This window comes from Streptomyces sp. NPDC086989 (assembly GCF_044745505.1).
Lineage (GTDB): Bacteria > Actinomycetota > Actinomycetes > Streptomycetales > Streptomycetaceae > Streptomyces.
Map to the genome: position 1 here is coordinate 226694 of NZ_JBIVAL010000005.1, position 115343 is coordinate 342036.

Sequence of the window (115343 nt, forward strand, 5' to 3'; positions counted from 1 at the left end):
CTGGTCACCGCGCGGTTCGGGCCGCATCTCGTGGCCGGCTGGGACTTCGTCTTCGGCGACGCCGACGGCGTGCTGTTCGTCCCCGCCGACCAGGTCGAGGAAGTGCTGGACACCGCGCTGCGGATCCGGGGGACCGAGCGCGAGCAGGCCCGCCGGATCCGCGCGGGCGACACCCTGCGCAGCCAGACCGACTTCGCCGACTACCTGGTCCTGCGCGAGGCCGACCCCTCGTACACCTTCCGCCGGCACCTGCGCCGCACCGGCGGCGCCATCGAGGAGTGACGGCGCCGCCGCCCGCCTCACCCGGCGGTGGGGCGGATCACCGCTGCGCCGCCGGACACGTGGTGTCCCCGGCCGGCAGGGTGCCCTCCAGCAGGTAGCCCTCGACGTGGGCGTCGACGCACGCGTTGTGGTTCTGGAACTGGCCGTGGTCGCCGCCCCCGACGGTCACCAGACGCGATCCGGCCAGCCCCCGGTGCGCGCGCACGGCGGCCTCGTAGTACGTCGCCGGGTCGTTCTCCGAGTTGAGCATCAGCACCGGCGGCAGCCCCTCGCCGGTGACCTCGATGTGCGGCGCCTTGGACCGCGGCCAGTTCGCGCAGATCGACGCGAACGTCAACTCCCGCGCGCCGACCAGTGGATGGGTGCGCGTGGCCTCGCCGCTCTCCTTCAGCCAGTAGCGGGTGTCGCGGTTCCACGGAGTGTCTGCGCAGGTGACCGCGGCGAAGTCGGCGATGAAGTCCGCACCCATGACGTGCCTGAGCTGTCCCGCGACGGCCTTGCGCGTTTGCGCGGGAGCCTCCTGCGGCCGCTCCAGGAAGCCGAGGAGCGAGGCCAGGGCCGCGAACTGGTCGGCGTTGTAGAGGGCGTTGCTCGTCGCCGCGTCGAGGTGGTCGGGGGTGATGACCGTCCCCTCGACCTCCAGCGGCCTGTCGTGCAGGGCGGCCCGCAGCCGCTCGAACGAGGCCTTGGCCTCCTCCGGGGTGCGCCCCTGGTGGTACGTGGCGTCGTTCGCCGCCAGCCACGGCAGGAAGTCCTGCTCGAACCGGCGCTGGAAGCTCATCGGCTGCCCCGTCATGAAGGACTGCCAGTCCCCGGTGAAGTCGATGTTGCTGTCGAGCACGACCCGCTCCACCCGCCGCGGGAACTCGGTCGCGTAGTACGCCCCGAGGAAGCTGGCGTAGGAGGGCCCGTAGTACGAGATCTTCTCCACCCCGAGCAGACCGCGGAACAGGTCCATGTCGTGCACGGCCTGGTCGGTGGTGATGTACGGCAGGAGACCCCCCGAGTTGCGCTCGCAGTCCCGGACGAAGTCCCGGGCGTGGTCGAGGGTCCGCCGGACGGCGGCCGCCGAGCGGTCACGCAGGTCACCGCCGCCGAACATGGCGTCGACCGCGTCCTGGTCGGAGCAGACGACGCGCGTACTGGCGCCCACGCCGCGCTGGTCGAAGCCGACGATGTCGTACGCCTGCGCCAGCTCGGGGCTGTACGAGGCGAGCCGGGCCGGCCGGGAGAGCCCCGAGGCCCCGGGGCCGCCGGCCGCCATCATCAGCACGCCGCGGCGCCTGCCCGGATCCGGCGCGCGGTGCCGGGAGACCGCCACCGTCAACGCCGGTCCGGAGTCCGGGTGGTACCAGTCCCGCGGCACGGACATCGACGCGCACTCCAGCGAACCGTCCGCGCACGGCCGCCAGTCGAGCTTCTGGTTCCGGAACCGGGCGGGCGCCGGCGGGGCCACGGCACCGACGGCCTGGGCGTCCACGCCCGCGCCCACGCGCGAGCCGGCGCCTGCGATCCCGTTCGCGGCGCTCGCCGGGCCGGCTGGCAGGGCCGCTGCGGCGAGCAGCCCGCAGGCGGCGGCCGCGAGCCATCGTGCGGGCTTCTTGAACACGTGCATGTGTGAACTCCCCCTGGGGTCCGTCAGGTCTCCCCGATCGTCCCGCGCGAACCCCCGGGCCCTCGATATCCCTGCCATCCGCATCCGGGGTGGCAGTAGTGCCACCCCGGCGGCGTTCGGCCCGAGGTCCTTCCGCGCCCGCCCGGCGATGTCGAGGATCTGCCGGGCGGGCCGGTGGCGGGGCCGGGGGAGCTGACGCAGGCGGCCGGTGGCGGCTCACGGCCCGCTGCGGCGCCGGCGCCGGTCGCCGGGAGGGTGGCGGCGACCAGGCCGGCAGCACACACCAGGGCCGTCCGGAAGCGAATCATGCCTTCACTGTGCGCCGCTTCCTCCCGGAGGGCAGTTCGGTCGGCGCCCGGGGCCGCCCCCGGCCGCCCGAGGGTGGGCAGCGGTTTTGCCATCAGCCGGGGAGTCCGTAGCAGAACCGATACTTCAAGCCTCTGTGACGTGTATCGCACGCAGCGCTACATTGCCCACGCCCCGTAGCCGCGGGGAGGTGCACGGCCGTGAGGCGGGGGAGGGCATCGAAGATGGGCTCTGGGGTCCTGGCGAAACTGGGCAGTGCGGTCACCGCCAAGACGGCCGCCGTGGCGGCCGCGGGCACCCTCGTGGTGTCCGGCGCCGTGGGCGTCGGCGTCTGGGCGGTCACCGGCGGTCCGCAGCTGACGGTCGTGCAGCGCAGTGTCACGGTGCCGGTCGCGGCCGGCGGGGAACAGGCCGTCGTCGCCTCCTGCCAGGCCCACGAGACCGCGCTCGGCGGCGGATATGCGATCACCGGCACGGGCTTCGCCACGAACAGCCTGTTCATGAGCGGCGCCTGGCTGGCGGCTGCGTACAACCCGGGGGCCGAGGCCGCCGCGCTCACCGCGTACGCCCTGTGCGTCAACGCGAAACCGCAGTTCGAGACCACTGGTTGGATGGAGCGGGTATACGCCTTCCACGACCGGAAGAACAAGATGGCCGCTGCCAGCGACGGCGGGACCATCCACGACCTGTCGACCGACGGGCCGTACGCGGCGGTGGCCCGGGCCCACGACGCCACGCCCGGGTGTGACGGTGACTTCACCGCGGTGGGCACCGAGTTCCGGGCGGAGCGCACCGTCGCCGGCCGAGCCGTCGCGCCGGTCCCCCTCGACGGCCTGACCCCCAAGGGGCCGCCCGGCGACGCCAAGTCCGGTACCTTCGCCGCGCTCAACCCGGGCAGTCGGTTGACCGCCGGCACGTTCCCGATCCCCAGGTCCGAGTTCATCGAGCACCAGACCCGCATCGAGGACCCGCAGCCACCGCAGGCGAACTACGCGGTCGGGGTCCGGGCGATCTGCGTCCGCCTCAAAGCCGTCTCCGTGGTCACCGCCAAGGTGGCGGTGGCCGCCGGCGGCAGCGCGGACGCGGCCGTGTCCTGCCCGAAGGGCCAACTCGTGGTCGGCGGAGGCTTCCGGTTCCCCGCCGCGAACGAGGAAGGTGACGACCCGTCCCCGACGCGGTTCCTCGGCGACGGCTGGTTGTACGCGCCGACCGACGCACCGACGGCCGGCGAGCCCTCGGGCCACAGGGTGACGGCATGGCACGTCACCGGCAGGAACCAGCAGAAGGCCGGTTCCCACTACATGAACTCGGTGTGGATCGAGCACAGCGACCGGGAGACGCTCACCGGGAACGGCTACTTCGACACGCACGGCCGCGGCCCGGACGACCAGGCGCTGCGTGCCCTGCCCGTGCCCGACAGCCAGGATCTGATCGCCAGCGCGGTCTGCGCCAGGATCGACGCCCGGCCGACCGAGCCGGCCAAGGCGGCTCCGCCGCCCGCCGTGATCCACCCTGAGGTGCCGCGCGCACTCGATCCGCTGCCGGGCGGGACCGGCCGCCCGTCCGCCTCGCCCTCGGCCTCCGCCCCCGGCGCCTCGCCCACCGCGAGCCCGACGGCCTCGCCCCGTACGACGCCCACGTCCGGCGGGCCCAACAGCCCGGGCACCCCGGGCACGGGTGGCCCGAACCGGCCGGGCAGCCCGTCACCGAGCGGTTCGCCGACCCGGCAGCAGCCGCAGGCCCCGGCGGTGGCCGTCCAGCAGCCCACCGCCGGCGGTCAACTGCGGCGCGGCTGCGAGGAGTCCTTCGCCGGGACGGCCCGGACCCGCCCGGGCGACCAGCCGGTCACCGACCCGCAGTACACGATCTGGAGGATCAACGGCCCCGCCGGGCCGGTGACGTTGGGTTCGGGCGCCTCGGGCCGCTTCCTCGTCCCGCTGCTGCCCGACGGGACGTACCGCCTCGTCTTCAGCGCCACCGATCCGGCCTCCGGGCTGACCGGCACCGCGGAGGCCTCGGTCAGGATCGTCGGCTGCCTGCGCTGAACTCCCTTCGGGGGAAAGCCGGCACGAGGGTGGCCGGGGCTCCGCACCCGGAGGATCATGAGGGGCGCCGGCCCGCCGGGCCCCGCCCCGCCACCGAGTCCAGGAGGTACGTGTGTCCGCCGCGTCGAGTTCCGCCCCTCGAAGCACCGCGCCGTCGAGTTACGCGTCCGGGGTGTTCGAAGTGCCGCTGCTGGGAGACACGATCGGCGAGAACCTGGACCGGACCGTCCGCCGCTTCCCCGGCCGCGACGCCCTCGTCGACCTGGCCTCCGGGCGCCGCTGGACGTACGCGGAGCTGGCCGCCGACGTCGACGCCCTCGCGCTGGGCCTGCTGGACCTCGGCATCGTCAAGGGGGACCGCGTCGGCATCTGGGCCCCCAACCGGTCCGAATGGACACTCGTCCAGTACGCCACCGCCAAGATCGGGGCGATCCTCGTCACCGTCAACCCGGCGTACCGTTCGCACGAGGTGGAGTACGTCCTGCGCCAGGCGGGGATCCGGCTGCTCGTCGCGGCGGAGCGGTTCAAGACCTCCGACTACGCCGGGATGATCGAGGAGGTCGGGCCGCGCTGCCCGGAACTGGAGTTCACCGTCCTGCTGGAGCGGCCCGAGTGGACGTCCCTGCTGGAGCGCGGCCGTACGGGCGACCCGGACCGCCTCGATCGCGCGGCGGCGGAGCTGAGCCCCGACGACCCGGTCAACATCCAGTACACCTCGGGGACCACCGGCTTCCCCAAGGGGGCGACCCTCTCCCACCACAACATCCTCAACAACGGTTTCTTCGTAGGGGAGTTGTGCCACTACACCGAACAGGACCGGGTCTGCATCCCGGTCCCCTTCTACCACTGCTTTGGCATGGTCATGGGCAACCTCGCCTGCACCAGCCACGGCGCGGCGATGGTCATCCCCGCGCCGTCGTTCGATCCCGAGGCCACCCTCGCCGCGGTCCAGGCGGAGGCGTGCACCTCCCTGTACGGGGTCCCCACGATGTTCATCGCCGAACTGGCCGCGCCCGGCTTCGACACGTACGACCTGTCCAGCCTGCGCACGGGGATCATGGCGGGCTCGCCCTGCCCGACCGAGGTGATGAAGCAGGTCATCGACCGGATGGGCATGCGCGAGGTGTCCATCTGCTACGGGATGACGGAGACCTCCCCGGTGTCCACGCAGACCCGCGCGGACGACTCCGTCGAGCGCCGGGTGTCCACGGTGGGCCGGGTCGGGCCGCACCTGGAGGTCAAGGTGGTCGACCCGGAGTCCGGCCGGACCGTGCCCCGCGGCGAGCCGGGGGAGCTCTGCACCCGCGGCTACTCGGTGATGCTCGGCTACTGGGGCGAACCGGAGCGCACCGCCGAGTCCGTCGACGCCGCCCGCTGGATGCACACCGGCGACCTGGCGGTCATGGACGAGGACGGCTACCTCAGCATCACCGGCCGCATCAAGGACATGGTGATCCGGGGCGGCGAGAACGTGTACCCGCGGGAGATCGAGGAGTTCCTCCACACCCACCCGGACGTGCTGGACGTCCAGGTCATCGGCGTCCCCGACGCCAAGTACGGGGAAGAGCTGATGGCATGGGTGCGGATGCGCGAGGGGGCGCGGCCGCTGACCGCGGCCGCCGTCCGCGCGTACTGCGACGGACGGCTGGCCCACTTCAAGATCCCGCGGTACGTGCACGTCGTGGACGAGTTCCCGATGACCGTGACGGGCAAGATCCGCAAGGTCGAGATGCGCGAGGCGGCCGCCGGGCTGCTGGAAGCCTCTTCGTAGGGGCGCCGGGTCAGTTGCGGGGGGACAACTCGGCCATGGCGCTCCAGCCCTGACCGGGAACCTCGACGTGGATGATCTCCGGCGTGCTGGCGATCGCGCCGGCGAGGGTCTCCATACCGGCCTTGAAGTGGTCGGACGCCACGTGTGCCGCGCCCGCCTCGGCGTCGGTGAAGGCTTCCAGGAGCGTGTACTTGGTCGGGTCGTCGACGCTGCGCGACCAGTCGTAGAAGAGGTTGCCCGGCTCGTTGCGGGTGGCCCGGGTGAAGTCGTCGACGAGCGTGAGCCAGTTGTCGCTGTGCTCCGGACGGACGTCGAACCTGACGGCGATGAAGATCATGCCGACCAGACTCGCAGGCGGCCCCGGCCCGCGCATCCCCATGGCGCCGTATTTCCGGCAGTGTCGCAAAACCGGCGCGACGGGTGTCAGGCGCAGCCCGCCGCAGCCTGCGCGAGGGCGGTACGGATCTCCCGCGGGCGCCGCCGGAACTCCTCGGTCGGCAGCGACACCGACAGGGCGTGCACGGCGTCGCCGGCGCTGTCGCGGTCGCGGTCGCCGCCGCGCCCGCGCGGCAGGGCCACGGCCAGGCAGGTGTACGCGGGGTCGGCCTCTCCGACGGACACGGCGAAGCCCTGCCCGCGGACCCGGGACAGCTCCGCCTCCAGCAGCTCGGCGCTGGTGATGGTGGCCCCGGTCAGGCGGGCCATCCCGTGCTCGGCCAGGTACCGGCGCCGCAGCGGCCGGGGCAGTTCGGCGAGGAGCGCCTTGCCGTGGGCGGTGGCGTGCGCCCGGGTCTCCCGCCCGGGGGCGAACGGGTGCGCCGCGTCCGTGACCGGGGCGGTGGTCTCGACGACGGTGATCAGGCCGCCGCGGTAGGCGGTGTAGTACGCCTCCGCGCCGGTGGTCCGGCGCAGCCGGGCCAGCAGGTCGGTCATGCGCGGAGCGGGTTCCAGATGGCGCAGCAGGCTGTGGTGCAGCCCGGGGATCCTGGGGCCCAGCACGTACCCCTGCGCCGTGCGGACGAGGTACCCGCGTGCGGTCAGCGGGGCCAGCAGGTGGTAGGCGGTGGACAGCGAGCACTCCATCCGGCGGGCCAGCGCCTTGGCGCCCACGGGCCCGGGCGCGTCGGCGACGGCGTCGAGGATCGCGAGGGCGCGGTCGACGGACTGCGGACCGGTGGACGGCATGGCGGAACTTCTCCCGGAACGGTGACAGGACGGCCCCCCGACCCTACGTCCGCGCGAGAGGGCGGACGGACGCGCGGGTCGCGCGTCGCACCCGCCTCGACATCCCGGCGGGTGGTGGCGTTCATCGGACGTTGAGTCGACGCTGAGGCGAGGCGCGCACAGTCGTGCGCATGGACAGCGAACACCTCGCCCCCGTCGAGCCGTACGGTCTCACCGGCGTCCGGGTCGCCCACCGGGCGATCCTGGCCGACGGCGAGCGCCTCGCGGGGCTGCTCGCCGCTCTCGCCGCGGCCGCCGAGCCGGCCGAACCCGCGCGGGCGCGGGCCATCGCCGGGTACGTGCACCGTTACAACGACGCCGTACGCGGCCACCACCGCGAGGACGAGATCCTGTGGCCCCTCGTCCTCGACGCCGTGCCCGACGCGGCCGAGGCGGTGGCCGGAATCGTCCGCTTCGTCGACGACCTCGCGGCGCTCGACGCACTCCAGGCCGACTGCGACGCGGCCGCGGCCCGCTTCGCCGCCGAACCCGGCCGTCACGCCCGGCGGCTGGCCGGCCTCCTGACCCGCCGGCGCGACCTGCTGGCGGCGCACATCGAAGCCGAGGAGGAGCACGTCCTCCCGGTCATCGCTGGCCGGGTGCCCGGAGCGGCCCACGCCGCCGCGCGGGCACGGATGCACGGCGCCGACCGCCCGGCGGACCCGGCGTGGGCCCGGGCCTGGATGCTGAGCCACGCCACCGAGGCCGAGGCCCGGTGCCTGCTGCCTTCCGCCGTCGCGGACCGGGCCGCGCTGGAACCGCAGCTGCGGGCGTACGCCGCCGAGGCCTCGGCGGTGTTCACGGACTGACCGGCGCCCAGGCGCCCGCCCGCCGCCGGGCGAGGGCGAGCGCGGCGAGGGCGCGGGCGGCGGCACCCTCGTACGCACTCTCACGGCGCACCTCGGCGCAGGAGGACCACGGTCCGCTCCGGGAGGAGGGCCGGGCCGAGGGGCACGGGGTGCAGCGCGGTGCGGTCGCGAGGGACCACCGCCACCTGCTCATGTCGGTGCGGCAGCCGAACTGACGACCCCCTCCCCGCCCGGCGCGGCGAGGAGGGCCTCGGCGACGGTGGTGCGGGCGTACAGCACCGAGCGGCCCGCCCGGTGCGCGCTGACCAGACCCGCATCGCGCAGCGCCGTCAGGTTCTGGGACACCCCGGCCGCCGAGAGCCCCGTACGCCGGGCCAGTTCGGTGGTCGAGGCCGGCGCCGCCAGCTCCGCCAGCAGCAGGGCCCGCGAACGGCCGAGCACCGCGGCGAGGGCCTGCGCCCTCGCGGCCGGCGGCCGGGACGCCCACAACGCGCCGACGCCGCGCGCCGGGTAGGCGAGCTGCGGCGGGTCCGGCGGCGTCATCCGGGTCAGCAGTCCCGGCCCGAGGAACACCGAGGGGACCAGCAGCAGGCCCCGGCCCGCCGTCTCCCGGGACAGCGGCCGCGTCCGGCGCAGCAGCCGCAGGGCGTCGTCGTCCCAGCGCACCGCGCTGTGCAGCTCGTTGATGACGCGGCCGGCGCCCTGCTCGGCCGCCTGCCGCGCCCGGTGGAACACGTCGGCGTCCAGCACCGCACGGATCCGCGCCCAGTACGGGGCGAGCGCCAGCTCCCAGTACGCCTCGACCTCCTGCGCCAGCCGCGGCAGGCGCGCCCGCGGATCCGCGTACAGCGACCGCGCGCGGGGCCCGAGCGGGCCCTGGTGGTAGCGCAGGTGGTCCAGATTGCGGCGGACGACGTCGGCGGGGGCGGCCACGAGGGCCGCCAGCTCCTCCGCCGGAGCGGGGGCCGGACCGGCGGGCGCCGGGTTGAGGAAGTGCGGCAGGTACCCCTTGGGCGGGATCAGCTCGGCGAGCCAGCCCCGGTCCAGCCCGGCGGCCGCCAGCCGGGGCCGCACCTGCTCCGCCCAGGGCCGGTACACGGGCGAGGTGGCGCCGTCGGTCAGCAGCCGCCGGAAGCTGGTCACGACCTCCCACGCCGGTGAGACGGCGAACCGCATCTGGGCCAGATCGCCCGCCGAGAACGCCAGTTCGCCCACGAGGACCACCCTCGGATTCACTCATACCTGAAACATTGGCGCCGAGCCTATCGTGCGGAGATCATTCCGGCATGACCTCCCAGACCATCAACGCGGCCGCATCCGGCACGTGGAAGCTCGGCGACCTGCAGGTGAACCGCCTCGGCTTCGGCGCGATGCGGCTGACCCAGGACGGCCCGGCGTTCACCCGCGACTCCGTCCCCAGCGACCGGGCCCGGGCGATCGGCGTCCTGCGCCGCGCCGTCGAGCTCGGCGTGAACCACATCGACACCGCCGCGTTCTACTTCTCCCCGCTGCGCTCCGCCAACGAGCTGATCAACACGGCCCTCTCCCCGTACCCGGACGACCTCGTCATCGCCACCAAGGTGGGCCCAGGCCGGTCCCCGGCGGGCGAGTTCGTGCCCCACGCCACCCCCGGGCAGCTGCGCGGCCAGGTCGAGGAGAACCTGCGCCAGCTGGGCCGTGACCACCTCGACGTGGTGAACCTGCGCATCGTCGGGGACGATTCGATCGCCGAGCGCTTCGGCGCCCTGGCCGACCTGCGCGAGGCCGGACTGATCCGCCACCTCGGCCTGTCCAACGTACGGCCCCACCACCTCGCCGAAGCGCAGGCGATCGCGCCGGTGGTCTGCGTGCAGAACATGTACGGGCTCGGCGCCGGACCCGAGCAGGAGGCGTTCCTGCACACCTGCGCAGAGCAGGGCGTGGCGTTCGTGCCGTTCTACGCGATCGCCGGAACGGGACGCGAAGCGGGCACGGGCGGCGCCGAACACGAGGCGGTGCTCGCCGTGGCCCGCGCCCACGGGGTGGGCGCCGCCGAGATCCGGCTCGCCTGGACGCTGCACCGGGGGCCGCACGTCCTGGCCATCCCCGGGACCGGCAACCCCGACCACCTCACCGCCAACGTGGCCGCGGGCTCCGTGCGCCTGACCGCCGAGGACCTCGCCCTCCTGGACTCCGTCGCCGGCACCGGCTGACCGGTGCCGGCGAGGGCCGGTGGGGCCGTCGGCCCCGCCCCGCCCGCCCCACCGGCCCTGCCCGCCCCGCCCGTCGCGGCGGAGCGGACCGGACCCGACCGGACAGCCCTGGCGCTCCGGGTGGTCCGGACGCCGGTGCGCGGTCAGCGGGCGCCGAGCGGTCCCTTCCCGGCCACGGTGTTGCCGGTGACCGTGCCGTCGGCGCCGGCGAGGGTCACGGCGTGCCGGACCCCGTCGGGACCGAGGACCACGGCCAGCCAGGCGCTGCCGCCGCCCTGCTGGGCCACGGTCCGCAGCGATTCGAGCTTCCCGCCCTCCACGGCGGCCGTGGCCTTCTCCACGGCCTGGGCCGCGGGCAGCGCGGGCGGCGGCACGGGAGCGGCCTTCGCCGCCCCGCCGCCGGGGCCGCGGCCGCCCGGGCCCCACCCGTGCAGGCCGCCCTCGGGCCCGCGGTCGCCGCCGTCGACGCCGGGCTTGCCGCCCTTGCGCGGCTTCGGGCCCATCAGGCCGCCGCCCGGCATCTCCCCGTGGCCGTGCTCGCGCACCTCGGCGGCGAAACCGCCCCGCCCGTGCTCCCGGTGTCCGTGCTCGGCCACCGAGACCGCCGCCGCCCCGCCGCCGATCACGACGACCGCGCCGAGGGCCACCCAGCGGGTGCGCCGCCCGCGGGCCAGCCGGACCAGCCGGCCGCGGCGGCCCGCCACCGCGCCGGTCGTGTCGGCCTTGGCCGCGCCCGGCCCCGCGGGCGGCTCGGCGGGCTGGGGACTGGACTGAGTCATCGACATGCTCCTCGCGTTCTCCGGGCACTCCGCCCGGCTCGGCAGATCCTGCGCGCCCGATGCTGAAGCTGTGCTGAAGCAGGCTGAAGACCTCTTCAGCAAACCGGCGGGGCGACCTGAGAACCTTGTCCCCATGCGCGTACTGGTGGTCGAGGACGAACGGCGGCTCGCCGCTGCCCTCCAGCGGGGTCTGCAGGCCGAGGGCTTCTCCGTGGACGTCGCCCACGACGGCCCGCAGGGCCTGTGGCTGGCCGGCGAACACGACTACGACGCCATCGTGCTCGACATCATGCTGCCCGGCCTCAACGGCTACCGGGTCTGCGCCCGGCTGCGCGCCGGCGGCTGCGAGTCGGGGATCCTGATGCTCACCGCCAAGGACGGCGAGTACGACGAGGCGGAGGCCCTCGACACCGGCGCGGACGACTTCCTCTCCAAGCCCTTCTCCTACGTGGTCCTGGTCGCCCGGCTGCGCGCCCTCATCCGGCGCACCGGCCGGCGCAGCCCGCAGATCATGCAGTTCGGGGATCTGGTGATCGACCCGGGAGCGCAGCGGTGCACGCGCGCCGGCACCGAGGCCCGGCTGACCTCGCGCGAGTTCGCGGTCCTCGTCCACCTGGCCCGGCGGGCCGGGGAGGTCGTACCCAAACGGGAGATCCTGGAGAACGTCTGGGACGCGGCCTACGACGGCGACCTCAACGTCGTCGAGGTCCACGTCAGCGCCCTGCGCCGGAAGATCGACGCACCGTTCGGCCGGGCCGCGGTGGAGACCGTCCGCGGCGCAGGCTACCGGCTGGCGGCCGACGGTGGCTGAACCGCGCACCGGGCCCGCCCACGGGCTCCTCGGCCGCGTCAACCTGAGCGTCGGCTGCCGGATCCGGGGCCTCGCGCGGCGCCTGCGACCCCGGTCCGTCCGCGCCCGGGCCACGCTCGGCGCCTCCACGGTGGTGGCCCTGGCCCTCGGCGCCGCCTCCTTCGCTCTGCTCGGGATCCTCGACGGCAACCTCATGGGCAACGCCCAGGCCGACGCCGAACGGCAGGCGCTGTCCACCGCCGGGCTGGTGGCCGCCGGCCGGTTCGACCCCGTCCTGACCCCCGGTCGCGGCACCGACTTCGTCCAGGTCGTCGACGCGCAGGGCCGGGTCCTCGCGGCGAGCCCCAACCTCGCCGGCCGCCCGGCCCTCTCCCCGGCCCGCCCGGGCAAACCCGGAACGGTCCGCGGGACCTGGAAGGAGGGCCCGGCGCGCGGTGACCGCCGCCACCGCGTCGTGCAGGTCACCACCGTCACCCCGGACGGACTGGTCACCGTCTACGCGGGGACCTCCCTACGGGAGGCCGACACCGCCGACGACGTCATCACCGGCGTGCTCGTCGTCGTCGTGCCGCTGCTCGTGCTCACCGTGGCCCTGGTCACGTGGCGGGTGACCGGCTGGGCGCTGCGGCCCGTCGAGGCGATCCGCTCCGAGGTCGCCGCCATCAGCGACCGCGACCTGCACCGCCGTGTGCCGGTGCCGCGCAGCCAGGACGAGATCGCCCGGCTCGCCGTCACCATGAACACCACTCTGGACCGGCTCGAAGCCGCCGGGATCCGCCAGCGCCGGTTCATCGCCGACGCCTCGCACGAGCTGCGCAGCCCGATCACGGTGCTCCGCACCCAGTTGGAGGTCGCCCGGGCCCACCCCGATCCGGCGCTGTGGGGCGAGCTGGTCAACGGGGCCCTGGAGGACACCGTACGGTTGCAGGACCTCGCCGCCGACCTGCTCCTGCTGGCCCGCCTGGACACCGGGGAGCCGCCGCCGGCCGCCGCGGTCGACCTGGCGGACGTGGCCCGCGAGGCCGCCGGGTCGCGCCGGCGGGACCGGATACCCGTCGACACGGAGATCGCCGCCGAGGCCGTCGTGCGCGGCAGCACGCTGTGGCTGGCGCGCCTCGTGACGAACCTGCTGGACAACGCCCAGCGCCACGCGGAGCGGCGGGTCGGGCTCGTGCTGCGCCTCGACGCGCAGCGGCGCACCGCCGTCCTGGAGGTCCGCGACGACGGGCCGGGCATCCCGGTGGCGGACCGGGAGCGGGTCTTCGAGCGGTTCACCCGCCTCGACGACGCCCGCAGCCGTGACGAGGGCGGCACGGGGCTGGGCCTGGCCATAGCCCGCGACATCGCCACCCGCCTGGGCGGCTCCCTGACGGTCGAGGACGCCCCCGTCGGCGCCCGGCTGGTGGCCCGGCTGCCCCTGGAACCCGCCTGAAGCGGGGCGGACACGCGCTTCTGATTGTTCCCCGTTCTGCTTTTTTCGCACCTGTCCAACTCTGTTCACTCCATGCTTGCTCCGGCTCCTGAAGGGGGGCGTGGCAACGCCATGAGCCGTATCCCGGACAGACACCAACCAGGCGCAGCAGCAGCCAGAGGACGGCGCGATGAGGAACAACCGGATGATCGTCACCGCGGTGGCGCGCTTAGCGACCGTGCAGGTGCCCGGCCGGGACGGGGGGCCGCAGGGATGAACCTCCACTCGGCACCGCAGGACCTCCCCCAGGGCCGGCGCGGCAGGCCCGGCCGGCCGCTGGGCCCGATCACCGAAGGCACCGGACCGGCGCACCGCGCCTGGCTGGAGCCGCTGCGCGATGCCGTCCACGGCAGGGGAGTGACGCTGGACGAGCTCCAAGCGCGCACCGGCCGCCCCAAGGGTCACATCTCCGAGCTGCTGCGGGCCGTCGGACGCTACCCCCGATGGGTGTTCGTCCGTACGGTGCTCCTCGCGCTGGACCGGCCCGGCCTGCCGTACGACACGATGCGGCTGCGCTGGGTGATCGCGGCGGGGGACGCCGGCAAGCGCACCTCGTGGATCAAGGACTGCCTCCACGAGGGCGGGGCCCGCCACCGCACCGCGGCCACCTCGACCCCGCTGGACTTCCGGGCCTTCCAGCAGATGCACCGTCCGCACTACACCGGCTACGCCTCGGCGTTCCTGCGCCGCAGGAGCCTGGTCGACAAGGCGGTCGAAGACGTGTTCACGCTCTTGCTGATGCTGTGGCACGACGCGCTCGCCAGCGACAACCCCGAGCGGTTCGCCTGGCCGATGCTGCGTCAGACGGTGCTCGAACGCGCCCCGAAGGAGAACGGCCGCCCCTCGCTCGTCGAGGCGGCCTTCGACACGGTCGCCCTCGACCTCGCCCCCGACCCGGTGGGACAGGTCGAGGAGTCCATGGCCCTGTTCCGCGCCGTCGGGGGCCTTGCGCCCATGCAGCAGGACGTCATCGTCCTGCTGCACCTGTGCGGACTGCCGGAGGCCCGGGCGGCGGACGCACTGGGCGTCCCCCTGGCGTCCGTACGGTCCACCGCACGGCACGCCGTACGCAACTTGCACGCCGCCCTGTACCCGGACAGCACCGTCGAGGAGGAGGTCTCCGGTGACATCGACCATTGAGCAACTGCTGGACCGCGCCCGCCTGCACACCGCCCCGCACGCGCCCGCCGACATCGCGGACACCGGCGGTACACCCCGGCCGCGGGGCGCACGGGCGTCCGAGCAGGCGGCGGGCGGACCGGAGGAGGACGTGCGGGGAGCCGCGCGCGACCTCCAGGCCCTGTGTGAGACGGCCGTCACGGGCAGCGCGGTGGCCGCGCTCGGCGACTTCCTCACGCACCAGCTGCCCCAGCCCTCAGGCGCCCGTGTGCTGGGCTGCATCCTGCTGCTCACCGGCGCCGAGGACTCCGCCCGCTTCTGGTGGCAGTACGCCGCCGGAGCCGGCGACCCGCTCGCCTCGTACTGCCTGTACCTGCACCACCTCGCGCTGGGGGAGGACCAGGAGGCCGTCTGGTGGCGGCGCCAGAGCGCGCCGCCCGCCCCCCGGCACGCAGCCGCCACCCCGGACGAGCCGGACGCGGCCACGGTGGTGTTCGAGGGTGCCGTGCGGGACCTCGCCGCCGATGCGAGCCTGCCCACCACCCTGCGCGTCCTGCGGGCGCTGCGGCCCGGCGGAACCGCGTCCAGGCGCGGTTCCGGCACCGTCAGGGCCGTCATGGAGTACGTGTCGGCCGCCGTCAGCTACGTCGACGACGACCTCGAACTCCCGCTGCCCGACCCGGACTTCACCGAGCGGATCCGCGCCCTGACGGCCGCGGCCGCCCGGCCGCCCCGGCCGGGCCGGCGCACCCCGCCCCGGCTCCCCGCCCGGCTCCGGGCCACGTGACGAGGAAGGAGCAGCCCCGCGGTCTCCGTATCCATGCGCAGACCTGCGACTCACCGGGAGCGGTTCGGCCACGGCCAGTCCACGATCCGCGTCACCGCCTGATCCGCAGGGGCCGGCCCCGGCTGCCGCCCGGCGGAGACCACCGGGCGGCAGCGGAGGTCCGGGTCAGCGCGAGCCGTGCTCCGGGAGGTCCCGGTCGGCCGGGGCCGCGGTCAGCTCGGGGACCAGGGCGAAGCTGCGCTTGGCGGTGGGGGCGGCCGGCCCCTTCTTCCCGCAGAACGCGCCTTCGAGCGTGCCGCCCAGGGCCGTGTTCGCGGCGCCCCTGTTCGAGGTGTTCGCCACCGCGGCGAGGCTGCGCTTCCCGTCGCGCGTGGCGAAGGCGTACGTGTAGAAGCCCTGCACCGTGCCCGTGTGCCCGTACACCGAGGTACCGCACGACAGGTCGTAGCGGCGCAGGCCCAGACCGTAGAAACGGGTGTTCGTGGCGTCGGTCGGGGTGACGTTGAGCATCGCGTCCAGCATCGCGGGCGCCAGCAGCTTGCCGCCGAGCAGCGCGGACACGAAGGTGTTGAGGTCGGCCGCGTTCGAGATCATCGCACCGGCGGACTGCGCCCAGGACACCGTCTGCTCGGTGGAGTCGACCAGCGGCGCGCCGGCCTCGTCCGGGGTGAGGTAACCGTGCAGGTGCGCACCCTTGATCTGCGTGGAGGGGTGCACGTACGAGGTGTTCTTCAGCTTGAGCGGCTTGATGATGCGGCGCTCGTACTCCTTGGCCACGCCGTTCCCGGTGGCCTTCTCGATGAGCATGCCGACGACCACGAAGTTGGTGTTGGAGTAGTTGTACGAGACGCCCGGCTCGGTCGTGCGCGGCTCGCGCAGCGACAGCGCGACCAGCTCCTGGTAGGTGAAGACCTTGTTGCGGACGGCCTCGAAACCGGGCACCGTCTTGTCGAACATGGCGTTCGTGTAGTCCGCCAGCCCACTGCGGTGGGTGAGCAGGTGACGCACGGTGATCCGGTTGTCCGGCAGCAGGCCGGGCAGGTACTGGTTGACCGGGGCGTCCAGGCTCAGCTTCCCCTCGTTCACCAGCTGGAGCAGGACGACGCTGGAGAACGTCTTCGTGACGCTGCCGATCCGGAAACGGCCGTTCAGGTCCATGGCCGCACCCGTGGTGCGGTCCTGCACGCCCACCGCACTGGTCAGCGGCGCACCGGAACCGGTGATGCGGACCATGGCGCCCGGCGCCCCGGCCGCGGTGGTGTTCTTCAACGCCTGCGTCACGGCGTCGAGATCGGGCGTCGGCGCGGGCGCGGCGGCCGTCGCCGTACCGGTGAGGGGGCTCGCGGCCGCCTGGGCGGCGGTCGCCGGCACCACACCGGCCACCACGGCGAGCAGGGCGGCGCTGAGAGTCAGGCGTCGGTCGAGAGGCAGGCGCACGTTGTTCCTCAACTACGAGATGACGGGAAGGGTTTCGCGTCGCGGACCCCCGCCGTGAAAACGGTCAGGTCCCCGGCTTGCGATCGTACGTGCCGGTCGGACGGGGTCCGAGCCGCGTACCGCCTCAGAAGGTGCACGCAGGGACGTTTTCCAGCCAAGCGGCGCCCTGGACGTAGATGTTGGTGACCCAAGCCCTGTAGTCGGGCAGATAGGACCAGGCGTCGTTGGTGTAGCCGTCGGCGGTGACCTCCTCCGCGTGCTTCTGGCACTGGACGCGGATCGTGGTCGGCCCCGGGAAGGCGTAGACCCGTGCGGACGCGGTCGACGGCTCGGCCTTCGTCCAGACACCGGTGCCCCAGGTCCGGAACACGTGCCCGGTCACCGGGCCCGGGTCGATCCGCACCGCGCCGTGGTAGTCGCCGTCCAGCCGGACGTCACTGACCATCAGTTTCGTACCGGACTGCCGGGCCTCCGCCATCCTCCCCGCCCCCAGGTACACCGCGATGTGGTGCAGGTCCCGCGAGTTCCCCCAGACCAGCAGGTCGCCGGGGAGCAGCGGAGCCGTCCCCTGGGCCGCGGTGAAGCGTTCGGCCGCGTGGTGCGTGTAGTACTGGGCACTGGCGTCCCCGTCGAGGATGTCGGAGCCGGTGGCCCGGGCGTAGGCGTGGCGCACCAGTCCCGAACAGTCGAACCCGAGCCGCTCGGGGTCGTGTTCGCTGGCCGGATCCGTGGGGTCCACCTGCCCGTACGTGGGGCCGGGCTGCGCGCCGTGGCCGCCGCCCCACGTGTACCAGACGCCGGCCGCGACCTGGGCGCAGGCGGCCTCGACGGCCCGCTCGGCGGCGGCGGACGCCCCCGGGGCCAGGACCCGGCACGAACCGTCGGCGGCCGACGCCGACGCCGGGCTCCACAGGAGACAGACCAGGAGTGCGATGAGTGTGCCGATGGGACCGGACCGGCGAAGCATGCGGGAACCTCGATTCTCGTAGCCATGGGAGGGCGTTGCCGGACCGAGCCTGTCGGCCGGGTCCGGCCCGCGTCGAGGTTCCGGCGTCACCCCACTCGAACGGGCAACGGGAAACCCCCGGGGAAACCTCCGCCCGTCAGGGCTGCTGCGTCGCGTGCAGCCGGCCGATCTCCGCCAGCCGGGCCCCGGCGTCCGGGTTCCACAGCCGAACCGTGCCGTCGTTGCTGCTGCTGGCCACCGTCCGCCCGTCGGGCGAGAAGACCACCCCCCACACCGCGCTGGTGTGCCCCGTCAGAGCGGCCCACAGCCGCCTGCCGGCCACGTCCCACAGCCGTACCGTACGGTCGTTGCCACTGCTGGCGAGCGTCCGCCCGTCGGGGGAGAACGCGACGGCGCGGGCGGATCCGGTGTGCCCGGCCAGCACGGCCCCGGCCCCGAACCGCCGGGCGTCCCACAGCCGTACGGTGCCGTCGTTGCCGCTGCTGGCCAGGGTCCGCCCGTCCGGCGCGAACGCGACGGCCCGCACCGCGCCCGCGTGGCCGGTCAGCGTGGCCAGCGGCCGGCGTCCGGACACGTCCCACAGACGTACCGTCAGATCGTCTCCGGCGCTCGCCAGCGTACGGCCGTCCGGGCTGAACGCCACGTCGTTCGCGAAGTCCGTGTGCCCGGTGAGTGTTCCCAGGGCCGTACGGGAGGCCAGGTCCCACAGCCGCACCGTCCCGTCGGAGCCCGCCGAGGCCAGCGTCCGCCCGTCGGGCGAGAAGGCCACCGCGAATACGGTCCCGCCGTGCCCGGTGAGCGTGCCCAGGGCCGTACGGGAGGCCACGTCCCACAGCCGCACCGTCCCGTCGGAGCCCGCCGAGGCCAGCGTCCGCCCATCCGGGGAGAAGGCCACCGAGAACACCGTCTCCGTGTGCCCCGGGAACGCCGCCACCACCCGCCGCCCCGCCACGTCCCACAGCAGGACCGTGTGATCGGCGTCCGCGGTGGCCAGCAGCCTCCCGTCCGGGCTGTACGCGGCGTGCCAGATCTCGGTGAACGGTCGCGGCGTCAGCACCGGCCCGCGCAGGTCCCACAGCACCACCGACTGGTCGAAGGCGGCGGTGGCCAGCATCGTCCCGCCGGAGTCCACCGCGACCGCGAGCACGTAGTCGGTGTGCCCGGACAGCGTCGAGGTCAGCCGGCCGCTGCGCACGTCCCACAACCGGGTGGTGCCGTCGCCGCTCGCGCTGACGACCGTGGCGGCGTCCGGGGTGAAGACGACCGCGTTGACGTCGTCGTTGTGCCCCGCCAGCGTCGCCGTCGTACTCCGCTGTGCCACGTCCCACAGCCGCACGGTCCGGTCGGCGCCCCCGGAGGCCACCGTCCGCCCGTCCGGCGCGAACGCCACCCCGAGCACCTCGCCGGTGTGACCCTCGAGGACGGCGAGCTGACGGGCCGCCACCGGGTCCCACAGCCGTACGGTCCGGTCGGTGCCCGCCGACACGAGCGTGCGGCCGTCCGGCGCGTACGCCAGGGCGTTGACCCGCCCGGTGTGGCCGGTGAGCAGCGCGACCGCCGACCCGCCGTCCTCGGGATCCCACAGGCCGACCGTTCCGTCGGCGCCCGCCACGGCGAGCGTGTGCCCGTCGGGGGAGAAGGCCACGGCCCGCGCGTCCGCCGTCTGCGGCGGGAGCACCCCGAGGAGGCGGCCCGCCGTGTCCCACAGCCGCACCGGCCCGTCCGTGGACGTCGCCGCGAGGCTGCGGCCGCCGGGGCCGAAGGCGATCCCGCGCACCCGGCCCGGCATGGTCAGGGTCGCCGTCGTCCGCCGGTCCGAGACCCGCCGCAGCAGCACCCTCCCGTCCGAACCGGCACTTGCGAGCAGCCCGTTGCCCGGGCCGAACGCCACCGCGTTGACCGGGCCGCCGTGCCCGCCCAGGCGGGCGAGGAACGGCTGGGCCTGCGTACTCAGCAGGGCGCCCCGCGCCTCGGGCGTCGCCCGGGTGCGGTACGCCTCCTCGGCGAGCCGCATCGAGGCCTCGGGCTGACCGGTGGCGAGGGAGGTCGACCGGACCGCGAGGGCCTGCGAACGGGCGATGCGCTCCAGGCCGAGTGCCCCCTCCCGCTGCCGGTACGCCAGTGCCCCCGCGGTCAGGGCCAGGGCCAGCAGGACGACGAGCAGCGCCAGCATCCCCTGCCGGCGCTTGACCTGACGCCGCTCCTGGGCCCGCCGGGCCCCTTCCGCGGCCAGGCTCGCGCCCAGGAAGGCCGCCTCCCGGGGGCTGAGCCGGCTCGTACCGTCCAGTTCCTCGGCCCACACCCGGGCACCTTCGAGCCGGGTCCCGCGGTACAGGACCGACGGATCACGGCCCTCGCGCTCCCACTCCTCGGCCGCCTGGCCCAGCTGCCGGTGGACCAGCAGCCCGTCCCGGTCGGCGTGGATCCAGCCGCGCAGCCGCGGCCAGGCGTGCAGCAGCGCCTCGTGGGTGATCTCGACGGTGTCGCTGTCCATCGTGATCAGCCGGGCCCGGACGAACGCGTCCAGGGCCGGCGCGGCCCGGTCCGCCTCACCGAACCGCTCCATCAGCGCGGTCCGGCCCATGCGCCGCCGGGTCGCCCCGGCATCGTCCGCGACGTGCACCAGCGCCACCAGGATCCGCCGGATCGTCCGCTGCTCGGCCGGGTACAGGCGGGCGAACACGCTTTCGGCGGTGTGCGCGACGGCGCCCTGGATACCACCCGAGTCCTCGTACCCCGCCACCGTCAGGGTGGCTCCGGCGCGCCGCTGCCAGGTCGCCATCAGCGCGTGCGACACCAGCGGCAGCGCGCCGGACGGAGTGTCACCGGGCCCGGCCGCCGGTGCGGCGACCGCACCGGGTTCCGTGCGCAGGCCCGCGTCCCGCAGGAGCAGCGGGACGAGGCCCGGTTCGAGCGTGAGCCCGGCGAGCTCCGCCGGGCGGGTGACGGACTCGCGCAGCTCCGCCACGGACATCGGGGGGAGGACGAACAGCCCGTCGGTGAAGACCGGCGCCAGCTCGGGGAGGTCCAGGCAGCTGCCGGTGAAGTCGGCCCGGACGCCGAGCACCACGACGGCCGGGTCGTGCACTGCCGGCTCGGGCCCCGGCTCCGCGGCGGAAAGGGCGCACAGCACGTGGACGAATCCGCGCCGCTCGTCCTCGTCGGAGCAGAGGGTGAAGAGCTCCTCGAACTGGTCGACGAGCAGAACCGGCCGGACGGTGGGCCGCCCGCCTTCCCCGCCTTCCCCGCCTTCCCCGCCTTCCCCGCCTTTCCTGCCCTCCCGGGCCTCCGCCGGGGCGTCGTCCGCGAGGCCGTGGACGGCTTCGAGCAGCCGCCGCGGCCGCTCGCGCAACTCCCGTACGGTGATGCCGAGATCGCCGCCGAGCACCTTCGCGGTGCAGTCCAGCAGCTCCTGGAGGGGGTGGGCGGTCGGCGTGAACCGTACGATCGGCCATCCGTCGGCGCCCGCCATCGGGAAGCCTCCCGTGCGCCGCAGGGCCGGTACGAGACCGGCGCTGAGCAGGGACGACTTGCCGGCGCCCGACCGGCCGACGAGCACCAGCGGGCCGCTGCCGATCCGTTCGAAGACCCGTTCGGCGAGGGCGGCGGTCACCCGGTCGCGACCGAAGAACCAGCCCGCGTCGCGCGAGGTGAACGCGGCGAGTCCGCGGTAAGGGCACTCGCCCGCCGACTGCGCCCCGGGCTGCGGTCCGGGCTGCGGTCCCGGCTGCGGTCCGGACCCCGTCCGGGCCCGGGGGACTTCCGGATCCGGGACCAGCTGCAAGAGGCTCCCTCCGGCCTCCAGCACCCGGTCGCAGCGCAGGGCGACGTCGTGGGTGACGCGCTTGGCGCCGGTCTCGATCTTGCTCAGGTAGCCCTTGCTGTAGTGCGTCCGCCGGGCCAGATCGGCCAGCGAGAGACCGCGCTGCACCCGCAGCCGGCGCAACTGGACGGGGAAGGACGCGGCGGCGCCTTCGGTGGTCTCGGTGGCACCGTCGGCCCGGTCGGCCTCGGGTGCGTCGTGCTGGTGGTCGGCATTGCGTCCGCGGTCCGGGTCCCCCACGGCATCCCCCATGGCACAGCGAGCCCAGGTTGTGAGATGGAAGGTCCCAGGCTACCGCGGGGGTGGGACGGCCGGGCGCGCGCCGGTCCCGGCGTGGCGCGATCGCGCACGCGCCGCAGCCCTCCGGGGGCGCCGGGGGAGCGGCGGATCCGGAAGGCTGCCAACGTGCGTCCGGCTACGGCCGGTTGAGGGTGATGGAGTTGATCGGCGTGAGGTTGGCGTAGACGCCCCGCTGCTGGGCGATGGGCGCCCCGCAGCCCGCACCGCCCGAGCCGGTGCACAGGCTCGCGGTGGCCCCGCCGTACTGGTTGTTGAGGACCCAGTGGTTGCCGTACTGGTTGCTCAGGTTGTGGGCTCCGTAGCTGGTGAAGATGTGGCTCGGCTTGACGGCCGGGTTCTGGTCCTGCGGGTAGATGCAGACCGACCCGTACGGACAGCCGGCCCAGTCGTCGGCGGGCCTGGCGTCGGCCGCGCCGCCCAGTGCCACGACGGCTGCGGCGGCGGTGGCGAGTGCGGCGGCGCCGCGGAGCATCTTGCGCATCATGTCCCCCTGTTGGGTTGCCTCGATGGGGCCGGTGTGTTGACGTCCTCAGACTTGCCCGGTCCGGCCGGGGGGTCGACGGGTTTCCTGTTGCCCATCGGCCGCCGCACCGGGAAACCGCCCCCGACCAGCCCCGCCGCCGCCGCGGGGTCAACCCGGGGAGCGGTGGGGACCCCCGCACTCCCCCTGCGGGATGTGACCGACGGTCACCGCGCCGCTCCCGTGCGCCGCCGTGATGTCCTCCCTCCCGATGCCGGGCAGAATTGAGGGGGCAGCCCGTGTCCGCCGTGCGGGCGCCGGTCAGCCACGCGCGAGCCGCGCGCAGAAGGGGGCCTGCCGATGCCATCGGACCGGCGGGGGGACGCGCAGGATCCCGGCCCGCTCCGGTCCGAACCGGGGTCCTTGCTGGAGCACGTGGTGGTGGCCGTCCTCGGCTTCGACGACGAGGACCGCATCTGTTACTGGGGCCCCGGCGCACAGAGCCTCTTCGGCCACGAGGCCGCGTCGGTGCTGGCACGGCCCGCCTCCCTCCTCTTCCCCGAGCCGGCCCCCGGTGACGACGGCCCCGGCGCCGCAGCACACCTCGCGGAACGCGCCCGCACCCTCGGCTACTGGCGCGTACGGCTGCCCGCCCTCCACCGGGACGGCAGCGTGTTCGACTGCGGCTTCCGGGTCTTCCCGCTGACCGGGGCCACCGGTGCCTCCGTCGTCCTGGGCCTGGCGAGCCGGGGCGACGAGCTGGACCGGGTGAAGACCAACCTGTCCTTCCTCGACGCCCTCTTCGAGACCTGCCCGATCGGCCTGGTCATGCTGGACGAGGACCTGCGCTACGTCCACCTCAACCAGGCCCTGGCCGACATGGACGGGGTCCCGCTCGACGCGCACCTGGGCCGCCCGATGGCGGACATCATGATCACCTCGGACGGCGGGGAGTACCAGCGCATGCTGCGCACCGTGGCCCAGGAGGGGAGGACCGTGATCGGCGCCCTCGTGGGTCTGCGCACGCCCGGCCGCCCCGACCGCGACCAGGTGCGCTCGGTCAGCTTCTTCCCGCTCAGCGGTGCCGGCGACACCCGGCGCGGCCTGGGCGGACTGCTGCTCGACGTCACCGACCGGGAGCAGGCCATCCTGGAGGCGACGGCCGCCCGGCAGCGCCTCGCCCTGCTCGACCGGGCCGCGGCCGGCATCGGCACCACCCTGGACCTGAACACCACCGCCCGCGAGCTGGTCGCCGCGGTGGTTGCGGAGTTCTGCGACGCCTGCGTCGTCGAACTGGTGGAGTGGATGGACGAGACCGAGGACTTCGACCCCGGACTGCCCCTGATGACCCGACGGATCGCCTCCGGCACCGTCCTCCCCGAACCCGCCGTCGAACTCGTGAGCGGTCTGGAGGAGGTCACGTACCCGCCGGGCTCCAGCATCCACCAGATGCTGGGCTCGGGACGTCCGCTCTGCTTCACGGTCGACGAGGAGTTCGCGACCCGGACCGTCGTCCACCAGCAGCGGGCCAGGCTGCTCCTGGACAGCGGGCTGGCCTGCATCGTCATCGCCCCGCTCATCGCCCGCGGCACCGTGCAGGGCCTCGCCATGTTCGGCCGCTCCGCCGCCCGGCCGGCCTTCGCCGAGGAGGACCTCGGCCTCGCCGGCGAACTGGCCTCCCGGGCCGCCCTGTGCCTGGACAACGCCCGGCTGTACGGAAGGGTCCGGGACATCGCGCTCACCCTCCAGCGGGCCCTGCTGCCGAGCGCCCCCGCGGCCGGCCCGTACGTGGACATCAGCCACCGCTACCTGCCCGGAAGCCGCGGCACCGAGGTCGGCGGCGACTGGTACGACGCCATCGCCCTGCCCGGGGACCGGGTGGCCCTCGTCGTGGGTGACGTGATGGGGCACGGCGTCCCGGCCGCCGCGGCCATGGGGCGGCTGCGGATCACCGCCAAGACGCTCGCCCGGCACAATCCGGAGCCCGTCGCCCTGCTCGAAGAGCTCGACCTCTGCGCCCAGGAGGCCGGCATCGAGTGGGCGACCTGCCTGTACCTGCTCTACGACCCCCACACCGGCCGCGCCCGCATCGCCAACGCCGGCCACCCCCCGCCCCTGGTCCGGCACCGGGACGGGAGCGTGCACACCGTGGGCGACGTGCCCGGCGTCCCGCTCGGCGTGGGCGGCGTCCCGTACCGGTCGGTCGAGGTGGAACTGCCCGAGGGCGCCGTCGTGGCCCTGTACACCGACGGGCTCGTCGAAGTCCGCGGCCAGGACATCGACACCGGCATGGACGCGCTGCGCGAGCAGCTGCGCGCGCCGCTGGGCTCACTGGAGCAGGCGGCCGACCGGATCCTCGCCAACCTGCTGCGCGACACGGCGACCGACGACACGGTCCTCGTCCTCGCCCGGGTCGGCGCCGTTCCCGGCCGTGCGCCCGCCGGGCCCGCGGCCTGAGGGGAACCGGACCGGCGTCCGGCGCGTCGTGGTACGCGCGGCGTCGTGCGGCGTCGTGGGGTGTCGTGCCGGCGTCGTGCGGTGTCGTGCGCCCGTCACGATGCGGGCGGAGCGGGGGAGCGGGGGAGCGGGGCGCGTGGGCGAGCGGGGGTGGCTCCGGCCGTGGCGCGGGCGGGAACGAGGGCGGGGGCGCGTGCTCACCGGGCTCGCGGTCCTCGTCGGCTGCCTGCTGGTATTCCACGGCGCGGTACCCGAGGTGGCGGGCCGCCCCGGCAGCCTGCTGGAGGCGTTCCTGCCCTGGTTCGGCCTGGCCGTCCCGGTCCTCGCGGCCCTGGCGCTGCTGCGCCGCTCGGCCGTGGCCGCCTGCGCGGTACTGCTGCCCGCCACCGCCTGGCTGGGCCTGTTCGGCGGCTTCCTGCTCCCCGGCGACGACCAGACCCCCGATCTCCTCGCCGTCCAGCACAACGTCGGCGACGAGAACCCGGATCCGGTGGGCACCGCCCGCGCCCTGGCCGGGACCCGGGCCGACCTCCTCGCGCTGGAGGAGCTGACGCCCGCCGCCGCGCCGGCCTACGCCGCGGTGCTGGCGCCGCAGTACCCGTACCACGCGGTGCAGGGCACGGTCGGACTCTGGTCGAAGCACCCCCTCGCCCAGGTGATGCCGGTGGACATCAGGCCGGCGGGTGTGGGGGAGGGCTGGAACCGCGGGCTGAGGGCCACCGCCCGTACTCCGCACGGCGACGTCGCCGTGTACGTGGCGCACCTGCCCTCCGTACGGCTCGGCCCGGCGCACGGGTTCGACTCCGTACGGCGGGACGAGAGCGCCCGCCTGCTCGGCGCCGCGATCGCCGCGGAGCCGGCCGGACCCCTGATCCTGCTCGGCGACCTCAACGGCACCGTCGACGACCGGGGGCTGGCCCCGGTCGTCTCCCGGCTGGAGCGGCCGAGCCGGGACTTCGCGTTCAGCTGGCCTGCGTCGCTGCCGCTGGCCCGGATCGACCAGGTCCTGACCCGCTCGGCGACCGTCACCCGGCTCCGGACGCTGCCCGCGACGGGCAGCGACCACCTGCCGGTAGCCGCCCGCATCAGCCGGCGCGGCTCCCCCTGAGCTCAGCCGGCCGTGGCGCGCTCGTGGACGAGGTCGGTGAAGCGCCGCAGCCCGTGCTCACCGTGGCCCATGAAGAGGTTGGGTTCCACGAGCTCCAGTTCCATCACGACCGGCGATCCGTCGTCCGCCGAGGCGATGTCGACCCGCGCGTACAGCGGGGCCGCCGCCCCCGGGACGGCCGCCAGCGCGGCCCCGGCCAGGGCCAGTTCGGCCTCGGACGGCCGGTGCGGCACCAGGTCCGGATGCGGTACGCGGTCGTTGTCGACCACCCCGACGTCGGTCAGCACCGGCCCCTTGCGGATCGCATGGCTGAACACGCCGCCGAGGAGGACGAGTGCCCGTTCGCCCTCGTCGATCCGGGACAGGTACGGCTGCACCATCGCGGTCGAGCCGCCCGCGTGCAGGGCCGCGACGTGCGCGGCCGCCAGGTCGTGATGGTGCTCGGCGTACCGCGCGGTGTCCCGCGCTCCGGCCGAGACGGCCGGCTTGACGACGAACTGGCCGTGCCCCGGCAGGTCGACGGCCTCGCCGGGGGCGATGAACCGGGTCGGCACGACGGGGACGCCCCGCGCCGCGAGCTCCCCGAGGTAGCGCTTGTCGGCGTTCCAGCGCAGCAGCCCGGCGGGATTGTCGAGCCGCGTCACGCCCTGTACCGCGTCGGCCCAGGCCAGGTACTGCGCCCACCGCTCCGGGTAGCCCCAGGTGGACCGGACGACCACGGCGGCGCACGCCGACCAGTCGAAGTCCGGGGCGTCCCAGGGCGCCGCCACCGCATCGAGACCGCGTGCGCGCAGCGCCTCCAGCATCAGCGGCAGGTCGGCGTCCCAGGCCAGCCCCAGGTCCGAGGTGGCCAGTGCCACGCGGGTGGTGACGGTCATCCGCGGCTCCCCCTTCCGTCGCCCGCGGTGCCCGCGGTCGCGCTTCGTGGCCGGATTCCGCATTCCGTTCCGCCCCGGCCGCCAGGCCGCCCAGACTAACCAGCCACGGCGCCCCCGGCCGGAGCCGGGGCCAGACCGTCGGTGACCAGTCCCGCGAGGACCGCCTCGCCCAGGGCGTGCACCGCCGACTGCGGCCGGACCATCACCGTGAACTCCTTGATCCGGCCGTCGTCGGCGAAGTGCAGCAGGTCGATGCCGTGGATCGCCTTGCCGTTCACCGTCGCCCGGAACAGGAGGATCTCCGAGGGGGCGACCGCGCCGTCGACGCTGGTCTCGGCACTGCCCGCGTACTGCCCGACGTAGCGGAAGTCCTCGAAGGTGCGCAGCAGCACCCCGAAGAGGCCGAGCACCATCGGCCGGCCTTCGAACGGCTGGAACTTCACGGGGCTGTACAGGCGCACGTCCTCGGTGAACAGGTCCTCGAGGGCGGTGAGGTCACGGCTGTCGACGGCGGCGCGGAAGCGGTCTGCTGCGGTCACGGCTTCTCCCTGATGTTCGGCTACGGCTACGGCTACGGCTACGACTACGGCTCAGCTATGGCTACTCATCAATGTGATTAGTCAGATTCTTGAGTATCATGCGGAAGGCGTCCGGGAACAGGGGCGGCAGCGACGAAGAGGAGGCGATCCGATGGCTTTGCGCCACGCCGTACTGGCGGCGCTGCTGGACGAGGAACTGAGCGGCTACCAACTGGCCAAGGCCTTCGACCTCGGCGTGGCCAACTTCTGGCACGCGCTCCCGCAGCAGCTCTACGCCGAGCTGACCCGGCTGGAGAACGACGGGCTGATCACGGGCCGCGAAGTGGTCCAGGACGCCCGGCCCAACAAGCGCCTGTTCACCGTCACCGGCGCGGGCCTCGCCGAGCTGGAGCGGTTCACCGCCTCCGCGGCCAAGCCCGCCTCCATCCGCGACGACCTCCTCGTCACGGTCCAGGCCGCCGACCACGTCGACACCGCGACGCTCGTCGACCGGCTCACCGAACGCGCCGCCTTCGCCCGGGCCAAGGTGGAGCTCTTCGGGGGCCTGCTGCGCACCATGCGCGGCGACCGCACCGAGGAGGACTTCCTGCGCCACGGCGAGCGCGTCGGCCCCTACCTGACCTGCCTGCGCGGACTCGCCTTCGAGCAGGGCAACCGCGACTGGTGCGAGCGCACGATCGCCGTCCTGCGGGAGCGGGAGGCGGCCCGTGCCGGACACTGAACACCCGTACCGGTACCTGCGGTACGTCGCCCTGGGCGACAGCCAGACCGAGGGCCTCGGCGACGGCGACGACACCACGGGGCTGCGCGGGCTCGCCGACCGGCTCGCCGAGCAGCTCGCGCTGCACAGCCCCGGCCTGCGGTACGCCAACCTGGCCGTCCGCGGCAGGCTGGCCGGCCAGGTCCGCGCCGAGCAGCTCGGCCGCGGGCTCGCCCTGCGCCCGGACCTGGCCACCGTGGTCGCCGGGGTCAACGACGTGCTGCGGCCCCGGTTCGACGCCGACGAGGTCGCCGGTCACCTGGAGGCGATGTTCGCCGCGCTCACCGGCCAGGGTGCGCGCGTGGCCACGCTGACCTTCCCGGACCTCGCACGGATCACCCCGCTCGCCCGCCCCCTCTCCCCGCGGGTGAGCGCCCTCAACGACCGGATCCGCGCGGCGGCGGGCCGCCACGGGGTGGTCCTCGTCGAGACGGGGCACCATCCGGTGGTCACCGACCCCCGCCTGTGGAGCGCGGACCGGCTGCACGCCAGTGCGCTCGGCCACCAGCGGATCGCCGCATCGCTCGCGCACGCCCTCGGCCTGCCGGGCAGCGACGACTCCTGGTCGCACCCGCTGCCACCCGATCCCGCGGCAGCGCCCACCGTCGCCGCCGACCTGCGCTGGGCCGCCGCGTTCCTCGGGCCGTGGCTGGGCAGACGCCTGCGCGGCCGCTCCTCGGGGGACTTCCGTACGGCCAAGCGCCCGGACCTCCTCCCGGTGGAGCCGGCCGCTGCTCCGTGAAGGCCCCTTGGGGCGGGCGCGGAGGTCAGGGCCGGGGCGGGGCCGCCGCCCCGAGGCGGCGGCCGAGCATCATGCGTGCGTAGAGCAGGTGCGCGACCGCCTCGGCGGCCAGCAGCATGACGAGCAGCCAGGGCGCGAGGTGCCCGGCGGCCCGGACGATGAGCAGCGGGATGCCGACGCCGGGAACGGCCCACACGGCGACCGAGGCCGGCGAACGCCCGTAGCGCAGCGCGATGCCGGCGTGGGCCGCGTGGTAGAGGGCCAGACCGCCGGCGAGGACCCACACCGCGCCGGTCGGCAGATGGGCGTGGTCGGCCTCCTCCACCGCGGTGGCCAGGCCCGCGGCCATGCACAGGACGCCCGCGGTCACGAAGAAGTGCAGGAAGCCGCCGACGTCCCGGGCGAGGAGGTAGGCCTGACGGTCGTCGGCCCTGGAGAGCATCAGCTCGGCCGAGGTCGAGCCGAAGTCGAAGTACGACCACCACAGCGCGGAGAGCAGCACGAAGCCCAGGACGCCGACGGCTCCGGCCCGCAGCGTCCAGGCGTGGTCGGCGGAGGTCACCAGGGCGATCACGGATTCGCCGAGCACGATGATGACGAACAGCCCCACGCGCTCGACGATGTGCCCGGTGTCCAGCCGGCCGGGGAGCCCGCGGCCGCGCGCCGTGAGCAGGAGCGCCATCTCGGCCGCGATGAGCACCGCCCACATCGCGTACTGCCAGGGCGCGGGCACGGCCGCGGAGGCGGCCCACAGCAGGCCCGACGCCAGGCAGTAGCTCAGGGGGCGCCAGGGCGGGACGCGCCGGGGCGCGGGGTACTTCGTGGCCGGCCACCACAGCCCGAGCAGCACCAGCCGGGTTCCCGCGTACCCCAGGGCGTAGACGGAGCCGCGGTCCGTGGCGGCCTCGGGCACGGCGCATGCCATGACGGCGATGCAGAGCATGGCGGACAGCATGAGCAGCCTGCGGCGGGGACTGTCTTCGGGGAAGAGGTTCGCGGAGACCAGCAGGTTGATCCACAGCCACCAGGGCGGGAAGTAGAGGCCGACGAAGACGGCGAAGTCGCGCAGGTCGGGGTCGCCGTGGAGGCCGTGCGAGAGCTGGGCGGCGAGCGCCACGAAGACGAGGTCGAAGAAGAGCTCGAGCCAGTCGGCGTGGCGCCCCTCCTGTGCGTGGCCGCCCCCGTCCGCCCCCGCGTCGGCGCCCGATCGAGGTGTGCCCATGGATCCGCCCGGTCCGTGCCGCCGCCCTCGCGGCCTGCTTCCCCGTATGACATCACGGGACGCCCGGCCGAGGGTGCGTGACGCGAAGGAGGCTTCCCGGGGTTGCCGGCCCCGGATGCAGGGAGCCCGGGGCAGGATGCCGGATGCCGGATGCCGGATGCCGGATGCGCCGTCAGTGTGCGGACAGCGCCGCCTCGACCGCGGCCTCGGCGTGGATCCGTGCGGTGGGGAAGACGGGCACGGGACTGTCCGCGGCTCCGATCAGCAGCTCGATCTCGGTGCAGCCCAGGATGATCCCCTCGGCGCCGGCCGCGACGAGATCGGTGATGACCCGCTGGTAGGCGGCGCGCGACGGCCCGCGGACGACGCCCCGGCACAGCTCCTCGTAGATGACCCGGTGGACGAGGGCGCGCCCCTCGGCGTCCGGGACGCGCACGTCCAGTCCGGCCGCCGAGAGTCGGCCACGGTAGAACTCCTGCTCCATCGTGAATGCGGTGCCCAGCAGCCCGATACGGGTCAGGCCGGCCGTCTTCACCGCGTCGGCGGTGGCGTCGGCGAGGTGCAGCAGCGGCACCGAGAGGCCCGCCTGGACCCGGTCCGCGACCTTGTGCATGGTGTTCGTGCAGATGAGCACCAGGTCCGCACCGGCGGCTTCCAGGCGCTGGGCGGCCGCGGCGAGGAGTTCACCGGCCTCGGCCCACCGGCCCCGGGCCTGGAGCTGCTCGATCTCCGCGAAGTCCACGGAGTACAGCACGCAGCGGGCCGAATGCAGCCCCCCGAGCCGGTCGCGGGTGAGTTCGTTCAGCAGCCGGTAGTACTCGGCAGTCGACTCCCAGCTCATTCCGCCGAGCAGTCCGATCGTCTTCATAAGGGGGAACGGTAGCATCCTCGCCGATCCATAAGGATTGCTTTGGGATGCCCCCTTGTGGGGCCTGTGGGCGCCCGCCGCTGGTGCCCGGATGGCCCCGGATCGCCGGCGGCGGGCACTCGTGTCAGGATTCTGCGGACCCTTCCCGCATGACGTTCTGAAAGGCCGTCATACACGCCATGCAGTGGTGGTCCGTTTCGGCGGTGCCGCCCGGCTGGAGGGGGCGGCCGCACAGGGTGGCCCGGCGGTCCCGGGCGACGACGTGCCATACGAGGCCAGGCCCTGAGGCCGCCTCACCAACCTGCATTTCATACATGAGAGTGCTCCATGTGGTGGACAGCTCTTGTACCCACCAAAGCAGTGCACGGCGCCGAAAGCCTGACGGGTGAGCCGTCCGGGTGACGCGCGCCCGGCCCGCGCGTCGGGCGGTCCGGGTGCCGCGGGGGTCGGCCTAGGGTGGCGCCCCGCGGCCACGGAGGGAGGGCGGGGGACATGCACGCGATCCTGCACGCACTGTCGATCACCGGTGCGATGACCTGGCAGATCACCTGGGCGTTGATCCTGGGGTTCGCCCTGTCCGCCGTCGTCCAGGCCGTGGTGCGGAAGTCCACCGTCGTCTCCCTGCTCGGTGACGACCGCCCCCGCACCCTCGCCGTCGCCGCCGGGCTCGGCTCGGCCTCGTCCTCGTGTTCGTACGCCGCCGTCGCGCTGGCGCGGTCGCTGTTCCGCAAGGGCGCCGACTTCACCGCCGCGATGGCCTTCGAGATCGCCTCCACCAACCTGGTCATCGAGCTGGGGGTGATCCTGGCCCTGCTGCTGGGCTGGCAGTTCACCCTGGCGGAGTTCGTCGGCGGCCCGGTCATGATCATCGTTCTGGCGGTGCTGTTCCGGCTGTTCCTGCGCGAGGGGCTGCTGCGCCGGGCGCGCGAGCAGGCGGAGCGGGGGCTCGCCGGATCGATGGAGGGGCACGCGGCGATGGACATGTCGGTACGGGGGGAGGGCTCCTTCGCCCGGCGGCTGCTGTCCCCGGACGGCTTCACCTCGACCGCGCACATCTTCACCATGGAGTGGGCGGCCATCCTGCGGGACCTGGTGATCGGCCTGCTCGTCGCCGGGGTCATCGCCGCCTGGGTGCCGGACTCCTTCTGGCAGTCCTTCTTCTTCGAGGGCCACCCGCTCGCGGCGAAGCTGTGGGGTCCGCTCATCGGCCCGCTGGTCGCGATCGCCTCGTTCGTCTGCTCCATCGGCAACGTCCCGCTGGCCGTGGTGCTCTGGAAGGGCGGCATCAGCTTCGGCGGTGTCGTCGCCTTCATCTTCGCCGACCTGTTGATCCTGCCGATCCTCAACATCTATCGGAAGTACTACGGGAGGCGGATGGCGCTCTTCCTGCTCGGCACCTTCTACCCGGCCATGGTGATCGCCGGCTACGTCGTGGAGTTCGGCTTCGGGGCCCTGGGCCTCATTCCCGACCCGGCGGACGCGGAGATCCCGATGGAGGGGGTGAGCTGGGACTACACGACCTGGCTCAACATCGTGTTCCTGCTGCTCGCCGGAGCCCTGCTGTGGAGGTTCTTCCGCACCGGCGGCCGGTCGATGCTCCGCATGATGGGCGCCGCGCCCACCCGGTAGGACCCGTCTCCACGCCGTGCCCTGCGCGCCCGACCCGGTACGACCCGGCACCACGAAAAATACCCCGGACCGAATTGACGGCCGGGGTATTCGACTGGGTATATTTGACGTTTCACGCGCTGATGAAAGCAGGGCGTGAAGAAGCTTTACGGGGACATCGTATCGGGTCGGGAGTGGAATTGTCAACCGTGGAATTCCGAAATGAACAGCAATTCATCGACGCGCTCTATGCGCGCCTCGACGACCTGCGCGACCAGGCCGAACGCGCCGTGCAGGACGCACTGGCCGGAACGGGCAGCGGCTTTCAGGCGCGACTGGAACGCGATGTGCTCGTCGCCGAGCAGTCCGGCCTGCTTTCCGCGCTGAACGCCGGCGAGAACGGCCTGTGTTTCGGCCGCCTGGAGTTCTCCGACGGCCGGGACCACCACATCGGCCGCATCGGAATCAGGCAGGACGACGCGGACCGCACCCCCCTGGTCCTCGACTGGCGGGCGGAGGTGGCCCGCCCGTTCTACCTCGCGACCGGCCACTTCCCCATGGGGCTGCGCCGACGCCGCCACATCACCACCCGCGGGCGCGAGGTCACGGCCCTGCACGACGAGATCCTCGACCTCACCGACACCGAGCGCACCGGCCACGAGGGCGCCGACGCGGACGCCGTGCTGCTCGCCGCGCTCGACGCCGCCCGCACGGGCCGCATGCACGACATCGTGCAGACCATCCAGGCCGAGCAGGACCGCATCATCCGTTCGTCCCACCGCGGTGTGCTGGTCGTGGAGGGCGGGCCGGGAACCGGCAAGACGGCCGTCGCCCTGCACCGGGCCGCCTACCTGCTCTACGCCCACCGCGAGCTGCTCGCCAAGCGCGGCGTGCTGATCGTAGGACCCAACCCGGCCTTCCTCGGCTACATCGGCGAGGTGCTCCCCTCACTCGGCGAGACCGGCGTACTGCTGTCCACCCTCGGCGAGCTGTTCCCCGGCGTCCGGGCGACCGGCACCGACCGGCCCGGCGCCGCCGCCGTGAAGGGCCGCGCCCGGATGGCCGAGGTCCTCGCGCGCGTCGTGCGTGACCGCCAGGCGCTGCCCGAGACCGTACCCGCCGGCAGCGGCGAGGACAGTGCCGTGGTCCCCGAACCGGCCCTGGAGATCGACCACGACGACTACGGGACCCTGCTCCTGGACCGCACCATGGCGTACGAGGCCCGGGACCGGGCCCGCGCCACCGGACTGCCGCACAACCTGGCCCGCCCCTACTTCGCGTTCCGGGTCATCGACGCCCTCACGCAGCAGCTCGCCGACCGGCTCGGCGCCGATCCGTTCGGCGGCCCCAACCTGCTGGGCGCCGACGACGTCGCGCAGCTCGGCAAGGAGATCGCGACCAGCGCCGAGGTGCACGCCGCGATCGACACTCTGTGGCCGCCGCTCACACCCCGCCGGCTCATCGCCGACTTCCTCGCCGATCCCACGCATCTGCCGTCCCACGAAGCAGAGTTGATCCGTCGCGAGACGATGGACTGGACCCCGGCCGACATCCCGCTGCTCGACGAGGCCGCCGAGCTGCTCGGCTTCGACGACACCGCGCAGCGCGCCGCCGAGGAGCGGCGGAGGCAGGAGCGCATCGCGTACGCGCAGGGCGTCCTGGACCTGTCCCAGGGATCCGAGTCCTACGAGTTCGAGGACATGGAGAACGAGTTCCTCGCCGCGCACGACGTCATCGACGCGGAGCGGATGGCGGAGCGGTACGAGGAGGCCGACCACCGCAGCACCGCCGAGCGGGCCGCCGCCGACCGCACCTGGGCCTTCGGACACGTCATCGTGGACGAGGCGCAGGAACTGTCGGAGATGGCCTGGCGGTTGCTGATGCGGCGCTGCCCCACCCGCTCCATGACATTGGTGGGCGACCCGGCCCAGACCGGCGACGAGGCCGGGTGCGGATCGTGGAACCGGATCCTGGACCCGTACGTCGGGGACCGCTTCGAGCTGGTGCGTCTCGGCGTCAACTACCGCACGCCCGCGGAGATCATGGACGTCGCGGCCGCCGTGCTCCGGGCCCGCCACCCCGGATTCGAGCCGCCGAGCTCGGTGCGGTCCACGGGGCGGCGGCCCTGGGTGCGGGGCACGGACGACCTCGCCCGTACCGTCGCGGACGCGGTGCGCGACGCCACCCCGGCCGACGAGGGGCGGGACGGCCGGCTGGCGGTGATCGCGCCGCGCCCGCTGCACGAGGCGCTGGCCGCCGTGCTGCCCGGCGTACGGGCGGGGGAGGAGCCGGACCTCACCCGTACGGTCGTCCTGCTGGACCCGCGGCAGGCCAAGGGGCTGGAGTTCGACTCGGTGATCGTCGTGGAGCCCGCGGACCACGAGCCGAGCGATCTGTACGTCGCCCTGACCCGGGCCACCCAGATGCTCGGCGTGATCCACACGGGCCGGCTGCCGGAGGGCCTGGACGGGCAGCCGTAAGCAGCACGACGGGATCGGCGGGCGGGTCGCGGCGGGCGGGGCGGGCGGGGCGGTGTCAGGGCGGTGGCGCGTCAGACCGCCGCCGGCGCGCGGAGTTCCGACGGCTGCGGGGACCGCCGGGGCTCCGGCTCCAGCGGCTCCGGCCGCTCCCGGTGGTCGAGGCGCTCCAGCCGGGCCAGCCGCTCCAGCCGGGCCCGGCTCTCCTCGTCGACCGGCACCATCGTCACCAGGCGCGGGCCGGCCGCCGGCCCGAGCCACAGGTTGGTGTGCTCCAGGTGCAGCAGACCCACGTGCGCGTTGCGGACGTACTTCGTCTTGGCGCCCACGCCGAGCACCTCGTGCCGTGCCCACAGCTCCCGGAACTCCGGCGACCGGGCCTCCAGCCGCGCCAGCAGCGCCTTCCAGGCCGGCTCGGCGAGGTGCTCCGCCATCGCGGCCCGGAACTTGGCCACGATCGTGCGGTTCACCTCGGCGACGTCGACCATCGACGCCCGCCAGTCCGCGTCGGTGAACGCCAGCCACAGGCAGTTGCGGTCCTCGGGAGCCAGCGCGTCCAGGTCGCACAGCAGCCGCCCGTACGTCGCGTTGTACGCGAGGATGTCGTACCGGCTGTTCTGGATGCAGGCCGGGATCGGCCCGAGCTGGTCGAGCATCGCCCGTAGGGCCGGGGTCACGCTCGGGCAGGTCGCGTGCGGGGTCGGGTCGAGGGTGCCGGCCAGCGAGAAGAGGTGCCTGCGCTCGGTGGCGTCCAGCAGCAGGGCGCGCGCCAGCGCGTCCAGGACCTGTGGGGAGACCTGGATCTCGCGGGCCTGCTCCAGCCAGGTGTACCAGGTGACGCCGACGGCGGAGAGCTGGGCGACCTCCTCGCGGCGCAATCCCGGGGTGCGCCGCCGGCGCCCGCGCGGCAGCCCCACCTGCTCGGGGGTGATCCGCTCGCGGCGGCTGCGCAGGAAGTCGGCCAGCTCGTGCCGGCGTACGTCGCTCTCCGGGGCCACAGTCGTCATGGAACCAGGGTGCCGCACTGCTCATCCCGTTGCCAGGTAGTCCTTGTACCAGGATAAGAACACTCTGGTACCAGGCTGGGAGTGGGGCGATCGTTCCGGTGTGAGCGAAACAAAGGTACGCACCACCCACCCCTCCCCGTCGGCCCCCACGGGCCCGGACCCGGCGCCGGCCGCGGTCGCACCCGGCCCCCGGCACCCGGCGGCGATGGGCCCGCTCGGACTGTTCACCGTCCTGCTCGGCGCGGCCCTGCCCCTGATCGACTTCTTCATCGTCAACGTGGCGCTGCCCGCCATCGACAGCGACCTCGCCGCCGGCCCCGCCACGCTGGAACTGATCGTCGGCGGCTACGGCGTCACGTACGCCGTCCTCCTCGTGCTCGGCGGCCGCCTCGGCGACATGACCGGCCGGCGCCGGCTCTTCCTGACCGGCATGGCGGCCTTCGGCCTCACCTCGCTGCTGTGCGGGGTGGCCCCCACCGCCGGGACCCTGGTCGGGGCGCGGGTGGCGCAGGGCGCCGCGGCCGCCCTGATGCTGCCGCAGGTGCTCGCCACCATCCAGGCGACCACGCAGGGACCGCGCCGGGCACGGGCGATGAGCCTGTACGGGGCCACCGCCGGGCTGTCCATGGTCGCCGGGCAGATCCTGGGCGGCGTCCTGGTCGCCGCCGACGTCGCCGGTCTCGGCTGGCGCTCGGTGTTCCTGGTCAACGTGCCGGTGGTGCTCCTCGGACTGGTCCTGGCGGTCCGGTCCGTCCCCGAGACCCGTTCGGACCGGCCGGCCTCGGTCGACGTCCCGGGCACGCTGCTGCTCGCCCTGTCCCTGGTGTCCCTGCTGCTGCCGCTCACCGAGGGACGCGCCGCCGGCTGGCCGCTGTGGACGTGGCTGTCGCTCGCGCTCTTCCCGTTCGCCGCCACCGCCTTCTACCTGACCGAGCGCCGCGCCGACCGGCTCGGACGCACACCGCTGGTGCCGCCGAGCCTGCTGCGCATCCAGTCGCTGCGCCAGGGCCTCGTCATGGTGGTGCCGTTCTCGATCGGCTTCAGCGGGTTCATGTTCGTCATCGCGGTGGTGCTGCAACAGGGCCTGCGCATGGGGCCGGTGGCGGCGGGTCTCGCCCTCGTGCCGATGGCGCTCGCCTTCTTCGCGGCCTCGCTCGCCGGGCCGCGGCTGGTCGGCCGGTTCGGCAGCCGGGTCGTCACCGCGGGCGGCGTCGTCCAGGCCGTCGGCATCGCCCTGATCCTCCTCGCCGTCCTGCGCGGCTGGGCGGACCTCGGGCTCGCGGCGCTCGCCCCGGGCGTGGCCGTCGCCGGCCTCGGCCAGGGCCTCCAACTGCCCGTGCTGATGCGGATGATGCTCTCGGACGTACCGGCGGACCGGGCCGGCGTGGGCGGCGGCGTCATGGTCACCACCCAGCAGTCCGCGCTCGCCCTCGGCGTCGCCACCCTGGGCAGCCTCTTCCTCGCCCTGGCCCCGACGACGGGCATGCGCGACGCCCTCGCGGTCACGCTGCTGGTCCAGCTGGGCATGGTCGCCCTGACGGTCCTGCTGAGCCTGCGCCTGCCGCGGGTCATGCGGTGAGCCCCGCACCGCGCCCCGGCGGGCCGCAGCCGCCGGGGCGCGCGGCGTGCTCCGCCCGGCAGCCGGTGGCAGGCGCCCGGCGGTCTGTCACAGGGCGCCGCCGCTCCCGTACAGTCCGTGATGCCAACGCAGCCGACCGACGCCGGGGCTCCGTCGGGGACCGGCACCGGGCCCCCGGAGCAGCGGTCGAACAGGAGAGGACCCGTGGCCACCGAAGCCGGCTCCGCCCCCCGTCCGCAGGCCGCCCGTACGGGCCGTCCCGTCCCCGAACTGGACCCGGCCCTCGTGGAGCGGTGGCGCTCCGACGGGGCCGGTCTGGTCGATCTGCTGACCCTGGTGCGCGAACGGCTGGGCGGCGTGGGCGCGTTCCGCCTCGGGCCGGGCCCCACGGTCCTGGTCACGGACCCCCGGGCGGTCCAGCACGTCCTGGCCCTGCACCCGGACCGGTACGTCAAACGCTCCCACCGCGCCCGCCTGCTGATCGGCGACGGCGTGCTCGCCGCCACCGGTGCGGCGTGGAAGGGCCAGCGGCGCCTGCTGCAGTCCCAGTTCACCGGCACCGGGATGCGCCGTTACGAGCAGCGGATCACCGGGGCCGCCCGGGTCGCCGCCGGGCGCTGGGCCGCGTACGCCCGGACCGGCCGGACGTTCGACGTCGGTCTGGAGATGCGCCGCTTCGCCCTCGACACCATCTGGCGCTCCCTCACCGGACACCCGCTCGACGAGGGTACCGAGCGCGAACTGAACGCCGTCGCCGCCGTGGTGGCCGCCCTGCCGACCCTTCCTGCCGACGCCGTCGACGCCCGGGAGGCCGTCGCCGACGACCTCGCCCGGATCGACGCCGTCGTCCACCTCGCGATCGAGGCCGCCCGTGGAGGCGCCGCCGGTCCCGACGGCCCCGGCCTCCTGCACCTCCTGCTGGACGCGGCCGCCGAGCGCCCCGAGTACACCGACCGCCTGATCCGCGACGAGCTGGTCACCCTGCTCGTCGCCGGGCACGAGACCACGGCCACCACCCTGACCTGGCTGTTCCTGCTGCTCGACCGCCACCCCGGGGCGCGCGATGATGCCCTGGCCGCCGGCGCACCCGGCTCGGCGGAGCGCCGGCGGGCCGTACAGGCCCTGGTCCACGAGACGCTCCGGCTCTACCCCTCCGCCTGGATCCTGCCCCGGTACGCCGTCGAGGACGACCTCCTGGCCGGCCACCTCGTCGAGGCCGGTTCCGACGTGGTGGTCTGCCCGTACCTCACACACCGTGACGCCGGACTGTGGCCGGACCCCGAGCGGTTCGACCCCGGCCGCTTCACCGCCCCGGACGGCCGCCCGACCCACCCCGGCGCCTACCTGCCCTTCGGTATCGGCCCCCGTGCCTGCCTGGGCCTGCGCTTCGCGCTCCGCGAGTCGACCGTCCTGCTCGAACACCTGCTGCCCGCGCACGCCCCGGTCTTCCACTCCGTCCCCTCCGGGGCCGCCTACAGCATCACCGTCCGCCCCGACGGCCCGACCCCGGCGACCCTCGCCCCGTAGCCCGCCTCCGTAGCCCGCCCCAGCGCCGCTCACGCCCCCCGCCCCGCGCCGTTCACGCCGGTGCAGTGCGTGTCCGGCACCGTCTGTGACTGGTGTGAAGCAGTGAATCGGTGCTTCAATTCTTCCATGCCCTACCGCCGTCCCCCTGCCGTACAGGCCCGCCTCGACGCCCGGCGCGAGCGGGTGCTGGAAGCCGCCGTCCGCCTGCTCTCCCGTGAGGGGTACGGCGGCTGCTCGGTCGCCGCGATCGCGGCGGAGGCCGGCATCTCCACCGGCAGCGTCTACCAGTCGTTCTCCGGGAAGTCCGAGCTGGCCGCCGCCCTCTTCCGGACCCTCGTGGCGCGCGAGCTGGAGGCGGTGACCGCGGCGACGGAGCGCCCGGGCGGCGCCGCCAGGCGGGTGGCCGCCGCCGTCGAGACCTTCGCCCATCGGGCGCTGCAAGCACCGCGGCGCGCCTTCGCCCTGCTCGCGGAGCCCGCCGACCCGGCCGTCGACACCGAACGCCTCCTCTTCCGGCGGGCGTTCCGCGACGTGTACGCCCAGCAGATCGCGGCGGGCGTGGCCTCCGGAGAACTCCCGCCGCAGGCACCGGAGCTGACGGCCGCCGCGCTCGTCGGTGCGATCGCCGAAGCGCTCGTCGGGCCGCTGGCGGACGGGGACGCGACCCCCGGGGACGTCATCCCCGGCCTGATCACCTTCACCCTGCGTGCCCTTGGAGGACACGATGCCGCAGACGCATGAGGTCACCAACCAGGCTCCCCCGCACCACGGTTACGACGCGGCCGCCGACCCGGCCCTGCTGGAGGCGGTCGCCCGCGAGGGCGCCGACTGGGCGATACCCGACCTGCACCGCCTCGGCGTCCTCGCCGGTTCCGAACGGGCGGCGGAGTGGGGCCGCGTGGTCAACGAGAACCCGCCGGCGCTGCGCACCCACGACCGCTACGGCCACCGGATCGACGAGGTGGAGTTCCACCCGTACTGGCACGAGCTGATGGGCACCGCCGTCTCCCACGGCCTGCACGCCGCGCCCTGGGCGGAGGACCGGCCCGGCGCCCATGTCGCGCGGGCCGCGAAGTTCCTGGTCTGGGGCCAGGTCGAGGCGGGCCACTCCTGCCCGGTCTCGATGACGTACGCCGCGGTACCCGCACTGCGCGCGACCCCGGAACTCGCCTCCTGGCTGGAACCGCTGCTCGCCTCCCGCACGTACGACTTCGGACTGCGCCGGCCCGACACCAAGCAGGGCCTGATCGCGGGCATGTCGATGACCGAGAAGCAGGGCGGCTCCGACGTCCGCGCCAACACCACGACGGCCGTCCCGGTCCCGGACGGCAGCTACCGGCTGACGGGCCACAAGTGGTTCACCTCCGCGCCCATGTCGGACGTCTTCCTGACCCTCGCGCAGGCTCCCGGCGGACTGTCCTGCTTCCTGCTGCCGAGGGTCCTGCCGGACGGCAGCCGCAACCGTCTGCTGCTCCAGCGGCTCAAGGACAAGCTCGGCAACCGCTCCAACGCCTCCGCCGAGATCGAGTACGACGAGGCGTTCGGCTGGCTGGTGGGCGAGGAGGGGCGCGGCGTCGCGACCATCATCGAGATGGTCAACATGACCCGCCTCGACTGTGTGCTCGGCGGGGCGTCCGGCATGCGCCTCGGCGTCATCCGCGCCGTCCATCACGCCACCCACCGGCGGGCGTTCGGCAAGGCGCTGATCGACCAGCCGCTGATGCGCAACGTCCTCGCCGACCTCGCCCTCGAGTCCGAGGCGGCGACGGCCGTCGCCCTGCGCCTCGCGGGTGCCACCGACCGGGTCGCCCGGGGCAGCCAGGACGAGGCGCTGCTGCGCCGACTCGGGCTGGCCGTCACCAAGTACTGGGTCTGCAAGCGGGCCCCCGGGCACGCCGCCGAAGCACTCGAATGCCTGGGCGGCAACGGCTACATCGAGGACTCCGGCATGCCGCGCCTGTACCGGGAGGCCCCGCTGTCGTCGATCTGGGAGGGCTCCGGCAACGTCGCCGCCCTGGACTCGCTGCGGGCCATGGGCCGCCAGCCGGAGACCGTCGAAGCGTTCTTCGAGGAAGTCGGGCGGGCGGCGGGCGCGGACCGGCACCTGGACGCGGCGGTGGCCGGGCTGCACAAGCACCTCGCCGACCCCGCCGAGGCGGAGTACCGGGCCCGGCAGCTCACCGAGACGATGGCCCTGGCCTTCCAGGCGTCACTGCTGCTGCGCCATGCCCCGGGCGCGGTCGCCGAGGCGTTCTGCGCGTCCCGGCTGGGCGGCGAACACGGAGGTGCGTACGGGACCCTGCCGACGGGCGTGGACACGGAGGCCATCCTGGCGCGGACCCGCACCGTACGGGCGACCAGCGCCTGACCCGCCGCGGCACGGCGCCCGCCGCGCGGGCCCGCCAGCCGGCCACCGGGCCCAGGCCCTGACCGGCGCCACGGGGCTCGGGCGCTGACGGGTGCCACGCGGCCCGGGCGCCCCCGCTGCCTCGGGCCTGCCCAGTGGCGACGCAGGCGGCGCGCCGCCGGTCGCGGCCGTGACCGCCGCGCTCCGGCCGTCGTGCGTCGGCCAGGGTGCGGCGGCCATTGTGTGCCGGGTGCCGGGTGCCGTGCGCCGTGCGTCGACCTGGGTGGTGCTGCCGCCCGGGGCGCGCGCCGGCTCCGGAGTGCCGTGGCCCGGCGCAGGTCAGGCGCGGTGCCGCCGGGTGCGCAGGGCCACGTACCCCGTGAGCCCGCCGAGCGTGACGCACAGCGGCGAGTACAGCCGAAGGTCCCAGTGCCGGAACCCGTCCGGCTTGGAGCCCAGCCCGAGCCCGGAGGCCGCGAGCCCGCCGAGGCCGCGCACCGCGAGCGCGCCGGACACCGTCCAGAGCCCGGCGCGCACCGGCCACGACCGCCCGGGCCGGCTCGCCGGCCGGGCGCCGGTCGCCACCAGCCCCGCGGCGGCGCCCAGCAGGCCCGCCACGGCGAAGGTCAGCGGTGCGGACGGCAGTTGCGACTCGTCCACCCCGACCACCACGGACGCGAATTCCGCGCGCGAATCCAGCGGCCACGGGGAGAACACCCACACCGCGTGCAGGGCCCCCGCCGCGAGCAGGCCACCGGCCGCCGCCACCGCCGCGCCCCGCACCGCAGGGATCGCCGGCTCCGGACGGACCTCCGCGGCGTCCGTCGTTGTCCCGAAACGCCTGGTCATGACACTCATGCGGTCACCTCTCGCCCCAGTTCCATACACCTCTGTATGGATGTTCCATACAGTACTGTACGGAACATGGCCAAGGGGAAAGTGACCAAGGACGACTGGACGATGGCGGCGCTGCGGGCGCTGGCCCGGGGCGGGCTGCAGGCGGTGGCGGTGGACGTGCTCGCCCGCGAACTCGCGGTGTCGCGCGGCAGTTTCTACTGGCACTTCGAGAACCGCGAGGCCTTGCTCGTGGCGGCCCTGGAGGCGTGGGAGCGGCATGCCACCACGGAGGTCGTCGCCGCCGTCCGGGAAGAGCGCGACGCGCGGGCGCGGGCACGGATGCTGTTCGCCGTCGCGCTGGGTGCGGAGGAGATCGCCGGGCTGGAGCCGGCTCTGGTCGCGCACACCGCCCACCCGGCGGTCGCCGAGGTCGTCGCCCGGGTCACCCGGACCCGGCTCGCCTTCCTGGCGGAGATCTTCGGCGCAGTGGGCTTCGGGCCGCAGGAGGCCCGCCACCGCGCCCTGGCCGCGTACGCCGCTTACCTGGGCCGGCTGGAACTGCGCCGGACCGCACCCGATGTCGCCCCCGAGGTCCTCCCGGACGGTCCGGGCGCGGAAGCGGCCCTCGACCACTTCATCACCATGATCCTGACGCCCCCGCATCCGTCCGCGTAGTCCGGCGCCGCACGCCGAGCCACTGTTCGGCTCCGTACTCCTCGAACCGCTCCACCTCGGTGAACCCCAGCTTCACCGCGAGGCGCAGCGCGCGTGCGTTCGCGGTCCGGGTGCAGAGCAGCACCGGATCGCCGGGCGCCGCGTCGGCGTACCAGTCGAGTACGGCCGCGCACGCCTCGGCGGCGTACCCGCGTCCCCAGGCCTGCGGCAGGAGCAGGTAGCCGAGTTCGGCCTCCCCGGCCTCCGGACGGACGTGCCCCGGACGTTCTGCGTCGCGCCGGTCGAGCGTGATCATGCCGATCATCGCTGCGCCGAGGTCGACCACGAAGACCCCAGGTCGCCGCCCGGGCACCTCGGGCACCGCACGTTCGAGCTCGTCACGCGGCCGCGGGCAACGATATGGGTGCCCACCTCAGGCGATGCGAACAGCTCGATGAACGCCGCGCGGTCTCGTGCGTGCGGCGGATGACCCCGAGGACGCTCTCCTACAGCTGGACGGTGGTGCCGGGCTGGAGGCGGTCGATCGGGGTGCCGGTCAGGCCCTGCTCGCCGAGCAGATGGGCGGTGGAGCGCTGGCCGAGGTCGCTGAGCATGAGTTCGTGGATCTGGATGATGCGCTCGGGCTTGACGGTGCGGACGTAGTCGGCGGCTTCGCCGAGCTTGGTCCACGGGCCGCTGGTCGGCAGCAGGAGGGTGTGTACGGGAGCGTCGGGCGCGAAGTAGGCGTCGCCGGGGTGGTAGACGGCTCCGTCGTCGAGGAGGTAGCCGACGTTGTCGGGGCACGGGATGTCGGCGTGGATCAGCGCGTGGCGGTGGCCGTGGACGGTGGCGGTGAGGGAACCGACGCTGAGGGTGTCGCCCGCGGCGACGGCGTGGACGCGGCCACCGTGGCTGCCGAGGGTGGCCGCGACCGCGGTTGTGCCGTAGACCTGCAGCCCGGGCCGGGCTTCGAGAGCGGCGGTGACGAGCTTTTCGTCGAAGTGGTCGAAGTGTTCGTGGGTGATCAGGACGGCGTGAGCCCGGGCGACGGCCTCTGCCGCGTCCGGGGTGAGGGTGCCGGGGTCGATGACCAGGCGGGTGCCGTCCTTCTCGAGCGTGACGCAGGCGTGGGCGTGCTTGGTGAGCTGCACAGCGGGCCCTTTCCGAGCCGATCGAATATCTACAATCAAACTGTACAACATGGTTGTAGAACTGCGTGGGTTCCTGCCCGTGGCACCCGGTAAACAATGGAGACAAGGTGTACAGACGGGTTGATCGACATGAGTAGGCTGGCGTCATGGACGAGAATCGGCTGGCTGAAGAACTTCGCCTGACCATCGGACGGCTCGTGCGCACGGTGCGCACCGCCGACACGATGCCGCCCGGCGAGGCCGCCGTCCTGGGCTACCTGGACCGCAGCGGCCCGCTGACCACCGCTGACATCGCGCAACGGCGGGGAGTCAGTCACCAGTCGGCCGCCAAGGCGGTCAAAGAACTCCTGGCCCAGGGCTTCGTGCGTGCCGAGGCGCACCCCAGCGACGGGCGCAAGCTGTTGCTCCACCTCACGCCGGCGGGAAGTGGCCGGCTGGCCGAGGAGCGCCGAAGGCGTGCCGACTGGCTCGGCGCCGCGATCAACGATCTCCTCAGTCGCGACGAACGGGAGACGCTGGAGGCGGCGCTGCCTCTGCTGTCACGGCTGTCCACCCACCTGAACGGCAAGTAGCCCGGGGGCTGCGCGCGGGCGGGAGGGGGCGGTGCCGCACGCCGAAGGGACCGTGCCCGTGTCGTGCACACTTCGCCCGCATGAAGAACCCGGAGGTGGACTCGAAGGTCCTTCCTGACTGCCGCCGGAGGGGCGACGGCCTCCACCACGCCGTCCAGGCCGCTGCCGCCACCTTGCGCCACCTCACGCTCGCGGGGTGAAACAGCAGATCAAGCGCCACCCCGGCCTGCCCGGGGCCAAACCCTCAGCGGCATCCTTCAGGCCGGATCCCGGCGCGGAGCCGTGGTGCGGCGTACGGCTTCGGTGACCGCCGCGCGGTGGTGGGCGAGCCGCTCGGCCTCCCAGCCGATGCCCGACTCGCCCGCCGCCGGGCCGCCCACCGCGCCGAACCAGGCCTGGGACAGGCCGATCACCAGCGTCAGGACGTCGGCCGGGTCCATCGTGGCGTCGACGTACCCCGCCTTCTGCGCCTCCTCCACCGCCGCGATCTTGCCACGGTACGACGCCGACTCCGCGTCCGTGGCTCCCGGCCGTTCCAGCTGCTTCCACAGCACGAGCCGCATCAGCGAGGGCTGTGCCACGAGGTGGTCGAAGACGGCGCCCGCGTAACCGGGCAAGTCCTCGGCGTCGAAGGGGACCGACTCCGCGCCGGTCTCCAGCGCCCGCTGGAGCACGGCGTCGAAGAGCTGCTCCTTGTTGCCGTAGTAGACGTAGATGAGCCGCTTGTTCGCCTGCGCCGCCTCGGCGATGCGGTCGACGCGCGCGCCGGCGATGCCGTAGGCGGCGAATTCGGAGAACGCCGCGTCGAGCAGGCGTGCCTTGGTCGCGCTGGAGTCCCGTGCCATGGGCGAAGCCTAGCAAGTAACTATCTGGTTATTGACATGCGACGGGACCCGGGTGCATAGTCAAACTATCCAGTTAGTTACTTACAGAGGAGTACGTCATGGAGATCCGCGCACTGGGCGGCCAGGGCCTCGAGGTCGGCGCCGAAGGCCTCGGTCTGATGGGGATGAGCGCCCACTACGGAGCCACCGACGAGACCGAGTCCCTCGCCACGATCGACCGCGCCCTGGAACTGGGCGTCACCCTGCTCGACACCGCCGAGGGCTACGGCCCCTTCCTGAACGAGCAGCTCCTCGGCAAGGCCCTCGCCGGGCGCCGCGACGCCGCCGTCGTCGCCACCAAGACGGGCATCGAGTTCAGCGACGAGGGTGCGTTCCGGGGGCACAACGGGAGCCCCGAGTACATCCGCCGCTCGGCCGACCGCTCCCTGCGTCACCTGGGCACCGACCACATCGACCTGTACTACCTGCACCGCGTCGACTCGAACGTCCCGATCGAGGAGAGCGTCGGCGCCCTGGCCGAGCTCGTCGCCGCCGGCAAGGTCCGCCACATCGGCCTGTGCGAGGCCGCGCCCGCCACGATCGCCCGTGCCCACGCCGTGCACCCCCTCGCCGCGGTGCAGACCGAGTACAGCCTCTTCGAGCGCGGCATCGAGTACGACGGCGTCCTCGACACCCTGCGCGAGCTCGGCATCGGGCTCGTCGCCTACTCGCCGCTCGGCCGGGGCTTCCTGTCCGGTGCGATCACCACGCCGGACGATTTCGCGGCGGACGACTTCCGCCGTACGGACCCCCGCTTCCAGGGCGAGAACTTCGGCCGCAACCTGGCCGTCGTCGAGCAGGTGCGCCGCCTCGCCGCGCAGAAGGGCGTCACCCCCTCGCAGCTGGCCCTCGCCTGGACGCTGCGCCAGGGCGCCGTGCCGATCCCGGGAACCAAGCGCCGCCGGTACCTGGAGGAGAACATCGCCGCCACCGCGGTGACGATCACGGATGCGGAGCTGGCCGCCATCGACGCCGTCGCCCCGCACGGAGTGGTCTCGGGCGACCGGTACGCCCCGGAGCTGATGCAGTCCCTGAACGGCTGAGCACCCGCCCCGGGACGCTGCGGACCCCTGACCCGCCCCGCCCGGCCGGGCGGGCCCGCCGCCGGGTACGGGACCGAGCCGGATGGCAACCGGCGTGGCCTTCCAGGCGTCTCCGCCCCCGACGGGGCGGAAGCGCACGGAGGGGGACCGGTCATGGGACACGGGCGCAGCAGAGGGGCCGTGCTCGCAGCGGTCGTGGCGCTGGCGGCACTGGGGCTTTCGGCGTGCGCGCCGGAGGACGTGCCCGCCGGCGGTGCCGGGACCGGCGCCGGTGGAGCCGGCGGCGCCCCGGGATCCGGTGCGCCGTCGCCGGCCGCGGTGCCGTCCGGTACGGCGCCGCCCACGGGTACGGCCGGGGCGAAGCCGTTCGTACGGACGGGAGTTCCGTGGAACCTCGACCGGCTCGACCAGCGCGGCCGTCCGCTCGACGGGAAGTTCGCCGCGGGCGCGGACGGCAGCGGAGTGCACGTCTACGTCATCGACACCGGGCTCGACGTCAAGCACCCGGAGTTCGGCGGCCGGGCGTCCCTCGGCGCCGACTTCGTCGGCGATCCGGACGCCGGTGACTGCTACGACGGTGCAGGACTGGGCCACGGCACGTTCGTCGCGGGCATCATCGGCGGCAGCACCTACGGCGTCGCCCCGAAGGCGTCCCTCGTACGCGTCCAGGGGATCGCCTGCGAGGAGGGCGGCGGCGGCAGCCGCACCAAGTACGCCTCCCCGGGCACCGCCTCCCCGGGCACCGCGCCGGAGGACGCCGTCCTGAAGGCCGTGGAATGGGTGACCGCCCACGCGCGGCGCCCGGCCGTGGTGAACATGTCCCTCAACCTCAAGGGCCGCTCCACGGCTCTCGACACCGCCGTCCAGCACATGATCGAAACGGGGATCACCACGGTCGTCGCGGCCGGCAACTTCGACGACGACGCGTGCGGCCACTCCCCGGCCGGCGCCCACGGCGCGATCGTCGTCGCCGCCGCGACCGCCGACGACCGTCACTGGACCGACGGCGGCGGCTTCGGTTCCGGCCACGGCCCCTGCGTGGACCTCTACGCCCCCGCCGAGAAGATCACCTCCGCGCTCGCGAGCGGCTCCACCGCCACCGACGACTCCGCCGCGACCTCGTGGGCGGCCCCGCACGTCACCGGCGCCGCCGCCCTGTACCTCTCCGCACACCCCGCCGCGACGCCCGCCCAGATCCGCACCTGGCTCACCGGACAGGCCGTGCGCGACGCCCTGGCCGGGGTCCCGGCCGACACCCCGAACCGGCTGCTCCACACCGGAGGCCTCTGACGGCCGCCGGGCGCCACCGCCTCACCCCCGCGGATCCACGGGGGTGAGCACCCCCAGCCGGTCCTCGACCGCCCGGGCGGCGTCCAGGCACAGGTCCTCCCGGAAGGCGCGCCCGACGATCTGGACCCCGCACGGCAGCCCGTCGGTCACCCCGGTCGGCACGGCCACGGCCGGCACGCCCACGAAGCTGGTCACCGTACACAGCCGCATGGCCGCCCCGACCCGGTCGCGCCCGGCCCGGTCGCGCGACTCCAGCCCCGGTTCGACGGGCGGCTCGGTGAACACGGGGCCGAGCAGCAAGGGGTACTCGTGCAGGAACTCCGCCCAGGACCGGCGGATGTTCAGCCGGCGGCCCATCAGCTCCACGAGCTCGTCGGCGCTCGCGGGCGGGGTCTGCTCCATCATCATCGCGATGTACCGGTCCCCGCCCGGGCCGAGGAGCGTGCGCACCGCCGGCCAGCTGCGGGCGAACTCGGTGACCGCGATCCGGCCGTAGGCCTCCAGGGCCTCGGCCATGCGCGGTACGTCCGCCACCTCGCGCACGTCGTACCCCGCATCGCGCAGCGCGTCGGCGGCGGCCGCCACGGCCGCGCGCACCGCGGGATGGACGCCCAGCCCGCCCGGGTCGGCGACCACGGCGACCTTCACCGGCCCCGGCAGCGGTTCTCCGTACAGGGGTACGGGCACGGCCCGCGGATCACGGGGATCGGTGCCGGCCAGGACCTCGTACGCCAGCCGCAGATCGGCCACCGACCGCGCCAGCGGCCCGTCCGTGACGAGCATCTGGGACGCCGGGCCGGGGTCTTCCGGCCCCAGGACGCGGTGGTCCGCCGGGAACCGGCCCGTCGACGGCTTCAGCCCGGCCACCCCGCAGAACTGCGCCGGGATGCGCACCGATCCGCCCGAGTCGTTGCCGAGCCCGAGCGCGGCCATGCCCGTGGCGACGGCCACCGCGTCGCCGCCGCTGGTGCCGCCCGGAGTCACCGTGCGGTCCCACGGGTTGAGCGTGTCGCCGTACAGCTCGCTGCGCGTGTGCATGCCGGCCAGGACCAGGGTGGGTAGGTTGGCGTGCCCGATCGGGATGGCGCCCGCCGCGCGCAGCCGCGCCACCGGGGGCGCATCGGCCGGGGCCACCAGGCCGCGGAAGCGAGGGGTGCCGAAGGTGGTCGGCGCGCCCTCGACGGGGGTGGTCTCCTTCACCGTGAACGGCACGCCCGCGAGCGGCCCCGGCTGCACGCCCTGGGCCCGCAGCCGGTCGGTGCGGGCGGCGGCCGCCCGCGCGCGCTCCGCCATGAGCTGGGTCACCGCGTTCACCTGCGGGTTGACCTCGGCGATGCGCTCCAGATGGCTGTCGACCAGCTCCACGGCCGACACGTCCGCACGGCGCACGGCCCGCGCCTGCTCGGCGGCCGACAGCTTCCACAAAGGATCCGGCATGGTGTGGACCCCCTCCCTTCCCTGTTCCGATGCACTTGCATCGGAACCATAGCCCGCTAACCGATGCGCTCGCATCGAATAAACTCGCCGGCGTGGCGGGGAGCCCCGCCGCGGCTTGGAGGAGACCGGGCATGCCCAGACAGGTGGACCACGAGGGCCGACGCCGCCTCATCGCCGAGGCCGTCTGCCGCCTCGCCGATGAAAGCGGACTGGAGGGCGTGACCCTGCGCGACGTCGCGGCCCGCGCACAGGTGTCGATGGGTGCGGTGCAGCGGTGCTTCCGAACCAAGGACGAGATGCTCGTCTTCGCCCTCGGGTACGTCGGCGAGCGCATCGCCGAGCGCGTACGGGCCCGGCTCGTCCGCAGCCCGGCCCAGTCGGCCGGCACCGCGCTGGGCCACGCGGCCACCGAGGTGGCCCTGCTGCGCGAGGAACACCGGGCCGAGGCCCGGGTCTGGCTGGCCTTCGTCGCGCAGGCGGTGGTCAGCGAGCCGCTCGCCGCAACGCTGAAGGTGAACTACGCCGCCCTGCAGGAGTCCTTCACGCGGCTCATCGCGGAAGCCGCCGAGGACGCAGGCCGCGCCGCGCCCCTCGATCCGCGGCGCGAGGCCCGTGCGCTGCTCGCCCTCGCGGACGGCCTCACCGCGCACGTCCTCATCGGCCACCTCACCCCGCGCCAGGCGCAGGACGTGCTCCACGGGCAGCTGGCCGGGCTCTGGACGCGCTCCGGGTGAGTGTCGTCGCTGAGGGGGGAAACCGTCCGGCGTGCCGTGCCCGTGGTGCACTCTTCGCCCTCTAATGTCGCTGCATGGCTGATATGTTCCATCACAATCCGCAGGTGTGGACCGCCGGCCGGCTCCGCGAGGCGCTGGCGGCACTGCCCGACGAGACCCCCATCCACATCGGGGTCGCCGACGGCCCCGGAGACTTCGAGGGCTACGGGGAGTACGTCCTGGTGGACGCCGAGCCGGTCGAGATGGACCTCGACGGCGAGAGCGACGCCCAGGGCGCCCAGCACGGCGAGGCGGGCCCCCGGGTCCAGTTCACGCTGTTCGCCGACGCCGTGGCCGGGGCCTACCACCTCGACCTGGACTGACCGCCCCGGCCCGCGGACCCGGCCGGCCCCGCCTGCGGACCCGGCCGGCCCCCTGCGGAGCCGTCCCGGGACCTGGCTTCCGGATCAGGCCGGCCCCGCGGCGGCCGTCAGGAAATCGCAGACCAGACGGTTCGTCTGCGCGGGGGCCGCCGTCGGCAGTGCGTAGTGGGTGAGGTGCGCGAGCGTTTCGATCCGGGCGTGCGGGACGGCCCCGCGGGCGCGGGCCGCCACCTTCTGCGGATCGTGGGCGCCGCTGCGCCCCGCGAGGAGGACCAGCAGCGGGACGGTCAGTGCCGCGGTGTCCGGGCGGCGGCCGACGACCAGCCTGCGGTGCGGGAATCCCGAGGCGGCCAGCGCGAAGAGCCGCTTGGACTCCGGGTCGGTGTCCGTGCCCGCCGTCTCGCGGTCGACGTAGGCGAGCACACGGTCCGCCGTGGGGCGCACCAGCACGGGCAGCGAACGCAGCAGGAACCCCGGGCGGTGGCCGGCGAAGCACCGGGTCGGGTCCAGTAGCACCAGCCGGTCGACCCTCTGCGGCGCGTGCAGGGCGTACGTGACGGCGATCCAGGCCCCGTACGAGTGGCCCAGGATGCCGGCGCGCCGGACTCCGAGCCCGTCGAGGAGCGCGTCCAGCCAGGCCGTCAGATCGGCGGCGCCGCGCAGCGGGCGGCCCGCCTGCACGCTGCGGCCCGCGTCCCCGAGGATGTCGACGGCCAGCACCCGGTGGTGCGCACCGAGCGCTGCTGCGTTCGCGAACCAGACGGCCCCGGTGGCGCCTCCTCCGTGCAGCAGGAGCAGCGCAGGGGCCTGCGCGGGACCGTACGCGTGGACGCGCGTCGTGCCGTACGGGGTCGGGACGTCGATCTCGGCGGTGCCCGCCGGCCAGCGGCCGAGCAGAGCCTCGTAGGCGGCGAAGAACTCCGGTGATCCGGACACGGCGGCCCCCTGGGAATCGTCTCGTTGACCAATCATCTCGCTCGGCGAGATAGTAGCCGGGTGAGCGAAGACGACAACCCCACGACGGCCGACAACCCCGCGGCGGCCGACGCCCCCTCGACGGACGGCGGCCCCACGACGGACGACAACCACCCCTCGATGCGGCTGGTGCACCTGCTGCGCGCGGTCACGATGGAACTCCACCTGCGCGGCGCCGAGTTCGCGGAGCGCAACGGACTGCACCCGACCGATCTGCGGGCGCTGGTCCGGCTGCTCGACGCCGACCGGGCGGGGGTCACCGTCACCCCGGGCCGGCTCGGCGAGGCCCTGAAGCTCAACTCCGCGGGCACCACCGCCCTGCTCGACCGGCTGGAACGGCTGGGCCTGGTGCGGCGCACGCGCGACGAGCGCGACCGTCGCCGGGTGCTGCTGGCCGTGGAACAGGAGGCCGTCGACCTCGGCCGGTCCTTCTTCGGTCCGCTCATCGGTGGCCTGGTCGGCGCGGCCGGGGAGTTCACGGCCGCCGAACTGGCGGTCGTACAGCGCTATCTGACCGCGGCCCTGCACGTCGCGGCGTCCGCCGCCCCGCCGGACGGCGGGGCGCCCTGACCGGACCCGGGCCGGCCGGCCCGGGCCGGGTCCGTGTCACACTCGCACCGTGGAAGCGATCATCACGGACATGGCGCACCGCCTGGCCGCGGTACCCGGCGTGGTCGGCGTGATGCTCGGCGGCAGCCGGGCCCGCGGCGAGCACCGGCCCGGATCGGACTGGGACCTCGGCGTCTACTACCGCGGCGACCTCGACCTCGGGGCGCTGCGCGCGCTCGCCGGGCCCGGGGTGGAGGTGGCCGCACCCGGCGACTGGGGTCCCTGGGTGAACGGCGGCGCATGGCTGCGGGCCGAGGGAAACGCCGTCGACTGGATCCTGCGGGACCTGGACCGGGTCAGACAGGTCTGGGACCGGTGCCGCGAGGGCCGGTACGAGGTCGGCACCCAGGCGGGGCACCCGCTCGGGTTCTGGTCGCCCTGCTACGCGGGCGAGGTCGCACTCGGACGGGTGCTCGCCGATCCGACGGGCGAGCTGAGCGGCCTCCGGCGGGAGACCGCCGACTACCCCGAGCCGCTGCGGGACGCCCTGACGGCAGCCGCCTGGGAGGCGGAGTTCCTGGTGGAGGGTGCGGCGAAGGGCGCCGCCCGGGCGGACGGCCTGTACGTCTCGCTGTGCTTGTCACGGGCCGTCGGCGTCCTCGTGCAGGCGCTGTTCGCCGCAGACCGCCGGTGGTGCCTGAACGAGAAGGGCGCGCTGGCCGTCGCCGGGACGCTGCCGGGCGCACCCGCCGGCTTCGCACGGCGCGTCAGCGAACTGCTGGGGGCGCCGGGCAGCACCGCCGAGGAGCTGACGGCCACCGTGGCCGGGGCAAGGGAGCTCGTCGCACGGACCCGCGCCGCGCTGTGAACCGGCGCCGGCCGCCCCGGCCGCCCGCGCACCGCCGGCCGGGGCGGGCACGGGCAGGCACGGGCGGGCGCCGGACACGTCCGTGACCCGACGGAGCCGCCCGACGGAGCCGCCTGACCCCACGGCGCGCCCCTGCCCCGACGGCGCCGCCCGACCCGACGGCGCGCCCGTGACCCGACGGTGCCGGACACGCCCGTGACCCGACGGCGCGCGCCCGGGTCCGGGGCGCCACCGCGGCCTCCCGGGCCGACTCCGCCCCCGAGGGAGCCCGCCCGCCGGGAAGCCGCGCCGAGGGCGGCGTAGCCTGGTCTGACCGCTATCCGCCCGGGACCAGGGAGGCGGCGCATGACCGACCCGTACGGGTTCCTCAGGACCCCCCGCAACCCCGTCCCGTCGCGCCCCGCGGACCAGCGGCTCGGCGACTGGTCGGAGGTGCACGCCGGGCAGAAGCTGCTGCCCCTCGTGTCGGAGCAGGCCAACCGCTGCATGGACTGCGGCGTGCCGTTCTGCCACGGCGGCTGCCCCCTGGGCAACCTCATCCCCGAGTGGAACGCGTACGCCGCGCACGGCGACTGGCGGGCCGCGGCCGAGCGGCTGCACGCCACCAACAACTTCCCCGAGTTCACCGGCCGGCTCTGCCCCGCCCCCTGCGAGGACTCCTGCGTCCTGGCCATCAACGCCGACCCGGTGACCATCAAGAACGTCGAGGAGACCATCGCCGACCAGGCCTGGGCGCTCGGATACACCCCGCCGGCACCGCCCGGCCGGCTCAGCGGGCAGACCGTCGCCGTCATCGGCTCCGGCCCGGCCGGACTCGCCACGGCCCAGCAGCTGACCCGGGCCGGGCACACCGTCGTCGTCTACGAGCGCGCCGACCGGATAGGCGGCCTGCTGCGCTACGGCATCCCCGCGTTCAAGATGGAGAAGGTGCACCTGGACCGGCGCATCGCCCAGATGCGGGCCGAAGGCACGGTCTTCCGCACCGACGCCGACATCGGCGGCCGCACGGACGCGGCCGAACTGCGGCGGCGCCATGACGCGGTCGTCGTCGCCGTCGGGGCCGCACAGCGCCGGGAGCTGCCCGCTCCGGGCCGCGGGCTTCTCGGCATCCACCAGGCCATGGACTACCTGACCTGCGCCAACCGGGTCTGCGAGGGCGATCACGCGGCGCCCGTGATCACCGCCGAGGGCCGGCACGTGGTGATCGTCGGTGGCGGGGACACCGGCTCGGACTGCCTGGGCACCGCCCTGCGGCAGGGAGCCCTGTCGGTGGTCCAGCTCGACATCCGCCCCGAACCGGGCGCCGACCGGCCGGAAGGCGAGCCCTGGCCGCTGGTGCACCCGCAGGTGTACCGGATCTCGCACGCCCACGAGGAGGCGCGCGGCCGCCACGGCACCGATCCCCGGCTCTTCTCCAGCGCGACCATGCACTTCGAAGGCGACGCGGCCGGCCGGGTACGGGCCCTGCACCTGACGGCGGTGGAGCCCGCGGGGCGGCAGCCGATGCCGGGCACCGAGCGGGTGATCGACGCCGGACTGGTCCTGCTGGCGCTCGGATTCTCCGGTCCCGAACAGGACTGCCGGCTCGGCGAGCAACTCGGACTCACCCGCGACGACCGGGGCAACTTCGCCCGCGACGCGCACTACGCGGCCCTCGGCGAGCCCCCGCCGCCGGGTGGTGCCGGCCCGGCCCGCCCCGCGCCGCACGCCCAGGCGCCGCCCTGGGCCCAGGCCCCGGCGGCGGGTGCACCGCCGGCCCGGGGCAGGCCACCGGCCCGGCCCCCGCACCGCGGGCCCGACGGGGTCTTCGTCGCCGGCGACGCCGGGCGCGGCCAGTCCCTGGTGGTGTGGGCCATCGCGGAGGGCCGGGCCGCGGCCGCCGCCGTGGACCGCTACCTCACCGGCTCGACGGCCCTGCCCGCCCCCGTCGGCGCCCACGACCGGCCGCTGTCCGCATGACCGGCCCGCGCCGGGACCCGGCGCGCCCGCTTCGGCGCGAGCGGCTCCGGCCGGCCCCGCGGGGCTGCACAATCGTGGAGTGACTGCTGAAGATCCCTTCCTGTGGCTGGAAGACGTCGAGGGCGAGGCCGCGCTGGCCTGGGTGGGCGAGCGCAACGCCGAGACCGCCGCCGCCCTCAGCGGCGACCCGCGCTTCGAAGCGCTGCGCGACGAACTCCGCGAGGTCCTCGACGACGCCGACCGCATCCCGTACACCGTCCGCCGCGGGGCGCACCTGTACAACTTCTGGCGCGACGCGGACCGCCCGAAGGGCGTGTGGCGGCGTACGACGCTGGAGCAGTACCGCAAGGACGACCCCGCCTGGGAGGTGCTCCTCGACATCGACGCCCTCGCCGCGCAGGAGGGCGAGGAGTGGGTGTGGGCCGGCGCGCGCGTCCGGTACCCGGACCACCGCCGGGCGCTGGTCCAGCTGTCACGGGGCGGCTCCGACGCCGTCGTGGTCCGCGAGTTCGACCTCGCGGAGCGCGCCTTCGTCGACGGAGGCTTCGAGGTCGCCGAGGCGAAGACCCGGATCGGCTGGATCGACGAGGACACCGTCTTCCTCGGCGCCGACCTCGGACCGGGCTCGCTGACCGCCTCCGGCTACCCCCGCACGGTCAGGCGCTGGCGCAGGGGCACCCCCGTCGAGGACGCCCGGATCGTCTTCGAGGCCGAGGCCGCCGACGTGTCCGCCGCCGGCTGGCACGACCCGACCCCCGGCCACGAACGGGACTTCGTCTCCCGCTCCACCGACTTCTTCCACCACGAGCTGTACCTGCTCGCCGAGGGCGACCGGCTCGTACGGATCGACGTACCGGACGACGCCGGGAAGTACGCGTACCGGCAGTGGCTGGTCGTCACCCCGAAGACCCCGTGGCTGGGACACCCCGCCGGCTCACTGCTCGCCTTCGACTTCGACGCGTTCCTCGCCGGGGACCGCACCGCGCACGTGCTGTTCGCACCCGACGAGCGCACCGCGCTGGCCGGGCACAGCTGGACCCGCCACCACCTGATCCTGGAGACGCTGGCCGACGTCGCGACCCGCATCGAGGTCCTCACCCCGGGCCCCGACGGCTGGAGCCGGCGCCCGCTGGCGGACGTGCCCCCGCTGTCCTCGGCGACCGTCACCGACACCGACCCGGACGTCAGCGACGAGTACTTCCTCGACGTCGACGGCTACCTCCAGCCCTCCACCCTCGCCCACGGGCACATCGGAGCCGCGTCCGAGCCGATCAAGCAGGCCCCCGCCCGCTTCGACGCCCGCGGCCTGTCGGTCCGGCAGTTCTTCGCGACCTCCGCCGACGGGACGCAGGTGCCGTACTTCGTCATCGGCCCCGCCGGCCGGGACCGGCCGGGTCCCGCGCTCCTCTACGGGTACGGGGGCTTCCGCGACCAGCAGACCCCCGGGTACAGCCCGCTCACCGGCCGCGCCTGGCTCGCCCGCGGCGGAACGTACGCGGTCGCCAACATCCGCGGCGGCTCTGAATACGGCCCCGCCTGGCACCGCGCCGCCCTCGGCGCGAACCGGGTACGGGCCTTCGAGGACTTCGCCGCCGTCGCAGCCGACCTCACCGCCCGGGGCATCACCACCCCCGGCCGGCTCGGCATCACCGGCGCCAGCAACGGCGGCCTCCTCATGGGCGCGATGCTCGTCCGCCACCCCGAGCTCTTCGGCGCGGTCGTCGCGAAGGTGCCGCTCCTGGACATGCTCCGCTACCACCGCCTGCTCGCCGGGGCCTCCTGGGTCGCCGAGTACGGGGACCCCGACAGCGAAGCGGACCGGCCCCACCTCGAAGCCCTCTCCCCGTACCACAACCTCTCCGCGGACCGGCCCTACCCGCCGCTGCTGCTGATGACCTCCACCCGCGACGACCGCGTCCACCCCGGCCACGCCCGCAAGACGGCCGCCCGGCTGCGGGAACTGGGCCACCGGGTGCTCTTCCACGAGAACACCGACGGCGGCCACGGCGGGGCCGGCGACAACGAACAGGCCGCCGTCAACCACGCCCTCGCCTACACGTTCCTCTGGCAGCACCTGGGCACCGGCCCGGCCTGACCGGGCGCCCCGCCGGGCCGCGCCCGCTCCCGCACGCGCAGCCGCACCCGGGCACCGGGAAAACCCGTTGCCCGGGCGCGGGCGGGTCACGCACGATGATCCGTCGTGAGTACCACCCGCCTGTCCGGCCTGCTTCCCGACCTCGCCCCGTGGCGTTCCAGCCGCGATTTCCGGCTGCTCTTCTTCCAGGGCGCCGTCACGTTCTTCACGTCGTTCATGGCGATGATCGCCCTCCCGCTCCAGATCAAGCACCTGACCGACTCGCCGCTCGCGGTCGGTGCGATGGGCGCGGTGGAACTCGTCCCGCTGGTCGTCTTCGGCCTGTACGGCGGAGCCCTCGCCGACGCGCTCGACCGGCGCCGGCTGATCCTGCTGAGCGAGGCCGGCCTCGGGGTGCTGGCCCTCGTCCTGCTCGTGAACTCCCTGCTGCCGAGTCCGATGCTGTGGCCCCTGTACGTGGTCGCCGCCGGCGTCTCGGCGCTGGCCGGGCTCCAACGCCCGGCCCTGGACTCGATGATGGCCCGGATCGTGCCGCACGAGCAGCAGACCGCGGCCGCCGCCCTCAACGCCCTGCGCTACCAGATCGGCGCGATCGCGGGACCGGCGCTGGCCGGCCTGGTCGTCGCCTACGCCGGCTACCCGGCCGCCTACGGCATCACCGTCGCGGGGTTCGCGCTGTCCGTCGCGCTGTGCACCCGGCTGTCCCCGGCGCCGCCGTCGCCGGACGCGGAACGGCCCTCGCTGCGCGGGATCGCCGAGGGCGCGCGCTACGCGTGGAGCCGGCCGGTGCTGCTGGGCACGTACGCGGTGGACCTGGCGGCGATGTTCTTCGCCTTCCCCAACACGATCTTCCCCTTCCTCGCGGACGAGCTGGACGCCGTCTGGGCGCTGGGCCTGATGTACTCGGCGGGCGCCGTCGGCTCCCTCGTGCTCGGCATGACCAGCGGCTGGACCTCACGGGTGCGGCGGCACGGCCTGTTCGTGGTGTGCGGGGCCGCGGTGTGGGGCGCGGCGATCGCGGCGGCGGGCTGGTTCGGCGACATCCGGCTGGTCCTGGTGTGCCTGGCGGTCGCGGGCGCCGGCGACATGCTGAGCGGGCTGGGCCGGGCGACGATCTGGAACCAGACCATCCCCGAGGAACTGCGCGGGCGGCTGGCCGGCATCGAGGTGCTGTCGTACAGCGTGGGCCCGCAGCTGGGCCAGGTCCGCGCGGGCACGGTCGCGGGCTGGACGGGCACCCGTCCGGCGTTCTGGAGCGGCGGCCTGATGTGCATCGGGGCGGTGGCGGCGCTGTCCGTGCTGCTGCCGAAGCTCGTGACCTATGACGCGGAAACGGACGAGGACGCGCTGCGCCGCAGGGCGGCCCAGCAGGCGCACGACCCGGACACCACCGCCGACACCACCCCCGCGCCCTCACCCCGTGACGACACGGCGGCAGCCGTCACGGCCCCGTAAGGGCTTGTCCCGTGATCCCCGGCGGGCGCGCGGACACGGGACAGCCCTCAGTCGTGTGACCGGGGTCCCGGGGGAGGGGTCCGGTCCGGGCGCTCGGCGGGTTGGGGCCGGGGCGGCGGGCCCACGACGTACTGGTTCTCCACGAGGTGCTCGTAGACCTCGAAGTCGACGGCCTGCCAGTGCCCCATGTCGCCGTGGACGGCCCGGAACTGGGCCGGAGTCGGACTTGCCACTGTTCCCACCTCTGCTCGGCGGCTCGCTGCCTACGACGCTAGAACACTTCCCGAACGCGTGCACGCCCTGAGGACGGTCCCGCGGATTGCGGGACGGCCCTTCAGGGGGTGGGGACGGATTCGGCCGTGAGGGCGGCCAGCCGCAGCGCGCGGTGCATCGCGGGCAGGTCCCACGGCTCGTCCCGGTCGTCGTCCGGGTCCCCGTCGCCGGCGCCGGCCACCACCGCGTCGAGCGCCTGCGGGGCGAGCCGGTACGCCTCGGCGGCCTCCAGGAGCTCCTGCGCGGCCCGGCCGTGGCCGGCCAGCAGGCCGAGGACCTCCCCGCGGTCCGCGAAGCGGCTCATGCCGCAGTCCAGACCGTCGTCCTCCAGGTCGTCCGGGTACGGTGCGCGGGACCACGCGCCGTTCTCGTACCAGTAGACGCAGCCCAGTTCCCAGCTCCCGGCCAGCTCGCGCAGCCTCTCGTGAGGGAGCCAGTCCGGACCCTGCGCCAGCATGTCCACGCGGGGCTCGTGCCACTTGACGGCGCTCGACTCGTCCTCGCCGTAGAGCACGAAGCGGCCCCGGCCCATCCGGGCCAGGGTCCACCACGTGCAGCCGCAGTCGTCGAGATGGAGTCCCCCGGCGTCGATCCAGTGACCGGTCCGGTGGACCCCGCGGCTCTCCGCCGCCGTCGTCGCCTCAAGGACGGCGACCAACGCCCAGCGGGCCCAGAGCAGTTCCGCTGCGGGCAGGTCCCCGGGCCGGCCCGGCCGGTGAATCGTCATGCTGTCCGTGCTCCCCTTCGCCGGTCACGTCGTCGTACCGGCACGAGGGTAGCGGGGGCTTGGCCGGCACCTCACACCGTCAGGGGACTCTCGTCCGCTGGACGTCGGTGCACAGGGCCCACACCACGAAGACGCCGATGGCGATGGCGATCAGGGACCACAGCGGCTGGTACGGCAGCCACATGAAGTGGAAGATCACGTACAGGCAGGTCAGGGCGATACCGGCGATCCGGCCCGCCTCCGAACCCTTGAGGATCGCCGCGCCGGCCACGAGTACGAGGATGCCCACGAGGAGGTGGATCCAGCCCCAGGCCGTGAGGTCGAACTTGAAGGTGTAGTTGCCGATGTGCTGGTACACCTCGTCGTTCGCGAGGGCGACGATGCCCTCGATGACGGCGAAGACACCGCTGACGATCATCAGTACACCTGCGAACATCGTGCCGCCCGCGGCCCAGCCACTGCCACTGCTGGTACCCCTCGGCGTCGTACTCGGCGTGCTGCTCATCGCGCAGCCTCTCTCTCGGGTGCGGGACCCGGGTCGGCAAGCCATGGCGGTCCCGTACACCATCGTGCGCACCACTCCCACGGGGCGCACGTCGGAGCTGGCACGCCGAACCGGCCAAAGACCCGGTGCCGGGGAGTGCCCGGGGGAGGCCCTGGGCAGTACCTCGGGCATGTTGAGGCCCCAGCGTGAGCTGCCCCGCCAGATCTCCGACGCGCACGTCGACGCCCTGGTCGCGCTCGACCCGATCACCGGCACGTATCTCGGCACCTCCGCCGGCACGGACAGACTGCCCGACTTCTCGCCCGACGGGGCGCTCGGTGAGGCGGAACTCGCGCGCGGGACCCTCGTACGGCTCGCCGTGGCCGAAGCCGCCCCGCGCGCGTGCGCCGACGGGGATGCCGAGGGCGACACCGACGGCGATGCCGACGGCGTCGAGCGGCGGTGCGCACGGCTGCTGCGGGAACGGCTCGACGCGGAACTGGCCCAGCACGAGGCCGGCGAGCACCTGCGCGCGGTCAACAACATCTCCTCACCCCTGCACCGGGTGCGCAAGGTGTTCGCGGTGATGCCGACCCGGACGGCCGAGGACTGGGCGGCGATCGCCCGGAGGCTGCGGGCCGTGCCCGCGTGTCTGAGCGGCTACCGGGCCTCCCTCGCCGAGGGCGTCCGCCGCGGAACGGCCGCGGCGCCGCGCCAGGTGCGGGCCAACGTGGTCCAACTGGAGGAGTGGCTGGGCGCCGGGGCGGGCGGGTTCGGCGCCCTGGCGGCCGGAGCGCCGCCGCAGCAGGCGGCCGAGGTGGCGGCCGCGGCCCGCGTGGCCATGGGCGCGTTCGCCGAGCTGGCGGAGTGGTTCCGGCGCGAGTACGGTGCGCAGGCCACCGGCGCCGGGGCCGAGGACGCGGTCGGGCGCGAGCGCTACGCCCGCTTCGCCCGCTACTACACCGGCGCGGACCTCGACCTCGACGAGGCGCACGCGTACGGCTGGGAGGAGTTCCACCGGCTGCTGCCCGAGATGCGGGCCGAGGCAACGCGCGTCCTGCCCGGCGGACAGGACCCCTGGGTGGTCCTGGGCTGGCTCGGCGACCACGGCCGGAGCGTCCACGGGGTCGAGGAGACCAGGCTGTGGCTCCAGTCCCTGATGGACGAGGCCGTGGAGGCCCTGGACGGGCGGCACTTCGACATCGCCGAGCCGGTCCGGCGCGTCGAGTCCTGCATCGCACCGCCCGGCGGCGCCGCGGCGCCGTACTACTCACAGCCCTCCCTGGACTTCACGCGCCCGGGCCGGACCTGGCTGCCCACGCTCGGCAGGACCCGCTTCCCCACCCACAACCTCGTGTCCACCTGGTACCACGAGGGATTCCCGGGACACCATCTCCAGCTGGGGCACTGGACGTTCCTGGCGGACGGCCTGTCCCGGTACCAGACGAAGGTCGCCAAGGTGAGCGCCACCACCGAGGGCTGGGCCCTGTACGCCGAACGCCTCATGGACGAGCTGGGGTTCCTCACCGACCCGGCGCACCGGCTGGGCCATCTCGACGCCCAGATGATGCGGGCCGTCCGCGTGATCATCGACATCGGGATGCACCTGCGGCTGCGGATCCCGGCCGGCTCGCCGTTCCGGCCGGGCGAACGCTGGACGCCCGTGCTGGCACGGGAGTTCCTCGGCCGCTACTCCAGCCGGCCCGCGGCCTACCTGGACAGCGAGGTGATCCGCTACCTGGGCAGGCCCGGCCAGGCCGTCACGTACAAGCTCGGTGAACGGGCGTGGCTGGAGGGGCGGGAGCGGGCCCGGGCCAAGCAGGGTGCGGACTTCGACCTCAAACGCTGGCACATGGCCGCGCTCTCGCTCGGCTCGCTCGGCCTGCGGGACCTGAGTGACGAACTCGGCGCCCTGTAGCCGGGATCAGGGGCGCGCGCCGGTGTGTTCGAGGACGGCGCGGACCTCCGTGGTGATCGCGGTCTCGTTGCGCTCGAACTCGGGTCCCGTCAGCAGCGCCGGATCCGCCGGGAGGCCGGTGAGGACGGGGGTGTGCAGGTGACCGCCGGGCAGCTGCGGGGCGAGTTCACCGCGCAGCCGGTTGGAGCGGTAGGCCACCTCGTTGGACAGGTAACCGCCCCCGCCGCCCTCCACGGCCCGCGAACCCGGTGTCGGGCCGTCCTCGCGGTCCACGGGGGCGGTGCCGCCCGCCGGGATCTCGGTGACGGCGGTGTTGAGCAGCACGGGGTACGGGCTCTGCACGGAGCCGGTGGCGGCCTCGGTGGGAAGCGTGGTCCGGATGAACTCCGCGCCCGGGCCGAGGCCGGGGGCGGTGACCGGGTGCTCACGGGTGCCGCCGGAGAGGGAGCCGGTGTTGTCGGGGTACGGGTCCGCCGACCGGGACCGGCCCGCCCAGGCCTCCAGGGTGAAGATGCCGGGGTAGCCCTGGCTGACGGTGGTGATGACGTCGGCCGCGTCGAGGCCGCCGGCCAGGCGCGGGGCGAAGGCCCGTTCCACGATGCCGGCGTCGAAGTCCGCGTACCGCACCGGCAGGACGACGGCGCGGATCTCGGCGGGACCGCCGTCGGCGAGGGTGATGCGGAGTCCGTTGAGCCGGAGGGCCGCGGAGCCGGAGGGGTTGGCGCGGCGCAGTTCGGCGTCGAGCCCGAACGGGTCGAAGCCGCTGATGAAGACGCGCCGCACGCCCGGCGCCGACCGGAAGGCGTTGTCCGTGAGGCCGCGGGAGGCGTCCTCGAAGCGGGCGCGCAGCTCGGGACCGTCGACGGGGAAGGCCGGTTGCCAGCGGGCGAGCGCGGTGGTCATGGCCAGCCGGGTCCAGTACAGCGGCCGGTCGTCGCCGGCCGGGAGGTCACCGCCGGGCCGCCGGTCCTGGGCGCGGCGTACGGCGGCCTGCCAGAGGGCCCCGCCCCAGTCGTCGAGCAGCCGCCCCGCCTCGGCGGCGCTGCGGGCCGTGCACAGCGCGGCGGGAAAACGCCGGACGAAGTCCCCGAACCCGGCGCGTTCGACGAGTGCCGTGGTCCGGGCGTCGGCGAGCCGCGCCTGCTCGGGGTCGGGGCGTGGGACGGGGCCGGAGGCCGCGCGGCAGGGGGACGTCCCGTCCGCGTGCGCGGGCGCGGCGACGACCAGGGGAAGGACGGTGGCGAGAAGGGCCGCGACGGACGCGGCACGCCGTAAGAGCATCATGCAATGTGACATTACATACCGGCGGCCAGCCCCACCAGACGCCCTCGTACGCGCGGTTCACTCCGGTGCGAGGGTGTCGCGGCGCCGCCGGCGCAGCGTCGCGTCGAGGGCCGCGGACAGTTCCGCCACCGTGGGCCGGGCCGTCGGATCGGGGCGCAGACAGCCGTCGATGGCCGCCGCCAGGGCCCGGGGCAGGCGCCGCCGGGCGCCGACGGGCGGGGCCGGACCTTCGAGCTGCGGATACCAGTCCCCGCCCCCGCCCGCTTCTGCGCTTCCCGAAGCCGGGCCGCTGCCTGCGCCCGTACCCGTACCCGTACCCGTGTCCAGGGTTTCGCCGGGATCGAAGGCCACCTCCCCGGTGGCCACTTCGTACAGGGTGACGCCGATGCCCCAGACGTCGGCCGCCGTCGACAGGACGCCCCCGCGTGCCTGTTCGGGGGCCATGTAGCCGAACGTGCCGGCCCCCGCGGGTGCGTGGCCCGGGGCGCGGGCGACGCTGAGGTCGAGCACCTTCGCGTGACCGCCCTCCACCACGACGTTGGACGGTTTCAGGTCCAGGTGCAGCAGGCCCTGCCCGTGCAGGTAGTGCATGGCGGAGCACAGCTGCACGCCCAGGACGGCCACGTCCTCGGCGGACGCCCGCCGCGGGAGCCGGTCGACGAGGTGCGCCAGCGTCTCGCCCGTCAGCGTCTCCAGCACGACCAGCGGCTCCGGCGACTCGAAGGTCTCGTACGCGCGCACCAGATGGGGGTGCGTGAAGCCCTGGAGCCAGCGGCCCTCGCGGACCAGACGCTCGCCCAGCCGCGCCTCGCCGCTGCGGTCCGGGCGCAGCACCTTCACCACGCACCGGCAGTCCCGCTCCCCGCTCCAGGCGTCGTACAGGTCGAGCCACCCGGTCCGGGCCAGGTGCGCGAGGACCTCGTAGCCGGGGGCCGCCGCCGTACCGGGCGCCAGCAGCGGGGCCGGTGTCCGGGCGGTGGTGGCGGTGGTGGCGGGGCTCACGACAGCACCTGGAGGGGAGGAGGACCGGCGGCGAGGCCGGGCGCGCCACCGTTCGCCCGGTGCAGGCGGGCGTAGGGGCCGTCCCGTACGAGCAGCTCGTCGTGCGTGCCGCACTGCGCGACCCGGCCCTTCTCCAGCACCACCGTGGACGTCGCGTCGCGGACGGTGAGCAGGTTGTGGGAGATCACGACGGTGGTCCGTCCGGCCATCAGCCGGCGCAGCGGCTCCATGATCCGGCGGCTCGATGCGGCGTCCAGACCGGTGGTCGGCTCGTCCAGGAGGAGTACGGGCGCGTCGCGCACCATCGCGCGGGCGATCGCAAGGCGCTGGGCCTGGCCGCCGGACAGGGTCCGGCCCCGCTGGCCCACGACGGTGTCGTAGCCCTCGGGGAGCAGCCGGATGAACCCGTCGGCGTCGGCCGCCCGCGCCGCCGCGACGATGTCCGCCTCCGTCGCGCCGGGCCGGCCGTACGCGATGTTCTCGCGGACCGTACCGTGGAAGACCAGCGTCTCCTGGAGCACCACCGCGACGTTCTCCCGCAGTTCGGACAGCCGGATCTCCCGCAGGTCGGTGCCGTCGAGGAGGACGGCCCCCTGGTCGGGGTCGTAGAAGCGCAGTTGCAGTTTCCCGACCGTGGACTTGCCGGCGCCGCTCGTCCCGACCAGCGCCAGCGTCGCACCCGGCTCCACGCGGAACGACACGTCGCGCAGGGCCCAGCGCCCCGTGCCCGGATAGCGGAAGGAGACGCCGCGGAACTCGACATCGCCCCGGGCGCGTCCGACCTTCCGGGCACGGGCGGCTTCCACTTCCACGACCTGCGGACGCTGGTCGAGCAGTTCGATGATCCGCTCGGCCGACGCAGAGGCCGCGTAAAGGGTGTTGGTGAGCTGGGACAGGTCGCGGATCGGACTGTAGAGCTTGCCCAGCAGCGCGACGAAGACCAGCAGTCCGCCCAGCGTGAGCTGCCCCTGGGCCAGCTTCCACGTACCCAGGGCCAGGACGGCCAGTGCACCGGTCAGCTCGATCGCCTCGACGAGAGGGCCGTACACGGAGCGGATGCGGGCCGAGACCAGCGCCGCGCGGAACCGGCCCATGCTCTCGCGGGCGAACCGGCCCTCCTCCGTCCCCTGCCGGTTGTACGCCTGAACGAGGGCGATGTTGCCGAGGGACTCCTCGGCTATCGCGCTGATCGAGCCGCTGCGCCGGCGCCGCTCGCGCGACGCGGCCTTGATCAGCCGGGAGAAGCGCCGGGCCGCGCCCCAGAACAGCGGCACGATGACGAGCGCGAGAAGGGTCAGGTCCCAGCTCAGGTAGAAGAGCAGACCGAGGAAGACGCCCAACTGGATGACGTAGTACAGGGCGTTGGTCACGCCCGACAGCAGGAACGTCTCGATCGCGTCGACATCGCCGGTGATGCGGGCCAGTACGTCTCCCAGCCGCCGGCGCTCGAAGAACCCGAGCGAGAGGCCCTGGACGTGGCGGTAGACGTCCGCGCGCAGGGCCAGCAGAAAGCGTTCGCCGACCCACGTGGACATCACGTCGTCGGCGAACCCCAGAACGCCCGAGCACAGCACCAGGCCCAGATAGGCCAGTGCGATCCACAGGAACGGGCCCAAATCGCGCGGTACGAGGACCTCGTCGACCACGACCTTGAAGAGCCAGATCTCGGCCGCGTCCAGCAGCGGGCCGACGATGCTGAAGAGGAGGATCGGGACGAGCCAGCGCCGGCCGCCACGGGTGTAGGGCCAGAACCGCCGGAACGCCTCGCGCGGGGTGACGGGCGGTGCCGCGGCGACGACCGCATCGGGATCGTCGGCCACCGACAGCAGCCGCCGCAGTGCATGCCGCGCCACGTGCTTCATCGTCGCGTTTCCTCAACGGCCGGCGGCTGGGCGGACCACGAAGGGATCCGCCCAGCCGTACTCGCCGATCACCAGGTGTGACCGTGGTTTCCGTGGTTGCTGTGGTGGGTGTGGCGGCGACGACGGTGACGACGCCTCTCGGTGCTGTCGTTCCCCGAGGTCATGTCCCTCTTTCCGTGACGGCGGTGCTTTGCGGGAATGAGGTGAGTGAAGATCGCCATGAGCTTTCCTCCTGGAGAGACTTCCACAGGGGCATACGCGGCAGGGCGCCCGGGAGATTGCCCTTCGCGGAAAGTTCTCGGTCGTAAATCTTCCGCGGGCTCCGGGACCGCGACGCGGACAGCGCCCACGACCGGGTGAATCGGGCGGCTTCGGGCCGCGCTGGTATGGGATGGCCCGGCACACCCTCATGCGATGGGAGACCCACATGAAGATCCGTACCCTGCTGGCCGGAGCCGCTCTGGTCGTCGGTGCGACGCTGGGCGGGATCGGCAGCGCCGCCGCCGACGCGGAGGCCGAAGGCTACGCCATCGGCTCGCCGGGCATTCTTTCGGGCAACGTGGTCCAGATCCCGATCCACCTCCAGCTGAACGCCTGCGGCAACAGCATCAACATCGTCGGTCTGCTGAACCCGGCCGCCGGCAACGTCTGCGTCAACTCCTGACCCACCCCGCCCGCGGTGTCACCGGCCCGACCGGTGGCACCGCGGGTGCACGTCGGGTGCCGGTGCCGGCGCCCGCCGCTACGCGACCCCGCGGATGCGGCGGACCAGCACCGATCCCACCAGCGCGAGGGCGCCCGCAAGGGCGTAGAGCGCCGTGTACCCGCCGAAGTGGGTGACCACCGGCGCCGCGATCACCGGAGCCAGCACCTGCGGCAGCGCGTTGGCGATGTTGATGACCCCGAGGTCCCGGCCCCGGTCCTCGGCCGTGGGCAGCACGTCGGTCAGCAGGGCGAAGTCCACCGACGTGTAGACGCCGAAGCCGACCCCGAGGACCAGCGAGGCGACGACCGCCCCGGTCCAGGTCTGCCAGACGGCGAGCAGCAGCGTGGCCACCGAGATGACCAGCCCCGACCCGATGACGTAGACCTTCCGCCGGCCCGTGCGGTCCGAGCGGACGCCGCCGACCACCACCGTGGCCAGCAGGGTCACCGCGTTCAGCGCCGTCAGGATCAGGACGCCCGTGTCCGCGTCGTGCTCGTAGTGCACCGCGTCGGTCAGGTAGTACAGCAGGTACATCGTGCTGACGGAGTACGACAGGTTCATCAGAAACCGCGTCAGCCAGGCCCAGCCGAAGTCCGGATGCCGGCGCGGATCGATCCAGAATCCGGTGAGGAACGCCCGCCACCGGAAGGCCGGCCGGGCGGCGGGGGAGAGCCGTGTGTCGCGGCGCATCACCACGTACGGGACGGCGGCGAGCACCGAGAACGCCGCGCACGCGAGGTACCCGGCGCCGACGCCGCCCGCGACCGTGGCCAGCGCCGTGCCGACCAGGATGCCGCACACCTGGGCGACGCCCAGCCAGCCGCCGACCAGGCCGCGCTGCCGGGGCGGGACCTGGTCGGGCACCGCCGCGGTGAGGGCGGCGAAGGCCGCGTTGAGGGTCAGTTGGACCAGGCACCAGCCGGCGATCACCAGGGTGACGCCCGAGGCCCGCGCGAGGAGGACCAGCCCGGCAGCCCCGCCCACGACACCAGCCACCACCCAGGGGATCCGCCGCCCCACCGACGCCGTCGTACGGTCCGACAGGGCCCCGAACACCGGGTTGGCGACCATCGAGACGGCCGCGCCCACACCCGTCACCAGCGCGAGCGTGGACGCCTTGTGGTCCGGGGTGAGCTGCTCGGCCTGGCGGGCCAGCAGCAACTGGAGCGGCCCGAACCAGCCCACCCAGACGCCCAGAGCGGCGAGGGACAGCGCGCTCACCCACCGCCCCGCGACCGGTTCCCCGCCGGCCGCTCCGCCCCCGGTCGCTCCGCCCCTGACCGCTCCGCCCCCGGTCGGCGCGTCGGCCGGGGCGGGTTCTGCGCCCGCGGGGTCGGCGTCCTCCTCGGCCGTCCGGCCGACGGTCATCCGCGGCCCTTGATCACGTCGCGGTACCAGGCGTACGAGGCCTTCGGAGTCCGTTCCAGCGTCTCGTAGTCGACGTGGACCAGCCCGAACCGCTGCCGGTAGCCCTCCGCCCACTCGAAGTTGTCGAGGATCGACCAGATGAAGTAGCCGCGGACGTCGACCCCCTCCTCCATCGCCCGGTGCAGGGCGCCGAGGTGGCCCGCGTGGTACGCGATCCGGCGGTCGTCGGCGATCCGGCCCGTGACGGGATCGGGACCGTCCCCGTACGAGCAGCCGTTCTCGGTCACGTACAGCGGCGGCAGCCGGTCACCGTAGCGCTCCCGCAGGCAGACGAGCAGTTCGCGCAGCCCGTCCGGGACCACCGGCCAGCCGAAGTCGGTGTGCTCGTACCCCTCGATCGGCCGGATCGCGAACGGGAGGTCCGCCGGGATCCCGATGCCCCCGAACTCCCCCGCCGGCCCACTCGGTTGCGGGGCTCCGACGAGCATCGGGTTGTAGTAGTTGACGCCGTACCAGTCCAGCGGGGCGGAGATCGTCGCGAGGTCCTCCGCCACCGGGCCCGGCAGCAGCGCGGCCAGGCCCTCGTCGGGGTACGCGCCGGTCAGGATCGGGTCGGAGAAGAGGCGGTTGGTGAGCACGTCGTACAGCTCGGCGGCGCCGCGGTCGGCCTCGCCGTCTCCGGCGGCCCACACGGGGCTGTGCGAGGCGGCGATGCCGATCTGCCGGGCGCCCGCGGCGCGCAGGGCCTGCACGCCGAGGCCGTGGGCCAGGAGCTGGTGGTGCGCCGCGGGCAGGGCGTCGAAGACGAGGCGCCTGCCCGGGGCGTGTTCGCCGAGCCCGTACCCGAGGAGGGTGACCTCGGCGGGCTCGTTGACGGTGATCCACATCGGGACGCGGTCGGCGAGCCGCTCCGCGACGACGGAGGCGTACGCGGCGAACCGTTCGGCGGTGTCGCGGCTGAGCCAGCCGCCCTTCTCCTCCAGCGCGAGCGGGGTGTCCCAGTGGAACAGCGTGGGCACGGGCGCGATCCCGGCGGTGCACAGCGCGTCGACGAGCCGGTCGTAGAAGTCCAGCCCCTCGCGGCTGACCCGGCCGTGGCCGTCCGGCAGGACCCGCGACCAGGACACCGAGAACCGGTAGGCGCCGACGCCGAGACCGGCCATCAGGGCCACGTCCTCGCGGTAGCGGCGGTAGTGGTCGGTGGCCACGTCCGCGTGCGAGCCGTCCTTGATGCGGCCCGCCTCCCTGGTGAACGCGTCCCACGAGGAGGGGCCCCGGCCGCCGGCGGTGGGGGAGCCCTCGATCTGGAACGCCGAGGCGGAGACGCCCCAGAGGAAATCGGCGGGGAACTGGGGTACGGGCGCAGTCATACGGGCTCGCTTCGGTCGCGGTGGCGCACGGTACGGGTCGCCGACGGGGCGGTGTCCGGCCGCCGTCGGATGCATCGCTGACGGCCACACTTTTGGGCCCCGCAGCCCGCCCTGTCAATGGAAAGTGAACAATCCTCTACTTCTTCGCGCGGGGCGCGCGGCCCGTACCCTGGAGGCATGGCCAGGGCCAACGAACGGGTCGAGGCACTGCTGCGCGAGTACGCCGACCTGATCGCGATCAGCGGCGGCGACGCCTTCAAGGCGCGCGCCTACGAAAAGGCGGCCCGCTCCGTCGGCGGCCACCCGGCCGATGTCGCCGGGCTGGACGCCAAGGCCCTGCGGGAGATCCCGCACGTGGGCAGGTCCATCGCCGACAAGATCGTGGAGTTCCTGGGCACCGGGCACGTCCCGGACATCGAGGCGAGCCGGGCCGCCGTCCCGGCCGGGGTGCGCGAGCTGACGGCCATCCCCGGACTGGGGCCCAGGAAAGCCCTCGTCCTGTACGACCGGCTGGGCATCTCGTCCGTCGAGCAGCTGGAGGAGGCGGTCCGGGAGGAGCGGCTGCGCGATCTGAAGGGGTTCGGCGAGCAGACGGAGCAGAACATCCTCCACGGGATCTCCGTCCTGCGCCACGCCGACGGCCGGATCCTGCTCGGCGCCGCGACGGACATCGCCGAGCAGATCGTCGCCGAGATGGAGCGGATCCCGGGGTGCGTGCGGTGCACGTACGCGGGCTCGCTGCGCCGGATGCGGGAGACCATCGGCGACATCGACGTCCTGGTGGCGGCCGACCGGTCCGACCCGTTCATGACGGCGCTCACCGAGCTCCCGCACACGGCCGAGGTCGTCGTGCAGGGGGCGAAGAAGACCTCCGTGCGAACCGGCGCCGGCCTCCAGGTCGACCTGCGCGTCCTGCCGCCCGCCTCCTGGGGAGCGGGACTCCAGTACTTCACCGGATCCAAGGCGCACAACGTCCGCACCCGCGCGCTGGCCGTGCGCCAGGGGCTCAAGCTCTCCGAGTACGGCCTCTTCGACGCCGAGAGCGGCGAGAACCTCGCCTCGGAGACCGAGGAGGAGATCTACGCCCGGCTCGGACTGCCCTGGATCCCGCCGCCGTTGCGGGAGGACCGCGGCGAGGTCGCGGCGGCCCTGCGCGGCGGACTGCCCGCCCTCGTGGCGGAGGACGACATCCGCGGCGACCTGCACACCCACACCGACCTCACCGACGGGCTCGCCTCCCTGGAGGACATGGTGGCCGCCGCTGCCGCCCGCGGCTACGCGTACTACGCGGTCACCGACCACGCGCCGGACCTCGCGATGCAGCGCATGACGCAGGAGAAGATCCTGGCCCAGCGCGAGCGGGTCCGGGCACTGGACCGCACGGTACGCGGAATGCGGCTGCTGCACGGCACGGAACTCAACATCGGCCCGGACGGCGGCCTGGACTGGCCCGACGCGTTCCTCGCGGACTTCGACCTGTGCGTGGCCTCCGTCCACTCCCACTTCGGCCAGAGCCGGCATGCCATGACCCGGCGCTTCATCCGGGCCTGTGAGAACCCGAACGTCGCCGTCATAGGCCACCCCACCACCCGGCGGATCGGACGCCGGCCGGGCGTGGACGCCGACTTCGACGCCGTCTTCGAGGCCTGCGCGCGAACGGGCACCGCGCTGGAGATCAACGCGCATCCGGAGCGCCTCGACCTGGGCGACGAGGACATCCTGCGGGCGAAACGCCACGGGGTGAAGTTCGCCGTGAACTCGGACGCGCACGCGACCACCCACCTGCCCTACCTGCGCTACGGGGTGGGCACGGCGCAGCGCGGCTGGCTGACGAAGGACGACGTCGTCAACGCCTGGCCGTGGACGCGGCTGCACCGCTTCCTGCGGGCGAAACGCGCCTGACCCGGGACAGGTCCGGCCCGGGATGGGTCCGGCCCGCCCCCGTCATCGGGGGCGGGCCGGAGCCCGCACGGGGCGGGTCAGTTGTTCTGGGTGGCGTCCGAGTCCGCCTCGGCGGCGGCGCTCTCGGCGTCGTCCAGCTTCTTCTGCATATCCTGGACGGTCGCGTCGTCGGCGCCGCCCACGGACTGGGTGGCCTTCGGTGAGGCGCTCGCGCCCGGCATGCAGCCGGTGAGCGCCAGCGCCGCCCCCGTGAGCAGGACCGCCAGCCCCAGCGCGGCGCGGCGGGGGACGGTCACTTGGACCCCTGCGCGGAGCACCAGGTGCTGACGGCCTTCAGGTCGTCCTGCCGCTTCTGGAGGGTGGGCAGCAGGCTCTTGCGGAAGGTCAGGCGGTCGTTCAGGTAGGTGTGGACCTCGGTGTGACCGGCGGTCTGGGCGTTCGCGACGCGCTGCTCCAGCCGCGCCACGGAGCCGGGGACGGTGACGTCACCGTTCAGCCGGTTGATCGCGGTGGTGATCCGCGTCTGCGTCTTCGGCAGGCGCTTGCAGATGGCCTTGGCGCCGTCGCCCTTCGGCGCGGACTTGGCCGTCTTCGGGGCGGCGGGGGCGGGACTGGCGTTGTCGGCCTGCGCGGGAGCGGCGGCGAACAGGGCGCCGGCCAGCGCGACGGCGCCGATCACGGCAGCGGTCCTACGGTTCGGGAGCATGGCTGTATCCCCTTCGGTACGAGCGGGCCGGCTCACTGGCGGCCGACCGGACAGGACGGTAGGGGGCCTCTTTGTGGAATCTTTGTGAGTCCGGGCGGTCCGCGGCAGCTCAGTCGCCCCGGGAGATCCAGTCCCGCCGTACCGGCAGCCGCAGCGTCGGGGATTCCGGCGCCGACAGGGGCAGGCGCACCTCGAAGCGGGTGCCCGTGCCCCCGGGCGGCGTCCCGACGGCGACCGTGCCGCGGTGCAGGGCCGCCTGCTGGGCGACGAGCGTCAGTCCTAGCCCGGACCCGGGGCTGCCCGGGCGGTGGTGGAACCGCCGGAAGACGGCCTCCCGCTCGCCGGGCGGGATGCCGGGGCCCGCATCGTCCACGGTGAGCACCGCCCAGCCGGCCTCCGCGCGCAGCCGTACCGTGATGCGGGCCGGCTCGTCCGGCAGCCGGCCGTGCACCACGGCATTGCCCAGCAGGTTGGCGAGCAGGATCTTCAGCCCGGGGTCCCAGCCGAACACCCTCAACTCCGGCGGGAGTTCCACGTCCAGCCGGGCCGCGGGGTGATGGCGGGCGGTCTCGCCGGCCACGGTGTCCACGAGCTCGCACAGGTCGAGCGGGGCAAAGGCGGACACCTCCACCAGATCGCCCCGCGCGAGCATCCGCAGGGCCGTGAGCAGGTCCAGCAGGCGGGCGTGGTCGCTCTGCAGGTCCCTTACGATCTCGGCCCGTTCGGCAGCCGGGAGGTCGGGGTGGGCGGCGAGGACGTCCAGGTCGGTCCGCATGCTCATCAGCGGTGTGCGCAGCTCGTGCGAGGCGGCCGAGGAGAACGAGCGGGCGGTGTCCAGCGCCTGCGCGGTCCGGGCGGCCTGCTCCTCGTACCGGGTCAGCAACTGGCCGATGGCCGAGGACAGTTCGTCCACCTCGGTGATGTGCGAGGGGGTGCTGGCGAAGGCGGCCGCGCCAGCCCCCGGGTCGAGCTCGGCGGCCCGGCGGCTCAGCTTCCGGACGGACGCGGTGGCCCGGCCGGCCAGCCCGTACGCGAGCAGTCCGGAGACCGGCGCCGCGAGCAGGGCCACCAGCAGCACGCGGCGGCGTACGGCGACGACCTGCGGGTCGGCGGCCGAGGCCGGGGTGAACAGCCACAGCGTGCCCGGCGCGGGCCCGGTCACCGGGACGGTCAGCACCCGCCAGGCGTGGCCCTTGGCCCGGACGGTGACGGGCCCGTCGGGTGTCTGCTCGGGCAGTCGCACCGGTTCGGCGGGCTGCGGGCCGCCCTCCAGGACGGTGGCGCCGGTCGCCGCCCGGACCCGGATGCCCGCGTCGAGGACGTCGCCGAGGACCTTGCGGTGCTGGTTCTGCTCGGCCTTCGGCCGGCCGTTCAGGTCGGCGGTGAGCATCGTCTTGACGTCGGGGAGGACGGCCGAGGCGCGGTCCTGGAGCCGGGTGTCCTGCTGCTGGTGCAGATCGCGGCTGACCAGGCCGAGCACCAGCAGGCCCGCGGCGAGCACCAGCAGGGGCACCACCACGGTCACCGAGAGCGCGATGCGGGTGGCGAGCTTCACGATCCGCTCCGGGGCTCGGGCACGCGCAGGACGAAGCCGACCCCGCGCACGGTGTGGATCAGTCTCGGGCGCCCGCCCTCCTCCAGCTTCCGGCGCAGGTAGCTGACGAAGGTGTCGACGGCGTCGCTGCGGACCTCGAAGTCGTAACCCCACACCCGGTCGAGCAGCTGGTCCCGGGTGAGGACGATCCCGGCGTTGCGCACGAGCTGGACCAGCAGCTCGAACTCGCGCCGGGTCAAGTGGAGTTCGGCCCCGTCCTGGCGCACCTGCCGGCTCGCCTCGTCGATCACGAGCGGGCCGGCGCGCAGCACGTCCGCCGGTGCCCGGTCCGGGCGGCGGCGCAGCAGGGCGGTCAGGCGCAGGACCAGCTCCTCCAGCGCGAACGGTTTGACCAGGTAGTCGTCGGCCCCGGCCTGCAGTCCGGCGATGCGGTCCGCGACCTCGTCGAGGGCCGACAGCATCAGCACGGGAGTCTCGTCCCCCCCGGCGCGCAGCGTGCGGCACACCTCCGTACCGGTGAGGCCGGGCATCGAGACGTCCAGGACGAGCACGTCCGGGCTCCGGTCGGCGAGCGCGGCCAGCGCGCCGGGCCCGTCCTCGGCGAGGAGCACGGTGAAGCCGCTCAGCCGCAGTCCGCGCTCCAGGGAACGGCGGATGGCGGCGTCGTCGTCCGCCACCAGTACCAGTCCGGTGGATGTGCTGCCGGTCACCTGTCCTCCTCGCGCGGCGTCGTCGCAGGCAGCGCCGACCCTCTCACGGCCCCCGGAGCACGCGGAAGGCGGGGTGAGCGGGGTGCCGCAGGGCCTAAGGGGCCGTCTCCCTCCGGAGGGCTTGCGTGAGGTGTCCGGTGGTGTGGCGCAGGGCACGCGGGATCCGCGGGCCCGACCCGATGGTGCGGGTCGTGCGGGCCAGGGCGTTGAGGGCCCGGACGGAGCCGATGTCCGGGACGCGGTCCACGAGGTCGGACAGCCACGCGTCCGTTTCCCGCCACGCGCCGGCCCGGGCCAGTACGGACGCCAGCTCGGCGGGGAAGAGCGACCGGTAGGCGGGCGCCCCGTCCGCCGCCGTCGCCTCGTACAGGAGGGCGGCCGCCCCGTCCAGGTCGCCGAGGTCGGCGAGGGCGAGCCCGTGGTGACCGTCGAGCTCCGAGCGGTCGAACCACCAGGTCCAGGACGGATCGCCCGCCGAGGGACCGTCCGCCAGGAGCTCGCGGGCCACGGACAGCGACCGCAGCGCCCGGCGGCGCTGCCGGAGCCGGGCCCGGGCGCGCGCCTCGCGCACGTGGAAGATGGCGGCCACCCGCGCCGGCAGCTCCCGGCCGGCCAGGACGGACGACGAGATGCGCAGCGACGCGGCGGGGCGCCCGAGGTGGTCCTCCTGGAGGCAGAGCACGGAGAGCACGAGCAGTTCGACGGAGCGGCTCTCCCGGGGCAGGGTGCGGGCCAGGGCCAGTGCCCGGCGGCTGCAGCGCCGCGAGGTCCCGTGCAGCTCCGCGTCGAAGAGGATCCAGGCGGCGACCTGGAAAAGCTCCATCAGCGCCGACCGTTCGGCCGAGCCCGCGCCCGAGCCCGCGCCCGCACCCGCCGCAACCGTCACCGCGCCCGCCCCCGACGCCTGCGCCACCGCGCCCGCGCGTCCGCGGTGCGGGCGGACGGCGGTTGCGATGGCGCGCAGTGCCGCCGGGGCGGCCCGGCGCGCTCCCGCCGTCCGGTCCGTTTCGAGGAGCTCCGCGGTCAGTGCGGCGACGTGTTCCATGGTCCAAGCCTGCTGCCTCGTACGGCTCGTGGCGAGGCCCTCCCGATGTCGTGAACCCTTCCTTGACAAGGTAAGGGGGCACCCTCAAACTGACGTTGCGTTCACCGCAATCCGTTTCGCTATACGCACCGAGGTGTCATGAAGATTCCCGTGTGCAGGCTCGCGGACCTCCCGCGGGGCGAGGCCTGCAGGCTCGACTCCGACCCCCCGATCGCGGTGTTCCACACCGACGACGGCCAGGTGTACGCCATCGACGACACCTGCACCCACCAGGACGCCTCGCTCTCCGACGGCTGGCTGGAGGGCTGCGAGGTCGAATGCCCCCTGCACGCCTCGAAGTTCGACCTGCGCACCGGCGTCGCGGGCTCCCCGCCGGCCAGGCGTCCCGTCCGCACCCACGCGGTCCTCGTCGAGGAGGGCACGGTGTACGTCCTGCGGCAGGACGCGCCGACCGGCCTGCCGCACCAGCCGCACCAGCCGCCTCGCGCGGCCACCCTCCGGGGGGAAGGCCGCGCGTGAGCCCGCGGCCGTCGCCCCTCGCCACGACGTTCCGCGAGGAGTGCACGTGTCATCGAGCAGCCTGCCGGAGAGCCTGATCGCCACCCTGCCCGGCGCGTACTACACCGATCCGGACGTCTTCCGGCTGGAACAGGAGCACATCTTCGAGACGATGTGGTTCTGCGTGGGGCGCTCGTCCGAACTCGCCCGACCGGGCGCCTTCCGCACCGTGGACGTCGGACGCGAGAGCATCCTGGTGACGCGTTCGCGCGACCACGCCGTCCGCGCCTTCTACAACGTCTGCCGCCACCGTGGTGCGAAGCTGTGCACACAGGAGACCGGCGAGGTCCGGCGGGCGTTCCAATGCCCGTACCACGCCTGGACGTACGACCTCGACGGCACGCTGATCGCCGCCCCCAACCTGACGAAGATGCCGGACGTCGGCCGGACCGAGTTCGGGCTGGCACCCGTGGCCGTACGCGAATGGCTCGGCTACGTGTGGGTCTGCCTCGCGGACAGCCCGCCCCCGTTCGAGGAGCAGGTCATCGGCGCCGCCGTCGAACGGCTCGGCGACGCGGAGTCCATCGAGCGGTACGGCATCGCCGACCTGGAGGTCGGCCGGCGGATCGTCTACGACGTCGGGGCGAACTGGAAGCTCATCATCGAGAACTTCATGGAGTGCTACCACTGCGCCACGATCCACCCGGAACTCACCGAGGTGCTGCCGGAGTTCGCGGGCGGCTACGCGGCCCAGTACTACGTCGGGCACGGCGCCGCCTTCGGCGAGGGGATCCGCGGGTTCACCGTCGACGGCTCGGAGGGCCTCGACCGCATCCCCACCGTGTCACCGGACCAGGACCGCAGGTACTACGCCATCACCGTGCGCCCGCAGGTCTTCGTCAACCTCGTCCCCGACCACGTGATCTTCCACCGGATGTACCCGGTCGCAGCCGACCGCACCCGCGTCGAGTGCGACTGGCTGTACCTCAAGGACGTGGTGGACAGCGGCAGGGACGTCAGCCGCTCCGTCGAGCTCTTCGACCGGGTCAACCGGCAGGACTTCGAGGCCTGCGAGCGCTGCCAGCCGGCGATGGGCTCGCGCCTGTACGCGGGGGGCGGCGTACTGGTCCCCAGCGAGCACCACATCGCGGCGTTCCACGACTGGATCCGGGACCGCCTGGGGAAGAGGTCCTAGGCCCTGTCGTCAAACTGCCGTCTGCCCCGCGACGCCTGGCACGCGCTCTCGCCGCACCGGGCGAAAGCCAAGTACGTCCAGTACGCGGTCTTCCGCCCGGCGCGCCGAGAGCACGCACCAGACGCCGCGGGGCCGCCCTCCGGGCGACGACGGGAGTTTGACGACAGGGCCTAGGAGCTTCCGGACGATCCCCTTCAGGACCGTCCGGTCGTCCAGCCGCGGCCGCCCGAAGACAGGCCTGGCAGCAGCGGCTGCACGAGGTCCCAAGCGGCATCCGACAGTTCATGGTGACGTAGCACGGTCGCCCCGGCAGAAGGCGGTGACCAGGGCGGCGTATGCGCGGGGGTGGGTCATGTGGGGGATGTGACCCGCGCCCTGGAAGGTGTGGCGCCGGGCCCGGGGGAGGGCGGCGGCCAGCCGGTCGAGCACGGCGGCGAACCAGACCGGGCTCTCGGTGCCGTGGCTGAGCAGGACCGGCGCGGTGCAGGAACCCAGGGCGGTGAGGTCCAGCCGGGCCCAGTCCGCATCCTCCTGTTCGTCGCGCCAGGTCTGCGCGTGGGAGACGAAGGTGTCCTGCACGGCCTCCGGCAGTGCCTCCCAGGCGCCCGGGCCGAGTGCGACGCCCTCGACGAACAGCCGGGCGCCCGCCGCGTCCTGACCGTCCCGCAGCAGGGCGAGGACCTCCTCGATGGTGATGGCCGCCGGCCGCAGGGCTGCCTGCGCGGCCGGGTCGTCGCCGACCAGGGAGGTCAGCGGGGGCTCGTGCAGGACCAGGCTGCGGAACAGCTCCGGGCGGCGCGCGGCAAGCCCCACCGCGATCGACGCGCCGAAGGAGTTCCCGGCCACGTGCGCCGGTCCGAGGCCCAGCACCTCGATCAGCGCGGCCAGGTCGTCCTCGTCCTGTCGGCGGCTGCCCGGCCCCGGCGCGGCCCCGCTGCGGCCGTGCCCCCGGCGGTCGTAGCCCACCACCCGGAAGGCCGCCCGGAGGTCGGCCTCGATGGCCGACGCCCAGGACCGGTGGTCGTTCCAGGAACCGTGCACGAGCACCAGAGGCTCGCCCTCGCCCGTCTCCTCGTAGTGCAGCCGCACTTCGCCGACCGGCACCTGGGCCATGCCGTGACTCCTTCGGGGCGTACCTCGAGCGGCGCCCGAGCAAGGCCGCCTCCCGCCACCCTGCCACGCCGCCCCGGCCGGCCCCTCGACCGACACCGCCCGGCGCCGGCGGGTCCGCCCGTACGGTCCGCGCGCAGGGGCGGCAGGCCGTACGTAGGGGCGCAGCGCCGCGCGCGGTTTCGGGATGGGGGCACCCCCAGCGGTGGCCGGGGGAGGGCGGGGAGGGGGTGGCTCCGCGCAGCGGCCGGGGCAGCCCGTATGGGGTCAGAGCCTGTCGTCGAAGTCCCGTCCGGCCGGCCGGGGCGTGCCTAGGTCGTGTCGTCAAAGTCCCGTCTGGCCGGCGGGGCCTGGTACGCACGCTCGCCGCGTTGTCGTCGGTCACCGACGTCCCCCAGCTACCGCTGGGAGGTGCCCCCACCGCGTCGGTTCCCTCCTTTGCCTTGCGATCGCACGCACCAAGCCCCGCCAGCCCCGCCCTTCGGGCGGCCGACGCTACTTTGACGACACTCCCTAGCCCAGGTGGCCCATGCGGTGGCTGATCTCCTGCGCGCCCCTCACCAGCAGTGGGGCGAGCTCGTGCATGCGCTCCTCGGTGAGGCGGTAGCTCGGTCCCGAGGCGCTGATCGCGGCGATGACCACGCCGTCCCGGTCGCGGATCGGGGCGGCCATGGCGTGCAGCCCGAGCTCGTACTCCTCCAGGGTCATGGCGTACCCCCGGTCCAGCGCCTCCACGAGGTTCCTCTCCAGCTTCGTCCGGGCGGTCAGGGTGTTCGGCGTGTACTTCTTCAGGCCGGCCTCCGCCAGCAGCTGCACGCGCCGCTTCGCCGGGAGGTGGGCGAGGAGGACCTTGCCGCTGGAGGTGGCGTGCAGCGGCGTCAGCTGGCCGACCCAGTTGTGCGCCGTGACCGCGCCCGGGCCCCGCACCTGGCAGAGGTTGATCGCGTACTGCTCCTCGAGGATGGCGATGTTGACCGTTTCGCCGAGCTCCTCGGCCAGCTGCTCGCAGACCGGGCGGCCGACCTGCGTGATGTCGATCCGCCCCGTGACCGCGCCGGCGAGCCGTACGATCCCGAAGCCGAGCCGGTACTTGCCCCGCTCGGTGGCCTGTTCGACGAGACCGCGCGCCTCCAGCGCCCCCAGCAGCCGGAACGCCGTCGACTTGTGGACGTCGATCTCCGCCGCCACCTCGCTGACGCCCGCCTCGCCGCGCTGGGCGAGGATCTCCAGCACGCTGACGGCGCGGTCGACGGACTGCACCCCGCCCGCCGGCGCGCCCGGAGTTTCGGTGGCTGACTCGTGGTTGCTCATGGCGGAACCATACTCGCCGTAACCAACGACCGGCCGGGCGCGTCGAGGCCGGAAAGTTGCGTCGGACGCAACCTGGTGCGCATGACGGCACCCGTACTAGCATGCGCCGCATCGTGACGGCTGGGGGCGGCCCTCGGCCGCAGACGACGGGGAGGGACGAGATTCCGATGGTGCCCCAGCAGTACGACTTCGTCATCGTCGGCGGCGGCTCGGCCGGCAGCGCCCTGGCGAACCGGCTCTCCGCCGACCCGGCGACCCGCGTCCTGGTGCTCGAGGCCGGCCGCCCCGACTACCCGTGGGACGTCTTCATCCACATGCCGGCCGCGCTGACCTTCCCCATCGGCAGCCGCTTCTACGACTGGAAGTACGCGTCCGAGCCCGAGCCGCACATGAACGGGCGGCGCATCCACCACGCCCGCGGCAAGGTGCTCGGCGGGTCGAGCAGCATCAACGGCATGATCTTCCAGCGCGGCAACCCGCTGGACTACGAGCGCTGGGGCGCCGACCCGGGCATGGCGGACTGGGACTACGCGCACTGCCTCCCGTACTTCAAGCGGATGGAGAACTGCCTGGCCGCGGACCCCGGTGACGAGCTCCGCGGCCACGAGGGCCCCCTCGTCCTGGAACGCGGCCCGGCCACCGGGCCCCTCTTCACCGCCTTCATGGAGGCGGTCCGGCAGGCCGGGTATCAGCTCACCGACGACGTCAACGGCCACCGGCAGGAGGGCTTCGCCCCCTTCGACCGCACCATCCACCGGGGGCGCCGCCTCTCCGCGGCCCGGGCCTACCTCCACCCCGCGATGAAACGGCCCAACCTCCAGGTGCGGACCAGGGCCTTCGTGACCCGGATCCTGTTCGAGGGCAAGCGCGCCGTCGGCGTCGAGTACACCCGCGGCCGCGGGGCGCCCCGACAGGTGCGGGCCGGGGAGGTGATCCTGTGCGGCGGCGCGATCAACTCCCCCCAACTGCTCCAGCTGTCCGGCGTCGGCAACGCCGGCGAACTGCGGGCCCTGGACGTCGACGTCGTGCACGACCTGCCGGGTGTGGGGGAGAACCTCCAGGACCACCTGGAGGTGTACGTCCAGCACGCCTGCAAGCAGCCGGTCTCGATGCAGCCCTACCTGAAGTGGCGCCACCGCCCCTGGATCGGCCTGCAGTGGCTCCTGCGCACCGGCCCCGGCGCGACCAACCACTTCGAGGCGGGCGGTTTCGCGCGCAGCAACGAGGACGTCGCGTACCCCAACCTGATGTTCCACTTCCTGCCGATCGCGGTCCGCTACGACGGCTCCTCGCCCGCCGGGGGCCACGGCTACCAGGTGCACGTCGGCCCCATGTACTCCGACGCCAGGGGCTCGGTGAAGATCAGGAGCAAGGACCCCCGGGTCCACCCGGCCCTGCGGTTCAACTACCTCTCCACGGATCAGGACCGCCGCGAGTGGGTCGAGGCGGTCCGCACCGCACGCACCATCCTGGGCCAGCCCGGGCTGGCCCCGTACGACGACGGCGAGATCTCGCCCGGGCCCGGCGTCGAAACCGACGAACAGATCCTCGACTGGGTGGCCAGGGAGGGCGAGACCGCCCTGCACCCCTCCTGCACTTGCCGGATGGGCACCGGCGAGGGGGCCGTCACCGATCCGGCGAGCCTGCGCGTGCACGGCCTGGACGGGCTGCGGGTCGTCGACGCGTCCGTGATGCCGTACGTGACGAACGGGAACATCTACGCACCCGTCATGATGGTGGCCGAGAAGGCCGCCGATCTCATCCTGGGCAACGAGCCGCTGCCGCCGTCCACGGCCGAGTTCCACCGGCACCACCGCCTCCACAGCGAGGCAGAGCAGGGGCGCAGCCCCGGCCACACCTGAGGAGGAGCGGCATGTCCGCCCGGCCCACGCCGTACCCGGAACGCCCCGTGCAGGCCCCCGTCACCGGGGGCGGCCTCGCGGAGCTCCTGCGCAGGGTCCGCTACGAGGTCCTGCCGGCGAAGGCCACCGAGGACAAGGTCCTGGCGCACGTCCCGACGGACGTGCCCGTCACGGTCACCGCCTCCCCGGCCAAGGGCCTCGGTCCCACCCTGGACCTCGCCACCCGCCTGGCCGGGCACGGGTACCGGGTCGTCCCGCACGTCCCGGCCCGGCAGATCACCGGCGCCGGGCACCTCACGGACGTGGTGGACCGGCTGGTCGCCGCCGGCATCGAGGACGTCTTCGTACCGGCCGGCGACGCCGACCCGCCGGCCGGGCCGTACGACGCGGCCCTGCCCGTACTGCGCCGGCTCGGCGAGCTCGGCAGCCCGTTCGCGCACGTCGGCATCACCGGGTACCCCGAGAGCCACCCCCTCATCGACGACGACGTCACCGTGCGGGCGATGCGGGACAAGCAGCCGCACGCGACGTACATCGTCAGCAACCTGTGCTTCGACCCGGCGACCCTGAGCCACTGGCTCGCGCAGGTGCGCCTGCGGCGGATCGTCCTGCCCGTGCACGTCGGAGTCGCCGGCCCCGTCGAACGCACGAAGCTGCTGTCCATGGCCACGAAGATCGGCGTGGGGGAGTCGGCCAAGTTCCTCACCCGCCACCCCTCGTGGTTCCTGCGCTTCGCGGCGCCCGGCGGGTACTCCCCGCAGCGACTGCTGCGCCGCAGCGCCCCCGCCCTGGGATCGCCCGAGTCCGCGGTGGCCGGCCTGCACCTGTTCACCTTCAACCAGATAGCCGAGACCGAACGCTGGCGGCGCGCGATGCTGGAGCGCCTCGGCGGCTGAACGGGCCGCCGCACGGGCCCCGCGCCCGGCCGCGGGAGCGCCGGTCCCCTTGACGTACCGCACCCCGTGGGCGATCGTGTCGTTCCATTCCGAGCACTACGCTGCGCAATACGCAACGCACATACCGGTGTTACCCGTATGGAGGGCTCCGCGCGTGGCAGATCTGTACGTCGGCGGGAAGTGGCGCGAAGCGGTGGCGGGCGGCCGTCGGGACATCCACTGCCCCGCCGACGGCGCCCTGGTGCGGAGCGTCTGCGAAGGCACGCGCCACGACACCGAAGCGGCGATCGCCGCGGCGCGCACCGCCTTCGACGACGGACCCTGGCCGCGCACCCCCGAACGGGACCGCGGCGCACTTCTGCTGCGCACCGCCGCGGTGATCGAGCGCGAGGCGCGGGAATTCGCCCGCGCCGAATCCCTCGACACCGGCAAGCGCCTGGTGGAGAGCGAGTACGACGTCGCCGACGTGGTGGCGTGCCTGCGGTACTTCGCAGGGATCGCCGGCACCGGCGCAGGCCGGGTCGTCGACACCGGCCGCGAGGACGCCGTCAGCCGGGTCGTGTACGAACCGGTCGGCGTGTGCGGGCTCATCACCCCCTGGAACTACCCTCTGCTCCAGGCCGCCTGGAAGGTCGCGCCCGCCCTCGTCGCCGGCAACACCCTCGTCCTCAAGCCCAGCGAACTCACCCCCTCCACCGCGATCCTGCTGATGCGCGCGCTGGAGGAGGCCGGGCTGCCCGCCGGCGTGGCCAACCTGGCCCTGGGCGCGGGGCCCGAGGCCGGCGCACCGCTGGCCGAGCACCCGGACGTGGACCTGGTCTCGTTCACCGGCGGCCTGGAGACGGGCCGGCGGGTCATGGCGTCCGCCGCGGCCGGCGTGAAGAAGGTCGCGCTGGAACTGGGCGGCAAGAACCCCAACGTGGTCTTCGCCGACGCCGATTTCGAGGCGGCCGTGGACTTCGCCCTGACCGCCGTCTTCCTGCACTCCGGGCAGGTCTGCTCGGCCGGCGCCCGCCTCGTCGTCGAGGACCCGCTGCACGACGCCTTCGTCGACGAACTCGTCCGCCGTGCCCGTGCCATCCGGCTGGGCGGCCCCTTCGACCCCGCCGCCGAGACCGGGCCGCTGATCTCCGCCGCGCACCGCGCCAGGGTCGAGGAGTACGTCGCGTCCGGCCTGGCACAGGGCGCCGTACTGCGCTGCGGCGGCCGCCGCCCCGAGGACCCCGCGCTCGCGGGCGGCTTCTACTACCCGCCGACCGTGCTCGACGCCTGCCGCCCGGACATGCGCGTCGTCCGGGAGGAGTCCTTCGGCCCGGTGCTCACCGTCGAGCGGTTCTCGGGTGAGGACGAGGCCGTACGGACCGCCAACGACACGCGGTACGGGCTCGCCGGCGCGGTGTGGACCCAGGACGCGGGCAAGGCGCAGCGCGTCGCCCGGCGGCTGCGGCACGGCACGGTCTGGATCAACGACTACCACCCCTACGTCCCGCAGGCGGAGTGGGGCGGCTTCGGGCATTCGGGCATCGGCCGCGAGCTGGGCCCCACGGGTCTGGACGAGTACCGCGAACCGAAGCACATCTGGCAGAACATCCAGCCCAGGGCGCAGCACTGGTTCCGCGGCTGAGCCGGTGCCATCCGAAGAGAGGCCGACAGTGACCGCAACGAAGACAGAACCGCCCGCGCAGCGGGGCGCGCCCGGGGACGGCCCGCCGGTGATCTCCGTCCGCGGCCTGTGGAAGGTCTTCGGGCCGAAGCCGGCCCGGGTGCCGGACTCGCCCGAGCTGTGCGCCCTGTCCCGCCGCGAGCTGCTGGAGCGCACCGGCTGCACCGCGGCCGTCCGCGACGTGGCCTTCGACGTGTCGCCCGGCGAGGTCTTCGTGGTCATGGGCCTGTCCGGCTCCGGGAAGTCGACGCTCGTACGGTGTCTGACCCGGCTGATCGAGCCGACGGCCGGCGAGCTCGTCTTCGAGGGCGAGGACATCCGCGGCGCCGACCACAAGCGGCTGCGCGAGCTGCGCCGGCGCAAGTTCGCGATGGTCTTCCAGCACTTCGGGCTGCTGCCGCACCGCCGGGTCCTGGACAACGTCGCGTACGGCCTGGAGATCCGCGGCACCGGCCGGGCCGAGCGTACCCGGCGGGCCATGGAGGTGATCGAACTCGTCGGCCTCGGGGGGTACGAGCACTCCTACCCCGACCAGCTCTCCGGCGGCATGCAGCAGCGCGTCGGCCTGGCCCGCGCCCTCGCCGGGGACCCGGACGTGCTCCTGTTCGACGAGCCGTTCTCGGCGCTCGACCCGCTGATCCGCCGGGACATGCAGAACGAGGTCGTCCGGCTGCACCGGGAGGTCGGCAAGACGATGGTGTTCGTCACCCACGACCTGTCCGAGGCGCTGAGGCTGGGCGACCGCATCCTCATCATGCGCGACGGCCGCACGGTCCAGTGCGGTACGGGCGACGAGCTGGTCGGGGCGCCCGCCGACGACTACGTCCGGGACTTCGTCGCGGACGTGCCGCGCTCGCAGGTGCTCACCCTGCGCTGGATCATGCGCCCGGCCCGCCCGGACGACGCCCTCGACGGGCCGTCACTCGGGCCCGACATCGTTGTCCGCGAGGCGGTGCGCACCGTCCTCACCGCGGACCGGCCCGTGAAGGTCGTGGCGGACGGGCGGCTGCTGGGCCTCGTCGGCGGCGAGGAGATCCTCGCCGTCGTCGCCGGCCCGGAGAGCGGTGCGTGATGGCCGTCCTGGCGGCGGCGGCCGCGCGGCGCGCGCCGACCCGCGGCGGACGCGCCCTGGCGGCGGCCGCGGTCCTCGCCGGGTGGGCCCTTCTGTGGGCGGCGCTGCGCGGCCTCCACACGCTTCCCCTCGGCACGGCCGAACTGACGCCGCTCCACCGGAGGTTCAACGAGATCAACGACGCCGTCGGGGCGGGCCGGAACAGCAACCCGGTCTTCCTCCACGTCTTCAACGAGATCCGGCTCGCCATCGACACCCTCGTCACCCTCCTCCAGGGGCTGCTCGCACAGCCCTCGTTCGGCCGGCCCGTCCCCGTGGTCGGCTGGCTGGGTGTCGTCGCCGTCAGCGGATACCTCTCGTGGGTGTTCGGGAACGTACGGGTGGCGGCCCTCGCCGTCGCCGGCTTCGTCCTCCTCGGCCTCCAGGGGCTGTGGCGCGAGAGCATGGACACCCTCGCCCTGACCCTGGCGGCCGTCCTGGTCTCCCTGCTCATCGGGATTCCGCTCGGCGTCTGGGCCGGGCTGTCCGACCGGGTGCACCGCCTGGTGACCCCGGTGCTGGACTTCATGCAGACGATGCCGGCCTTCGTCTACCTGGCGCCCCTGACCCTGTTCTTCCTCATCGGACCGGCGTCCGCGACGATCGCCACGCTGGTCTTCGCGATGCCGCCGGCCGTACGCATCACCGCCCACGCGATCCGGTCCGTGCCCGCCGCCACGGTCGAGGCCGCCGGATCGCTCGGCGCGACCCGCGCCCAGACGCTCACCACCGTACTGCTGCCGCTGTCGAAGCGGACCGTCGTCCTCGGCGTGAACCAGACCATCATGGCCGCGCTTTCCATGGTCACCGTCGCCGCGCTCATCGACGCGCCCGGGCTGGGCAAGACCGTCCTCAAGGCGCTGGAGACGCTCGACGTGGGGACGGCGTTCAACGCCGGGCTCGCCATCGTCGTCCTGGCCGTCGTCCTCGACCGGGTGACCACCGCCGCGAGCGAGCGCAGCGGGACGGGAGCCCCGCCGGCCGGAGGCCGGGGGAGCGCGGCGGACGTCCGGCGCCGCCCCCTGCTCCTCGCCGGCGCCGCGCTCACCGGGGCATGCGTCTGGCTCTCCCACACCTACGTATGGGCGGCGCAGTTCCCCGCCGACGCCGGTGTCGGCGCGGCGCTCTCCCGTACGGCGGACTCCGCCACCGCGTGGGCCCAGGGCAGCCTCGCCGGGGTGACGGGCGCGGCGCGCGACGTGATCACGACCCTGCTGCTCAACCCCTTCGAGGCGCTGCTGACGGGCTCCCCGTGGTGGCTCGTCGGCGCGGTCGCGGTGGCCCTCGGCGCGCTGCTCGGCGGCCCGCGGGCCGCGGCCACCGCGGCGGTGTGCGTGGCGCTGATCGTCGGCACCGGCCTGTGGCGGGACAGCATGACGACGCTGGCCTCCAGCCTGGTCGCCACGGTCGTCGTCCTGGCGCTCGGGGTCGTGGTGGGTGTGTGGATGGGGCGCAGCGCCCCGGCCGACCGGCTGATCCGCCCCGTGCTCGACGCCGGGCAGACGATGCCGGCGTTCGTCTACCTGGTGCCGTTCCTGGCCCTGTTCGGCGCGAGCCGGTTCACGGCGATCGTGGCGGCGGTCGTGTACGCGGCCCCCGTGACGGTGAAGATCATCGCCGACGGGGTGCGGGGGGTGCCGCAGGACACGGTGGAGGCGGCCGTGTCGGCCGGTTCGGGCACCTGGCAGATCATCACGAAGGTCCAGCTCCCGATGGCCCGCGGCGCCCTCGCGCTGGCCGCGAACCAGGGGCTCGTCCATGTGCTGTCCATGGTCGTCGTCGGCGGGCTGGTCGGGGCGGGCGCCCTCGGCTACGACGTCGTGGCGGGCTTCTCACAGGGGCAGTTGTACGGAAAGGGGCTGGCCGCGGGCCTGGCGATCGTGCTGCTCGGGGTCATGTCCGACCGGATCACCCAGGCGGCGGCGCGGCGGGCGGCGAGAGCCCCCGGCGGGCACTGAGGCGGAAGAAGGGGACCGACACATGGCAGGAATCGGCACCACAGGACCGGAGCCGCAGCCGCAGCCGCATGCGCCACGGCCGCAGCCGTCGGCGCGGCGCCGCCCGGCCCGCCCGGCCCTGCCGGCCGCACTGGCGGCGCTGGCCCTCGTGCTCGGCGGGTGCAGCGGCGCGAAGGTCGGGGAGGCGGGCGCCGGATCGTCCGGCGGGGGCGGCGGCGCGGGCACGTGCGGCTCCTTCGCCCTCGCCGTCAACCCGTGGGTCGGGTACGAGGCCAATGCCGCGGTCATCGCGTACGTAGCGAAGAAGGACCTCGGCTGCGAGGTCATCGAGAAGGACCTCAAGGAAGAGGTCGCCTGGCAGGGGTTCGGCACGGGCGAGGTCGACGCGATCGTCGAGAACTGGGGCCACCCGGACCTGAAGAAGAAGTACATCGAGCAGCAGAAGACGGCCGTCGCCGCCGGGGAGACGGGCAACAAGGGGGTCATCGGCTGGTACGTCCCGCCGTGGCTCGTGCAGCAGTACCCGGACATCACCCAGTGGGAGAACCTCAACAAGTACGCGGACCGGTTCAAGACCTCGGAGTCCGGGGACAAGGGCCAACTGCTGGATGGCGACCCGTCGTTCGTCACCAACGACGGGGCCCTGGTGAAGAACCTGAACCTCGGCTTCAAGGTGGTCTACTCGGGCAGCGAAGCCGCGCTGATCCAGGCCTTCCGCCAGGCCGAGGCCAAGAAGACGCCCGTCATCGGCTACTTCTACGAACCGCAGTGGCTCTTCTCCGAGCTGAAGCTCGTCAAGGTGCAGCTGCCGGAGTACAAGGCGGGCTGCGACGACGACCCCGAGAAGGTCGCCTGCGACTACCCCGTGTACGCGTTGGACAAGATCGTCAGCAAGAGGTTCGCGGACTCGGACAGTCCGGCCTACCGGCTCGTGAAGAACTTCTCCTGGTCGAACGAGGACCAGAACCTCGTGGCGAGGTACATCGCGCAGGACAAGATGTCGCCGCAGGACGCCGCCGCGAAATGGGTCGGCGCCAACCGTGCGAAGGTCGACGCCTGGCTCGGGAGGAAGGGCTGACCCGGCCCCGTGCCCGCGTGCGCCGCGGTGCCCGGCGGGCTGCTTCGGCAGCCCGCCGGGCACCGCCGTTCGGGCGCTCTGCACAGCGGAGTTGCGTCGCAATCGATCCTCTTGACACCACTGGGGGCGAGCGGCAGTGTGAGTTGCGCAACCTGCACCACGTTGCGCTGACGGCAACTCGATTTCTTTTCGAATCGGAGGGGCGGAGATGGCGGGACCGCGCGTGGTCATCATCGGAGCGGGTGTCGTGGGCGCCGCACTGGCGGACGAACTGTCCCTGCGCGGCTGGACCGGGATCACCGTCGTCGACCAGGGCCCGGTCCCCGTCACCGGAGGCTCCTCCTCCCACGCCCCCGGTCTCGTGTTCCAGGCGAACCCCTCCAAGACCATGACCGAACTGGCCCGCTACACCGTCGAGAAGCTCGCCGCCCTCGACGTCGACGGCGAGCCCTGCTTCCTCCAGGTCGGCGGACTCGAACTCGCCACCACCCCCGAACGCCTCACCGACCTGCGGCGCCGCCACGGCTGGCTCACCTCATGGGGCGTCGAGGGCCGGCTCGTGGACCCCGACGGATGTGTGGCCCTGCACCCCCTGGTCGACCGCGACCGCATCCTCGGCGGACTCCTGGTCCCCACCGACGGCCTGGCCAAGTCGGTGCTCGCCGTCGAGGCACAGCTGCGGGACGCCCGCGCCCGCGGCGTCCGCGTCCTCGACCGCCACCAGGTCCTGGACGTCCGGACCGAAGCCGACGACACCACCGGCACCGACCGCGTCACCGCCGTGGTCACGGACCACGGCGAGATCCCCGCCGACGTCGTCGTGTGCTGCGCCGGCATCTGGGGCCCCAAGGTCGCCCGGATGGCCGGCATGAGGCTGCCGCTGACCCCCCTCGCCCACCAGCTGGCCTGGACCGGGCCCGTCCCCGCGCTCGCCGGGCAGACCGTGGAGGCGGTCCGGCCCGTCCTGCGCCACCAGGAAGCCGACCTCTACTACCGCGAGTGCTTCGACCGGCTCGGCATCGGCTCCTACGGCCACCGCCCCATGCCGGTCCCCGCCGACGACATCGCCCCGCCGGACTCCTCGCCCCGGATGCCGTCCGTACTGCCCTTCACCGCCGACGACTTCACCGACGCCTGGGCCGAGACCTGCTCCCTGCTGCCCGCGACCCGCGACACCAAGATCGAGGAGGGCATCAACGGGCTCTTCTCCTTCACCACCGACGGGATGCCCCTGCTCGGCGAATCACCCGACGTCAAGGGCTTCTGGGTCGCCGAGGCCGTCTGGGTCACCCACTCCGCCGGAGTCGGCCGCGCCATGGCCGAATGGCTCGTGGACGGCCACTGCTCCTCCTTCGACCTGCACGCATGCGACGTCAACCGGTTCGAGCCGCACCAGCTCGCCCCCGCCTACGTCCTCGCCCGCAGCTGCCGCAACTTCGCCGAGGTCTACGACATCCTCCACCCGCTCCAGCCGGCCGGTGCGCCGCGCCCGCTGCGCACCAGCCCGTTCCACGTCCGCCAGCGCGAGCTCGGTGCCGTCTTCCTGGAGGCCGCCGGCTGGGAACGGCCCCAGTGGTACGACGCCAACGAGCCGCTCCTGGAACGGTGGGACATCCCGGCGCCGGGAGAGTGGGCCGCCCGGATGTGGTCCCCGGTCGTCGGCGCCGAGGCCCTCGCCACCCGGCAGGGCGTGGCCCTGTACGACATGAGCGCCCTCAAACGGCTGGAGGTGTCCGGCCGCGGGGCGGCGGCGTTCCTCCAGCGCCTGACCACCTCGGACGTCGACAAGCCCGTCGGCTCGGTCACGTACACGCTGATGCTGGACGAGGGCGGCGGGATCCGCAGCGACATCACCGTGGCCCGGCTCGCCCGGCACCGCTTCCAGATCGGGGCCAACGGCAACCTCGACCTCGACTGGCTCACCCGCCACCTGCCCGACGACGGCTCCGTGACCGTACGGGACGTCACCGCGGGCACCTGCTGCATCGGCCTGTGGGGGCCGAAGGCGCGCGAGGTGCTCCAGCCGCTCGCCGACGCCGACTTCTCGAACGAGGGCCTGCCCTACTTCCGGGCCCGCAGCGCCCACATCGGCGCCGTCCCCGTCACCGCCCTGCGCCTGAGCTACGTCGGCGAACTCGGCTGGGAGCTGTACACCACCGCCGACACGGGGCTGAAGCTGTGGGACACCCTCTGGGAGGCCGCACAACCGCACGGCGGCGTCGCGGCCGGCCGCGGAGCCTTCAACAGCCTGCGCCTGGAGAAGGGCTACCGGTCCTTCGGCACCGACATGGGCCACGAGCACGACCCCTACGAGGCCGGCCTCGGCTTCGCCGTGAAACCGGGCAAGGGAGACTTCATCGGCCGGGCCGCACTGGAGCGCCGCGCCGCGGACGTCCGCCGCCGCCTCACCTGCCTGACCGTCGACGACCCGGCCGCCGTCGTCATGGGCAAGGAACCCGTGTACGACGGGGACCGGCCGGTCGGTGACGTCACCAGCGCCGCGTACGGGTACACCGTGGGCAAGGGCATCGCCTACGCCTGGCTGCCCGCGGAGCTCGCCACACCGGGCCGCGCCCTGCACATCGGCTACTTCGACCGGCGCATCGCGGCCGTCGTCGCCGCCGAGCCCCTGTTCGACCCGCGGATGCGCCGACTGCGCGGACTGCCGGAGGACGCCCGGTGAGCCCCCGGCCCCCGGGCGCGGCCCTGCCCGAGCACCCCGCACGGCTGTGGCGCACCCCCGAGCCCAAGCGCGGCTACGAGGTGGTCATCGTGGGCGGCGGCGGACACGGCCTGGCCACCGCCCACTACCTGGCGAGGAACCACGGCATCACCGACGTCGCCGTCCTCGAACGCGGCTGGCTCGCCGGCGGCAACATGGCCCGCAACACGACCATCATCCGCTCCAACTACCTCTGGGACGAGAGCGCCGGGATCTACGAGCACGCCCTCAGACTGTGGGAAGGGCTGGAGGAGGACCTCGACTACCCCCTCCTGTTCTCCCAGCGCGGCGTGCTCAACCTGGCCCACACCCTCCAGGACGTCCGCGACGGCGTGCGCCGCGTCGAGGCCAACCGCCTGAACGGCGTGGACGCCGAATGGCTCGACCCCGCGCAGGTCAAGGAGGCCTGCCCGATCGTCGACACCTCCCCGGACGTGCGCCACCCGGTCCTGGGTGCCACCCACCAGCCGCGGGCGGGCATCGCCAAGCACGACCACGTCGCCTGGGGGTTCGCCCGCGCCGCCGACGCCGCCGGCATCGACCTCATCCAGAACTGCGAGGTCACCGGCATCGACGTACGGGACGGGCGGATCACCGGCGTCCGGACCTCCCTCGGCCCGATCGCCGCCGGCCGCGTCGCCCTCTGCGCGGCCGGCCACTCCTCCGTGCTCGCCGCCCTGGCCGGCTTCGAACTCCCCCTCCAGAGCCACCCGTTGCAGGCGCTGGTCTCCGAACTGCTGGAACCCGTACACCCCACCGTCGTGATGTCCAACGCAGTACACGTGTACGTCAGCCAGGCCCACAAGGGCGAACTCGTCATGGGCGCCGGCATCGACGCGTACAACGCGTACACCCAGCGCGGGGCCTTCCACGTCATCGAACGCCAGATGGCGGCCGCCCTCGAACTCTTCCCGGTCTTCGCCCGCGCGCACGTCCTGCGCACCTGGGGCGGAATCGTCGACGTCAGCCCCGACGCCTCGCCCATCACCGGCCTCACCCCCGTGGCCGGCCTCTACGTCAACTGCGGCTGGGGCACCGGGGGTTTCAAGGCCACACCGGGCGTCGGCTGGGTCCTCGCCCACACCATCGCCCACGACACCCCCCACCCGCTGGCCGCCCCCTTCACTCTCGAACGCTTCACCACCGGCGCGCTCGTCGACGAGCACGGCGCGGCCGCGGTGGCCCACTGAGGAGCCGAGACCATGCTGCTCATCCCCTGCCCCTGGTGCGGGCCCCGCGACGAGGCCGAATTCCACTACGGAGGCCAGGCGCACGTACCCCACCCCGCGGACCCCACGGCCCTGAGTGACGAGGCTTGGGCCCGCTACCTCTTCTTCCGGGCCAACCCCAGGGGCCCCTTCGCGGAACGCTGGAACCACGCCGACGGCTGCCGTCGCTGGTTCAACGCCGTCCGGGACACCGCGACCCACGAGATCCGGGCCGTCTACCGGACCGGCGAGCCCCGGCCGGTGACCGCATGACCGGGCAACCCCACCGGCTGCCGGCCCGCGGCCTGATCCAGCGCGGCCAGCCGCTCCGCTTCCGCTTCGACGGCGTCGAGTACGAGGGCCACCGCGGCGACACCCTGGCCTCCGCGCTGCTCGCACACGGCGTCCACCAGGTCGGCTGCAGCATCCGGCTCGGCCGCCCCCGCGGCATCTTCAGCGCCGGAGCCGAGGAGCCGAACGCCCTCGTCCAGATCGAGGCCCCCTTCCCCGAGCCGATGCTGCCCGCCACCACCGTCGAGCTGTACGACGGGCTCGTCGCGAGCAGCCTCCCCGGCCGGGGCCGGCTCGCCAGCACAGCCGACCCCGCCCGCTACGACGCCGTCCACGCCCACTGCGACCTGCTGGTCGTCGGCGCGGGCCCCGCCGGACTCGCCGCCGCGACGGCCGCCGCCCGCAGCGGGGCGCGCGTGATCCTCGCCGACGAACGTCCCGAACCCGGCGGGAGCCTGCCCGGCGCCGGCGAGCTGCCCGAATGGGCCGCCGCGGCGCGCACGGAACTCGACGCCGCACCCGAGGTCCGGGTGCTGGCGCGGACCACCGTCTTCGGCCACTACGACGACAACCACATGCTCGCCGTGGAACGCCGCACCCACCACCTCGGCGCGCAGGCCCCCGCCCACGTCTCCCGCGAACGGCTGTGGCGGATCCGGGCGCGCCGGGTCGTCCTCGCGACCGGCGCGCACGAACGCTCCCTCGCCTTCGCCGACAACGACCGCCCCGGAGTGATGCTGGCCGGGGCCGCCCGTACGTACCTCCACCGGTTCGGCGTCGTCCCGGGCTGCCGCGCCGTCGTCTTCACCACCAACGACAGCGCCTACGCGGCCGCCCTCGACCTCGCCGCGGCCGGCGTGGCCGTCGCGGCGGTCGTCGACGCCCGTCCCGCGCCGGGGGAGTGGGCCGTACGCGCCGCCCAGGCCGGTGTGGAGGTGCTCGCCGGGCACGCGGTGACGGGCACCGCCGGCGCACCCCGGGTCTCCTCCGTGACCGTGTCCCGGCTCGGGGAAGGCTCCGCCGTCCGTGAGGTCCCCGCCGACCTCCTGCTCGTCTCCGGCGGCTGGAACCCGGTCGTCCACCTCTACAGCCAGGCCGGCGGGCGGCTGCGCCACGACCCCGGACTCGGGACGTTCGTACCCGACGGCTGCCGCCAGGCGGTGGAGGCCGCGGGAGCGGCCCGGGGAGAGTACGACCTCGCCCGCTGCCTGGCCGACGGCCGGGCGGCCGCGGTCCGGGCCCTGGAGGCCGAGGGCTTCGCCGCCCCGGACGCCCTCCCGCTCCCCGTCGTCGCCCGGAAGCCGCACACCCCCGCCCGGCACCTGTGGGTGGTCCCCGGAACCGACACGGCCCGCTCCTTCGTCGACCTCCAGCGCGACGTCACCGTGGACGACCTGGCCCGGGCGACCGGCGCGGGCCTGCGCTCGGCCGAACACCTCAAGCGGTACACCACGGCCGGCACCGCGAACGACCAGGGCAAGACCTCCGGCGTGCTCGCGAGCGGAGTCGTCGCCCATCTGCTGGGCGTCGACATCGGCGAGCTGGGCACGACGACCTTCCGCGCCCCCTACACCCCGGTCTCCTTCGCGGCGCTCGCGGGCCGCGACCGCGGCCCGCTGCACGACCCGGTACGCGTGAGCCCCCTGCACGAGCGGCACCTCGCGCACGGGGCCGAGTTCGAGAACGTCGGCCAGTGGAAACGGCCGTGGTACTACCCGCGCCCCGGCGAGGACAGGGAGACGGCGGTGCTGCGGGAGAGCCGCGCCGCCCGCGAGGGCGTCGCGTTCATGGACGCCTCCACCCTCGGCAAGATCGACGTGCAGGGCCCCGACGCCGGGATCTTCCTCGACCGGCTCTACACCAACGTGATGAGCACCCTCAAGACCGGCATGTGCCGCTACGGCGTCATGTGCCGCCTCGACGGCATGGTCTTCGACGACGGCACCGCCGTCCGCCTCGCCGACGACCGCTTCCTCGTCACCACCACGACCGGCAACGCCGCGGCCGTACTCGACTGGATGGAGGAGTGGCTCCAGACGGAATGGCCCGAACTGCGCGTGCACTGCACCTCGGTGACCGAACAGTGGGCCACCGTCGCCCTCGTCGGGCCGCGCTCCCGGGACGTCCTGCGCGGGCTCGCCCCCCGACTTGCCCTGGAAGCAGCCGACTTCCCCTTCATGGCCTGGCGGGACACGGACGTCGCCGGCATCCCGGCCCGCATCTGCCGGATCAGCTTCTCCGGCGAACTCGCCTACGAGATCAACGTGGTGCCGTGGGAGGCCCCCGCGCTGTGGGAGGCGCTGTACGAGGCGGGGCGCCCCTTCGGCATCACACCGTACGGCACCGAGACCATGCACGTCCTGCGCGCCGAGAAGGGCTACCCCATCGTCGGCCAGGACACCGACGGCACCGTGACCCCGCAGGACCTCGGCCTGGGCCGGCTCGTCTCCCGCAGGAAGCGCGACTTCATCGGCAAACGCTCCCACACCCGTGCCGACACCGCCCGGCCCGACCGCAAGCACCTCGTCGGACTGCTGCCGGACGACCCCGCCGTCCTGCTGCCCGAAGGCACCCAGCTGGTCGCCGCCGCCCCGCTGCCCGAACCACCCGTGCCGATGCTCGGACACGTCACCTCCGCCTACCGCAGCGCGGCGCTCGGCCGGACCTTCGCACTCGCCCTCGTCAAGGGCGGCCGCGACCGCATCGGAGACCGGCTGTACGCACCCGTGGGCGACGCGCTCGTCCCCGTCACGGTCGCCGACGCCGTGCTCTACGACCCCGAGGGGACACGCCGCGATGGCTGACACCGCCGACCGCCGCCACGGGCTGAGCCCCCTGGCGCGGTACGCCGAACGCTTCGCCGCCGCCGGCCGGGCCTCCGGCGGAGCCCTGCGGCTCGCGGAACTCCCCTTCCTCGCCCAGGTCGACGTACGCCTGGACCCCGAGGGGCCCGCCGCCGACTCCGTCGCACTCGCCCTCGGGTTCCCCCTGCCCCGGGAGCCCAACACCCTCACGGGCGGAGCCGGGTCCACGGCGCTGTGGCTGGGCCCGGACGAATGGCTCGTCACCGGCCCGGCCGGCACCCGCACGGATCTCGAAACCCGGCTGCGCCAGGCCGTCGCGGACGCGCACGCCTGCGTCGTCGACGTCTCGGCGCAGCGCACCACCCTGCTCGTCGGCGGGACCCGGGCCGCCGAACTCCTCGCGCACGGCTGCTCCCTCGACCTGCACCCCCGCATCTTCGGCGCCGGACGCTGCGCCCAGACCACGCTGGCCCGCGCGCAGGTCGTGCTGGTGCGCGACGACCCCGGGACCGGGGCCGGATCCGGATCCGGCCCCGGTTTCCGGGTGCTGGTGCGCTCCTCGTTCGCCGGCTACCTCGCCGACTGGCTCCTCGACGCCGCATCGGAATTCACCTGGAATCCGCCTGACTCGACCCGGACTTGAACACGGCCGGGCTAGGGTTCCCCCGGTTCGCGGCTCCCGGTGCCCGGAGCCACCGGTCAGGTCAAGGAGATGATGTGCGCAGCCTGCTGTCAGCGACGAGGACGACTAACGAAGCCACCGCCCCCGGTGCGTCCCGTCCCCGGTCCGGGCTCCGGCCCCGGCCGTGGGCCGGACTGCGCCGGACCCTCACCACCGCCGGCCTCGGCGCCGCGGCACTCGTGATGGTCCTCCCGGCCGTCGCGGTCGCCGACGTGATACCGGCCCTGCCGCAGAACGCGGACGGCCTCGAACAGACCTTCTCGCCCGCCTTCGACTACGACGGCGACGGCTGCTACGCCACCGCCGCGATCAGCGGCAGCGGAGTCCTCAACCCCGGCCTCAAGCCCGGCGGAGCGGTGAACGGCCACTGCCGGGACTTGGCGCAACTGCAGAACTCCAACACGTACTCCCGCGAGAAGTGCAACAACGGCTGGTGCGCGGTCATGTACGCCGGCTACTTCGAGAAGGACCAGGCCACGCTCGGCCCCCTGGCCATCGGGCACCGCCACGACTTCGAGCACGTGGTGGTCTGGATCAAGGACAACGAGGTCCAGTACGTCTCGACTTCGCAGCACAGCGGCTGGAAGTGGTACCCCCGCTCGCAGGTGCGCTTCGACGGGACGCACGCCAAGGTCGTCTACCACAAGGACGGCGCCTCGACGCACTTCTACCGCCTCGCCAACGGCAACGACGAGCCCGCGGAGAACCACACCGGCAACTGGTTCTACCCGCGCCTCGTGGGCTGGCACGGATACCCCGCCGGCCTGCGCGACAAGCTGATGAACGCCGACTTCGGCTCCGCCACCATCAAGATCACCGACGGCCGTTTCGGCGATGCCCTGAACGCCTCGAAGCCCCCCATCCCCTTCGACCCGTATGCGTGACGACCGGTAGCCGTCCGTGCGCACACGGCCCCGTCCGGGCGGCCGCGGCTCGCCGGGAACGGGCGGTGCCGACGCGCGGGCGGGGTGTGAGGGGGACGATGGACGGGTGCGAAACCTTCCAGGGCGTGACCAGGAGGCCCTGCCCGCCGGGTCCGCCCGTCCCGCCGGGTCCGCCGGGTCCGCCCGTCCCGCCGGGTCCGCCGGGTCCGTCGAGGGCGCCGAGGGCGTCGATCAGCGGGCGCTCGGGGAGGCCCTGATCCGGGCCTGCGCGGCCGCGGGGGCGTCGGTCGGCATGCTCTACCTGCCCGACCCCGCCCGGCGCGCCCTGCACCTGGCGATGACCGTCGGCCTGGCCCGCGAGTTCGCGCTGCCCTGGTCCCGGGTCGTCCTGGACGACCCCATCCCGGTGGCCGACGCGGTCCGCGAGGGGCGGTTCGTGTGGCTGGGCGGCCAGGAGGAAGCGGCCCGGCACTACCCGCGCCTGGGCCTCGTCCTGCCGTACGACTTCGCCCTCGCCGCCGCCCCGCTCGTCCCCGATCCGGCACCCGGGGCGGCGGAGCCCACCGGGGCCGGTCTCGTCCTCCTGTGGCCCGGCTCCCACGCGCCCCGGCTGAGCGACGGGGAACGCGACGCCGTGGACTCGGCCTGCGGCCGTCTCGCGAACCACCTGCGCCGGGCCGCCGACGCCGGACACCCCGTCCGGCCGCCGGCGCGCCCGGTCATGCTGAGCCCGGCTCCCCCTCCCACGCCCGGCCCGGTCGAGGCGGCCGCCGCCATGGCCTTCATCCGCCGGCTGCCCGGGGGCAACTGCGCACTCGACCTGAACGGCACGATCACCTTCATCACCGCCGAGGCGGCCGAGCTGCTGGGCGCACCCGTCTCCCGGCTCCGCGGCGCCCTCCCCTGGGAGGCACTGCCCTGGATGGACACCCCCGTCATCGAGGACCACTACCGGGCCGCAGCGATCAGCCGGCTGCCCCGCAGCTTCACCGCCGCGTCCCCGATCGGCCGCTACCTGCGCTTCGACCTCTACCCGGACGACACCGGGATCAGCGTCCGCATCACCCCGGTCGCCGACGACGAGCCCGGCCCGGCGCCCGGCCCGCCGACGGCCGTCCCCCTGGAGCCCTCACCCAGCCGGGCCACCGCCCTCTACCAGCTCATGCACCTGGCGGCCGCCCTCACGGAGGCCGTCCACGCCCGCGACGTCGTCGACCAGGCAGCCGATCTGCTCGTCCCCGCGCTCGGGGCCCAGGCCCTGGCCCTCCTGGTCGCCGAGGAGCAGCGCCTGCGCATCATCGGCTTCCGCGGCTACACGGCCGAGCTCATGGACCGCTACGACGGCATCCCGCTCGGCGTCCACACCGCCAGCACCCACGGCCTGCGCACGGGCGAGCCGCTGTTCTTCGCCGACGCGGGCGAGCTCGCGGCCGCATTCCCCGCCGTCGTGATCGGGGACGGCATGGCGGCGTGGGCCTTCCTGCCCCTCATCGCGTCCGGCCGGGCCATCGGCACCCTCATCCTGGCCTACGCCCGTCCCCACTCGTTCGTCCCCGGGGAACGGGCGATCCTGACGTCCATCGCCGGACTCATCGCGCAGGCCCTGGACCGCGCCCGCCTCTACGACGCCACCCACCAGCTCGCCCGCAGCCTGCAGACCGCCCTGCTGCCGCGCGTCCTGCCCCGCGTCCCGCGCCTGGAGGTGGCCGCCCGATACCTGCCGGCGGCGCACGGACTCGACGTCGGCGGCGACTTCTACGACCTCATCCGGATCGACGACACCACCGTCGCGGCCGCCGTCGGCGACGTCCAGGGTCACAACGTGAACGCCGCCGCCCTCATGGGCCAGGTCCGCACGGCCGTGCACGCCACCGCCGGCGACCCTCCGGCGGAGGTCCTCGCCCGCACCAACCGGCTGCTGACCGACCTCGAACCCGGACTGTTCACCAGCTGCGTGTACGCCCACATCGACCTCGCGGCCCGCACCGCCCACCTGGTCACGGCCGGCCACCCGCCCCCGCTGCTGCGCCACGCCGGCGGCCCGGCGAAGATGCTGCTCCTGCCGCCGGGGCTGCTCCTCGGCATCGACCGGAACGCCTCGTACACGGCCGTCGAGGTCCCGTTCGGGCCGGGCACCCTGCTCACCCTGTACACCGACGGGCTGGTCGAGGTCCCCGGCGAGGACCTGGAAGAAGGCATCGCGGCCGTCGCCGCCCGCGTCACGGCGACCCGCGAACACCACCCGGTGAGCACGCTGGCCGACGACCTCATCGGCCATGCCCGCGGCGGAGCCCCGCGTACCGACGACATCGCCCTGCTCCTGCTGCGCTTCGCCCAGGAGGAGCGGCGATCCTGACGGCGCACGTGACGGAGCCCGGGAGCATATCCAGCTCCCGGGCTCCAGTTTGCCACCCAATTGCGCACACCGGCGGCGTTTAAGAGCCGCGGATCATTCTGAGACCGACGTGTTCTGCCTTTGAACTACCGCGCCACGAGAGAGGCGCAGAGGGGACTTGAACCCCCATCCGTCGATGATCGTCCGCGCTCGGTCGATCCGGCGTTCGGCGGCGAATGCTGAGACTGGAGCGAGAATCTGAGTTTCACGGGGCCGCCTCTGCCGGCTTGGGCCACCCCGGCACGTGTGCCGGGGGAGGGATTCGAACCCCCAACTGACACCCCTTGGTCAGCTTCAACATCAGTTTCAGCTTTTGCGCGCTCGCGCGCGCACCCCCTCGCTCGCACAAGGGGCGATTCTGGAGGCTACCGGAACAGGTAGCCGAACACCGCGTCCCCGACGCGCTGGTCGGTGACCTCGGCGCCGTTGGCTTCCTCGCGGGCGAACTTGACGGCCTGCTGCAGCCTTTCGACGCGGTCGAGGAGCTCGTTCACCCGGCGCGCCGGCAGGGCGCCGGAGAACTTCACCGTCGTCCAGTAGCCGACGGGAACGTCCTCGTAGTACACCTCGACCTGGGCCGGGTGCTTCTCCGTGGCCTCGGCCTTCACGTGGTTGCGCGGCACCTTCTTGGTGCGGATCGTGCGGACCGGGTCGGTCTTCCAGGCGTCGGTCGACGGGTCGAGGTTCCAGGCCTCCGACGCGTCGAGCACGGGGAGCTTGCGGACGAACGTGTGCAGGTCCGTGAGCTGCTTCTCGAGGAACAGCAGGTAGGGGACCGGCACTTGGGGCAGCAGGACGGTTCCGTCGACGACGACGTCCGCGGCCGCCGTGCGGTTCGCCCAGTCCTTCGTCGCCGTCACGTCGAACAGCCGCGTCAGCGTAACCGCCGTCGCGCGCAGCACGTCCTCCGCCTTGACCTGCACCCGCGTGGACTCGGGCGGCAGTTGCTCGCCCTCCTCGTCCTTGGGCTGGTACGTCCGCGAGATGCCGGCGAGCAACGCGGGCTTCTGGACGTCCTGGTGGGCTTGGGTCAGTTCCTGGAGAGACTTGGACTTGACGCCCTTCTCCACTGCGATGATCTGATTCAACTTCGGCACACGGGGAAACTAACAGCACACCCGTCCGGTGCACATCAGGTTTTTCGGGGATCTGCCGGGCGGGAACGCGCGCGGCCCGTCCCGCCGCCCCGGAAGGGCGGTGGAACGGGCCGTGAGTGCGACGCGTCGGTGACGGGATCAGACCGCCGGGGACGGGTACGTCGGGTACTCGACGCCGGAGACGTGCTGGACGACCCGGATGACCTGGCACGAGTAGCCGAACTCGTTGTCGTACCAGAGGTAGAGGATCGCGTTGTCGCCGTCGACCTTGGTGGCGCCTGCGTCGACGATCGAGGCGTGGCGCGAGCCGACGAAGTCCATGGAGACGGCGTCGGGAGCCGTGGTGAAGTCGATCTGGCGCTTCAGCGGCGAGTTCAGCGAGACGTCGCGGAGGTAGTCGAGGACCTCGTCGCGGGTGGTCTCGCGGCCCAGGCGCAGGCTCAGGATGGCGATCGAGACGTCCGGGACGGGGACGCGGATCGAGCTGCCGGTGATCGGGGCCTTGAGGTCCGGCAGCGCCTTGGCGACGGCGGAGGCGGCACCGGTCTCGGTGATGACCATGTTGAGCGGCGCGGAGCGGCCGCGGCGGTCGGCCTTGTGGTAGTTGTCCAGCAGGTTCTGGTCGTTGGTGAACGAGTGGACGGTCTCCACGTGACCGCGCAGGACGCCGTACTCGTCGTCCATGGCCTTCAGCGGCGGGACGATCGCGTTGGTCGTGCAGGACGCGCAGGACAGGATCTGCTCGTCCGGCTTGATCGTGTCGTGGTTGACGCCGTGGACGATGTTCGGGACGTCGCCCTTGCCCGGGGCGGTCAGGACGACCTTGTCGATACCGGGGCGCAGGTGCTTGGAGAGCCCCTCGCGGTCGCGCCACTTGCCGGTGTTGTCGATGAGGATGGCGTCCTTGATGCCGTACGCCGTGTAGTCGACCTCGGACGGGTCGTTGGCGTAGATCACCTTGATGGAGTTGCCGTTGGCGATGATCGTGCTGTTCGCCTCGTCGACGGTGATCGTGCCGTTGAACTGGCCGTGGATCGAGTCGCGGCGCAGCAGCGAGGCGCGCTTGACGAGGTCCGCCTCACCGCCACCGCGGACGACGATGGCGCGCAGGCGCAGTCCGTTGCCGGAGCCGGCCTTCTCGATCAGCAGGCGGGCGACCAGGCGGCCGATGCGGCCGAAGCCGTACAGGACGACGTCACGGCCGGCGCCGCGCTCGATCTTGTTGGCACCCGTGGCGCCGGCGACGGCCTGGGCGGTGAACTCCTCCACCGACAGGCCGCGGTCGTCGGCCTTGTAGGTGGTGGCGAGCATGCCGATGTCGATCTGGGACGGGCCGAGGTCCAGGGTGGTGAGCGCCTGGAGGAAGGGCAGCGTCTCGGTGACCGAGAGTTCCCCGCCGGCTATCTGCCGGGCGAATCGGTGGGTCTTCAGGATGCTGACCACCGACTTGTTCACCAAGGAGCGGCTGTGGAGGAGGATCGTGACGTCCTGCTCCCGGTGCAGCTTCCCGATGATCGGGATCATCGACTCCGCGATCTCCTCGCGGTTCTTCCAATTGGTGAACGAGTCGTCATTGACAGTCACAGGTTTATCTTTCGAGCTAGGCGGCGCTCACATGCTAACCCCACGCCCCTTTGGCCACTCAAGGGGGACTGACAGAAGGGTGATGTGCTGCACTACGCCCCATATGTCCTTGTGTGATCGTCCGAGTGCGTGCCGGCGCGTGCAGGAGCAACCGGTTCAGCCGGCGATCGGGTACATGGCTCCGCGCCGCCCCTCGGGCGACGTCAGCCACTCCAGCCTCTCCGCGGTGTCCGTGGACGGCACCGGGGTGTGCAGCACGATCGACAGGTCGGGCCGGGCCGGCACACGCAGCTGGGTCGACTCGACGAACAGCGTGCCCACGACCGGGTGCTCCAGCTCCTTGCGCATCTGGCCGCCGGGCCGGATGTCCCGCTGGTCCCACAGCTCGGCGAACTCCGCGCTGAGCGCCCGCGCCTCCTCGATGACGGCCCGGAACCCCTCGTCGTCGGGCCACTCCGAGTAGGCCGCCCGGTACTGGGCGACGACGTTGCAGGCGATCTCCGCCCAGTGCTTGGACCGGGCCCGGTAGATCGGGTCGGTGAAGAACGCGATCAGGCAGTTCTGCACGATCTCCGGGCGCATGCCGAGGACCAGCGCGGCCGCGTCGTTGTACAGCACGGTGTTCCAGTACACGTCCATGATGTGCGCGGGGAACGGCATCCAGGCGTCGATCAGCCGCTTCAGTCCCTGGCACATGTCCCGGTCGGCGGGCGCCACTTCGAGGGCCGGCGGGTTGAGGCCCGCGAGGACGTACAGGTGCCTGCGCTCGGCGCTGGACAGCTTGAGGACCCGGCCCACCGAGTCGAGCACCTGTGGGGAGACCGTGATGTCGCGGCCCTGTTCCAGCCACTGGTACCAGGACACCCCGACGCCCGAGAGCACGGCGACCTCCTCCCGGCGCAGGCCCGGCGTGCGACGGCGGGCCCCGCCGTCGGGCAGGCCGGCCTCGGTGGGAGTGACCCGCGCCCGCCTGCTCATGAGGAACTCCCGCAGTTCGGAACGGCGGTGCCTGTCGACCGGTGTAGCCACTCAATCCCCCTGTCGGCTGCCTGGTGGTGCCACCAACAGGATAAGTTCCCACTCTCCACGGGCATTCCCGGGCCACGAGGCTGTGGCCATGGCAATCGACACCCCTACGACGACCACCACGACCGCAACGGCGGCAGCCGCCCCCACGACCGGATCCCGCGGCCCGGCCCCGGCGGACGAGCGGCTCACCGGCCGCGCCAAGCTGGTCCTCTTCGTGCTCTGCGCCGCCCAGTTCATGGTGGCGCTCGACTTCTCCGTGCTGAACGTGGCCCTGCCGGTGCTCGGCGAGGACCTGGGCCTGAGCCGCTCCGCACTCCAGTGGGCGGTCACCGCCTTCGCCCTCCCCTCAGGCGGCTTCCTCCTCCTCTTCGGCCGCATCGCCGATCTGTACGGACGCAAGAAGCTGTTCCTGACCGGCCTCACCCTCTTCGGCGCCGCCTCGCTGCTGGCCACCCTGGCCTGGGACCCGGCGTCGTTCCTGGCCGGACGCGCCCTGCAGGGTCTCGGCGCGGCCGTCATCGTGCCGACCGGCATGTCCCTGCTGACCACCACGTTCCCCGAGGGACCGCTGCGCGACAAGGCGATCGGCATCTCCGGCACCCTGCTCTCCCTCGGCTTCACCATCGGCATGGTCCTCGGCGGCGTCATGACGGACACCCTCGGCTGGCGCTCCACCATGGGGCTGCTCTCGGTCACCGCGGTGCTCGTGCTCGCCCTCGCCCCCGGGCTGCTGCCCGAGTCGCGGACCCCCGACCGGCCGCGTCTCGACGTACCGGGTGCCGTCACCGTCACCGGCGGCCTGCTCGCGCTGATCTACTCCCTGTCCACGGCGGCCCAGCGCGGCTTCGGCGGTGCGGACGTCCAGGGCACGCTCGTCGCCGGACTGCTCCTGCTCACCGCGTTCGCCGTGGTGGAGTCGCGGACCCCGGCCCCGCTCGTCTCGCTGCCGATGCTGGGGCGCCGCACGGTCGCCTGGGGCAACGCCGGCGGACTGATCACCTTCTCGATGATGTCGACGGTCGTCTTCGTGCTGACCCTGTACCTGCAGGAGACGCTGGGCCTGTCCTCGTTCCGGACCGGACTGGTCTTCGGCGTCCAGGGCGTCGCCTCCGCCTTCGCCGGCTCGTACGCCCCCAGGGTCATCGGCCGCTTCGGGGCCCGGCGCACGCTGATCGGCTCGCTGTTCGGCCAGGGCGTGTTCACCGCCGCACTGCTGGCCGTGGGGACCGGGTCCGGCGCGCTGGTCGCCACCGTCGCCGTCTCGCTGGCCAGCATGTGCCACCTCGGCGCGATCATCTCGTACGGGCTGACCGTCACGAGCGGCGTGCCCGACGCGGAGCAGGGTCTGGCGACCGGCCTCGTCACCACGACGCAGCAGGTCGGCCTGACCATCGGGATCCCGCTGCTCGGGGTCCTCGCCACCACCCAGGCCTCGCTCTTCGGCGGCGTCCGTACGGTCCTGGCGATCGACGCGGCGATCGTGGTCGCGGCGGCGGTCCTGGTGGGCGCGGGCCTGGGCGTCCGCGGGAGGAAGAAGGCCTGAGCGGCATCGGGACTGGGATCGGGACCGGGGACCGGAGGCGGGGGGTGTCCACCGCGCACCGGTCCCCGTCCGGCGTGGTCCGGGCGTCTCGTCGCCCCGCCGCCACCGTGCGGCGGTCCCGCGGATCGGGCGGCCCGTACCGGATGATCGGCCGGACACGGGGCGGACCGCGCACGGGGTCCACGAGCGACGGAGAGAGCCGATGCGACAGCGGACCGCCTCCCTGACCGCCGCCCTGGTCGCGACCGTGCTGGCCGCGGTGCCCGGGTGCGGCGGCCCGGCCGCCGTCCGCGGGGCGCCGGCCCCTTCGGCTTCCGTTCCCCCGTCCGGGCCCGCCGGCCGGGCGCCCCGGGACTTCGCCGGCCGGATCGACATCGGCGGCGGCCGAAGGCTCTGGCTGAGCTGCAAGGGGAGCGGCGGTCCCACGGTCGTGCTGGAATCCGGGCTGCACGACTCGTCCGACACCTGGACCTTCACCGAGACCCGGCCGCCCGTCCCGAAGGCACCGGCGGTCTTCCCGGGCGTCGCGGCCTTCGCCCGGGTGTGCACGTACGACCGGCCCGGGACCATCCGCCACACCGACCCGCCGGCGCTCACCACCCGCAGTACGCCCGTGACCGGCACGCGCTCCCTCACCGCCATGGCCGCGGACCTCGACAAGCTGCTGACGGCGGCCCACGTGCCCGGCCCGTACCTGCTCGTCGGCCACTCCTTCGGCGGGATGATCACCCGGCTGTACGCCCAGCAGCATCCGGACCGCACCGCCGGACTCGTCTTCGTCGACGCGTTCGGCACGAACGCGAAGCCCTACTTCGGCGCGCAGTGGCCTGCGTACCTGAGACTGCTGAACAGCCCAGGCACGCCCTTCGACGCGGACCCTGCCTTCGAGAGGGCCGACGTCGACGGCGCGGCCGCCGCGGTGAAGGCGGCGAAGCCCCTTCCGCAGGTCCCGATGGCCGTGCTCAGCAAGACGGAGCCCTTCGCGGCCCCGGCGGGGAGCCCCCAGGCCGTCCTCGCACCGCTGGAGCGTGCCTGGCCGGGGGTCCAGCAGGCGCTGGTGGAGCTGGGGAACCAGACCCCGCACCTGCTGGCCACCGGAAGCGACCACTACGTGCAGCTGCACGACCCGGACCTGACGATCGCCGCCATCCGGCTGGTCGCGGACCGGGCCCTCGCCGGGCGGTGAGCGTCCGTCCGCCGCTCATGCGCTCACACCCGCCTCCAGCGGGGCGGGTGGCCCGGAGTGACGGGCTCGGGGACGGGTTCCGGGCCGCGCAGGTGCAGGTTGCGGACCGTGGTCGCGGTCTCGCGTTCGAAGTGCTCCCAGGAGATCAGCCGTCGCCAGGTGGGGTCCGGCCGCCCCGGCACGGTGGCACCCCGGGCCGCCCATTCCCGGGCGAGCTGCTCGAACAGCGGGGCGGACCCGGCCGCGGGGGCCGCCTGCCGGGGGACGTAGAGGGGGCGGTCGCCGTCATCCGCAGCCCGGTGCCGCGCCGTGGTGGTGAGCGTGGAGCGCGTCGTCGTCATGCCCGGGCAAACGATTTCCCGGGCGGCGGGGACACGCACGGGCTGCCGAGGGGGTCGGCGGGTGCCGGAGCCGGGAGGGCTGCGGAGGTGGGGCCGGGCCGCCGGCCGGCGGGCTCCGGGGGACCGCCCGTCACCCGTGCGGTCCGGGGGACCGCCCGTCACGTGCGTGACCTCGGGGGCCGGGGGAGCGAGCTCCAGCGGCGTGCGGCCGCCGATCCCCGTCGAAGAACCCGATCCGCCGGGCGCGGGGGCGGCGACGGGCGGGATTCCGGACGCAATTGCCAAGGGGCGCTCGGAGCAGGGGAGTTCGGCCGAATCGCGCCGCCGGCCGATAGGCGAGGAGGGGCGATCTGCAATACCGCAGATTTCCTTCGAAAGAAGTCCCGCGGGAATCCGGACATTGCCGGGGCGGAGCCCGGGCGACGTCCATGGTGTTTCGGCCCCGCGGGCCGGAACACCGCGCTCGTTGGCCGAGGAGGAACTCGGTCGATTTGGCAGCGCGTTCCTCTTGTCTCATCATGTGAACAGACATCAGGTTGAGCCGCGCTCGCCAACTGTGTGCACCCGACGCATTGTTGACGGATCAACGGACGAGAGTGGTGTGAGTTCCACCACTCCCCGCCGCCTCACCTGCATCCCGTCTATTTCAACTTTCATCTTTCGAGGTAAAGGCAGCATGCCCGTCCAGCAGTTTTCAGACCTCGTGCGTTTCGCCCGCGACCGTTCCCCTTTCTACGCCGAGCTCTACGCGGACCTGCCACCGCACGTGAGCCGGATCACCGACGTTCCCGTCGTGGACCAGAACGAGTTCTGGGCCGCCAACACCCTGCACGACAACCGCGTCCTGACTGCGCCCCTCGGGGAAGCCGTCGTGTTCAAAACGGGAGGCACCACAGGCACTCCGCGCTTTTCCTGCTACACCCGCGAGGAATGGCGGGAGTTCGTCACCGCCTTCGGTTCGGGGATGGTCGACGCGGGCCTGCGCCCCGGCCACCGCGTCGCCGACCTCTTCTACGCCGGCGAGCTCTACGCCAGCTTCCTGTTCGTCCTGGACTCGCTCGCCCACGCCCCCGTCGCCAACGTCCGGCTGCCCATAGGCGGCGGCGCCGCGCCGGCCTCGACCGTGGCCACGCTGGAGGACTTCGGCGCCCACGTCGTCGCCGGCACCCCGACCACCCTGTGCCGGCTGGCCGAGCACCTGACCTCCACCGGCCGCCGGCTGCCCGGTGTCGAGTTCCTCTTCTTCGGCGGCGAGGCCCTCTTCGCCGATCAGCGCCGCCTCCTGTCGGCCGCCTTCCCGCAGGCCACGCCTCGCTCGCTCGGCTACGCCAGCGTCGACGGCGGCCTGCTCGGCAGGCCGGTGCCCGGGCCCGACCCGCGCACGCACCGCCCGTTCGCCCCGCACACCGTCGTGGAGATCCTCGACGAGACCACCGGTGAGCCGATCCGCGAACCGGGCCGCCCCGGACGGGTCGTCGTCACCCAGCTCTTCCGCAGCCTCATGCCCGTCATCCGCTACCCCGCCGGCGACCGCGCGGAGTGGACCGGCACCGAAGGCGGCCCGTTCCGCATCCTGGGCCGCGCCGAGGAAGGCGTACGCGTCGGACCCGTCTCGCTGTACTGGCAGGACGCCACCGACGCCGTCGCCGAAGCGGACACCGAGGGCCGCGTCACGGGCATGCAGCTCGTCGTACGCCGCTGGGAGGGCCGCGACGGCCTCGTCCTGCGCCTGGCCACCGCTCCCGGACAGGATCCGGCAGGCCTGGACGTCCTCGCCAAGGGGCTCGTCTGCGGCCTGAACACCGCCCGGCCGCTCTACCCCGACAGCGTGGCCGCCGGATTCGTCCACCCGCTGGGCGTCGAGTGGGTCCGCCACCGCGACCTGGTGGTCAATCCCCGCTCCGGCAAGCTCGTCCGCGTCATCGACGAGAGGCCGACCGCATGACCGCGCCGACCGCCTCCACCCGGCGCCGCCCGCCCCTCGTCCTGCGCAACCGCACCTTCGGCACCGTATGGCTGGGCCAGGTCCTCACGCAGGCCGCCGTGCGCATGTTCCAGGTGGGCATCTCCTGGTGGCTCGTCAGCGACGCCGCCTCCGGTGCCGGAGGCTTCGCGGCCGGGCTGTTCATGGCCGTCAGCACCCTGCCCGCCGTGGTCCTCGCCCCGCTCGTCGCCCGCGCCATCGCCCGCTTCGCGCACCGCTCGCTGCTGCGCACGGCGGCCGGGTGCGCAGGGGCGGCCGCTGCCGCACTGGCCGTCTGGGCCGGCGCGAGCGACCTGCCCGTCGCCGCGGCCTACGCCGCCGCCCTCGCCCTGGCGACCTGCCAGGCCTTCTTCGACCCGTGCCTGACCACCTCGGTGCCCGAACTCGTGGACGACGAGGACATCGAGGCCGCCACCGGCTTCGAGCTGTCCACCCAGTCGCTCGCGAGCCTCGGCGGCGCCCTGCTCGGCGCCCTCGTCGTGGACGGGGCCGGAGTGGCCGGCCTCGCCGTGGGCTGCGCCGCGGCCTACGCCACGGCCTCCCTGCTCATCACGGCCGCACGCTTCCGCACCGCCGCTCCCGGCCCCGGTCCCGGCCCCGCCCCGCACACCGCTGACGCGGACGCCGCCGCCGAGGGCGACACCGCCGATGCCGGCGCCGCCGTGGCGCAGGCCCCCGCACCGCGCCGGAACCTGCGCCGGCTCCTGGGCTCCCTGCCGTACGTCCGCGGCATCCTGCTCTGCTTCACCGCGGCCAACCTCTTCACCACGGCCGTCTTCGTCGTCATGCCGCTGTACACCGCATCGGTGCTGCACGGCGACGGCGCCACCGTCGCCCTCCTGGAGGCCTCGCTCGGCGCGGGCACGCTCGTCGGCTCCTTCACCGGCGCGCGGGTGCCCGGCCGGCCCGCCGTCGTGGGCACCGCCTGCCTGGGCACGATGGCCGCGGCCCTCGCCGTACCCGGCCTGGTCGCCGCCCGGCCCATCATCGCCGGGGCCCTGCTGGTCACCGGCTGGTGCGTCGGGGTGATCGGGGTCCGCTTCGTCGCCCTGTTCCAGCGACTCGTACCGCCCGCCGACAAGCCCGCGTTCTTCGCCGTCATGCAGGCCGTCCTCGGCGCGACCTTCCCCGTCGCCTCGCTGCTCTTCGGCTTCCTCGGCGACCACCTCTCCGCCCAGACGCTGTGCCTGGTCCAGGCGGCCGGAATCGTGCCCGCCGCCCTCGCCCTGGCCCTGCTGCCCGGGCACACCGGCCCGGCGGCCGGGCCCGGCAGCGGTGCCGCCGAGCAGGACGCCGGGCACGAACCCTGCGCCGGAGCCCCGTCCGGGCCCGCGCCGGCGCCGACCCCCGCAGGAGGCGCGCGATGACCGCAGCGATCGAGCAGGCCACCGCGGCCGACATCGCCGATCTCCGCCAGCTCTACTACGCCGTCTACGGGCCGCACTACCCCACGGCCCTCGGCACCGACCCCGCCGAGATGTCCCGGCTCATCCGGGACCCGCACACCCTCTGGCTCGTCGCCCGCTGCGCCCGTACCGGCGCCCTCGCCGGATCGGCCGCCGTCCACAGCGAACCCGGCAGCCGCATCGGACGCCTCGAAGGGCTCGCCGTCCACCCCGACCAGCGCGGATCCGGGCTCGCCGGACAGCTGACCGAGGCCGTCTGCGCCGGGACCCTCGACGCCGGGACGCTCGACTCGGTGTACGCCACCGTCCGTACGGTCAGCGCCGGACCCCAGCGCGTCGTGGCCCGCAACGGCTTCCGCCCCCTCGGCATCCTGCCCAACGCCGTGGATCTCAGCAGCCGCGAAAGCCTCGCACTCTACGCGCGTCACTCGCCCGGCGTCCTGGACCGCCGGGTACCCGTCGCCGAGGTGCCCGCCTCCCTGCTGCCGCTCCTGCGCACGGCCGAGGCGAGCCTCGGCATCAGCTACGCGGCCGTCCGGGCCACCCCGCCGGCGCCGGCGCCCGCCGGGCCCGCCGCGCGGCCGCTGGAGATGATCGAGGCAGCGGCCTTCGTCCGCCGCCGCTTCCACGAGCACTTCCCCGACACCGGCCGCTGGTTCTACCCGCTGCACACCCCCAACGTCCTCCTGACCCCCGACGACGGCGGCTTCGAGGTGTACGCCTACCTCAACCGGACCGGCGGCTACTGCGCCCTGGTCGCGGCCCACCCCGACCCGGTGGCCGCCGCGGGCTGGCTGGAGCCGGTGACCCGGACCCTGACCCGCGCCGGCGCCGGGTACGTCGAGGCGCTCGTACCCCTGGAACACCACGCCGCCCTTTCCGCGTTCGCCGCCCAGGGCTTCATCGCCGGGGCCCTGTACCCGGCCATGCGCCGGGACGGGGACGGCTTCCACGACTACGTGGTGATGTCCCGCACCGCCGAGCACATCGATTTCCGCGGCCTGGTCGTCGACCCGCCGCTGCGGCCCTTCCTCGATTCCTATGTGTCGGCCTGGGCGTCGACGCATCTGCCCGTACGTGAGGTTGCTTCATGACCCCTTCCACGACTCCCTCCACCACTGCGTCCGCGCCCGGCTCCGCAGCCCCTCCGGCGGCCGACTCGAAACCCCATCTCGCCCCCGTCGACGTCCCCGACGCCGCGGCCCTCGCCCACGTGCAGCAGCTCTGCGACCTGACCTCGCCCTACTCCTGCGGCCCCGCCGAGGAAGAACTGTTCGCCGCCGCCATGGCCGAGATCAACACCTGGCACCGCGACCGCTCCCCGTTCTTCCGCAGCCTGTACGACGGCGACCGGCCGGACACCCCGTACCGGGCTCCCCTGGTGCACGCGAACTTCTTCAAGCGCCACGAGGCCCTGTCCATCCCCCGGGAGGAGGTGCACCTCCACCTGACCTCCTCCGGCACCACCGGACAGAAGTCGCAGATGTTCTTCGACGAGTGGACCATCAAGTCCGCCCAGCGCATGGTCGCCCGCATCTTCGACCACAACGGCTGGATCACCCCCGGGCAGCCGGTCAACTACCTGCTCTACAGCTACGAGCCCGCCCGCGACCTGAACCTCGGCACCTCGTTCACCGACAACTACCTGTGCGACTTCGCGCCGGCCCGTCAGGTCGAGTACGCCCTGCGCAACACCGGCAACGGGCACGAGTTCGACCCCTTCGGATGCGTCGCCGCACTGCGCCGCTTCGCCGAGGACGACGTACCCGTGCGCATCCTCGGCTTCCCCGCCTTCCTCTGGTTCACCCTGGAGCGGATGCGGGCCATGGGCCTGCCCCCGCTGGAGCTGCCGGAAGGGTCCCTGATCATCCTGGGCGGCGGCTGGAAGGGCCATACGGACCGGCAGATCGGCAAGCACGAGCTGTACGCGCGCGTCACCGAGCAGCTGGGCGTCCCCCCGGAACGGATCCGGGACACCTTCGGCTCGGTCGAGCACTGCATCCCGTACATCGAGTGCTCGCAGCACAACCTCCACGCGCCCGTCTGGTCCCGCGTCTTCATCCGCTCCACCCGCACCCTCGAACCCCTCCCGTACGGCGAACGCGGCTACCTGCACCTGGTGTCCCCATACATCACCTCCGTGCCCGCCCAGAGCGTCGTCATGGGGGACCTCGCCTCGCTCCACCCGGGCGAGGAGTGCGGCTGCGAGCTCGCCACCCCGTGGTTCACGGTCCACGGCCGCGCCGGCGTCAGCCGCAACCGCAGCTGTGCCGTGGCCGCCGCCGAACTGATGAAGGGAATGTCATGACCGACGCCATCAACCACCACTACTGGCAGGGCGCCTTCATCGCCGACGAGGAGGCCGCCCGCCGCCTGGCCGGCCTGCCCGCCGCCGTCGGGGCCGCCCTGGCCGCGCCGCTGGACACCGAGACCGTCCTGGCCGCCTGCGACGCGCTCTCCCGCGCCCTGCGCGATCCCGGCCACCCCGTACGGCAGCGGCTGGCCCCGCACCTGCCCGCGACCGCCACCGGGCCCGGTGAAGGGCCCGGTGACGGGACGGGCGGCGCGGCCGGTGCCGCTGACCCGGGGGAACTCCTCGCCGAACTCGCCGACTTCCTCAGCCGCAGCGCCCTCACCCGCAAGCTCCGCCGCGAACTCGGCGGCACCGCCCCGCAGCGGCTGAACCGCCCCGACGCCAAGGAGACGGTGTACGAGGCCTGGGCGCCCGTCGGCCTCGTCGCCCACATAGCACCCGGCAACGCCGCCACCGTCGCCCCCCTCAGCCTGATCGAGGGACTCCTCGCCGGGAACGTCAACGTCCTCAAGACCAGCAGCTCCGACACCCTGCTCGCCCAGCACCTCCTCGCCGAACTCGCCGCGCAGGACCCGACCGGCGCCCTCGCCGAGCGGATCATCGTGCTGCGCTTCCCCTCCTCCCGCCAGGAGTGGCTGCGCCTGATGTGCGCCCCCGCCGACGCCGTCGCGGTCTGGGGCGGCGAGGCCGCCGTCGAGGGCGTCGCCGCCCACGTCCCGGCCGGCTGCCGCCTCGTGGAGTGGGGCCACAAGATCTCCTTCGCCTACCTCACCCGGGACGCCTGGGCGGACGAGGCGACGCTGGACGCCCTGGCGCGGGACGTCTGCCTCTTCGAGCAGCAGGCCTGCTCCAGCCCCCAGGTCGTCTACCTCGACACCGACGGTGCGGACACCGACGCCCTGCACGCGTTCGCCGAGCGCCTGGCCGCGGCCCTGGCCGTGCAGCCGGCGCCCGCCGGGCCCGACCTCGACCCGGCCGAATACGCGGAACTGACCACCACCGAGCACCTCGCCCGCCTGGAGGAGCACCTGGGCCTGACCCGCGTCCTCGCCGCCCCCGACGGCACCTGGCGCGTCATGGCCGACACCCGCCCGGCCCTCACCGCCTCACCGCTGCACCGCAGCGTCTGGGTCAAACCCCTGCCCCGCAAGGACCTCATGGCCACGCTGCGCCCCATGCGCCGCTACCTCCAGACGGCGGGCATCGCGGGCAGCCCCACCGACACCGCCGAGCTGGCCGGCCTGGTCCTGGCCGCCGGGGCCACCCGGGTCACCCCCGTCGGCGCCATGACGGCGGGCTACGCCGGCGAACCGCACGACGGCGTCTACGCCCTGCAGCGCTACAGCCGCCGCGTCGCCGTCCAGGCCGACGAGCGGTTCACCGCCACCGCCTGCCTCGACGACCTCGCCCGCCCGGCCGTCTTCCCGCCGCCCTCGGGGCCGCTGCTGGACAAGGCCGCCGTCCAGGACCTCAACCGCGGCGTGGACCGCGGCGACGCCGAGCTGTACTTCCGCAGCGGGGGCAGCACCGGCACGCCCGCCCTGTCGCTGTTCACGTACGAGGACTACGACACGCAGATGCACGCCGCGGCCCGCGGCCTGCTCGCCGCCGGTTACGACCCGGCCCGCGACCGCACGGCCAACCTGTTCTACTGCGGCGGCATGTACGGCGGGTTCATCAGCTTCTTCTCCATCCTGGAGCGCCTCGGCGGGGTCCAGATGCCGATGGCCGCCGGCTCCGACCACCGGGCCACCGCCGAGATGATCGTCGCCTACGAGGTCGACACCCTGTTCGGCATGCCCTCCTACCTCTGGCAGCTGCTGCACGAGGAGGCAGGACTCCTGCGCTCCTACGGAGGCCTCCGCAAGATCTACTACGGCGGCGAGCACTTCACCGAGGAGCAGCGCCGCACCCTCACCGAGACGTTCGGCATCGAGGTCGTCCACTCCGTCACCTACGGCAGCACCGACCTGGGTCCCCTCGGCTACCAGTGCACGCACAGCACGGGCAGCGTCCACCATCTCCACGCCGACCTGCACACCCTGGAGATCGTCGACGCCGACGAGGACCGGCCGGTGGCGCCGGGGGAGACCGGCCGGCTCGTCTTCACCACCCGGGCGCGGCGCGGCCAGCACCTTGACCGGTACGTCATCGGCGACCTCGGCCGCGCCCTGCCCGGCCGCTGCCCCTGCGGCAGTCACGCCCCCCGCTTCGAACTGCTCGGGCGGCTGGGCGAGGTGATGCGGGTGGCCACGTACTTCCTCAACTACCGCCGCTTCGCGGCCATCGCGGGGGAGCGGCTGGAATACGGCGGTGAGCTCCAGGCCGTCCTGACCGCCGGGGCCGCCCGCGAGGTCCTCACCCTGCGGATGGAGAGCGCCCACGCTCCGGATCCGGACAGGGCGCGCGAGGCGTTCCTGGCCGCGTACCCCGAACTGCGGTCGGCCGTGACGGAGAACCTGCTCGACTTCACGGTCGAGGTGGTCGACGGAGCGCGCCTGGCCCGTACGGCCGCCAGCGGCAAGCTGCTGGCGGTGGTCGACCGGCGGCGGTAGTCCGCGATCCGGTCCGGCCCCGTGCCCGCGCGGGCGGATCTTAGACGGGGGAGGGGAGGTTTTGCGTCAGATCTCCCAATCTCCGCCCGCCGCGCCGCCCGCTCAGTAGCGTCAGCCCCACCAGTGGACCGGTGCAGCGGAAGCGGGCGCCGGCCGTGAACGCGGAGATGAGGAGCGGGCACAGATGGCGAATGTGGAAGTCTCGTTGAAGGAGACGATGACCTCGATCGAGGGCGCCCTGGGTGTGGCCCTGGTCGACTACACCAGCGGAATGGCCTTGGGGACGCTCGGTGGCGGCAAGGACCTCGACCTGGCGGTCGCCGCGGCGGGAAACACCGATGTGATCCGGGCCAAGGTCCGCACCATGGAAATGCTCGGTCTGGACGACGGCATCGAGGACCTGCTCATCACCCTCGGGACCCAGTACCACCTGATCCGGCTGCTGAAGGGCAGGGGGTCCAACGGGCTGTTCCTGTACGTCGTGCTGAACAAGGCCAACTCCAATCTGGCCATGGCCCGGCACCAGCTCAAGCGCATCGAATCCGAGCTGGAGATCTAGCCGTCGCCGATTCCTCGGGCCCACGCATGCCCACGAATTGAAGAACTCTTCAATCCGGCACATCCGAAATTGGTCAAGCCAGGGCGGGCGTGGGCCCGACGGACGCGATGATGGGTGCAGGCGGGCGGCCACTCACCGGCCCTGGGCCGCACATACGGGTCGAAGCAACGGCGGGAGAGTTCGTGGGCAAGCAGGTACCCCTGTACCAGGCGAAAGCCGAGTTCTTCCGCATGCTGGGACACCCCGTCCGGATCCGCGTTCTGGAACTCCTCCAGAACGGGCCGAGGCCCGTACGCGAACTCCTCGCCGAGATCGACATCGAACCCTCCAACCTGTCCCAGCAACTGGCGGTCCTGCGCCGCTCCGGAATCGTCGTCTCCACGCGCGACGGCGCGACCGTCAACTACGCCCTCGCCGGCGGAGACGTCGCCGAACTCCTGCGTGCCGCCCGCCGCATCCTCACCGAGCTGCTGGCGGGCCAGAGCGAACTCCTCGCCGAACTGCGGCAGGTGGAACCCCGCACCGGCCATGCGGGCACCGGCGCGGGCACCGGTGCGGGCAGGGGCGCGGGCACCGGTGCGGGGGCCGGGCGCTGAGCAGCCGCGTCAGCCGAGCGCGTCGAGGAGTTCGTGCTCGCGGCCGGCGCTGAGGCCGGCCCGCCGTTCCCGGTCCAGGCCCTGTGCGCGCTCCCACACCAGTGTGTCGGCCAGCAGCTCCGACCGCGGCCGGTGCCGGAGTCCCGCGGCGCGCGCCGCGGACCCGTCCCGGGCCGACCACCCCTCCCAGCCCGCCTCGGCCACCCACATCGGCAGCGATTCGGTCCCCATGTACTGGGCCACGCCGTTCGCGACCAGCCACTGCGACTCGGCGCCCACCAGCGGACCCGTGTGGCCGCCCGTCGTGCGGGAGAGCTCGATCCACTCCCGGAACGGGACGACCGGGCCGACGGCGTCGTAGGTACCCGTGCACCGCCGCTCCGCCGC

95 protein-coding genes and 3 pseudogenes (2 of these 98 running past the window's edge) are annotated in these 115343 nt (G+C 73.7%); 57 read left to right on the forward strand and 41 right to left on the reverse strand.

Going from position 1 to position 115343, the window contains the following annotated elements; genetic code table 11:
* Positions 1–282: the end of an RraA family protein gene (locus ACIPK4_RS13830; protein ID WP_376201208.1), read on the forward strand. It extends 411 nt beyond the left edge of the window; 282 of the gene's 693 nt are visible here — the last part of the coding sequence; the start codon falls outside the window, past its left edge; the stop codon is at positions 280–282.
* 37 nt (positions 283–319) lie between these two features.
* On the opposite strand, the gene ACIPK4_RS13835 is transcribed toward ACIPK4_RS13830, so the two are convergent.
* Complete coding sequence (locus ACIPK4_RS13835; protein ID WP_402312258.1) at positions 320–1897, reverse strand: alpha/beta hydrolase; 1578 nt, start codon at positions 1895–1897, stop codon at positions 320–322.
* Between the two features lie 530 nt (positions 1898–2427).
* Here ACIPK4_RS13835 and ACIPK4_RS13840 point away from each other — a divergent pair.
* Together ACIPK4_RS13840 and ACIPK4_RS13845 are read left to right on the forward strand one after the other, a co-directional pair.
* On the forward strand, positions 2428–4248 hold the full coding sequence (locus ACIPK4_RS13840; RefSeq protein WP_402312260.1) for a hypothetical protein: 1821 nt from the start codon (positions 2428–2430) through the stop codon (positions 4246–4248).
* A 181-nt stretch (positions 4249–4429) separates the two neighbouring features.
* Positions 4430–6019 (forward strand): AMP-binding protein, encoded by a 1590-nt coding sequence (locus tag ACIPK4_RS13845; RefSeq protein ID WP_402312262.1) that lies wholly within the window; start codon positions 4430–4432, stop codon positions 6017–6019.
* A gap of 10 nt (positions 6020–6029) precedes the next feature.
* Here ACIPK4_RS13845 and ACIPK4_RS13850 read toward each other — a convergent pair whose 3' ends face one another.
* Both ACIPK4_RS13850 and ACIPK4_RS13855 read right to left on the reverse strand, forming a co-directional pair.
* The gene (locus ACIPK4_RS13850) at positions 6030–6356 is read right to left on the reverse strand and encodes a putative quinol monooxygenase (RefSeq protein WP_376201195.1); all 327 of its coding nucleotides are present in this window, start codon (positions 6354–6356) and stop codon (positions 6030–6032) included.
* 86 nt (positions 6357–6442) lie between these two features.
* Positions 6443–7204, reverse strand: a complete 762-nt coding sequence (locus tag ACIPK4_RS13855; protein WP_402312265.1) for an IclR family transcriptional regulator — start codon at positions 7202–7204, stop codon at positions 6443–6445.
* A 170-nt stretch (positions 7205–7374) separates the two neighbouring features.
* Here ACIPK4_RS13855 and ACIPK4_RS13860 point away from each other — a divergent pair, with 170 nt between their 5' ends.
* Entirely contained in the window at positions 7375–8052 is a 678-nt protein-coding gene (locus ACIPK4_RS13860; protein WP_402312268.1) for a hemerythrin domain-containing protein, read from the forward strand.
* On the opposite strand, the gene ACIPK4_RS13865 is transcribed toward ACIPK4_RS13860, so the two are convergent.
* The gene (locus ACIPK4_RS13865) at positions 8042–8245 is read right to left on the reverse strand and encodes a hypothetical protein (protein ID WP_402312271.1); all 204 of its coding nucleotides are present in this window, start codon (positions 8243–8245) and stop codon (positions 8042–8044) included. The two genes, ACIPK4_RS13860 and ACIPK4_RS13865, sit on opposite strands and share 11 nt — an antisense overlap.
* On the reverse strand, positions 8242–9228 hold the full coding sequence (locus tag ACIPK4_RS13870; RefSeq protein WP_402312949.1) for a DUF5937 family protein: 987 nt from the start codon (positions 9226–9228) through the stop codon (positions 8242–8244). Before ACIPK4_RS13870 ends, ACIPK4_RS13865 begins: the two co-directional genes overlap by 4 nt.
* 110 nt (positions 9229–9338) lie before the next feature.
* On the opposite strand from ACIPK4_RS13870, the gene ACIPK4_RS13875 reads away from it, so the two are divergent.
* Positions 9339–10244: an aldo/keto reductase gene (locus ACIPK4_RS13875; protein ID WP_402312274.1), complete on the forward strand. Its 906-nt coding sequence runs from the start codon at positions 9339–9341 to the stop codon at positions 10242–10244.
* Positions 10245–10387: 143 nt separating this feature from the next.
* Here ACIPK4_RS13875 and ACIPK4_RS13880 read toward each other — a convergent pair whose 3' ends face one another.
* Positions 10388–11023, reverse strand: coding sequence for a hypothetical protein (locus ACIPK4_RS13880; protein WP_402312277.1), 636 nt, complete (start codon positions 11021–11023; stop codon positions 10388–10390).
* A gap of 133 nt (positions 11024–11156) precedes the next feature.
* On the opposite strand from ACIPK4_RS13880, the gene ACIPK4_RS13885 reads away from it, so the two are divergent.
* The 4 genes from ACIPK4_RS13885 (at position 11157) to ACIPK4_RS13900 (ending at position 15211) form a co-directional block, all read left to right on the forward strand.
* Positions 11157–11834: a response regulator transcription factor gene (locus tag ACIPK4_RS13885; protein WP_402312280.1), complete on the forward strand. Its 678-nt coding sequence runs from the start codon at positions 11157–11159 to the stop codon at positions 11832–11834.
* A complete protein-coding gene (locus ACIPK4_RS13890) occupies positions 11827–13266 on the forward strand; it encodes an ATP-binding protein (protein ID WP_402312283.1) in 1440 nt (479 codons plus the stop codon). The genes ACIPK4_RS13885 and ACIPK4_RS13890 overlap by 8 nt, the downstream gene beginning before the upstream one ends.
* Positions 13267–13518: 252 nt before the next feature.
* A complete protein-coding gene (locus ACIPK4_RS13895; protein WP_402312286.1) occupies positions 13519–14445 on the forward strand; it encodes a sigma-70 family RNA polymerase sigma factor in 927 nt (308 codons plus the stop codon).
* The gene (locus tag ACIPK4_RS13900) at positions 14429–15211 is read left to right on the forward strand and encodes a hypothetical protein (RefSeq protein WP_402312289.1); all 783 of its coding nucleotides are present in this window, start codon (positions 14429–14431) and stop codon (positions 15209–15211) included. Before ACIPK4_RS13895 ends, ACIPK4_RS13900 begins: the two co-directional genes overlap by 17 nt.
* 165 nt (positions 15212–15376) lie before the next feature.
* Here the strand turns inward: ACIPK4_RS13900 and ACIPK4_RS13905 are convergent, their stop codons facing one another.
* The 4 genes from ACIPK4_RS13905 to ACIPK4_RS13920 form a co-directional block, all read right to left on the reverse strand.
* Positions 15377–16648 (reverse strand): serine hydrolase domain-containing protein, encoded by a 1272-nt coding sequence (locus ACIPK4_RS13905; RefSeq protein WP_402312291.1) that lies wholly within the window; start codon positions 16646–16648, stop codon positions 15377–15379.
* Positions 16649–16772: 124 nt separating this feature from the next.
* Entirely contained in the window at positions 16773–17615 is an 843-nt protein-coding gene (locus ACIPK4_RS13910; RefSeq protein ID WP_402312294.1) for a C40 family peptidase, read from the reverse strand.
* A 136-nt stretch (positions 17616–17751) separates the two neighbouring features.
* Positions 17752–21678, reverse strand: a complete 3927-nt coding sequence (locus ACIPK4_RS13915) for a helix-turn-helix domain-containing protein (RefSeq protein ID WP_402312296.1) — start codon at positions 21676–21678, stop codon at positions 17752–17754.
* Between the two features lie 175 nt (positions 21679–21853).
* The gene (locus ACIPK4_RS13920; protein ID WP_054220748.1) at positions 21854–22219 is read right to left on the reverse strand and encodes a hypothetical protein; all 366 of its coding nucleotides are present in this window, start codon (positions 22217–22219) and stop codon (positions 21854–21856) included.
* A 339-nt stretch (positions 22220–22558) separates the two neighbouring features.
* Between ACIPK4_RS13920 and ACIPK4_RS13925 the strand changes: the two genes are divergently transcribed.
* On the forward strand, positions 22559–24655 hold the full coding sequence (locus ACIPK4_RS13925) for a SpoIIE family protein phosphatase (protein WP_402312299.1): 2097 nt from the start codon (positions 22559–22561) through the stop codon (positions 24653–24655).
* Between the two features lie 100 nt (positions 24656–24755).
* Positions 24756–25763 (forward strand): endonuclease/exonuclease/phosphatase family protein, encoded by a 1008-nt coding sequence (locus ACIPK4_RS13930; RefSeq protein WP_402312951.1) that lies wholly within the window; start codon positions 24756–24758, stop codon positions 25761–25763.
* A 2-nt stretch (positions 25764–25765) separates the two neighbouring features.
* Here the strand turns inward: ACIPK4_RS13930 and ACIPK4_RS13935 are convergent, their stop codons facing one another.
* Together ACIPK4_RS13935 and ACIPK4_RS13940 are read right to left on the reverse strand one after the other, a co-directional pair.
* On the reverse strand, positions 25766–26641 hold the full coding sequence (locus ACIPK4_RS13935) for a RimK family alpha-L-glutamate ligase (RefSeq protein ID WP_402312302.1): 876 nt from the start codon (positions 26639–26641) through the stop codon (positions 25766–25768).
* Positions 26642–26736: 95 nt separating this feature from the next.
* Positions 26737–27180, reverse strand: coding sequence for a nuclear transport factor 2 family protein (locus ACIPK4_RS13940; protein WP_402312305.1), 444 nt, complete (start codon positions 27178–27180; stop codon positions 26737–26739).
* Between the two features lie 151 nt (positions 27181–27331).
* On the opposite strand from ACIPK4_RS13940, the gene ACIPK4_RS13945 reads away from it, so the two are divergent.
* Both ACIPK4_RS13945 and ACIPK4_RS13950 read left to right on the forward strand, forming a co-directional pair.
* Positions 27332–27901, forward strand: a complete 570-nt coding sequence (locus ACIPK4_RS13945) for a PadR family transcriptional regulator (protein ID WP_402312307.1) — start codon at positions 27332–27334, stop codon at positions 27899–27901.
* Complete coding sequence (locus ACIPK4_RS13950; protein WP_402312310.1) at positions 27888–28682, forward strand: SGNH/GDSL hydrolase family protein; 795 nt, start codon at positions 27888–27890, stop codon at positions 28680–28682. Before ACIPK4_RS13945 ends, ACIPK4_RS13950 begins: the two co-directional genes overlap by 14 nt.
* 25 nt (positions 28683–28707) lie before the next feature.
* Here ACIPK4_RS13950 and ACIPK4_RS13955 read toward each other — a convergent pair whose 3' ends face one another.
* Complete coding sequence (locus tag ACIPK4_RS13955) at positions 28708–29904, reverse strand: low temperature requirement protein A (protein ID WP_402312312.1); 1197 nt, start codon at positions 29902–29904, stop codon at positions 28708–28710.
* 172 nt (positions 29905–30076) lie between these two features.
* Positions 30077–30772 carry an aspartate/glutamate racemase family protein gene (locus tag ACIPK4_RS13960; RefSeq protein ID WP_402312315.1) on the reverse strand — a complete coding sequence of 232 codons (696 nt, stop codon included), beginning with the start codon at positions 30770–30772 and terminating at the stop codon, positions 30077–30079.
* Between the two features lie 492 nt (positions 30773–31264).
* Between ACIPK4_RS13960 and ACIPK4_RS13965 the strand changes: the two genes are divergently transcribed.
* Both ACIPK4_RS13965 and ACIPK4_RS13970 read left to right on the forward strand, forming a co-directional pair.
* The gene (locus tag ACIPK4_RS13965) at positions 31265–32401 is read left to right on the forward strand and encodes a permease (protein WP_402312318.1); all 1137 of its coding nucleotides are present in this window, start codon (positions 31265–31267) and stop codon (positions 32399–32401) included.
* 122 nt (positions 32402–32523) lie between these two features.
* Positions 32524–34860, forward strand: coding sequence for a HelD family protein (locus ACIPK4_RS13970; RefSeq protein ID WP_402312321.1), 2337 nt, complete (start codon positions 32524–32526; stop codon positions 34858–34860).
* A gap of 71 nt (positions 34861–34931) precedes the next feature.
* Here ACIPK4_RS13970 and ACIPK4_RS13975 read toward each other — a convergent pair whose 3' ends face one another.
* On the reverse strand, positions 34932–35864 hold the full coding sequence (locus ACIPK4_RS13975; RefSeq protein ID WP_402312324.1) for a helix-turn-helix domain-containing protein: 933 nt from the start codon (positions 35862–35864) through the stop codon (positions 34932–34934).
* A gap of 205 nt (positions 35865–36069) precedes the next feature.
* On the opposite strand from ACIPK4_RS13975, the gene ACIPK4_RS13980 reads away from it, so the two are divergent.
* The 4 genes from ACIPK4_RS13980 (at position 36070) to ACIPK4_RS13995 (ending at position 41338) form a co-directional block, all read left to right on the forward strand.
* Complete coding sequence (locus tag ACIPK4_RS13980; protein ID WP_402312953.1) at positions 36070–37443, forward strand: MFS transporter; 1374 nt, start codon at positions 36070–36072, stop codon at positions 37441–37443.
* A 204-nt stretch (positions 37444–37647) separates the two neighbouring features.
* Positions 37648–38970, forward strand: a complete 1323-nt coding sequence (locus tag ACIPK4_RS13985) for a cytochrome P450 (RefSeq protein ID WP_402312327.1) — start codon at positions 37648–37650, stop codon at positions 38968–38970.
* Between the two features lie 126 nt (positions 38971–39096).
* Positions 39097–39711, forward strand: a complete 615-nt coding sequence (locus ACIPK4_RS13990) for a TetR/AcrR family transcriptional regulator (RefSeq protein WP_054220740.1) — start codon at positions 39097–39099, stop codon at positions 39709–39711.
* Positions 39695–41338, forward strand: a complete 1644-nt coding sequence (locus tag ACIPK4_RS13995) for an isovaleryl-CoA dehydrogenase (protein WP_402312329.1) — start codon at positions 39695–39697, stop codon at positions 41336–41338. The genes ACIPK4_RS13990 and ACIPK4_RS13995 overlap by 17 nt, the downstream gene beginning before the upstream one ends.
* Positions 41339–41656: 318 nt before the next feature.
* Here ACIPK4_RS13995 and ACIPK4_RS14000 read toward each other — a convergent pair whose 3' ends face one another.
* On the reverse strand, positions 41657–42175 hold the full coding sequence (locus ACIPK4_RS14000) for a DUF3995 domain-containing protein (RefSeq protein WP_402312331.1): 519 nt from the start codon (positions 42173–42175) through the stop codon (positions 41657–41659).
* 66 nt (positions 42176–42241) lie between these two features.
* Between ACIPK4_RS14000 and ACIPK4_RS14005 the strand changes: the two genes are divergently transcribed.
* Positions 42242–42829, forward strand: a complete 588-nt coding sequence (locus ACIPK4_RS14005) for a TetR/AcrR family transcriptional regulator (RefSeq protein WP_402312334.1) — start codon at positions 42242–42244, stop codon at positions 42827–42829.
* On the opposite strand, the pseudogene ACIPK4_RS14010 reads toward ACIPK4_RS14005, so the two are convergent.
* Positions 42792–43288 (reverse strand): annotated as a pseudogene (locus tag ACIPK4_RS14010) (GNAT family N-acetyltransferase); the annotation flags it as partial. The gene ACIPK4_RS14005 and the pseudogene ACIPK4_RS14010 sit on opposite strands and share 38 nt — an antisense overlap.
* A gap of 26 nt (positions 43289–43314) precedes the next feature.
* Positions 43315–43959, reverse strand: a complete 645-nt coding sequence (locus tag ACIPK4_RS14015; protein ID WP_402312336.1) for an MBL fold metallo-hydrolase — start codon at positions 43957–43959, stop codon at positions 43315–43317.
* Between the two features lie 146 nt (positions 43960–44105).
* Here ACIPK4_RS14015 and ACIPK4_RS14020 point away from each other — a divergent pair, with 146 nt between their 5' ends.
* Positions 44106–44531, forward strand: coding sequence for a MarR family winged helix-turn-helix transcriptional regulator (locus ACIPK4_RS14020; RefSeq protein ID WP_402312338.1), 426 nt, complete (start codon positions 44106–44108; stop codon positions 44529–44531).
* A gap of 33 nt (positions 44532–44564) precedes the next feature.
* A pseudogene (locus ACIPK4_RS14025) lies at positions 44565–44731 on the forward strand (IS5/IS1182 family transposase); the annotation flags it as partial.
* Between the two features lie 57 nt (positions 44732–44788).
* Here ACIPK4_RS14025 and ACIPK4_RS14030 read toward each other — a convergent pair.
* Positions 44789–45376 (reverse strand): TetR family transcriptional regulator, encoded by a 588-nt coding sequence (locus tag ACIPK4_RS14030; protein ID WP_402312341.1) that lies wholly within the window; start codon positions 45374–45376, stop codon positions 44789–44791.
* 98 nt (positions 45377–45474) lie between these two features.
* Here ACIPK4_RS14030 and ACIPK4_RS14035 point away from each other — a divergent pair, with 98 nt between their 5' ends.
* Together ACIPK4_RS14035 and ACIPK4_RS14040 are read left to right on the forward strand one after the other, a co-directional pair.
* Positions 45475–46458 (forward strand): aldo/keto reductase, encoded by a 984-nt coding sequence (locus ACIPK4_RS14035; protein WP_402312343.1) that lies wholly within the window; start codon positions 45475–45477, stop codon positions 46456–46458.
* A 180-nt stretch (positions 46459–46638) separates the two neighbouring features.
* A complete protein-coding gene (locus tag ACIPK4_RS14040; protein WP_402312345.1) occupies positions 46639–47748 on the forward strand; it encodes a S8 family peptidase in 1110 nt (369 codons plus the stop codon).
* Between the two features lie 21 nt (positions 47749–47769).
* Here ACIPK4_RS14040 and ACIPK4_RS14045 read toward each other — a convergent pair whose 3' ends face one another.
* Positions 47770–49185 carry an amidase gene (locus ACIPK4_RS14045; protein ID WP_402312347.1) on the reverse strand — a complete coding sequence of 472 codons (1416 nt, stop codon included), beginning with the start codon at positions 49183–49185 and terminating at the stop codon, positions 47770–47772.
* 131 nt (positions 49186–49316) lie between these two features.
* On the opposite strand from ACIPK4_RS14045, the gene ACIPK4_RS14050 reads away from it, so the two are divergent.
* Complete coding sequence (locus ACIPK4_RS14050) at positions 49317–49919, forward strand: TetR/AcrR family transcriptional regulator (protein ID WP_402312349.1); 603 nt, start codon at positions 49317–49319, stop codon at positions 49917–49919.
* A 74-nt stretch (positions 49920–49993) separates the two neighbouring features.
* The gene (locus ACIPK4_RS14055; RefSeq protein ID WP_402312351.1) at positions 49994–50281 is read left to right on the forward strand and encodes a DUF6225 family protein; all 288 of its coding nucleotides are present in this window, start codon (positions 49994–49996) and stop codon (positions 50279–50281) included.
* 84 nt (positions 50282–50365) lie between these two features.
* Here the strand turns inward: ACIPK4_RS14055 and ACIPK4_RS14060 are convergent, their stop codons facing one another.
* On the reverse strand, positions 50366–51217 hold the full coding sequence (locus tag ACIPK4_RS14060; protein WP_402312352.1) for an alpha/beta fold hydrolase: 852 nt from the start codon (positions 51215–51217) through the stop codon (positions 50366–50368).
* A 159-nt stretch (positions 51218–51376) separates the two neighbouring features.
* On the opposite strand from ACIPK4_RS14060, the gene ACIPK4_RS14065 reads away from it, so the two are divergent.
* The 5 genes from ACIPK4_RS14065 (at position 51377) to ACIPK4_RS14085 (ending at position 58182) form a co-directional block, all read left to right on the forward strand.
* On the forward strand, positions 51377–51826 hold the full coding sequence (locus ACIPK4_RS14065; RefSeq protein ID WP_402312955.1) for a MarR family transcriptional regulator: 450 nt from the start codon (positions 51377–51379) through the stop codon (positions 51824–51826).
* A 70-nt stretch (positions 51827–51896) separates the two neighbouring features.
* On the forward strand, positions 51897–52673 hold the full coding sequence (locus tag ACIPK4_RS14070; protein WP_402312957.1) for a nucleotidyltransferase domain-containing protein: 777 nt from the start codon (positions 51897–51899) through the stop codon (positions 52671–52673).
* 345 nt (positions 52674–53018) lie between these two features.
* On the forward strand, positions 53019–54632 hold the full coding sequence (locus ACIPK4_RS14075; RefSeq protein ID WP_402312354.1) for a glutamate synthase subunit beta: 1614 nt from the start codon (positions 53019–53021) through the stop codon (positions 54630–54632).
* Positions 54633–54711: 79 nt separating this feature from the next.
* Positions 54712–56727 (forward strand): prolyl oligopeptidase family protein, encoded by a 2016-nt coding sequence (locus ACIPK4_RS14080; RefSeq protein WP_402312356.1) that lies wholly within the window; start codon positions 54712–54714, stop codon positions 56725–56727.
* Positions 56728–56832: 105 nt separating this feature from the next.
* A complete protein-coding gene (locus tag ACIPK4_RS14085) occupies positions 56833–58182 on the forward strand; it encodes an MFS transporter (protein ID WP_402312358.1) in 1350 nt (449 codons plus the stop codon).
* A gap of 47 nt (positions 58183–58229) precedes the next feature.
* On the opposite strand, the gene ACIPK4_RS14090 is transcribed toward ACIPK4_RS14085, so the two are convergent.
* From ACIPK4_RS14090 to ACIPK4_RS14100, 3 genes are all read right to left on the reverse strand, one after another.
* Entirely contained in the window at positions 58230–58415 is a 186-nt protein-coding gene (locus ACIPK4_RS14090; RefSeq protein WP_054221571.1) for a hypothetical protein, read from the reverse strand.
* 101 nt (positions 58416–58516) lie between these two features.
* Positions 58517–59182: a hypothetical protein gene (locus tag ACIPK4_RS14095; RefSeq protein ID WP_402312361.1), complete on the reverse strand. Its 666-nt coding sequence runs from the start codon at positions 59180–59182 to the stop codon at positions 58517–58519.
* 79 nt (positions 59183–59261) lie between these two features.
* Complete coding sequence (locus ACIPK4_RS14100) at positions 59262–59687, reverse strand: hypothetical protein (protein WP_054221570.1); 426 nt, start codon at positions 59685–59687, stop codon at positions 59262–59264.
* A gap of 169 nt (positions 59688–59856) precedes the next feature.
* Between ACIPK4_RS14100 and ACIPK4_RS14105 the strand changes: the two genes are divergently transcribed.
* Positions 59857–61584 (forward strand): DUF885 domain-containing protein, encoded by a 1728-nt coding sequence (locus ACIPK4_RS14105; protein WP_402312363.1) that lies wholly within the window; start codon positions 59857–59859, stop codon positions 61582–61584.
* Positions 61585–61590: 6 nt separating this feature from the next.
* Here ACIPK4_RS14105 and ACIPK4_RS14110 read toward each other — a convergent pair whose 3' ends face one another.
* The 3 genes from ACIPK4_RS14110 to ACIPK4_RS14120 are packed head-to-tail and all read right to left on the reverse strand — an operon-like array spanning position 61591 to position 65732.
* Positions 61591–62868 carry a pyroglutamyl peptidase gene (locus ACIPK4_RS14110; protein WP_402312365.1) on the reverse strand — a complete coding sequence of 426 codons (1278 nt, stop codon included), beginning with the start codon at positions 62866–62868 and terminating at the stop codon, positions 61591–61593.
* 57 nt (positions 62869–62925) lie between these two features.
* Positions 62926–63870, reverse strand: a complete 945-nt coding sequence (locus ACIPK4_RS14115) for a serine/threonine-protein kinase (RefSeq protein ID WP_402312367.1) — start codon at positions 63868–63870, stop codon at positions 62926–62928.
* On the reverse strand, positions 63867–65732 hold the full coding sequence (locus ACIPK4_RS14120; RefSeq protein ID WP_402312369.1) for an ABC transporter ATP-binding protein: 1866 nt from the start codon (positions 65730–65732) through the stop codon (positions 63867–63869). Before ACIPK4_RS14120 ends, ACIPK4_RS14115 begins: the two co-directional genes overlap by 4 nt.
* 427 nt (positions 65733–66159) lie before the next feature.
* On the opposite strand from ACIPK4_RS14120, the gene ACIPK4_RS14125 reads away from it, so the two are divergent.
* The gene (locus ACIPK4_RS14125; RefSeq protein WP_402312371.1) at positions 66160–66396 is read left to right on the forward strand and encodes a chaplin; all 237 of its coding nucleotides are present in this window, start codon (positions 66160–66162) and stop codon (positions 66394–66396) included.
* A 78-nt stretch (positions 66397–66474) separates the two neighbouring features.
* Here ACIPK4_RS14125 and ACIPK4_RS14130 read toward each other — a convergent pair whose 3' ends face one another.
* Both ACIPK4_RS14130 and ACIPK4_RS14135 read right to left on the reverse strand, forming a co-directional pair.
* Positions 66475–67806, reverse strand: a complete 1332-nt coding sequence (locus ACIPK4_RS14130) for an MFS transporter (RefSeq protein WP_402312373.1) — start codon at positions 67804–67806, stop codon at positions 66475–66477.
* Positions 67803–69176, reverse strand: a complete 1374-nt coding sequence (locus ACIPK4_RS14135) for a GH1 family beta-glucosidase (protein ID WP_402312376.1) — start codon at positions 69174–69176, stop codon at positions 67803–67805. The genes ACIPK4_RS14130 and ACIPK4_RS14135 overlap by 4 nt, the downstream gene beginning before the upstream one ends.
* 177 nt (positions 69177–69353) lie before the next feature.
* Between ACIPK4_RS14135 and polX the strand changes: the two genes are divergently transcribed.
* Positions 69354–71078, forward strand: a complete 1725-nt coding sequence (polX, locus tag ACIPK4_RS14140) for a DNA polymerase/3'-5' exonuclease PolX (protein WP_402312378.1) — start codon at positions 69354–69356, stop codon at positions 71076–71078.
* 77 nt (positions 71079–71155) lie between these two features.
* Here the strand turns inward: polX and ACIPK4_RS14145 are convergent, their stop codons facing one another.
* The 5 genes from ACIPK4_RS14145 to ACIPK4_RS14165 form a co-directional block, all read right to left on the reverse strand.
* Positions 71156–71374 carry a hypothetical protein gene (locus ACIPK4_RS14145; protein ID WP_402312380.1) on the reverse strand — a complete coding sequence of 73 codons (219 nt, stop codon included), beginning with the start codon at positions 71372–71374 and terminating at the stop codon, positions 71156–71158.
* Positions 71371–71784, reverse strand: coding sequence for a hypothetical protein (locus ACIPK4_RS14150; RefSeq protein ID WP_376192299.1), 414 nt, complete (start codon positions 71782–71784; stop codon positions 71371–71373). The genes ACIPK4_RS14145 and ACIPK4_RS14150 overlap by 4 nt, the downstream gene beginning before the upstream one ends.
* A 109-nt stretch (positions 71785–71893) precedes the next feature.
* Entirely contained in the window at positions 71894–73339 is a 1446-nt protein-coding gene (locus ACIPK4_RS14155; protein ID WP_402312382.1) for a sensor histidine kinase, read from the reverse strand.
* On the reverse strand, positions 73336–74049 hold the full coding sequence (locus ACIPK4_RS14160; protein ID WP_054221560.1) for a response regulator transcription factor: 714 nt from the start codon (positions 74047–74049) through the stop codon (positions 73336–73338). Before ACIPK4_RS14160 ends, ACIPK4_RS14155 begins: the two co-directional genes overlap by 4 nt.
* Positions 74050–74143: 94 nt before the next feature.
* A complete protein-coding gene (locus ACIPK4_RS14165) occupies positions 74144–75094 on the reverse strand; it encodes a DNA-binding protein (protein ID WP_402312386.1) in 951 nt (316 codons plus the stop codon).
* 138 nt (positions 75095–75232) lie between these two features.
* On the opposite strand from ACIPK4_RS14165, the gene ACIPK4_RS14170 reads away from it, so the two are divergent.
* On the forward strand, positions 75233–75613 hold the full coding sequence (locus ACIPK4_RS14170) for a bifunctional 3-phenylpropionate/cinnamic acid dioxygenase ferredoxin subunit (RefSeq protein ID WP_402312389.1): 381 nt from the start codon (positions 75233–75235) through the stop codon (positions 75611–75613).
* A 46-nt stretch (positions 75614–75659) separates the two neighbouring features.
* Complete coding sequence (locus ACIPK4_RS14175; RefSeq protein ID WP_402312392.1) at positions 75660–76787, forward strand: aromatic ring-hydroxylating dioxygenase subunit alpha; 1128 nt, start codon at positions 75660–75662, stop codon at positions 76785–76787.
* 282 nt (positions 76788–77069) lie between these two features.
* On the opposite strand, the gene ACIPK4_RS14180 is transcribed toward ACIPK4_RS14175, so the two are convergent.
* A complete protein-coding gene (locus ACIPK4_RS14180; protein ID WP_402312395.1) occupies positions 77070–77900 on the reverse strand; it encodes an alpha/beta fold hydrolase in 831 nt (276 codons plus the stop codon).
* A 510-nt stretch (positions 77901–78410) separates the two neighbouring features.
* Positions 78411–79208: an IclR family transcriptional regulator gene (locus tag ACIPK4_RS14185; protein WP_402312398.1), complete on the reverse strand. Its 798-nt coding sequence runs from the start codon at positions 79206–79208 to the stop codon at positions 78411–78413.
* A 167-nt stretch (positions 79209–79375) separates the two neighbouring features.
* On the opposite strand from ACIPK4_RS14185, the gene betA reads away from it, so the two are divergent.
* From betA to ACIPK4_RS14245, 12 genes and pseudogenes are all read left to right on the forward strand, one after another.
* A complete protein-coding gene (gene betA / locus ACIPK4_RS14190) occupies positions 79376–81070 on the forward strand; it encodes a choline dehydrogenase (RefSeq protein WP_402312401.1) in 1695 nt (564 codons plus the stop codon).
* 11 nt (positions 81071–81081) lie between these two features.
* Positions 81082–81966 (forward strand): 5,10-methylenetetrahydrofolate reductase, encoded by an 885-nt coding sequence (locus ACIPK4_RS14195; protein ID WP_402312404.1) that lies wholly within the window; start codon positions 81082–81084, stop codon positions 81964–81966.
* 154 nt (positions 81967–82120) lie between these two features.
* Positions 82121–83590: an aldehyde dehydrogenase family protein gene (locus ACIPK4_RS14200; RefSeq protein WP_402312406.1), complete on the forward strand. Its 1470-nt coding sequence runs from the start codon at positions 82121–82123 to the stop codon at positions 83588–83590.
* Between the two features lie 28 nt (positions 83591–83618).
* Positions 83619–84701: a glycine betaine/L-proline ABC transporter ATP-binding protein gene (locus tag ACIPK4_RS14205; protein ID WP_402312409.1), complete on the forward strand. Its 1083-nt coding sequence runs from the start codon at positions 83619–83621 to the stop codon at positions 84699–84701.
* Positions 84701–86698 carry an ABC transporter permease subunit gene (locus ACIPK4_RS14210; protein ID WP_402312959.1) on the forward strand — a complete coding sequence of 666 codons (1998 nt, stop codon included), beginning with the start codon at positions 84701–84703 and terminating at the stop codon, positions 86696–86698. Before ACIPK4_RS14205 ends, ACIPK4_RS14210 begins: the two co-directional genes overlap by 1 nt.
* A 22-nt stretch (positions 86699–86720) precedes the next feature.
* A complete protein-coding gene (locus ACIPK4_RS14215) occupies positions 86721–87776 on the forward strand; it encodes an ABC transporter substrate-binding protein (protein ID WP_402312412.1) in 1056 nt (351 codons plus the stop codon).
* A gap of 208 nt (positions 87777–87984) precedes the next feature.
* The gene (locus ACIPK4_RS14220) at positions 87985–90459 is read left to right on the forward strand and encodes an FAD-dependent oxidoreductase (protein ID WP_402312415.1); all 2475 of its coding nucleotides are present in this window, start codon (positions 87985–87987) and stop codon (positions 90457–90459) included.
* On the forward strand, positions 90456–91688 hold the full coding sequence (locus ACIPK4_RS14225) for a sarcosine oxidase subunit beta family protein (RefSeq protein WP_402312418.1): 1233 nt from the start codon (positions 90456–90458) through the stop codon (positions 91686–91688). Before ACIPK4_RS14220 ends, ACIPK4_RS14225 begins: the two co-directional genes overlap by 4 nt.
* A 12-nt stretch (positions 91689–91700) precedes the next feature.
* A pseudogene (locus ACIPK4_RS14230) lies at positions 91701–94801 on the forward strand (sarcosine oxidase subunit delta family protein).
* A complete protein-coding gene (locus ACIPK4_RS14235) occupies positions 94794–95444 on the forward strand; it encodes a sarcosine oxidase subunit gamma (protein ID WP_402312421.1) in 651 nt (216 codons plus the stop codon). The pseudogene ACIPK4_RS14230 and the gene ACIPK4_RS14235 overlap by 8 nt, the downstream one beginning before the upstream one ends.
* Before the next feature lie 221 nt (positions 95445–95665).
* On the forward strand, positions 95666–96367 hold the full coding sequence (locus ACIPK4_RS14240; protein WP_402312960.1) for an NPP1 family protein: 702 nt from the start codon (positions 95666–95668) through the stop codon (positions 96365–96367).
* 106 nt (positions 96368–96473) lie between these two features.
* Complete coding sequence (locus tag ACIPK4_RS14245; RefSeq protein WP_402312424.1) at positions 96474–98723, forward strand: SpoIIE family protein phosphatase; 2250 nt, start codon at positions 96474–96476, stop codon at positions 98721–98723.
* A gap of 404 nt (positions 98724–99127) precedes the next feature.
* On the opposite strand, the gene ACIPK4_RS14250 is transcribed toward ACIPK4_RS14245, so the two are convergent.
* The 3 genes from ACIPK4_RS14250 to ACIPK4_RS14260 all read right to left on the reverse strand — a co-directional run bounded on the left by ACIPK4_RS14250 (position 99128) and on the right by ACIPK4_RS14260 (position 102421).
* The gene (locus ACIPK4_RS14250; protein WP_402312427.1) at positions 99128–99859 is read right to left on the reverse strand and encodes a hypothetical protein; all 732 of its coding nucleotides are present in this window, start codon (positions 99857–99859) and stop codon (positions 99128–99130) included.
* 138 nt (positions 99860–99997) lie between these two features.
* Positions 99998–101443 carry a glyceraldehyde-3-phosphate dehydrogenase gene (locus tag ACIPK4_RS14255; protein WP_054221937.1) on the reverse strand — a complete coding sequence of 482 codons (1446 nt, stop codon included), beginning with the start codon at positions 101441–101443 and terminating at the stop codon, positions 99998–100000.
* Between the two features lie 156 nt (positions 101444–101599).
* Positions 101600–102421, reverse strand: coding sequence for a helix-turn-helix transcriptional regulator (locus ACIPK4_RS14260; RefSeq protein ID WP_402312431.1), 822 nt, complete (start codon positions 102419–102421; stop codon positions 101600–101602).
* A 139-nt stretch (positions 102422–102560) separates the two neighbouring features.
* Here ACIPK4_RS14260 and ACIPK4_RS14265 point away from each other — a divergent pair, with 139 nt between their 5' ends.
* Positions 102561–104015 carry an MFS transporter gene (locus ACIPK4_RS14265; protein ID WP_402312434.1) on the forward strand — a complete coding sequence of 485 codons (1455 nt, stop codon included), beginning with the start codon at positions 102561–102563 and terminating at the stop codon, positions 104013–104015.
* A gap of 202 nt (positions 104016–104217) precedes the next feature.
* Complete coding sequence (locus tag ACIPK4_RS14270; RefSeq protein ID WP_402312436.1) at positions 104218–105201, forward strand: alpha/beta fold hydrolase; 984 nt, start codon at positions 104218–104220, stop codon at positions 105199–105201.
* A gap of 23 nt (positions 105202–105224) precedes the next feature.
* Here the strand turns inward: ACIPK4_RS14270 and ACIPK4_RS14275 are convergent, their stop codons facing one another.
* Positions 105225–105542, reverse strand: coding sequence for a hypothetical protein (locus ACIPK4_RS14275; protein WP_402312439.1), 318 nt, complete (start codon positions 105540–105542; stop codon positions 105225–105227).
* 676 nt (positions 105543–106218) lie between these two features.
* On the opposite strand from ACIPK4_RS14275, the gene ACIPK4_RS14280 reads away from it, so the two are divergent.
* From ACIPK4_RS14280 to ACIPK4_RS14310, 7 genes are all read left to right on the forward strand, one after another.
* Complete coding sequence (locus tag ACIPK4_RS14280; RefSeq protein ID WP_402312442.1) at positions 106219–107487, forward strand: phenylacetate--CoA ligase family protein; 1269 nt, start codon at positions 106219–106221, stop codon at positions 107485–107487.
* Positions 107484–108893 (forward strand): MFS transporter, encoded by a 1410-nt coding sequence (locus tag ACIPK4_RS14285; RefSeq protein WP_402312445.1) that lies wholly within the window; start codon positions 107484–107486, stop codon positions 108891–108893. Before ACIPK4_RS14280 ends, ACIPK4_RS14285 begins: the two co-directional genes overlap by 4 nt.
* Positions 108890–110026 carry a GNAT family N-acetyltransferase gene (locus ACIPK4_RS14290; RefSeq protein ID WP_402312448.1) on the forward strand — a complete coding sequence of 379 codons (1137 nt, stop codon included), beginning with the start codon at positions 108890–108892 and terminating at the stop codon, positions 110024–110026. Before ACIPK4_RS14285 ends, ACIPK4_RS14290 begins: the two co-directional genes overlap by 4 nt.
* On the forward strand, positions 110023–111240 hold the full coding sequence (locus tag ACIPK4_RS14295; RefSeq protein ID WP_402312451.1) for an acyl-protein synthase: 1218 nt from the start codon (positions 110023–110025) through the stop codon (positions 111238–111240). Before ACIPK4_RS14290 ends, ACIPK4_RS14295 begins: the two co-directional genes overlap by 4 nt.
* Complete coding sequence (locus ACIPK4_RS14300; RefSeq protein WP_402312454.1) at positions 111237–113801, forward strand: aldehyde dehydrogenase family protein; 2565 nt, start codon at positions 111237–111239, stop codon at positions 113799–113801. Before ACIPK4_RS14295 ends, ACIPK4_RS14300 begins: the two co-directional genes overlap by 4 nt.
* Positions 113802–113985: 184 nt before the next feature.
* Positions 113986–114360: a hypothetical protein gene (locus tag ACIPK4_RS14305; protein WP_402312456.1), complete on the forward strand. Its 375-nt coding sequence runs from the start codon at positions 113986–113988 to the stop codon at positions 114358–114360.
* Between the two features lie 182 nt (positions 114361–114542).
* A complete protein-coding gene (locus ACIPK4_RS14310; RefSeq protein ID WP_376192246.1) occupies positions 114543–114956 on the forward strand; it encodes a helix-turn-helix transcriptional regulator in 414 nt (137 codons plus the stop codon).
* A 9-nt stretch (positions 114957–114965) separates the two neighbouring features.
* On the opposite strand, the gene ACIPK4_RS14315 is transcribed toward ACIPK4_RS14310, so the two are convergent.
* A protein-coding gene (locus ACIPK4_RS14315; RefSeq protein ID WP_402312459.1) for an NAD-dependent epimerase/dehydratase family protein crosses the window boundary here: on the reverse strand, positions 114966–115343 show its final stretch. It continues 609 nt past the right edge of the window; only the last 378 of its 987 coding nucleotides appear in the window; its start codon lies off the right edge, out of view; its stop codon occupies positions 114966–114968.

Excerpts from the sequence above, each read along its gene's own strand:
- ACIPK4_RS13980 (WP_402312953.1), top strand. The coding sequence starts at position 36,070 with ATGGGCCCGCTCGGACTGTTCACCGTCCTGCTCGGCGCGGCCCTGCCC.
- ACIPK4_RS14290 (WP_402312448.1), top strand. The coding sequence starts at position 108,890 with ATGACCGCAGCGATCGAGCAGGCCACCGCGGCCGACATCGCCGATCTC.
- ACIPK4_RS14135 (WP_402312376.1), bottom strand. The coding sequence starts at position 69,176 with ATGACTGCGCCCGTACCCCAGTTCCCCGCCGATTTCCTCTGGGGCGTC.
- ACIPK4_RS14105 (WP_402312363.1), top strand. The coding sequence starts at position 59,857 with ATGTTGAGGCCCCAGCGTGAGCTGCCCCGCCAGATCTCCGACGCGCAC.
- ACIPK4_RS14070 (WP_402312957.1), top strand. The coding sequence starts at position 51,897 with ATGGCGCACCGCCTGGCCGCGGTACCCGGCGTGGTCGGCGTGATGCTC.
- ACIPK4_RS14075 (WP_402312354.1), top strand. The coding sequence starts at position 53,019 with ATGACCGACCCGTACGGGTTCCTCAGGACCCCCCGCAACCCCGTCCCG.
- ACIPK4_RS14215 (WP_402312412.1), top strand. The coding sequence starts at position 86,721 with ATGGCAGGAATCGGCACCACAGGACCGGAGCCGCAGCCGCAGCCGCAT.
- ACIPK4_RS13995 (WP_402312329.1), top strand. The coding sequence starts at position 39,695 with ATGCCGCAGACGCATGAGGTCACCAACCAGGCTCCCCCGCACCACGGT.
- ACIPK4_RS14295 (WP_402312451.1), top strand. The coding sequence starts at position 110,023 with ATGACCCCTTCCACGACTCCCTCCACCACTGCGTCCGCGCCCGGCTCC.
- betA (WP_402312401.1), top strand. The coding sequence starts at position 79,376 with ATGGTGCCCCAGCAGTACGACTTCGTCATCGTCGGCGGCGGCTCGGCC.
- ACIPK4_RS14125 (WP_402312371.1), top strand. The coding sequence starts at position 66,160 with ATGAAGATCCGTACCCTGCTGGCCGGAGCCGCTCTGGTCGTCGGTGCG.
- ACIPK4_RS14065 (WP_402312955.1), top strand. The coding sequence starts at position 51,377 with ATGCGGCTGGTGCACCTGCTGCGCGCGGTCACGATGGAACTCCACCTG.
- ACIPK4_RS13960 (WP_402312315.1), bottom strand. The coding sequence starts at position 30,772 with ATGAAGACGATCGGACTGCTCGGCGGAATGAGCTGGGAGTCGACTGCC.
- ACIPK4_RS13865 (WP_402312271.1), bottom strand. The coding sequence starts at position 8,245 with ATGAGCAGGTGGCGGTGGTCCCTCGCGACCGCACCGCGCTGCACCCCG.
- ACIPK4_RS14095 (WP_402312361.1), bottom strand. The coding sequence starts at position 59,182 with ATGACGATTCACCGGCCGGGCCGGCCCGGGGACCTGCCCGCAGCGGAA.
- ACIPK4_RS14150 (WP_376192299.1), bottom strand. The coding sequence starts at position 71,784 with ATGCTCCCGAACCGTAGGACCGCTGCCGTGATCGGCGCCGTCGCGCTG.
- ACIPK4_RS13955 (WP_402312312.1), bottom strand. The coding sequence starts at position 29,904 with ATGGGCACACCTCGATCGGGCGCCGACGCGGGGGCGGACGGGGGCGGC.
- ACIPK4_RS14220 (WP_402312415.1), top strand. The coding sequence starts at position 87,985 with ATGGCGGGACCGCGCGTGGTCATCATCGGAGCGGGTGTCGTGGGCGCC.
- ACIPK4_RS14020 (WP_402312338.1), top strand. The coding sequence starts at position 44,106 with ATGGACGAGAATCGGCTGGCTGAAGAACTTCGCCTGACCATCGGACGG.
- ACIPK4_RS14185 (WP_402312398.1), bottom strand. The coding sequence starts at position 79,208 with ATGAGCAACCACGAGTCAGCCACCGAAACTCCGGGCGCGCCGGCGGGC.
- ACIPK4_RS14165 (WP_402312386.1), bottom strand. The coding sequence starts at position 75,094 with ATGGAACACGTCGCCGCACTGACCGCGGAGCTCCTCGAAACGGACCGG.
- ACIPK4_RS14285 (WP_402312445.1), top strand. The coding sequence starts at position 107,484 with ATGACCGCGCCGACCGCCTCCACCCGGCGCCGCCCGCCCCTCGTCCTG.
- ACIPK4_RS13945 (WP_402312307.1), top strand. The coding sequence starts at position 27,332 with ATGGCTTTGCGCCACGCCGTACTGGCGGCGCTGCTGGACGAGGAACTG.
- ACIPK4_RS14210 (WP_402312959.1), top strand. The coding sequence starts at position 84,701 with ATGGCCGTCCTGGCGGCGGCGGCCGCGCGGCGCGCGCCGACCCGCGGC.
- ACIPK4_RS14050 (WP_402312349.1), top strand. The coding sequence starts at position 49,317 with ATGCCCAGACAGGTGGACCACGAGGGCCGACGCCGCCTCATCGCCGAG.
- ACIPK4_RS14270 (WP_402312436.1), top strand. The coding sequence starts at position 104,218 with ATGCGACAGCGGACCGCCTCCCTGACCGCCGCCCTGGTCGCGACCGTG.
- ACIPK4_RS14005 (WP_402312334.1), top strand. The coding sequence starts at position 42,242 with ATGGCCAAGGGGAAAGTGACCAAGGACGACTGGACGATGGCGGCGCTG.
- ACIPK4_RS14100 (WP_054221570.1), bottom strand. The coding sequence starts at position 59,687 with ATGAGCAGCACGCCGAGTACGACGCCGAGGGGTACCAGCAGTGGCAGT.
- ACIPK4_RS14240 (WP_402312960.1), top strand. The coding sequence starts at position 95,666 with ATGGTCCTCCCGGCCGTCGCGGTCGCCGACGTGATACCGGCCCTGCCG.
- ACIPK4_RS13925 (WP_402312299.1), top strand. The coding sequence starts at position 22,559 with ATGCCATCGGACCGGCGGGGGGACGCGCAGGATCCCGGCCCGCTCCGG.
- ACIPK4_RS13990 (WP_054220740.1), top strand. The coding sequence starts at position 39,097 with ATGCCCTACCGCCGTCCCCCTGCCGTACAGGCCCGCCTCGACGCCCGG.
- ACIPK4_RS13965 (WP_402312318.1), top strand. The coding sequence starts at position 31,265 with ATGCACGCGATCCTGCACGCACTGTCGATCACCGGTGCGATGACCTGG.
- ACIPK4_RS13910 (WP_402312294.1), bottom strand. The coding sequence starts at position 17,615 with ATGCTTCGCCGGTCCGGTCCCATCGGCACACTCATCGCACTCCTGGTC.
- ACIPK4_RS13880 (WP_402312277.1), bottom strand. The coding sequence starts at position 11,023 with ATGACTCAGTCCAGTCCCCAGCCCGCCGAGCCGCCCGCGGGGCCGGGC.
- ACIPK4_RS13835 (WP_402312258.1), bottom strand. The coding sequence starts at position 1,897 with ATGCACGTGTTCAAGAAGCCCGCACGATGGCTCGCGGCCGCCGCCTGC.
- ACIPK4_RS14030 (WP_402312341.1), bottom strand. The coding sequence starts at position 45,376 with ATGGCACGGGACTCCAGCGCGACCAAGGCACGCCTGCTCGACGCGGCG.
- ACIPK4_RS13840 (WP_402312260.1), top strand. The coding sequence starts at position 2,428 with ATGGGCTCTGGGGTCCTGGCGAAACTGGGCAGTGCGGTCACCGCCAAG.
- ACIPK4_RS13930 (WP_402312951.1), top strand. The coding sequence starts at position 24,756 with ATGCGGGCGGAGCGGGGGAGCGGGGGAGCGGGGCGCGTGGGCGAGCGG.
- ACIPK4_RS13920 (WP_054220748.1), bottom strand. The coding sequence starts at position 22,219 with ATGCGCAAGATGCTCCGCGGCGCCGCCGCACTCGCCACCGCCGCCGCA.
- ACIPK4_RS14045 (WP_402312347.1), bottom strand. The coding sequence starts at position 49,185 with ATGCCGGATCCTTTGTGGAAGCTGTCGGCCGCCGAGCAGGCGCGGGCC.
- ACIPK4_RS13875 (WP_402312274.1), top strand. The coding sequence starts at position 9,339 with ATGACCTCCCAGACCATCAACGCGGCCGCATCCGGCACGTGGAAGCTC.
- ACIPK4_RS13970 (WP_402312321.1), top strand. The coding sequence starts at position 32,524 with ATGAAAGCAGGGCGTGAAGAAGCTTTACGGGGACATCGTATCGGGTCG.
- ACIPK4_RS13895 (WP_402312286.1), top strand. The coding sequence starts at position 13,519 with ATGAACCTCCACTCGGCACCGCAGGACCTCCCCCAGGGCCGGCGCGGC.
- ACIPK4_RS13850 (WP_376201195.1), bottom strand. The coding sequence starts at position 6,356 with ATGATCTTCATCGCCGTCAGGTTCGACGTCCGTCCGGAGCACAGCGAC.
- ACIPK4_RS13860 (WP_402312268.1), top strand. The coding sequence starts at position 7,375 with ATGGACAGCGAACACCTCGCCCCCGTCGAGCCGTACGGTCTCACCGGC.
- ACIPK4_RS14300 (WP_402312454.1), top strand. The coding sequence starts at position 111,237 with ATGACCGACGCCATCAACCACCACTACTGGCAGGGCGCCTTCATCGCC.
- ACIPK4_RS14265 (WP_402312434.1), top strand. The coding sequence starts at position 102,561 with ATGGCAATCGACACCCCTACGACGACCACCACGACCGCAACGGCGGCA.
- ACIPK4_RS13935 (WP_402312302.1), bottom strand. The coding sequence starts at position 26,641 with ATGACCGTCACCACCCGCGTGGCACTGGCCACCTCGGACCTGGGGCTG.
- ACIPK4_RS14130 (WP_402312373.1), bottom strand. The coding sequence starts at position 67,806 with ATGACCGTCGGCCGGACGGCCGAGGAGGACGCCGACCCCGCGGGCGCA.
- ACIPK4_RS13855 (WP_402312265.1), bottom strand. The coding sequence starts at position 7,204 with ATGCCGTCCACCGGTCCGCAGTCCGTCGACCGCGCCCTCGCGATCCTC.
- ACIPK4_RS14055 (WP_402312351.1), top strand. The coding sequence starts at position 49,994 with ATGGCTGATATGTTCCATCACAATCCGCAGGTGTGGACCGCCGGCCGG.
- ACIPK4_RS14110 (WP_402312365.1), bottom strand. The coding sequence starts at position 62,868 with ATGATGCTCTTACGGCGTGCCGCGTCCGTCGCGGCCCTTCTCGCCACC.
- ACIPK4_RS14035 (WP_402312343.1), top strand. The coding sequence starts at position 45,475 with ATGGAGATCCGCGCACTGGGCGGCCAGGGCCTCGAGGTCGGCGCCGAA.
- ACIPK4_RS14000 (WP_402312331.1), bottom strand. The coding sequence starts at position 42,175 with ATGAGTGTCATGACCAGGCGTTTCGGGACAACGACGGACGCCGCGGAG.
- ACIPK4_RS14275 (WP_402312439.1), bottom strand. The coding sequence starts at position 105,542 with ATGACGACGACGCGCTCCACGCTCACCACCACGGCGCGGCACCGGGCT.
- ACIPK4_RS14195 (WP_402312404.1), top strand. The coding sequence starts at position 81,082 with ATGTCCGCCCGGCCCACGCCGTACCCGGAACGCCCCGTGCAGGCCCCC.
- ACIPK4_RS14260 (WP_402312431.1), bottom strand. The coding sequence starts at position 102,421 with ATGAGCAGGCGGGCGCGGGTCACTCCCACCGAGGCCGGCCTGCCCGAC.
- ACIPK4_RS13885 (WP_402312280.1), top strand. The coding sequence starts at position 11,157 with ATGCGCGTACTGGTGGTCGAGGACGAACGGCGGCTCGCCGCTGCCCTC.
- ACIPK4_RS14280 (WP_402312442.1), top strand. The coding sequence starts at position 106,219 with ATGCCCGTCCAGCAGTTTTCAGACCTCGTGCGTTTCGCCCGCGACCGT.
- ACIPK4_RS14235 (WP_402312421.1), top strand. The coding sequence starts at position 94,794 with ATGGCTGACACCGCCGACCGCCGCCACGGGCTGAGCCCCCTGGCGCGG.
- ACIPK4_RS13975 (WP_402312324.1), bottom strand. The coding sequence starts at position 35,864 with ATGACGACTGTGGCCCCGGAGAGCGACGTACGCCGGCACGAGCTGGCC.
- ACIPK4_RS14180 (WP_402312395.1), bottom strand. The coding sequence starts at position 77,900 with ATGGCCCAGGTGCCGGTCGGCGAAGTGCGGCTGCACTACGAGGAGACG.
- ACIPK4_RS14170 (WP_402312389.1), top strand. The coding sequence starts at position 75,233 with ATGAAGATTCCCGTGTGCAGGCTCGCGGACCTCCCGCGGGGCGAGGCC.
- ACIPK4_RS14120 (WP_402312369.1), bottom strand. The coding sequence starts at position 65,732 with ATGAAGCACGTGGCGCGGCATGCACTGCGGCGGCTGCTGTCGGTGGCC.
- ACIPK4_RS13870 (WP_402312949.1), bottom strand. The coding sequence starts at position 9,228 with ATGCGGTTCGCCGTCTCACCGGCGTGGGAGGTCGTGACCAGCTTCCGG.
- polX (WP_402312378.1), top strand. The coding sequence starts at position 69,354 with ATGGCCAGGGCCAACGAACGGGTCGAGGCACTGCTGCGCGAGTACGCC.
- ACIPK4_RS14305 (WP_402312456.1), top strand. The coding sequence starts at position 113,986 with ATGGCGAATGTGGAAGTCTCGTTGAAGGAGACGATGACCTCGATCGAG.